Raw genomic sequence first — 115,343 nt, forward strand, 5'->3', positions numbered from 1 at the left:
CATGAATAATTTAGATGTTCAACAAGTAAAACTTCCCACAACCGATGTTTTCGAACAAGATCACCTGCTTTTTGTAAACCAGTTTCAGTAAGCTGGACGCCTTGATAAGGAGAATGTTCTACTAAGTGCTCTTTTACCAATTTAGAGATCATTTCACTGACAGAAGCAGCAGAGACATTCAAGCCTGAAACAATTTGTTTGTTATTTATTTTATCTTTGTCGCCACCTAGTTCAAGAATTAATTTTAGGTAATCTTCACGGTTTGGTGTCATATATTTTTCACCCTTTCAATGAAACCATCATCTCTAGTTTATCAGAAAAAATGTTTTTTGACTATTTAATAATAAACGTGTGATTAATTAAAATAGATTTCAACCTACTTTTTATAAAGGGTGCCAATTATATTAGTAGAGATTTACAATCTGTAGGACAAACGATTATAAAATAAATAGTTGGTATTCAGGAATTGATAATTTGATCATAATAAAAAAGCATTAGTTATTCAACAAATAAAAATGTATCGTTTGTAATATTTATTCGGTAGTTATGGAAAGATAAAAAATAAGTTAACAATAGATAATCGATTAAGATAAATTCTTATTAAAGAAATAGATAGAATAATAAGTTATTTTTCTATCTATTATTTTCTATCTATTGCTATAATAGATAAGAGGACTTTTTTCCTTTTAGAAAATCAAAAATTTTGATAAAGAAAGGTGAAACATATGATTCATTTAGGCGTAATTGGTACAAATTGGATTACTCGTCAATTTGTTGAAGCAGCATTGGCAACGAATAAGTATGATCTAACAGCAATTTACTCAAGAAAATTAGAAACCGCACAAAAATTTGGTGAAAATTATGATAATGTAGAATATGCAATTGAATTAAGTGTATTTCTAAAGATAGATCACATGGATACTGTCTATATTGCTTCACCTAACTCATTACATTCCGAACAAGCAAAACAAGCAATTTTAGCGAAAAAGAATGTTATTGTAGAAAAACCAGCTTTCTCAACACCTAGTGAAATGAAAGAAATTATTGAATTAGCAAAAGAAAATCATGTATACTTTTTTGAAGCTGCTCGTAATATTCATGAAAAAGGATTCAAAAAAATTACCGAATTATTGCCGTTAAAGGATCGTATATATGGAGCATCCTTTACACTTATGCAATACTCATCTAGATATGATAAAGTAATAGACGGAGAAGAACCAAATGTTTTCTCGCCACATTTTTCTGGTGGAGCGTTGATGGATTTAGGTGTATATTTAGTATATGCTGCATTAAGTTGGTTTGGTATGCCCAAAACATGTAAGTACACTGCTTATAAAATTAGAACAGGAGTTGATGGCATGGGAACAGCCATCTTATGTTATGACCATTTTAATGTCACCTTACAATTAGGCAAAATTGTCGATTCATTTATTGGTTCTGAGATCTATTTTGATAATGGGACTTTATCCTTAGATGGTATAGCTTCAATTGGTGTAGCGGAATACTGTGATCGTGAACGTCAAGAACGCGACCAAATTTCGATTGAGCCAGAAGTAAATCCAATGACAGAAGAAGCAGAGGATTTTGCAGCTGTCATTGGAAATGTCGATGACTCAAATTGGCAAGTATACTATGAAGAATGGTTAATGCTTGCACGTAATGTCAATCAAGTACTTACAGATTTAAGAAAAGATGCGGGTATCGTTTTTGATGCAGACAAAAATAACGAAGTTTAGCAATAGAAAGGAATAATATGTCATATATGAACCAACTTCCAGAAGTTTGGCAACAACATTGGCAGACTTCTGGTTTTAAAGAACCAACAAAAATTCAAGAAAAAAGTTTTTTACCTTTAAAAGAGAATAAAAGTGTTTTGGGTGTTTCACCAACTGGAACTGGAAAGACTCTAGCTTACCTTCTACCTTTATTATTAAATGTTAAAAAAGATAGTGGCAATCAGCTTTTAATCATTGCACCTTCACAAGAATTAGCTATGCAAATAACAAGGGTGGCTCAAGAATGGGGAAAGCTTCTTCAATTAAAAACACAAGTTTTGATCGGTGGAGCGAATATTCATCGGCAGGTTGAAAAGTTGAAACAAAAACCAGAAATTGTAGTAGGAACACCAGGAAGAATTTTTGAACTTATGAAAATGAAAAAAATTAAAAGCAACTCCTTACGAACAATTGTTATCGATGAAGTTGATCAATTATTACAGCAAGATGAATTAACGATTACCAAACAACTTTTAAATTACAGTGCTTTTAATTATCAGATCGTTTTCTTCTCGGCAACGGCTAAAAATGTATTAACAGAAGCTGAAAATTTAGTGAATTCTTTGCAGGTGGTTGAAATAAAAGAAGATATGCAACATGCCGGAACACTTAGGCATTACTATCTAGAAGTTTCGCAAAGAAAAAAATTAGAGACATTAAAAAAATTAACATTTATTCCAAACTTCTCTAGTATTGTGTTCTTTAATCAAGTTTCCAATTTAGGAACAGCAGAGGAAAAATTATTATTTGAACAAATACCAGTCATTGGACTGGCATCAGATCAAAATAAACAATTGCGACGTTTAGCCATTGATCAATTTACAAATAAACGAGTTTCATTATTATTGACAACAGAGTTGGCTGCTCGTGGACTAGATTTTCAACAAGTTCCCTATGTTGTGAATATGGAAGTTCCTCTTACCAAAGAAAGTTATTTACATCGTGCTGGTCGGGTAGGTAGAATGGGAGAAGACGGAAAAATCATCACATTCATTGATGATCGAACAAAAAGAGATTACAAGCGTTTGCTTCAATCATTAGGATATACAACCCAGGAACTATTTCTTTATAATGGAGAATTACAAACCACGCCTAAGCTAAATAAAAAAGTAGATAAACCAAAAAAACAAAAACCAAAGAAAAAAGGATAAAATGCTTCATTTATTGCTTATTTGACCATCTGATTTATTAGCCACTATTTTGTTAAATTATAAAAATAAGCAAAATATGTACTAAGGAGGACACATGCAAAAAAAGCAAAAAGAAATAATAAATTTACTCAAAGAAAGTAAGCAAGGCTTAATTGCCAAAGAAGTAGCAGAAAAATTGGCGATTGGTCGAAGTAGCTCTAGTCGTTATTTAAATGAATTATACAAAGAACAACAGATTTCTAAAAAGAATGGTCGTCCGGTTATTTATTTTCTTCCAGAAAATAGAAAAAAAATATAGAAGAATTCTCAGAAAAGAAGATTACTTTTGACAGTCTTGTCGGTGTAGATGAATCGTTAAAAGTAAGTATACAGCAAGCAAAGGCAGCTGTTTTATATCCACCAAGGGGACTACATACAATTATTTTTGGAGAAACAGGAACTGGGAAGTCATTATTTGCAGAGTGTATGTATCATTTTGCTGTAAACACAAAGATATTATCCGAACAGTCACCGTTTGTTTCTTTTAATTGTGCAGATTATGCACAAAATTCACATCTGCTATTTGCCCACATCTTTGGTGTAAAAAAAGGTGCCTATATAGGTGCTACAGCCGACAGCAAAGGATTAATTACGAAGGCAGATGGAGGAATATTATTTTTAGATGAAATTCATCGACTACCACCTGAGGGACAGGAAATGCTTTTCATGGTGATAGACAAAGGAAGCTATCGTCCATTAGGTGAGAGTGAGCGTTCTTATCAAGCAAATGTACAACTTATTTGCGCAACGACTGAGACATCTGAAGTACTACTTCAGACATTCAATCGTCGTATCCCAATGGTTATTACACTACCACCTCTTGCAACACGTTCTTTGGATGAACGGTATGAAATTATTTCTCTGTTTATTAAGCAGGAAGCTAATCGGTTAAATTTGCCAATTGATTTGGAGAGAGAAGTTGTTTTAGCTTTTATGCTTTATAATGCAGAAGGAAATATTGGACAGGTAAAGCGTGATCTAAAGTTAGTTTGTGCCAAAGCATTTCTTCATTATAAGACACATGGAGAAAAAAAATTAACCATACATAAATATGATTTGCCTCTACAAGTTCAAAAAGGATTACTTAAGGTCAAAGAATTGCCAAATCATTTAGTGCGTTTTGTTGATAGTAAAATGAATTATTTGACCTTTAAACCTGGAAATAAAGATATCGTTTGGGCTCAGGATCCAACTAAAAATATGCAAATTTATCAAGAAATTGAAGAAAAAATTGCTAACTTGTCAACAAAAGAAATGAAAAAAGTCGATTTAGAACAGTTAATTACCAAGGATGTTGAAGCTTATTTTCAGACTTATGTAAATGAACTGACACAATATTCTATACATAAGGAATTAATACCGGAATCATTTTGGAATCTAACCAATCAGTTATACGATATAGCAGAGAAAAAATTGGATAGAAAATATGAGGAAAATGCACGCTTTGCTTTTGCGCTTCATCTACAGAGTACTATGGAGCGGATCAAAAAAAATCATCGTGTTATTCATCCTGATTTAAATAGTATAAGAAAAAACATGAAAAAAGAATTTCAAGTAGCGATAGATTTAGCATCAATCATTGAGGAAAAACAAGCCATTGAAATTCCCTTTGATGAAATTGGGTTTATTTGTATGTTTTTAGCAATTAATGTAAATAAGGAAGAAGAAATACCTAAAACAAAGGTGACTGTTATTGTTTTAATGCATGGGGGGCAACAGCAACCAGCATGCTGAAAACGGCACAAGAAATTTTAGAGATTAAATATGGTATTGCGATGAATCTCCCTTTAACAATGGACGTTCAATTAATCTATGAGCAATTAAGAAATTATGTTTTATCTAATCGTAAAAATTTTACCAAAGGTATCCTGTTGCTAACAGATATGGGTTCGTTAAATTCTTTTGGTACGATGATTTATGAGGAAACAAAAATACCAACAAAAGTGGTTACGTTGACAAGTACAATGGTTGTACTTGAAGCCATTCGTATGGCAAATATTGGAAAAAGTTTATCAGATATTTATCAAAGCATTCAATTGATATTTGAAAATAATTTGTTAGAACAATTTGATCATTGTGAAAAAACAACTAAAAAAAAGAAAATAGCTATTATTGTCACTTGTTTTACTGGTGAAGGAGTAGCAGCTAAACTTCATAAAAAGATTTTATCTGTTATTGATGGAAATAAGGTTGAAATTATTCAGATGCAATTTATAGAGAAAGACGTGTTTAAAAAACGAATAAAGCACTTAACTGAATCTTATGATATTAGAGCAATTGTGGGAACCGTAGATATTGGGTATCAAAAAATACCGTTTTTCTCTGCTCTTGATATTTTTAACCATAAAAAATTAGACTATTTAAAATGCTTGGTCAATGATGAATGGTCGGTAGAAAAAATCGTTGCTTCTTTACAGCAAACAATTACTTCTGTCACTTCTTTAGAACAACTAATCCTTTTACTTCAGAAAATTGTTTGTCAAATTCAAAAAGATATGCACTGTATCATTAGATCAGATGTTGAAATGGGTATCATTATTCATTTAGCTTTTTTGGTTGATTCACTATTAACAAAGAAAAAATTAAGAGTATTTTCACACCTAACTGAATTTATAGAGAAATATCATTTAGAAGTAGATATTATCCAAGCAAATATCATGATACTAGAAAAAAATTATCAGATTATTTTTCCAATAGATGAAATTGCTTATTTAATTGAAATATTTCATGAGAATAAATTAAAAGAAACTAAATAGAACTAAAATAATAGTGTGTACATATTTTTTTAGTGTGTGTGCAAGGAAAAAGCAGCCTAAACATGATCGATCAAAGATTTAGGCTGCTTATTTTGGCATGCTTTTTGCATATAAAAGAGTATACAAAAAATTTAGGAGTGATTATTATGGTAAAGAAAACAATTATGCTAGCTTGTTCAGCAGGAATGAGCACAAGTTTATTAGTAACTAAAATGGAAAAAGCAGCAGAGGCAAAAGGAATAGACGTGGATATTTTTGCTGTTTCTGCCTCCGATGTGGATACAAATTTGGAAAATAAATCAGTCGATGTTTTATTGTTGGGACAACAGGTACGTTTTATGAAAGATCAATTTGAATCTAAATTAAGCGACAAAAATATTCCCGTAGATGTTATCAATATGTCAGATTATGGCATGATGAATGGTGAAAATGTACTAAATCAAGCACTTTTCTTAATTGGAGAAAATAAAGGATAAGAAAGGGGAAAAATAATGGAAGAGAAAACAAATAATCTAGAAGTAGCGATGCATCTAATCGTTTATGGTGGTAATGCTAAAAGTGATGCTATGGAAGCAATAACAGCTGCTAAAAAAGGAGACTTCGAATTAGCTGATCAAAAAATTAAGGATGCAGAAAACTCTTTGGTGCAAGCCCATCATTCACAAACAGCGATGTTAACACAAGAAGCTAAAGGCGAATCAGTTCCAATTAGTTTATTAACAGTACATAGTCAGGATCATTTAATGACAGCCATTGCTTTTACAGATTTAGCCAAAGAATTTATTGAGGTTTATCGTCAGCTTAATGAAGTTCATCGTTAGTCAATAATATGTGTATAATGCTATATAAAAGTTAATTTGTATAAAAAAGGAGAAATAAAAAATGAATGGGTTTGTTCAGTGGATGGAAAAATATTTTATGCCAAAAGCCTCAATGATTGCAGGACAAAGGCATTTAACTGCTATTCGTGATTCTTTTGTTGTCACCATGACTTTAATGATTTTAGGTGCTTTAGGCACCTTACTTAACAATTTATCCATTCCCGGCTATGCTGAATTTATGAATAAGGTTTTTTCAAAAGTTGTTAAGGATACACCAATTTGGAAAAGTTTTGTCATGAATATTTGGAATGGAACATTTGCAATTTTTTCTATTTTAATTGCATTTTTAGTTGCGTATAATCTAGTGAGATCTTATGGTAAGGATGGAATTGCTGCTGGTACAGTTTCTGTTGCTTCATTTTTTGCCATTGGTGGATTAAAGGGGATAGATTCCACTGGACTTTTCATGGCTTTACTTGTTGGTATTATTTCTGGTGAACTTTTTCAACGATTAATGACAAATAAGAAATTAATCATTAAAATGCCTGAAGGTGTTCCTCCTGCTATTGCAAAATCTTTTACAGCCTTGTTACCAGCAATGATTACAATCAGTATTTTTAGTTTGATTACTTCTATCTTGCTTGGCTTTGGCATAGAAAATATGGTTATTGCCTTTTATAAAGCTGTTCAAAGACCTTTTATGGGGTTAACCAATAGCTATCCATCGGCTTTATTACTTGCATTTATTGCTCCATTTTTATGGTTTTTCGGGTTGCATGGTGCAAATATGATTGATCCTTTAATGCAAACAATCAATATGCCAGCGATTGAAGAAAATATGAGAGCGTTACAATCTGGAAAAGAATTACCCTATATTGTCAATAAACCTTTTTTCGATTCATTTGTAAACTTAGGCGAAACCGGAGCAACCTTGGGGCTTTTAATTGCTGTATTTTTAGTAGGTCGTAAGAATAAACCGTATAAGGTAGTGACAGATTTAAGTGTGGCACCTGGTATTTTTAACATTAATGAGCCCGTTATGTTTGGACTTCCGATTGTTATGAATCCCGTCCTTTTTATCCCCTTTATTTTAACGCCAATGCTTCTTACAACAACTGCTTATCTAGCAACTATTACTGGTCTGGTTCCTGGTGCTACCTTTATGCCTCCATGGGTTATGCCACCAATTATTGGAGGTATCATGGCAACACAAAGTATTGCCGGTGGGATTTTAGCAGCAATTAATTTAGCTATTTCTGTTGTTGTCTATTTGCCATTTGTTAAAGTAGCTACACTTCAATTGTTAAATGATGAAATGAAATCTTCAAAAAATAAATAAAAACAATAGGGAGAAAAAATAAATGAATTATGAGTTTCCAAAAGGCTTTTGGTGGGGATCAGCTGCCAGTGCGACACAAACGGAAGGGAATTTTGCGCAAGATGGCAAGGCACAAAATATTTGGGATTTCTGGTATGCACAACATCCAGAAAAATTTTTTAATCAGGTAGGTCCTGATACGACATCTGCCTTTTATGAAAAGTATCAAGAAGATATACAGTTAATGAAAAAAACGGGTCATACTTCTTTTCGAACCTCAATACAATGGAGTCGTTTAATACCTGATAATCAGACCAGAAAAGTCAATCCTAGGGCAGTAGATTTTTATAATCATGTGATCGATGGGTTGATTGCTAATGACATTGAACCATTTTTAAATTTGTATCATTTTGATATGCCGATGGAATTACAAAAAAAAGGTGGCTGGTTAAATAGAGAAGTTGTCGATGCTTATGTGCATTATGCAAAAACTTGTTTTGAGCTATTTGGTGATCGGGTGAATAAATGGTTTACACATAATGAACCTATTGTACCTGTTGAGGGAGGGTATCTTTATGGTTGGCATTACCCAGATGAGAGGAACTTAAAACATGGCATTCAGGTAGCTTACCACGAAATTTTGTCTAGTGCTAAGGCTATAGAAGTTTATCATAATATGAAATTACCGGGAGAAATTGGGATCATATTAAATCTAACGCCTACTTATCCACGTAATCCAAAAGATCAAGAAGATGTTAAAGCAGCTAAATTGGTTGATGGCCTTTTTAATCGTTCATTCTTAGATGCTTCTGTCAAAGGCTCATTTCCTACTATTATATGCAATTGGTTAGCTGAAAATGATTTAATGCCACAAACGATGACAGAGGATATACAAGCAATCTCGAACAATACGGTTGATTTATTAGGTATAAACTATTATCAACCAAGACGAGTGAAGAAAAAAGAGTCAGTGATTGAAAAGCATCAAGAAGGAATTTTACCGGAAGATTTTTATGATGATTATGACCTGCCGGGGAAAAAGATTAACCCATATAGTGGTTGGGAAATTTATGAAAAAGGAATTTATGATATTTTATCTGACTTAAGGGAAAATTATAAAAATATTCGTTGTTATATATCTGAAAACGGTATGGGCTTCGAAGATGAAATACGATTTAAAAACGATGAAGGAATCATCGAAGACGATTACCGGATTGAATTTATTACCAATCATCTAAAATGGGTTCATCAGGCTATCCAGGAAGGAAGCAATGTACAAGGTTATCATATGTGGACATGTATGGATAATTGGTCATGGCTTAATGCATATAAAAATCGATATGGTTTTATTTCAGTTGATTTAAAAAATGCTCAAAAGCGAACAATAAAAAAAAGCGGCTATTGGTTTAAAAAGACAGCAGATAATAATGGATTTGATTAATATAGCTAATAAAAAAGTCTAGCTCTAATCTAACAATTGACCGATTTATAATTTTAATAGTAAATTTACTAAACATTCTTTCGCGTAACAAACATTTATTTAATGGTTTTAAAAAAGAAAAATATAACTAACAAATTTCAAAATAACATCATTTGCTAGCATAGAACAACAGACCAATTTTTTTTAAAATCTTAAAAGACTAAAATAAATTATATCTTTTCTTAGTCTTGGCTTATTTGACTACAAAAAGTCAGTTTATTTTCGAATAATCTTACTAAAAAATTAAGTTAAAAGATTATTATTTAAAATAATCTTTTAACTTTTATATCAGTAAATGATAACTAACAAATTGAAAAATAGATAGATTGTTGTTTGTTTAAGGCAATCCATTAGACACTATCCTTTTATATAAATTATATTTAACTAACTATTGACAGAAAGAAAGAAGACGACTAAAATTATTAAAGATATCTGTCTAGTTATAAAAAAATTTTATGAATGAAGGAATGATAATTTAAATTATTCATAAAATAAATTATTGTTAACTTGTTAAATCTTTCTGTCTTCGTAGCTCAGCTGGATAGAGCACTTGCCTCCTAAGCAAGGTGTCGCACGTTCAAATCGTGTCGGAGACGTTTTATATACTTATGTATATAGACAAACATGTTTGTCTATATATTGATTATTCATTTTTACTCAATGAAAACTATATCTTCTGATTCAATTTTTATATTAGAATTTAGATATCATAATGTGAGAGTAACTCATTTTTAACTTAACAAGAGACAAAAATTAGATACGAGCTTCCATTATATATGATAGGTTGTTCGATCTATTTTTTTGTTTCATTGATTTTATTTTTCTTAATGACTTCGATACAAATGAAATCTAATAATAGAAGTTATTTTTAATTACCATTTATGAATAAATATGAATTAAAAAATAGTAAAATTGTTTGATTTTTAATAATAGATAGCTGAGAATTTTATGATTATTTATCAGAATTGATTGTTATTTATTTAGGATATATTCTATTTTGTTCACTGTAGCTCAACTACTTGTTAGCGCTTTATATGTTTGGTTTTTATTATTCTCTCATGAAAAAAATCGATCATTTACTGTTATATAATTGAATCGAAAAAGTTGATATTATTATTAGAAAAAGAAATATATTATTTTCACAATGATTAAAAAATGTTACAATGATCTTAAGATCGCCTCTAAAAAGTGTTATATAGCAAAAAGATAAAGGAGACTTAGAATATGGCGCGTAGAAAAACGATTACTAAAGAACAGATTTTAAACGCTGCTTATGAAATAATAGCTAATGAGGGCTTTTCTAAATTTACTGCACGGAATATTGCAGCAAAAATGAAATGCTCTACTCAACCTATCTATTTAGAGTTTAAGAACATGAATGATTTAAAAGAAGAACTTTTTAAGAAGATTAATAAATATTTGATAAAAGATGTCTTTTCGGTAGTACACACAGGGGATAAAGTTGTTGATTTATCATTGAGTTATATTCATTTTGCTAAAAATGAAAGTAAATTTTATCATGCACTTTATTTAGAAGAATATGGTGAAGGAAAAAGAATGCAAGTTTTCTCTTATACGCATTTTTTTGATACTTTAAAAACAGATAGTAGATATAAAAACCTAACAGATGAACAAATTAATGCTTTGTATACAGGAATATGGATTGTTTCAACAGGATTGGCTGCATTGATGGGTACAGATGTTATCCATACAACAGAAGAACAAATTAAACATCTGATGAAAGAAAGTATTGATGCCATTTTAGGATGGGAACATCCTATTGAAATAATAACGGAATAACGTTTTAAAAATTTTGAGATAAGTATCTTTTTCGCCTAAAAGAAAAAGATACTTATCAACTCATGTTGTTTATTTTAAGGATTTTACTAATGATTTTGCAAAGACTTCTAAATTTTGAACATCTTCTTCCTCAGGTGCCAGATCAACCTTGACATTTTCAGCGCCCTTCATTGCACCTGTTTTTGCAAATACAGCATCAAAATCATTCACCGATTTACAAAATTCATCATAAAATGTATCACCTGAACCACAGACACCATAAATCTTTCCATTTAAATCTAATTCAGATAAATCTTCATAAAAATCAACGATTTCATCTGGTAGTTCACCATCTCCATAAGTATAAGTGGCAACCACACAAATATCAGCATCTAAAAAATCTTCTGCTTCAGCCTGAGTACATTCATTCATTTCTACATCAATATCTAAATTTTCAAATGTTTCGGTAACAATATCGGCTATCTCTTCAGTATTACCAGTCATACTCGCATAAACAATTTTTGCTAGAGTCATTTTTGTTCCTCCTCTACGTCATTCATTTTTATTATATCAGAATCCCTTTCGATAGAAAATATAAAGTTAAAAGAGTTGAACTGACTCTTCGGTTAACTAGTCTAAAATATCAACATTTCAATTTTATAAAATCACCATAAGACAACCATTTTACATTTTTCTAAGTATAAATACTATTTAAAATAAAAAATATAGTGTTCGATAAATATCTATATAAGTATCATTCAAATAGAAGATGATGCTTAATATCAATAATTTCAATCAACTTTTCTATATTTAAGTCATTGATTAATCTAGTAATTTTAAAATCAGTTGAAGTAGGTTAAAAAGTGAAAAAATGAATTTTTAGTTCTATTGGACTGGAAATCCTAGTTTTTAGAATAACTCTATTGTTCTTTTCTTTTAACTCATATTTTTGGTTTTTTACCAAAAATAACAAAATGAAAGATAAAGGCAAGAATTTGAAAAGTGATCCCAGCAAGCGTAACACCAACCCAACATGCTTGTTGCCACATAATTGTACCAATTAATGAACCAAATGATCCACCAATAAAATAACAAAACATAAAGACTGTATTATTACGATTGCTAGCTGCTTCTCCTAAATTTTGTACACGTGTTTGATTGGCAACCTGCCCAAATTGCATACCAATATCTAAAAAAATAATCGCTAATAATAAAGCCGATAAATGACTGCCAAAAAAGAATAAAAGTACAAAACTGAACAGCTGCATAAATAAGCCCATTAATACAATATTACGTTGTGTGTAAGCATCAGAAAGGCGACCAACAATGGGGGCAGAAGCAGCTCCTGATAAACCTAAAACTGCTAAAATACCTGCTTCACGAGGTCCCCAATGATAAGCTGGGCTACTAATATAAAAAATGAGTGTTGACCAAAAAATAGAAAATGTGCCAAACATAAAAAAGCCATTAATAGCAGCTTCTCGTAAAATAATTTGCGATTTAACCAAATATGGGGTACTTTTTAAGGAGTATAGATAAGAAAGATCACTTGATTTTTGAATTTCAGTTTTAGGCATTTTAAATTTTAATAAAATTGTCAATATAGCAATTGCAACTAAGGCAACAAGATAGATACTTTTCCAAGGGAGTATACTAGCCAATATACCAGAAATAGTTCGGGAAAATAAAACACCAATTAGCAATCCACTAAGAAGTTTTCCCATAATCTTCCCACGATTTTTTGGACCTGCCAAGATAGCACCGTAAGGAATAATAATTTGTGGAACAATGGACAATAATCCAATTAAAAATGTAGAGAAAGCAAAAAAACTATAAGTAGGTGCTAGGAAAGCGAACAATAAAGAAATAGATGAAAGAGCAGTCATACGTATAATCAATTTTCGCTGATCCATTCTATCTCCTAAGGGAACTAGAAATAATAGTCCAAAAGCATAACCAAGTTGTGTTAGCATTGTAACTAAACCAATAGAACCAGTAGTTACATGAAAACTTTTAGCAATCTGAGTTCCAATAGGTTGAATATAATACATATTTGCTACAACGACACCACAAGTTAAGGTTAATAAGGAAATTAACGTTTTTGTTAATAGGGGTTGTTTATTTTTCAAGAAATCGCCTCATATCTATTTATTATCCTTTACATTATACATAAAAATAATAAGAGTGAAAGAAAAAATTGTCCGCATTAAATAACAAATATAACAATAAATGTAGTTTTTGTTGAATGAGACCAATAATGAGATACTAAAAATAAATTTGTATAATCAGTTTTACCTGCAGAATAATAGAGGAGACTGAACTTAGTATAAAAATTAAATAAATTAAAGACTTACCCAGCTCATTTTACTATAATTATTATAAGCTTTTTTCTCTAATTGTTAAATTTGTATCTTTCTATCAAACCTTTTATAAAAAGGATTGACCATTGTTTTTATATTTTATCTTCAATTATTAAATTATAAATACAAAATAAAGACTAAAAATAATTTATAATTTTTTGTTTTTTTTAGAAAAATAGCGAGAAGGTAAAGCTGAATAAAGATAGATAAAAGCTATTTTTGTTAAGTATGGCTTTTTCTAAAAAAAATATGTTAAAATAAGCTAGATTACATAATTTACTTTTAAATATTTAGGAGACGATCAATAGATGATTACATTAAAATCCAAAAGGGAAATAGAAGAAATGAGAAAGTCTGGCGAATTACTTGCAGACGTTCATCGTCACTTACGTTCTTTCATCAAACCTGGCGTTACAAGTTGGGATATTGAAGTATTTGTTCGAAACTTCATCGAAGAACATGGCGGTATTGCAGCTCAAATCGGTTATGATGGCTATAAATATGCAACTTGTTGTAGTATTAATGATGAAATTTGCCATGGATTTCCCAGAAAAAAAGAATTAAAAAATGGTGATTTAATCAATGTAGATATGTGTATAGATTTGAAAGGTGCATTATCTGATTCTGGTTGGAGCTATGTTGTTGGTGAGTCTACATCAGAGATTGATCATTTAATGAATGTAACTAGAAAAGCTTTATATATAGGAATTGAACAAGCAAAAGTTGGCAATCGAATTGGTGATATTGGTCATGCTATTCAGACTTATGTAGAAGGAGAAGGTTTATCTGTTGTTCGTGATTTCATCGGTCACGGTATTGGTCCAACGATTCATGAAGATCCTGCAGTTCCCCATTATGGTATAGCAGGCAAAGGTTTACGTTTAAAAGAGGGAATGATCATTACAATCGAACCTATGGTCAATACAGGAACATGGAAAATGAAGATGGATCCAAATGGGTGGACAGCATATACCCGTGATGGCGGCTTAAGTTGTCAATTTGAACATACATTAGCTATCCAAAAAGAAGGACCTCAAATTTTAACTTCTCAAGGTGAAGAACTGACTTATTGAGCACATTTACTAGCAGAAACAAGATATGAGAGAGGTTGTATAATGAATCTGTTGAAAAAAATTACCGACAACAAAAACTTACTACGTTTCATTAGAACGACTCAACGACGGATGATTGATTCAGAAATTGGAAATACCTCAGTAATTGTGGCTTATTATTTATTATTATCATTATTTCCATTGTTAATAGCGATTGGAAATTTACTTCCTTATCTAAATATTAATCCAAATCATGTGTTACCCTATCTAGCTGAGATTGTTCCTGAATCAATCTATCATGATCTTGAACCTGCCTTTTTATCACTACTGACTAGACGCTCAGGTGGATTGCTGTCTGTTTCTGCATTGACAGCTTTATGGAGTGCCAGTCAAAGCATTAATGCTTTGCAAATTGCTATGAATAAAGCTTATGGTGTTAAATCAAGGAAAAATTTTATTATTGTACGGATTGTTTCCTTAACGGTGATTTTGCTATTATTACTAGCATTAGTTGGGGTAGTAATTATTTTGGGATTAGGTAAAAATATTTTAGACTTTTTGCAGCCAATCCTTAAAGTTCCAACTTCATTCATTGTAACGTTTCAAACATTAAAATGGCCAGTTACCTTATTTGTTTTATTAATAATTATGTGCCTAATTTTTTTAGTTGTTCCAAACGCAAAATTAACGATCCGTTCAGTCATTCCAGGAGCTGTTTTTTCAACAATTGGCTGGATGTTATTGTCACAAGTCTTTGGAATATACATTAAGTATTTTAATTCTAAAGTTGCTGGTTATCAAATCATTGGGAGTTTTATTGTTTTGATACTCTGGTTAAATTTTGCGGCAACAATTATTATTTTTGGTGGAATTATAAATGCAGTTGTAGAGGAATATTCATCGGAGAAAAGAATTGAGAAAAGATCTGGTATGTTAAATAGTACAATTGATCAGATAAAAGAAAAATTTAAGCATTAAGAATGAAAGGATAAAAATAATATCAAAATATATGAATTTAAATATAACCTTAAAATTTATAAATATATGACTGATCTATTATAAATAAAGAGAAGTATATGTTAGTATATTTTGAATATCAGAAAGCAGGTCTCCTTATGTCTATTTTTATTTATAAGGTGTTTATTCGCCTTTTTATTACCTTTATTTTATCTTTAATACTTACACCACTCATTAAATTGTTAGCCTTTCGAATAGGTGCCTATGATGAACCTGGTGAACGACGAGTGAATACTAAAATCATGCCAACGGCTGGAGGCCTAGCTATTTTTTTTGCTTTTACATTCTCATGTTTATTTTTATTTCATTCAATTATTCCACTTAGGTATATTACACCTATTCTCTCAGCAGGGGGAATTGTTATTGTGACTGGTTTGATTGATGATATTAAAGAATTAGAGCCACTTCCAAAAACAGTCGGTATCTTGTTAGCAGCCTTAGTTATTTATTTTCTTCTCCCTGATATTCGGATTGAATTCATTACTCTACCTATTTTTCATTATGTTGATTTGCATTTATTTAGCTTACCATTAACAGTTTTATGGATTTTTGCAATTACAAACGCCATTAACTTAATTGATGGATTAGATGGTTTAGCTTCTGGTGTTTCAATAATTGGATTAACAACAATTGGATTAATCGGGTATTTTTTTCTCAACGCTAAAACAAGTTATGTTCCAATTGTGATATTTATTTTGGTTGCAAGTATCGCTGGCTTTTTTCCTTATAACTTCTATCCAGCTAAACTTTTTTTAGGAGATACAGGAGCATTATTCCTAGGATTTATGATTGCAGTTATGTCGCTTCAAGGATTGAAAAATGCTACCTTTATTACACTAATTACCCCTTTGATTATTCTTGGTGTACCAATGACTGATACAATTTATGCTATTATTCGTAGACTGTTAAATAAACAGCCAATTGCTTCTGCAGATCGAATGCATCTGCATCATCGTTTATTGTCTTTAGGCTTCACACATAAAGGTGCTGTGATGACGATCTATGGCCTAGCATTAGTTTTTTCTTTTGTTGCTTTATTATTCAGCTATGCTAGTCATATTGCTTCAGTTTTATTAATTATTGCTTGCTTATTTGGTTTGGAGTTGTTTATCGAGTTAATTGGTTTGGTTGGAGAAAATCATCAGCCATTAATGTATATATTAAAATTATTTGGCAATCGAGACTTTAGACATCAACAATTAGAATTACATTCAGGCAAACATACAGAAAAAAAACAAAATAAGAAAAGATAATTTATTGAATAGTTAAATATATGAATTAAAAAATCAAATAGATGATTAAAATTCTAACTTTGTATAGTTTTAAATAGTAATCTACCTATATTTAAAACTATATAGGTATAATAGCTAGTTTAATTTATTAAGAAACTTAATGATTAAAAATGAATAGGTAGATAACATGAAATATTGCCGAATATATTTTCAGGTAAATCATTTTAATAGTCAAGTTTTTTATAGATTAAAATAGGTATAGGATGTGAATGAATGCAAGAGAAAATTATTATTTCAATTGTTACTTATAATAGTAGCTATATTTTTGAGGTGCTTGATCAATTAAAAGAAGAATTAGGCATGGATTCTAGTTATGCTGTTCATATTTTTGATAATCATTCAGATCCTGTCTATGTCAAACAATTAGAAAGCTATCTTCCATTTATCACATTACATAAAGAAAAAGAAAATATTGGTTTTGGCAAGGGACATAACTGGGTATTCAATCATACAGAAGCAAAAACAGGTATTATTTTTAATCCGGATGTTTTGGTAAACAAAAAAACGTTAAATCAACTTGTTACTCGCCTCAAAGCAGAAGAAGATTTAGCAGCAGTTTGTCCTAAGGTATTAAATGAAGATGGAACTACACAATATTTAGTACGTCAAAAATTAGATGTATTTGATTATATTCTACGTTTTATCCCTTTTCATTTGACAAAAAAAATTTTTGATAAACGACTAAACTTTTATGAATGTCGTGATCTATCAGATACAAAGACAACTTATATTAAAATGGGATCTGGTTGTTTTATGGTCATTGATATTGAAAAATATAAACAAATTGGTGGTTTTGATGATCGTTTTTTCATGTATTTTGAAGATAATGATCTATGTCTACGATTTGGTAAGGCTGGTTATCGTATTTTATATTCACCACTTGAAACTGTTACCCATATGTATGAAAAGGGTGCACATAAAAATAAAAAATTATTTAGAATTTTTATTCAATCAATGATCAAATTCTTTAATAAATGGGGTTGGAGGTTTTTTTAGTTGGCGCATTCTTTAGTCATTATTTTGGTTTTATATAAGAAAAAAATTTCACAAACTCCTAATTATAAATGGTTGGCACGAATGCTTGAAACTTGTTCCACCTTACATCTGTTTGTTTATGATAACAGTCCTATGCAACAAGAAGATGCTGTTTTTTTTAAAAGAAATGTTCACTATAAGCATAACGCAAAAAATCCCGGATTAGCTGAAGCCTATAATGAGGGAATTGTTTATGGAACAAAAGAAAAAGCTGAACTTTTTCTTTTGTTGGATCAGGATACAACAATGACACCTGAGTATGTTCAAAGATTGTTATTTCTTTCTTTAGATGATAAAATTGCTGTGTATGTACCAATTGTTAAAGCGAATAACAAGCAAATTTCACCTTTATATGCCACCAGTTATGTAGGAAGGTATTCTGAATTTCCTCCTACCGGACTTGCAAAGAAACAAATTACAGCAATTAATTCTGGCACGGTATTAACGAAACAGGCCGTTGCTGCTATAGGTGGTAGGTTTAACCAAGAATTTCCATTGGATTTTTTAGATCACTGGTTCTTCTGGTTTTTATCACAAAAGCAAATGACCATCATGGTTTTAAAAGAAGAATTAATTCAGCAATTATCCGTATTGGATTATCAAGCAATGACAAAAGAACGGTATCAATCTATTGTTTCTAGTGAAACACGTTTTTATCAAAACTACGATAGGACAAAATTAAATCAACATAAGAAACATCTTTTTTTAAGAGCCATTAAACAATTTTTCTTGGTCAAAAATCGCATCATTTGGCAACTAACAATTTTAGAATTATTTAAACTATTGAAAGGAAAATAAATGATTTCAGTTTGTTTAACAACATATAATGGGGAAAGATACTTAGGAGAACAATTAGATAGTATTTTAATACAACTTGAACCACAAGATGAATTGCTTATTTCTGATGATGGTTCAACAGATCAAACATTAAAAATTATTGAGGAATACCAAGCAAACTATACAAATATTAAATTTTTTAATGGTCCTCATCAGGGCATTGTTGCGAATTATGATTTTGTTATCTCAAAGGCAGTTGGAGAATTTGTTTTTCTATCTGATCAAGATGATGTTTGGCTGCCAAATAAGGTAGAAGTGATGCGTGACTTTTTTCAGGAACATCCAGATATGGATGTAGTCATTAGTGATTTAGTGATTGTTGATGGTACGCTTGAAACTGTGCATAATTCTTACTTTGGTTATCGCAAAATTAAAAATGGTTGGTGGCATAATATAATGAAAAATGGTTATATTGGTGCTGGCATGTGTTTTCGTAGAAAAATAATAAAAAAAATCTTACCTATTCCTACCAATATACCAATGCATGACATGTGGATTGGCTTAATTGGCGCTACATTTAAACGTACAGCATTTTTACCTGAAACACTTACCTTGTATCGAAGACATGGAAAAAACAGTAGTGAAATTAAAACAAAAACATCTTTCCAACAAAAATTATATTGGCGAATAATTTTGCTTAACGAACTATTTAAACGAATTATTTTAGGAAAATAGTTCGTTATTCATTTTATGAGAATAGGTATAAAATTAATCTTTTTATTGGTTGAATTATAAAAAAGATCAACGAATGAATTAGAATTGAAGGAGTTTATATATGAAAGGAATTATTTTAGCAGGTGGAAGCGGAACAAGACTTTATCCACTTACAAAAGCAACATCAAAACAGCTAATGCCAATTTATGACAAACCAATGATTTATTACCCTATGTCTACATTGATGCTAGCTGGTATTAATGAATTTTTAATTATTTCTACACCAGAAGATACACCTCGTTTTGAAAGTTTATTTGGTGATGGTAGTGATTTAGGAATTCATATTGAATATGCTGTTCAGGAACATCCAGATGGATTAGCACAGGCATTTATTATTGGTGAACATTTTATTGGTAAAGATAGTGTCTGCTTAATATTAGGAGATAATATCTATTATGGTGATGGATTATCAAAAATGTTACAACGTGCAGCTGAAAAGAAAACAGGAGCTACAGTTTTTGGTTATCATGTAAATGATCCAGAACGTTTTGGTGTAGTTGAATTTGATGATAACATGCAGGCTCTTTCAATAGAAGAAAAACCTAAAAATCCAAAATCAAACTATGCAGTGACCGGTTTGTATTTTTATGATAATGATGTGATTGAAATAGCTAAATCTATTAAACCCTCTAAGCGAGGTGAACTTGAAATTACCGATGTGAATAAAGTTTATTTGCAAAATAACAAATTATCTGTTGAAATTATGAGTCGTGGATTTGCTTGGTTAGATACAGGCACCCATCGTTCATTGCTTGAAGCTTCGACTTTTATTGAAACAATCGAAAAACGTCAAAATTTAAAGGTAGCTTGTTTAGAGGAAATTGCTTACAGAATGGATTATATTTCAAAAGAACGATTAATTGATTTAGCACAACCGTTAAAAAAGAATGGTTATGGACACTATTTATTAAGATTAGCAGATACAGAATAGTTAACTTGGTGTTTAATTAAAGTTTATACACAGCATACAATGCAAGGAGAGAACATAGATGAAAGTTAAAAATACTAAATTGCAAGATGTAAAAATCATTGAAATGGATGTATTTGGAGATTCTCGTGGCTTTTTTACAGAAAGTTACTCAAGGCAAAAATTTGAAACGTTTGGATTAAACTTTGATTTTGTACAAGACAATCATTCACTTTCTAGTGAGGCAGGTGTTTTGAGAGGATTACACTTTCAAAAAGGTAAAGCAGCACAGACAAAACTAGTAAGAGTAATCACTGGAGCACTTCTAGATGTAATTGTTGATATTCGTAAAAATAGTCCAACCTATGGAAAGTGGGAAAGTTATATTCTGTCTGAATATAATCATCGTCAACTGCTAGTCCCTAAAGGCTATGCTCATGGGTTTGTGACTTTAACGCCTAATGTGAATTTTGCATATAAATGTGATAATTACTACAATGATGAAGCGGATGGTGGTATTGCCTTTGACGATCCAGATTTAGGCATAGCGTGGCCGATGGATCTAAACAAAGCGATTACTTCTGAAAAAGATAAAAAACATCCAACTTTTAAAGAATTTGAACAAGAAAATCTATTTGTTTATGGTAAAATTTAACTAAAGGAGCTATATTTATGAAAAATATAATTGTTACTGGTGGCGCAGGTTTCATTGGTTCAAATTTTGTTCATTATATCGTAAACAATCATCCAGAAGTACACGTAACTGTATTAGATAAATTAACCTATGCAGGGAATAAGAAAAATATTGAAAATTTGCCAACAGATCGTGTGGAGTTAGTTGTTGGCGATATTGCTGATTCTGGGTTGGTCGATCGTTTAGTAAAAAAAACGGATGCTGTTGTTCATTATGCAGCAGAATCACATAATGATAATTCGTTAAATGATCCTTTTCCATTTATACAGACGAATATCATAGGTACCTATACATTAATTGAAGCTTGTCGTAAGTATGATGTCCGTTATCATCATGTATCAACAGACGAAGTTTATGGAGATTTACCTTTACGTGAAGATCTACCGGAACATGGAGAAGGAATGGGCGAAAAATTCACTGCTAGGACGCCATATAATCCTTCCAGTCCGTATTCTTCAACGAAAGCAAGTTCAGATTTATTGGTTCGAGCTTGGGTTCGTTCATTCGGATTGAAAGCAACGATTTCTAATTGTTCAAATAACTATGGTCCCTATCAGCATATTGAAAAATTTATTCCTCGACAAATTACTAATATACTAAGTGGTATTCAGCCAAAACTTTATGGAACTGGTAAAAATGTTCGTGATTGGATTCATACAAATGATCATTCTTCAGCAGTTTGGATGATTTTAACAAAAGGACAGATAGGCGAGACTTATTTGATTGGTGCTGATGGCGAAGAGGACAATAAAACAGTAATAGAGTTGATTTTAGAGTTGATGGGACAACCAAGTAATGCTTATGAACACGTAAATGACCGGGTGGGACATGATTTACGTTATGCGATTGATTCTACTAAATTGCGTGAAGAATTAGGCTGGCAACCAAAATTTACTGATTTTCGCCAAGGAATGAGTGACACGATTCAATGGTATGTTGAGAATGAAGACTGGTGGCGAGCAGATAAAAATAAAATTGAAGCTATTTATGCGAAAAAGGGTCAATAAAAATAATGATAGATTGAAAAATAGCTTTTTTGTAGCTTTTTAAAGGAGAATAAGTGATGATTCTTATTACAGGTGGTAATGGACAATTAGGGACTGAATTACGTTATTTATTGGATGAATTAGCAATTGATTATATCTCAACTGATTCAAAAGAATTAGATATTACAAATAAAGAGCAAACCTATTCATTTGTCCAAAAGATTAAACCAACAATTATTTTTCACTGTGCAGCTTATACGTCTGTAGATAAGGCGGAAGAAGAAGGCAAAGAATTAGATGAAGATATTAATGTAAATGGAACGGTAAATGTAGTGGAAGCTGCGAAATCCGTTGATGCAACACTCGTTTATATTAGTACGGACTATGTATTTGATGGCACCAAAAAAGAGGACTTTTATAAAACGACAGATCAAACAAATCCACAAAACGAGTATGGTCGCACAAAATTATTGGGTGAACAAGCTGTTCAAAAAGATTTAAGTCGTTACTATATTATTCGAACTTCCTGGGTTTTTGGTCAATATGGGCATAATTTTGTCTTTACCATGCAAAAATTGGCTGAGACACATCAACAACTGACAGTTGTAAATGATCAGTTTGGGCGACCTACCTGGACACGGACGTTGGCTGAATTCATCGTATTTATTATAAAAAAACAAGAGCCTTATGGTATCTATCATCTTTCAAATGAAAATAGTTGCAGTTGGTATGAATTCGCTCAAGAAATTTTAAAAAATAATGAAGTTAAAGTTTTACCGATAGACTCTACACAATTTCCACAAAAAGCGAAAAGACCGCAATACTCTGTAATGGATTTAAGTAAAGCTGAGAATTTAGGATTTAATATCCCAACTTGGCAGGAAGCATTAGAGAAGATGTTAAGTTCTAAAAACAAGTAAAATAGCAAGCTGTTTCTTATTTATAACATAGTTTTTTTGTTTAGAGTTATTTTGATTTTTAAAATAAATTTTTTATAGTGAAGGATAAGTTAGTTATCGAATGGATAGATAATCTAACTTATCACTCACTATTTTTAAATTTATCGTCTATTATCTATAAAAATTATTTATCCATTTTCTCCTTATTGCTAATAACGGTTGTAGTTTATCCTTATTCTGATAAAATAAAAGTAAATAAGTAAGATTATTCAATAAAAGCTCTTTATAAAAAATTTTACATATGTTTGCTAATATCCTATATTATTTTTCTATAATGAATTGTTTTACAATAAAGAAATATTTTTATTATTGAACGATTGAGTAAGATTGGTAGGATGTAGCAGCTAGAATTATTTTAGGAATAATGAATGGCAAGGAATTATTTGTTTTAATAATGAAAAGCGACTTACTTCATCTGCTAGCTTTTTAAATAAATGATTATGAATAATCTAAAGAAACAGGTAGGAAGGTGCTTCAATCAATGAAAATAATTCTTATTATTCCTGCATACAATGAAGAAGAAAATATTTTGCGAACGATTGAATCAATTGAACGATTTAAACGATTACAAAAGCTTCAATATGAATTAGATTATGTAGTAATTAACGATGGATCTACTGATAGGACAAAAGAAATTTTGGATACTCATGACATAAATGCTATTCATTTAATTATGAATTTAGGAATTGGTGGGGCGGTTCAAACAGGTTATAAATATGCTTTGGCAAATAATTACGATATTGCTGTTCAGTTTGATGGAGATGGGCAGCATGATATTAATAGTTTACCTGATTTGATTCAGCCAATTATCAATGAAAACTATGATTTCACGATCGGATCACGCTTTATGCCAGGAAATGAAGCAAAATTTCAAAGTACTCGAATGCGTCGTCGTGGTATCAGTCTGCTTTCTCTTTTTATTAAACTAGCTTCTAGAACTACGATTTATGATGTAACTTCTGGTTATCGAGCAGGGAATAAAAATGTCATCGCATTTTTTGCTAAACGTTACCCAACACATTATCCAGAGCCTGAGTCCATTGTTCATCTAATCAAAAAGAAATTTACGATTGCTGAATGTCCTGTAAATATGATGGAAAGAGTGGGTGGGATTTCTTCAATTCGTTCTCTTAGTTCAATCAAATATATGATAGAAGTCAGCTCAGCAATCATTATTGCTAGTTTTATGAAGGAGAGAGATTAATGCTTTCAACTATGTTACGAATTGTGATGTTGCTTTTTGCTACTGGTTTTTTTCTATATATTACACGGGCAATTAATAAAAATGTTTTTCTTTTAAAGAATGCTATTGTTTGGTTAATAATTGCAATTGGACTGATTATTTTTGCTATTTTTCCACAAATACCCCGGTGGGTTGCCACTTATTTAGGATTTGAAACGGCATCTAACTTTTTGTTATTTATTGCTATCATTTTTTTGTTGGTAATGGAAATAAAAAATACAATTATTATTTCTAAATATGAAAATAAATTAAAAACCTTGATTCAAGAACTTTCTATTTTAAAATCTAAAAAAAAATAAGAAAAACGATATACATAAAATGATAGTCTTAAAAGATATCTTTTAAGACTATCATTAAAATAAATGCGCTATTTTAGATTCATAATTACAATGCCAATAATAATAATAATTGCACCAATGAGCACATGTGTGGTTATAACTTCTTGTAATATAAAGTAGGAAGCAAATAAAATGGTGATATTAGTACAAGCTACCCCAAGAGGGACAATATAGGAAATCTCTGATCGACTAATAATTAACATCCACAAAACAAAGCTGACTAAATAACATAAAAGACCGGCAACTGCCAGAAGAGAAATATTCATTGAAAAGTAAGAATGCTGTAAATGAAGACTGAGATTGCCAGAACCAAGTTTAAATAAAACCAATCCAGCTGATGAAAGGAATACATAGATAATAAATAAGAACATGGTTTCACTTCTTTCTAACAAATTAGTATAATAAAATCAATCTTGGGAAACATCTTAATTATTTTAGCATATAAATCATAAAAATTAGATTTTTTTTATGATTTCCAACAAATTATTTAGCCAACTCTTTGTTCATTTGTTATATCTATCAATTTTATTGAAATTTAGGAAGAATAGTTGAATGAATAAATACTTTATGCTAAATAGTCCTTAATTTTTTTTATAAACAATGGACTTCTATTGAAAAGATAGATATTTATAGATAGAATAAAAATGTTATTTAAAATCGTTAAGAAGAATAGATGGACTAGAGAAAAAAAGAAAATATGTGATTTATTACGGAAGGAATTATTGAATGTTTAAAGGAATGTTATCAATTTTTAAAAATATTTTCAAAAATAGAAAATTATTAGTTCAATTTTCTATTAATGATTTTAAAGCAAAATATGCTGGTTCTGCCTTGGGGATTGTATGGGCTTTTCTTACTCCATTAATGACAGTATTAACTTATTGGTTTGTTTTTTCAGTCGGATTACGTTCTAAATCAGGCAATTATCCATTTATTGTTTATTTGATTACAGGGTTGGTTCCTTGGTTTTTCTTTTCAGACTCCTTGTTATCTGCAACAAATGTTTTTAGAGAATATAGTTACTTGGTAAAAAAGGTCGTCTTTAATATTCAAATCTTACCAACATCGAAGATATTATCAAATCTTTACACTCACCTATTCTTTATTTTAATTGGATTTGTCATTGCTGGTATGAATGGGTTTATGCCGAGTGTCTATAGCTTGCAACTAATCTATTATTTATTCTGTTTATTTGTATTTCTAACAGCAGTCACTTGGATTACTGCATCAATACAGCCATTTTTACCAGATGTTATGCAATTTATCAATATTATGATGCAAACGATCATGTGGACATTGCCAATTTTGTGGCAACCACATGGTATTTATGAAAAAATATTAAAAATTAATCCACTCTATTACATTGTTCAAGGATACCGTGAATCATATTTAAGTAGTGGTTGGTTTTTTGAACATGGGCAATATAGTCTTTATTTTTGGTGTTTTACATTCATATTACTAATGATAGGTTCTACTTTATTTAGGCGCTTAAAACCTCATTTTTCAGATGTATTATAAGGAGAGTATCAAATGTCAGAATATGCAATTGATTTACAAAACATTACAAAAACATATAATATGTATAAAAAACCTTCTGACCGTTTTAAAGAAGCGCTAAATCCAACAAAAAAATCTTACCATGATCTTTTTTATGCTTTAAAAAAGATCAATATACAAATCAAAAAAGGTGAAATGATTGGATTTGTTGGGGAGAATGGGTCAGGTAAATCAACCTTACTTAAAATTATCACCGGTGTTTTAACACCATCTGCTGGTACAATGGATATTGATGGGAAGATATCCGCACTATTAGAATTGGGTTCTGGCTTTAATCCTGAATATTCAGGCTATGAGAATATTTTTTTGAATGGTATGGTACTTGGCTTTTCAAGAGAGGAAATGGCTGAACGTGTAGATTCAGTCATTGAATTTGCTAATATTGGTGACCATTTGTATCAACCAGTAAAAACTTACTCAAGTGGAATGTTTGTTCGATTGGCATTTGCTGTAGCTATTAATGTTGATCCAGATATTTTAATTGTAGATGAAGCATTAGCGGTTGGCGATCTTGAATTTCAACTAAAATGTATGGAGAAATTTACGGAAATTAAAAACTCTGGTAAAACTATTCTATTTGTTTCACATGACATTAATTCTATAAGGCGTTTTTGTGATCGCGCATTTTGGTTACAAAATGGTAAGGTTGTAGAGTTTGGTGACACAATGGATGTTACAACAAACTATGAAAATTATCTAAAGAAAAAATCAATTAAAACAATTGATCGTGAAAAAAACAGCAAAGACGAAAACAAAGCTCCAGATATTATTGATGTAACAAGCGCAAAATTACTAAATGCTTCGTTAGAACCATTAGAGATGGTGACCCAAAACGAAAAAGTTATTTTGAAAATAGAATACACTGTTAAAAATGATCAAATCAAATCACCAGTATGTGGCGTAGCTATTCGAACAGTAGATAATAACTATGTTTGTGGGTTAAATACCTTACTGGACAAAGAGATGATTCCTTGGAAGAAAGGTAAAAATGTTTTTTATTTAGAATATGGTAAAATGTCTTTATTAACCGGTGAATATTATTTTGATATTGCTTTTTATGAAGAACATGCAACCGTACCATTGGTTTATAAAACAAAATATGTAAATATGTTTATTACTGGCCGTTATGCGGGTGAGGGAATTGTTATATTGGACCATAAATGGAAGGATATGGTAAATAATGAAATATGATTTTAAAATGGAAACAGATGAAAGTACTAGCGTAGGGAAAATTGTTAGTCAGATAAAAGAGGCTAGTGACATTTTAGAATTCGGCCCAGGAAATGGTCGCATGACAAGTTATTTAATGGAACAAAAAAAATGCAATGTGTCAATTGTTGAATTTGATAAAGAATTATACGACCATGTCAGACAATTTTCAACAGATGCTTTCTATGGCAATATTGATGATGGTAATTGGATGGAATATTTTTCCGGTAAAACGTTTGATTATATTATTTTTGCTGATGTTTTAGAACATCTAATGAATCCTAAAAAAACGTTAAAGGAAGTTAAACCATTTTTAAAAGAAAATGGTCAAATCTTAATTACATTTCCTAATCTTGCTCATAATTCTGTACTAATTGACTTATTTAATAATCGATTACATTGGAATGAGACAGGGTTATTAGATGAAACACACAAATCATTTTATTTACAAGATGGATTTGAAAAACTATTTTCTGAATTAGGTCTTTTTATCAGTAGAGAAGATTTTACAATCAATCAAGTCGGTCATAATGAAATTAATACAACTTATGAAAACCTACCAATTGAGATTAGAGAAGCTTTCAAAGCTAGACCTTATGGTGAAGTTTATCAGTATTTTTTTGCTTTATCTTCAAAGCCAGTTGAAAATCCCATCATTGCTATTCCTGAAAATTCTAATGATCATAAAAATATTCATTTTCTTTTTGATTGTGGTGAAGAAAATCAAAAAGAATTTGATATTGCAATCAATAATAGAAAACCAGAAACAAAAACCTTTACTATTGAGGTTCCTAAAGAAATTAAACTGGTAAAAATTTTTCCTAGTTTAATAGGGACAATTATCGATCTATCTCTAGCTGTTAATGGTAAACTTGTTCCTATTTCTGCCACGAATGCTCTAATAATAAAAGATCAACACTACTTTTTTACTGATAAACAGGTACCAGTAATTGAAATAAAGGGAAAAAAGATTGCCGGCAAAACAATGACAATTACTATTAATTATCTTTTCGAAGGTAATTATTCACCAATTGAACAAGAATTAATAGATTGTATCTTTAGTGAAAGACAAGCAAAATTAAAAAAAAAATCAAAAAAAACAATGGCTTGGTATCTAAAAAAACTAAAAATTATAAACGATTAACAATTAATAAATTAGACCGCCTAATCAACCTAGTGATTGATGATATTACAAGAGATGAAGAAGAAAAAGTTTCGATTATTCAGGGTTGGGCTTATGATAGAGAAGAAAAAATGCCGTTAAAATTCAGTATGGCATCTAATTCTGGCAATACATCTTTTCCATATTCTGTGGAAACTGAATATAGAAGAGATGTCATTGATATGTTTGAATTAGTGGGCGATCAAAATTATGGATTTAGTATAAGAATTAAAGATACAGTCGAACAACCTAACTACCTATTAAATATTGATATAGCTACCGGTCAAAAAATTCAATATGTTTTAGAAAAATCAATGATGGTTCAACAGAAAACCAAACTTCAACGGGCGATTTATTCTATTCAATCTCGTGGTTTATTGGGATCTATTAAATGGTACTTCAGACGCCAAGAACAGGTAGAAGCACCGGTTGATGCTGAAAAAGTCTTAATGGAGATTAAGACATTTAAATTTCAACCAAAGATTTCCATTGCTGTTCCTGTATATAACGTAGAAGAGAAATGGTTAGCAGCGTGTGTCTCTTCACTGAAAAATCAATATTATGAAAATTGGGAGCTTTGCTTAGCTGATGATGCTTCACCGAGTAAACATATCAAACCTTTGCTTGAAAAATATGTAGAATCTGATGATCGAATTAAAGTTATCTATAGAGAAAAGAATGGCCATATTTCTGAGGCAACGAATTCAGCGCTTGAAATTACAACAGGGGATTATATTGGATTTATGGATAATGATGACGAATTAGCTTCACAAGCATTGTATGAAGTAGTAAAGGCTTTAAATGAAGATCAAGCTATTGACTTTATTTATACAGACGAAGATAAAATTACAGAAAATAATAAGCGATTTAATGCTTTTTATAAATCTAGTTGGAATCCTGAGTTAATTTTAAATCATAATTATATTACCCATTTTGTTGTAGTAAAACGTGAATTATTAAATAAGGTTGGTGGGTTAAGAACAGAATTTAATGGCAGTCAAGATTATGATTTTGTTCTAAGAGCAACTGAAAAAAGCAAAAAAAATTCAACATATTTCTGGAATCATGTACCATTGGCGTGCGATTGAATCTTCTACAGCCTTAAATCCTGAGAGTAAAAGCTATGCTTATATCGCTGGTCAGCATGCAGTACAAGCTGCTATGGATCGAAGAGATATTAAAGCAGAAGTGAAAATTGCTGAATTTTATGGCTCCTATAAAATTAATTATATTTATGAAACTTCACCACTCGTTTCAATTATTATAACAAACCAGACAGCTAACCTAACTAGTTATTTAAATAATTTGATTGAAAAAACAATCTATTCTGCTTATGAAATTTTGTTACCTGAATCATTACAAGATAGTGTCACAATCAACAATAAGCTAATCCGTTTTATAGCTGGAACGACTAGAGATAAATGGATTCACTCAGCGAAGGGAGAGTATATTGTTTTACTAGATGCTGGCTTAGTACCTACAAAAAGTAATTGGTTAAAAGAAATGATGAACATAGGTCAACAAGAGACAGTTGGACTTGTTACAGGTAAAGTTGTTGATCATCGTTACCGAATTGAAACTGTTGGTGTTTCTATTGATAAAAAAAAGAATCGGTTGCTTTATCCAGAAAAAGGAACACCAGGAAATAGTTTAGGCTATTATTATCGAATTGCTTTACCACGCAACATCCAAGCAGCAACGGAACATTGTTTACTTTTTAAAATTACTGATTATTTAGAAGTAAGAGGAATAGATGAACAATTAGGACAAGAGTGGATGGGTGTAGATCTTTCCCTACAATTTACTTCGCAGTTGGACAAAAGAAATGTCTATTGTTCGTATGCTGTATTTAAAGCAGAAGAACAACGGAAGGTGATGGATAAAAAGGGAACGATTAAAAAATTTGCAGAGAATTGGACAGAAATGAATTTAATTGATCCATATAAAAATCCAAACCACTTATAAGGAGAAAACCATGAATGATGATATTAAGGTAATTTTTGATAGTATCTATCGAGAGAAACAAACAGGAAACCTAACAATTACAGGTTGGGCTTTAGATACAAAGACTATTGAAAGTCCCAATATCATAATAAACAATGACCAAAACCAAGTCTTCGCTTATACAATTAAACATGTTTTAAGAGAAGACGTAAATAAAATTTATCAGTTAGATAAAATGATTCAAACAGGATTTGTAATTGTATTAGAAGGTATTCAAAAGAAAAACACCTTAGAAATTATTTTTCAATCTTCCACTGCAGCGGTGAGTCAAATAATTTCTTTAAAAAAGAAATATCCAGTAATACCTGGAACAGAAGATAAAATGACAAAAATGCTGTTAAAAGTTCGTAAAGGATTCCAATACTTAGCTAAAAATGGTATCGCGCCTACTATTCAGCGAGTAAAAATTGAAAAATTACGAAATAAAACTTCCTATACGCATTGGCTTAAATTAAATGACAATACAGATCATTCACAAATAGAACAAAATATAGACACATTTACCTATAAACCAATCATATCTATTGTTATGCCTGTTTACAATGTAGAAGAAAAATGGTTGCGTCAATGCATTGATTCTGTATTAAATCAAATTTATCCCTATTGGGAATTATGTATAGCAGATGATGCTTCTACAGATATGAATACAAAAAAAGTTTTGGTTGATTATCAAAAGCTAGATAACCGAATTAAAGTGATTTTTCGTGAGAAAAATGGGCATATCAGTGAAGCTACGAATACTGCTTTAACTTTGGCACAGGGTGAGTTTGTTGCCTTGTTAGACAATGATGATGAATTACCTCCACATGCTCTCTATGAAATTGTAAAAGTTTTAAACGAGAATTCAGAATTAGATTTAATTTATAGTGACGAAGATAAAATTGATGAAAATGGAAATAGATCAGATCCAGCATTCAAACCAGATTGGGCACCTGATTTACTTTTGGGCACAAACTACATTTCACATCTTGGCGTCTACCGGAAAAGTATTTTAGATGAAATTGGAGGCTTTCGTAAAGGCTATGAAGGTTCTCAAGATTATGACTTAGTTTTACGATTTACAGAAAAAACAATTGCTAATCGAATAAAACATATTCCTAAAATTCTATATCATTGGCGAATGTTACCAACATCAACAGCCGTTGATCAGTCTTCTAAAAATTATGCCTTTGAAGCCGGATTAAAAGCTCTTCAAGAGACAATCATTCGTCGGAAAATCAATGGTCATGCTACACATGGATTAGCCAATGGGCTATATGATCTTTATTATGATATCGATAAGGAAGGACTTGTTTCAATTATTATCCCAACGAAAAATGGGTATAAAGATGTTAAACGTTGTATTTCTTCTATTATAGAAAAAACAACTTACCAAAATTACGAAATCATTTTAGCAGATAATGGTAGTAATGATCCAAGGATGAAAGAACTTTATAAGCAATTCAAAGTGCAATTACAAGAGAAGTTTATAGTAGAATTTATTGATATTCCATTTAACTTCTCACGAATTAATAATATTGCCGCCAAAAAAGCCAAAGGTAAATATTTACTTTTTTTAAATAATGATACTGAAGTAATTGCTGAAAGCTGGTTAACTTTAATGGTTTCTTTTGCACAGCAAACACGGATTGGATGTGTAGGTGCAAAATTATTATATCCAAATAATACCATTCAACATGCTGGGGTTATTTTAGGACTTGGCGGTATTGCTGGACATAGCCATTATGGTTACCCACATGGCGATCTAGGTTATTTTGGTCGACTAGCTATTAATGTAAATTATTCAGCTGTTACAGCAGCTTGCTTGCTAGTAAAAAAGGTAGATTTTGACATTGTAAATGGCTTTGAAGAAACATTTACCGTTGCATTTAATGATGTAGATTTGTGCTTAAAAATTCAATCGTTAGGTAAAAATAACGTTTGGCTTCATGAAGCAGAGCTTTATCATTTTGAATCGCAAACACGTGGCTATGATGATAAAGGAAAGAAAAAAAAGCGATTTGAACAGGAAAAAATGATGATGGAAGAAAAATGGCACATTTTGATTGAGAATGATCCATTTTATAATCCAAATTTAACAAGAGACATTCCAAATTTTTCGTTACGAATTTGATCTTTGAAAATTAATTAAGATGAAATGGAGTTTATTTGTTCATGAAAAATAAAAGTACAGCTACCCAATTAGAAAAAAAAGCAGGTACTTCTGATTATATTGTTGATAAGGTACTGCATTTTCGGTACTTTACTGCTATTATAGTATTTATCTTATTAGTTGTATTTAAAATCCATGGCAGCTCAATTAATATGTGGGATAATTATGTATCGGATTATACCAAGGAGAGTAAATCTGGATTAATTATAGGGACACCTAGAAGTGTCCGCTCAGATGAGTGGCTTGTTCAAACACCTTATAGTTTATCACAGACACAAACTGGTTTTAAAACGCATAATCCAGTCATGACAATGGATGGTCAAAATATGATTGTTGGTTACAATTCTCCAGCTTGGAATCTGGCAACCATTGGTAAGCCATTCTCATGGGGATATTTATTGTTAGGTAAAGAATATGGCTTGTCTTGGTATTGGAATTTAAAGTTAATTGGATTAATTTTACTTGCATTTGAGATGGGACTTATCTTAATAAAAAAAATAAATATCTGGCGATGTTATCAGGGATCTGGATTCCATTTTCATCTGCTTTACAATGGTGGTTTGTTTCACCGGTAGGTGATTTGGTCTTTTTTACTTTAGGTTTTTTAGTCGGTCTTTATTATTATTTTGCTGAACATGAGAATTATTTAGAACGTACCGGTTTTGCTTTGATCACTGTTATTATGTCTTCGGGTTTTATCCTAGTTCTTTATCCAGCTTTACAAATTCCACTTGGTTATCTGATTCTTCTGTTTTTAATTGCCTTTTTTTTGGAATTCAGGAAAAAAATTCGATTAGATAAGATGGATGGACTAATTATTGGAGGTGCCTTATTATTAACTGGGTTGATTGTTGGCCTTTCATTATATAATTCGTTAGATGCATTAAAGGCGGTCACAAATACAGCCTATCCAGGAAAAAGAATTAGTTTAGGTGGAGATATTCCTAAGCGAGATATCTTCTTCTTTTTAATGAATTGGAAATTACCTTTTCAAGATGTACCCTATACAAACAACTCAGAAATTAGTAGTTTTTACCACCTATTTTTTATTATTTTACCACTTAGTCCCTTTATTTTTTACAGAAAAATAAGAGAGAATATTTATGGCTTTATTTTATTTATTTATTGTATTTTTAATCTTCTTTGGATGGCTTTTGCTTATCCAGAAATTCTAGCTAAATTAACGCTTTGGTCTTATGTACCTGCTCAGCGAGCATTACTCTCTTTCGGTTTTGCTGCAACTCTTTTAAGTATATGGTTCATTGGCTATATTTGGCAGAAAAAAAGTCTTCCATTTTTAGTAATGATCAGTATAGCGACTATTAATTTGGTTGTTTATTATTTTTCATTACATACAGGTAATCTACGTTTTTATGTAACACGAGTCGAAATGATAGGAATTTTGATTGTTACCACAATTCTTATTGTTGCCTTGTTTAAAAAATGGAAACTTTTATTTACAATAACTTTATTAAGTATTGTCTTGATATCTGGTTGCTTTGTAAATCCCATTGTACAAGGTGTTTCAGCTGTTTATGAAAAGAAAATAGCATTAAAAATAAAAGAAATAGAAAGGTGTGACCCTAACCAACTTTGGGCAGGTGAACGACTAATGTATGGTTATTTACCTATGCTGGGCGTTCATACTTATAATGGTGTTGCTTTTACACCAAATTTTAATGCTTTTAAACCCTTAGATCCTAAATCGAAGAAACAGTTTATTTATAATCGCTATGCACATATTAATGTTGAGGTTGGCGATCAATTACCAACATTGAAATTACTGCAAAAAGATGCTTTTGTTGCAAGATTATCACCAAAAGCTTTAAAGACATATGGAATAAAATATGTAGTCGTGTATAAACGTTTAGAAAATTTATCTTCTAAAAATATTCAATTTAAACGGTTATATGGTCCAGACTCAAATGGTGCTTATATTTATAGAATCATTGATTGATCATTATTGTTAGGAATTAAGGAAAGAGGATAGAAATGGAAAAAATAACAAATAGAATAGGACGTCTTCTATTATTAATGAGTATTGCTAGTTCCTATGTAATGTGGGTATTTGGTATTAGCACTAAGGTTACTTCCTTTATGTATGCTCAGAGTATGCACTTATTATTGGGTGTTTTGGTTATAATACTGATCTTGAATGTTAGTCAATTGAAAGTTGAAGATTGGCTAATGATCGGCTTAGCAGTGGGAACATGGGAATTATATACCTTAACTTCAGAAATGAGGCACAGTACACCACAAATTAATGGTATGATTCCTATTATTATTTTATTAGTAATCTGTTTTAAAGTTTGTCCTTTTGATAAAATTGATAGAACTATAATGCTTCTAATTGTTTTGCTTGCTCTAGTAGCTACATTATCCCGTATGTATATTGAATTACCCAAGATTATACCAGTTAATCAAATCTTTAGGGGATCCACTAAAGTTGAAAATATCTGGATTAACACGAATACAATTGGAGCTAGCTTATTATTTTCTGCTTTAATGGGGAGTATCTTAATAAAAATGTATAACAATATTTTCATAAAAAGTCTTATTATTCCGATCTATGCAGCTGGTCTAATCGGAATATGGGCCTGTAAAGCTAAAACGGCCTTCGTTATTTTAATTGCCTTTATTATTTTAGATAATTTAGTGCCAAAGAGCTTTTTGCAAAAAACAAAATTTTGGCTTTTTAGTTTTGTTGGAATAGTTATTGGAGGTCCCTTTCTGTTTTATTATTGTTCACAAGCAAGGGAAATGGACTTATTTACTGGAAGACAGCGTATTTGGAAAGAATTTTTTGCTAAATGGCTATTAGGTAAGAAAAACATGCTTTTTGGGATGACACCTTTTCAAGCTTCATGGAAACCATTAAGTACACATAATGCATTTTTATATACCTTATCTAATTTTGGTATTATTGGATATTTCATCCTATTTGGGCTTCTACTCTATATAATTTTACGTATTGGATTTCAAACAAAGAAATTAGGGAACTTGCAAATTGGTTTGTTTATTGCTTTTTTAGTTGTTTGGTGTCATTCTTTCATGGAAGATATCCTACTCGCTTATCATTGGATGCCGATTGTTTACAGTTTCCTTGGTTTAGCATTTATCAAACAAAATAAAGAACCAATGAAAACTTCTTTTGATGTAAAAAAGAAGTGAGTAGAATGAAAAACATCATTCCTAGTTTTGTTGAGTAGTACTGTGCTGTTGCTTTATAGTATGATAAAATATAGAGTATGAAGAAAAAGCACATAGCTTGACTAGATGCTGGGCATATATGCTAAAAGCGAAGAGAGGAAGTTTTTAATGACGTCACAAAATGAATGGAATAATGCAAAACGACTCATCATTATATTGGCCGATGTTTTGTTATTTAATTTATCCATTATTGTAGGATTTATGATTAAGTTTGGTAAAGAAATACCTAAATATAATTTTGTAGCTTATGAAAAATCAGCTATCTATGTTTCTGTATTTTTTATTTTTTTAAACTTACTCCTAGGTACATATATTTTCTACAATAGAAAAATTAATGATATTGTTTTTGTTACGGTTATTGGCCAAATTTTAATGACTTTGACAATTATGATTGTCACCTTTTTAGGTAGATGGTTTACTTTTCCACGCTCTGTTTTAGGTTATTCATTTTTTACTAGTGTGATTATTTTGAGCGTCTGGAGAATTATTGTTTATTATCTGTATATAAAGGTAAGTAATGAGAAAAGACTAGTGTTATTAGGTCAAGCTGATCAAGTAATGAAGTCTGTCCAAAATTTTATGTCTCATAAAAATAATAAGCATAAAGTAACAGATGTAATTATTGATAACTATTATGACAATTTAGAAAGGGTTATTGATAATATTGATATTGTTTATTTATCTAGTGATATAGATGAAAATGAAAAAATAAAACTTTATCAATTAATCGTAAAAAAAGATAAAAAAATCTTTTTAGATACAAGTTTTAAAAATTTAATTATGTTAAAACCAAATATGATGAATTTTGAGGATGAAAGTATTATTGAAGTATCAAACTTTGAAATCAAACCAGAGGAAAACTTTATTAAACGATTATTTGATATTGTTATTTCGGTAGTTTTGTTTATATGTACTTCTCCTATTATGCTCATTACAGCAATTTTAATAAAAATTACTTCTCCTGGTCCGATTATTTATAAACAAACAAGAGTTACTTTAAGACAAAGAGAATTTAATATTTTAAAATTTAGAACTATGTCAGCTGCTGCTGAAGCAAAATCAGGGCCCGTTTTATCGACAAGCAATGATAGTCGTGTGACGACTGTTGGTAAATATTTAAGAACATTAAGAATTGATGAATTACCTCAACTAATCAATGTTATTCGTGGAGATATGTCTATTGTTGGTCCAAGACCAGAACGACCATTTTTTGTTGATCAATTTAATTCAGAAAATCCTAACTATTATTTACGGCATAATGTGCGGGCTGGTATCACTGGTTATGCACAAGTATATGGAAAATATGCCTCTGATTATAATAGTAAATTGAACTTTGATTTATTATATATTAAAAATTACTCTAGCTTATTAGATATGAAAATTTTACTCCAAACGATTAAAATTTTATTTGATAAAGTTTCTTCTAGAGGATTAGATGAATCAGAAGAGAGAGAAATCATTCAACTGAATTACTTAGAAAATAATCATATAAACGTCTATCGTTAATAACTCTTTGAAAAAGATCCAGTTAAATAGAATTAATTCAAAAATTAGATTTTCGATTCTATTTTGAATTAATTTATTTAATTGGATCTTTTTGCCTATTAATTTATCAATAATAATTGAAACTGGCTAAAATTTATGAGATAATTTTTTAGATTGACAGTATGATTTGTAGATTGCTTAAAAATACTTCATTATTTTTATAATAAAGTTATGAACACTTACTAGTTGATTCAATTTTTTCTTGTGATTAAGAAATTTATGAATAAAATAATTATTAATAATAAATATTGACATAGATACTAATAAGAATTTATTTTTTGTATTTATCTTGATAAAATTATATGAATATGATCAACTAAACATTAATTTATTATAAAAAATTAATAAGGTATATTTAATATATCATAAAATTCACATTAATTTTGAATAAAATAGTAGTATAAACTTCGAAATGAGGATAAAACGTTTTGAAAAAAGCACCTATCAGTATATTGATGTCTGTTTACCAAAAAGAAAAAACTAAATATTTTACTGAAGCAATAGAAAGTATTCTTGCTCAAACTATCCAACCAGAAGAGATATTTTTAGTCATCGATGGGCCATTAACTACAGAATTAGATACTATAATTGCTAATTACAAACGATGTTTGGGACATCAATTGACAATTTGTAAGTTAAAACAGAATCAGGGACTTGGTGTAGCGCTCGCAAAAGGCGTTAGTTTATGCAGAAATGAATTAATTGCTAGGATGGATGCTGATGATATCATGGTTAATAATCGCTTGGAAATTCAGTTGAAAGAATTTCAAGAAGAACCAAATTTAGTAATTATTGGAACAGACATAATAGAATTTAGTCATAATATAGAAAATGTTACTGGAAAAAGAATTGTACCAAAAACAAATGAAGAAATACGCGCATTTTCTAAAAAAAGAAACCCATTTAATCATATGACAGTAATGTATAAAAAGTCAGCTATTTTAGCAGTAGGTAACTATTTACCTCTAAAAGGATTTGAAGATTATTATTTATGGGTACGTTTACTTAAAAAAGGATATGAAGGTAAGAATATTGCAAATATTTTAGTTTATGCTAGAGCAGGAGATAAAATGTATATGCGGCGTGGTGGAGTAAGTTATTTATTTCCTGGATTGAGAGGACGATGGTATATTTATAAGGATGGAATTGGTAATTTCATAGATTATATGTTGTCCAGTACGGTCCATGTGGTGATTAGCTTAATGCCTAACAGATTTCGCGGCTTATTCTATAAAAAAATACTAAGAAAATAAATTTTAAAAATGGCTGAAATTAGTAGGAGTTTATAATGGTAAAACAAGTTTATTCTGATTGTTCTTTGTCAATAATTGTCCCAGTTTATAATGTTGAAAAAACTATAGAAAGAGCAGTAAAAAGTATTATTAATCAATCATATAAAAATCTAGAAATTATTTTGGTAAATGATGGTTCCACTGATAAAAGTGGTCAAATTATTGAAAAATTAGCAGAAGATTATAATATTATTTCTGCCTATCATAAAGAAAATGGTGGATTATCATCAGCAAGAAATTATGGTATTGCTCGAGCAAGTGGTGAAATAATTGGATTATTAGATAGTGATGATTATTATATGCCTGATTTTTTTGAAGATGTTATTCCTTATTTTAATCAAGAAGAATTAGATATAGTTGCTTTTGGTTTTGTAAAAGGAAATGATAAATTGAAAAAATATTATTTACCTGAACAAAAAACATTATCAAATACACAGGCAATAATAAAAGAATTGTTTATTAATCAAAGTGTAGACTTTTATGCTTGGAATAAATTTTATCGTAGAAAACTTTTTAAAAATATAAAATATCCAGAAGGAAGATTATATGAAGATGTAATTCCCACTTATGAATTGATGAAAAAAACTAGAAAAGTGCAATATCTTTCAATCGCTGGCCTTTTTTATTATCAGAATCCAGAAAGCATTATTTATCAACAGTTTAATCCTAGACAATATGATAATATTGATCAAAGAATAGTTTTATTAAAAAAAATTAGGCAAGAATTTCCTGAATTAACAAATCTAGCCTATAAAAAATTAATAGACGGATATTTGTCAACTGGATTTAAATTAACAACAAAGACGAAAGATAGTAGGGACCAAAAAAAATATTTAAAAAAATTAAGGAATGAAATTAAACAACAATATTTTAAACTAATGACAACATCTTCTCCTCTAACAAAAAAATTAGCACTCAATTTGCTATATATTAATGCTCCCTTGTATAATAAATTATATAAATTGATTCTTAAAAAATAGCAAGAATTATCGAGTATTGCTATTAGAGCGTTGATGTCTCTTTTGTTACTAATAGAAAAATAAATATATTGAATGGAGTGTGTGTAATGATTACTGCAATTATCATTGCTGGTGGTGTTGGAAAGAGAATGGGACAAGAAATCCCAAAACAATTTATTATTATTGATGGAAAGCCTATTATTATTTATACATTAATATCCTTTCAAAATCATCCACAGATTGACAAAATTTTAGTTGTTTGTAAGTCTGGTTGGGAAGGAACGATGTGGGCATATATTAAGGAATATAATATTTCTAAAGTAGAATGGGTAATTGCAGGAGGAAAAACTGGACAAGAATCTATTAATGCTGGTGTGCAATTTTTGAAACAATTTGCCAATAATGAAGATATCATTGTAATTCATGATGGAATTAGGCCATTGGTAGAGGAAATTGTCCTTTCTGATGTTATTGTAAAATGTAGAAAATTTGGTAATGCTGTTAGTTCACTTCCCTATAATGAACAGATTTTTATAAAAAAAACAGATGAGACAACACAAAAATATATAGATAGAGAAACTTTAAGAAGAGTCGCTACACCACAGGCTTATAATTATGGAAAATTAATTCAATCATACGATCGAGCTTTTAAAGAAGGAATCGGAATTTCTGAATCTTCTTATACAAATACCATGATGGTTGATTTAGGAGAAACACTACATTTTGCTCTTGGATCCGATAAAAATATTAAATTAACTACTTTAGATGACCTAGAATTATTTAAGGGTTATTTAAGAATGAAAACTGAATAATAAAAAGGTAGGTAATTTAGCATGTATATAAAAGATATTCTCTATGAACAAGATGTAGAAAGAGTACTTCAAACAGTGATGAATTGGCAACAATTAAATGGAAAAACCTTTTTAATCATTGGTGCTTCTGGTATGATAGGTACATTTGTAATTGATGTTCTTATGAGATATAATGAGCAAAATGATGCTGGGTTAAAAATTTTAGCATTAGGAAGAAATAGAAAAAGATTAGAAAAACGATTTTCCTCTTATTGTTTGTTATCTAATTTTTATGTTCTTGAAGAAGATATTACAAATGAACTGCATTTACCTATTAATTGTGATTACATATTTCATGGTGCAAGTAATACTCATCCCTTAGCCTATGCCGAAGATCCAATTGGGACGATCATGACAAATTTACTAGGAACGCAAAGAGTACTTAAATATGCTAGTTCACATGATTGTGCACGTGTTTTATTTATGTCTACTGTTGAAATTTATGGAGAAAATAGAGATAATGTTGAATCTTTTAAAGAAGATTATTGTGGATATATTGATTGCAATACGCTTCGATCAGGATATCCAGAAGGAAAAAGAGCCAGTGAGTCATTATGTCAGGCATATATTGCCAAATATGGTATCGATATTGTTATTCCAAGAATTTGTAGAACGTTTGGGCCAACAATGCAGATAAATGATTCAAAAGCTTCCTCACAGTTTATTAAGAATGCTGTAAATAATGAAGATATTATTTTAAAAAGTAAAGGGGAACAGTTTTTTTCTTATGGCTATGTTGGAGATGTTGTTTCTGCGCTTTTATTCATATTAATTCATGGGAAAAATGGTGAAGCATACAATATTGCCAGTGAAAAATTTAATGTTCATTTGAATGAACTAGCTGAAAGTCTAGCAAGTATTTCTGGAAAAAAAGTCATTTATCAATTGCCAGATGAAAAAGAACAATTAGGTTTCTCAAAAGTCAAAAATGCTATTCTTTCTTCCGAAAAACTAAATGATTTAGGATGGACACCAAAATTTTCCTTGATTGAAGCACTAGAACATACGGTAAGAATTTTAAAAGATATCAAAAAATGAAAGGATAATAGAATTTGGAGAAAAGCAAAGCTGTTTTTTCACATATTAGAAGTTGGTATATAATTTATTTTGGTATTATTTTAATTGCTAAAGAGATAGGACCTTATGATTTTTTACCGGCAATAATAAATAACCTATTTGTCTGGCCTGCTGCCTTAATAGGATTGATTTTTATTGCTTATGATCTTATTCAACCTGTTCGATATAAAAAGAAGATAGATTATAATATTTTTTTATTACTGTTTATTGGAGTGATGTGTGTAACAACTATTATTAATAGACAGTACGGTTTATTTGCCAATATAAAATTAATCATGAATGAGGCAATTTATTTTTTTGTTATTTATAGATTTGGACAGACACAAACAAATGCAATGCTAACCATTCAACGTTTTGTTAAAATACTGATTGGTTTATGGCTTATATTTGTTACAATATCTTTAGGGATGTTTTTGACACAAACAAAATATAGTTTTACTTTGAAAAATAGATTCCATCCTCTAAGATTAGGTTTCTTGGAAAATCGTTTATTTGGTGTATTTTCAGATCCAAATTTTGCGAGTACAATATCCTTAATAGTTATTATTATGTCTTTATACTATTTATTTGCTATTAAAATAAAAATAAGCATTAAGGTTTTTTTAGCAATTAATGTATTCTTTCAATTATTATTTATTCTTCTATCTGGTTCAAGAACTGGAATGATTGAGCTAACAATTGGCTTAGCATTTTTCCTATTTATTTACTGCTATACAACAAACTTGATGCATATAAAAAATTCTAAAGCTAATTTCTTTAGTTCTTTATTGCTGTCATTATTCATAAGTGTAACTGTTTATTTCTTATTGGAAATATTGAAAGATTTTATTGCAATGATGTATACTCATCTTATTCAAATAACTCATAAGCAGGGTGGTAAAGCGAAGAATGTTACATTAATTAGAAATGATGTTTCGGATGATTCAGCAAATGAGCTGTCTAATGGTCGTATAGAAATGTGGAAAAATGCGATAGAAATTTTTAGACAAAATTGGTTAATAGGTGTAGGACCTTCAAGGGAAGGTATAGTTGCCTATTCTAAAAAATTTTTCCCAACGAATGTTCTTGCTAGAACAGGTATGACAATTCATAGTTGCTTTTTTCATGCATTGGCAGGTACCGGTTTATTAGGTACACTTTCATTTTTTATATTTATAATTCAAAAAGCATTTTCTACTATCAAGTATAGCCTAGTCATTAAAAATCCGATAAATAATATATATTTTTATTTTATATTGTGTATTTTAGCAGTGAGTATAAATGCTTTCTTGGCACCTGAAATTATCTTAGTCAATAAAATTGGTGCTTTTATTTTTTGGTTATTTTTAGGAAGTCTAACTACTAAATTTAAAAAGAAGATTTAAATAGTTGGAAGATTTAAAAGGAGAAATAGGTGTTCAATTTGATAAATAAATTTTTCCAAAATTATAGAAATATTATTGATCGGATATGTGCATATAGTATATTTTATGTACTTTATCCGATATTATTCTTTATACCAATTAAACGCAATAAGGTGGTTGTTTCAAATTTTTGGGGAAGGAGCTATGGAGATAATCCTAAGTACATCTGTAATTATTTATTGTCAACAAACTGGGATATAGATATTGTTTGGTTATGTAATAAAGATATTATAAATTTAAATAAAGATGATTTCCCAAAAGGAATTCGTTTAGTCAAGAATCGTTCCTTTCAGGCTCTCTTAGAATTACATACTGCTAAAATTTGGATTGATGACTGTAGAAAAAGTTTTTATCCTAAAAAACGAAAACAACAATTTTATTTACAAACTTGGCATGCTGGTTTTGGTTTAAAACGAATTGAACATGATACAGAACAGAATCTTACTCCTCGATATATAAAAATGGCAAAAAAAGATTCAAAAATGTGTGATCTATTAATTTTTGAGCATTCAAAGTTATTTAAAAATATAGGAAAAACATTTTGGTATGATGGTGAAATCTTTAGAGATGGTATTCCTAAAAATGATATTATTGTTAAACCAACGACAGATATAATAGAAAAGGTACACAATTTTTATAATATTGCTAAAGATAAAAAGATTATTTTATATGCGCCCACCTTCAGAGTAGATTATGATTTAAAAATCAATCCTTTATTTTTAGAAAGAATTATTGAAACTGCTAATCTGTATTTTCATGAAAAATACGTTCTGATTTTAAGATTGCATCCAAATGATAAATATTTAAAAGATAAAATATTAAATTCAATTAATAATTCTGATATTTTAGATGGTTCAGTCTATAATGATATGCAAGAGCTGTTAAGTACTTGTAATATGTTAATCACAGATTACTCTTCTACAATTGGAGAGATGCTTGTAGCAAATAAAAAATGTTTTATTTATGCTTATGATTATGAAGAATATATGGAAGATCAAGGCTTAGTAATGGAATTAACAGAATTACCATTTCCAGTAACAAAAACAGAAAACGAATTATTAGAGAGCATAAAAAATTTTAATTCAATTAAATATGAAAATAGATTAAGTAATTTTAAGAAAAAATGGGATATTTATGAATCTGGTCAAGCGAGTAAAGAATTAGGTGATCGCTTATTGCAAGAAATGCAACAATACAAGGAGAATTAAGTAAACATGAATCTTTTAAATAGACTAAAAGAAGGCATCTCAAAAAAGAATCTGTTAGAGATGATCTATTTTTGTATAATTGTTCTAAAACCAGTAAATAGGAAATTTCAGTTAAAACTTGGATCAGAAAAGAGAGCAGAAAATACATTTAATTACCTGTATAAACACTATTATCCTCTAATCAAGAACAGACCAAAATATTTGGGGGAATTGCATGAAAAAACGAATATTATATGGATATGTTGGTTACAAGGAGAAGAAAATGCTCCTGAATTGATAAAAGTGTGCATTCGTTCTATTCGAAAATATAATCCAAATAAAAAATTATTATTTTAGATGAGAAAACACTTTCTAAATATGCAACTTTTCCTAATTATATTTTAGAAAAAAGAGCTAAAGGCATTATTTCTAATACGCATTTTTCAGATTTATTACGTGCTCAAATATTGGTCACATATGGCGGTACCTGGATGGATGCAACATTGCTATGTACAGATGTACCACAAGATTACCTAACAAATTCTGCTTTATTTGTATATCGAACTTTTTATGATGATCATTCACAAAATCCAATTGTTGCTTCAAGTTGGTTTCTTTCAGCTGAAAAAAATAATGATATTTTAACGGCAACCAGAGATATGTTATTTTCCTATTGGGAAAAACACAATACCTTAATGAATTATTATTTATTTCATATTTTTTTCACTATAGCAACAAAAAAATACAGTGAACAATGGGAAGCTGTACCAAAACTAAGTAATGCTAATCCACATTTTCTCCAATTTGAATTAAAAAAACAATTTAATCAGGAATTATTCGATCAAGTTAGAAAAATTAGTCCAATTCATAAACTAACATATAAAGGATTAGAACAGACAGATAAAAATTCCTTTTATAGGAGACTACTTAAAGAAAGGATCTGACGACTATGAAAAATTTAGCTAAAAACTTTCTTTCTAATGCTTTATATCAAATTTTTACTATTATTTTTCCTTTATTAACTATGCCTTATATTGCAAGAGTATTAGGGGCCGAACAATTAGGAATATATAATTATACTTATGCAATTGCTATTTACTTTGCAATGTTTGTTAAATTAGGTGCAGATCATTATGGAAATCGTTCCATTGCTAAGGTAGGAACAGATTTAAATAAGCGTAGTGAGGTATTTTGGGAAATATTTGGTGTACAATTTTTGAATGGAATTTTCTGTACATTGACTTATTTGCTATTTATATTTTTATTTATAAAAAACAATCAAAAGATTGCTTATTTACAAGTATTTTTAATTATCAGCTATTCATTAGATATTAATTGGTTTTTCTATGGAGTTGAACAGTTTAATATTGTTATACTAAGAAATACCATGGTAAAAATCTTTACAATTATTTGTGTTTTTTTATTTGTAAAAAATATTGGTGATGTTTGGGTTTATACAGTTATCATAAATGCTGGATCAATCATTGGTTTTTTGGTTACTTGGGTTCAGTTAAAGAGTTATGTAAGGTTTAATTATATATTTAAATGTATGAGCTTAAAAAAAATATTCTCACACTTACGTCCAACATTTGTATTGTTTATTCCTATTATATCTGCGAGTATTTTTACAAGTTTTACAACCATTCTTTTAGGTCAGATAACGAATATGAAAAATGTTGGTTTCTATGATGCAGGTAGTAAAGTTTTATCTATGCCTAAAAGTGTCATTGCCGCTTTGGGGACAGTAATGTTACCAAAAATGGCTGCAGCATATGAGAATGAAAAATCAAAAAAATTGGCAAATGAATATTTGGATATTTCGATTGTATTTGTTTCCTTTTTATCAATTGTATTCACTTTTGGATTACTAAGTATTTCGAATGAATTTATTTTATTATTTTATGGAAATGGCTATCTAAAAAGTATTAGTGTATTGAATTTTTTAGTGATTTATCTTCCATTTTATGCGTTAGGTAATGTAATTAGAACTCAATATCTAATTCCTCAATCTAAAGATAGACCGTTTGTTATTTCTGTTTTATTGGGTGCCATTGCAAGTGTAATTGTAAACTTAATTCTTATTAGACCACTGGGTATTGTTGGAGCGTCTTTAGGAACTGTTGCTTCTGAGGTCGTATTAGCACTCTATCAAATCTTTGCAGCAAGAAAAGAAATTGATTTGAAAAAGTTTATAGGACCTTTAATTTTATTTTTTGCTGCTGGACTAACTATGTGGGGTCTTTTGAATGTTATTCCTTTGGCAATACATTCTGCTATGATTAAAATTATTCTTAGAATAATAATCGGTGCTGTAATTTATTTAGCAATATGTGGTTTTTATTTTATGTATTCTAAGAATTCAACGATTAAATTGATCAGGCACGCACTTTTAAAGAATTCTACGAAAAAAATCAGTAACTTGGGCAAGTAATTTGTATGTTTTTACATAGAATAGATAAATTAATAACTGAATAGGTAGTTTTGTTAATGGCTAATTGTCATCTTATTGATAAAAGAGTAAACTATTTATAAATACTATATGTAAAAAAGTGATTTTATATTCATGGTAATTGATTGATCAATAAAGAGTCAGGAGGGATTTAATTGAAAACAATTCTAGTTACTGGTGGAGCTGGATTTATCGGATCAACATTAGCTAATAAACTATCTAAAAAAAATAAAGTAACCATCATAGATGATTTATCTATGGGAAAAATAGACAATATTCAATTACATGAAAATATAACCTTCATTAAGGGAACAGTAACAGATGGTCATTTAATGAAAACTATTTTTCTCGAAACTAAATTTGATTATATCTTTCATTTAGCTGCGATTGCTAGTGTAGCAGATTCTGTTGAGCATCCAATTGAAACGCATAAAGTAAATTTTGAAAGTGTCTTACAATTACTTGAATTAATTAAAAATTATCAACCAGATTTAAAACGCCTTGTTTTTACTTCCTCTGCTGCTGTTTATGGAGATGAAAAGTCATTGCCCAAACGAGAAGAATCGGTGATTCGTCCGCTAACTCCCTATGCTGTAGATAAATTTGCTGCTGAAAGATATGTTTTAAATTATTGTAATTTGTATAAAATACCAACTAGTGCAGTGCGTTTTTTTAATGTTTATGGACCAAATCAAAATCCAAATTCTCCTTATTCTGGTGTTATTTCAATTATGATGGATTGCTATAAAAAAATTCTGGCTGGTGAAACTGTTACTTTTAAGATGTATGGAGATGGTCAACAATCTAGAGATTTTGTTTTTGTTGATGACGTTGTTCAAGCTTTAGATTTAGTAGCAAATGCTACAGAATCATTGGGTGAAGTCTATAATGTTGCTACTGGTTGTAAGACAAGTTTGTTAGATCTTATTGCTATTTTTGATAATTTATTATCTGTAAAATTACCTATTAAATTTGAATCATCAAGAATAGGGGATATTAAAGATTCCTATGCTGATATTACTAAAATAAAAAATCTTAATTATCAACCCCAATTTTGTTTATATGAAGGCATAAAAAAATATGTGACCTATGAATTACAAAGGGAGGAATAAATTTGCAAAAAAACGTTAACAATAAAGTTAATAATAGAAATATCTTTTTGGTTACTATTTTATTCGCACTTTTTATTATGTTTTTATTAAACTGCTTAACACCATTACTAGCAGATGACTATGAATATTTCTTTAAAACGACTAACTTTTCTACAATACTGTTGGATGAATATCATCAATATTTATCATGGACTGGAAGGTCTATTGTTCACATTATAGCAAGAATATTTTTACTAATGCCCAAGTGGGTATTTAACATTGCAAATTCACTAGCATATGTAGGAGTTTCCTATTTAATTTACAAATTGTCCTTATCTAATGGCGAAAAATATAAGACTGTACGTTTTTTATTAATTCAATTTCTTATATGGTTGTTTGTCCCAGCTTTTGGACAAGTTTTTCTATGGGAAACAGGATCAGCAAACTATCTATGGGGAAGTTTGATAATTCTTTCCTATCTTTTTTTCTTTCATAAAGCCACTATCAATAATTGGATACCTAAGAGGCCAACTTCCTTAGTACCTTTAGTTTTTATTATGGGTGTATTGGCTGGATGGTGTAATGAGAATACTTCAGGTGGCGCTTTACTATTGGCTATATTTTATATAGGTGTTTATATGATTTCAAATAAACAAAAGGTTCCTTTGTGGATGATAGGAGGCATTATAGGGAACTTTATTGGATTAGTGATAATGATTTTAGCACCTGGAAACAAAATAAGAGCTACATATTTTGCAAGAAGTACTTGGTCTATCCATAAAAAATTAAGTATAGGTTTGGTAACTGTTTTTAATGAAATAAAGGAGCACTTATTCTTATTAATTTGTCTTTTGCTTGTTTTATATATATTAAATCTATACAATAAAAAAATGGAAACTAAATTTTATTTAAGCGTAGCCTATGCTGTTTTCGGTATAGTAACATTACTCGCTTTATCTCTATCTCCAGCTGGTCTTAATTGGGGAAGGTCCTACTATGGTGGTGTAATATTTATGATTATTGCAATCTCACTTATTTGGCCAGATAGAATAAGCAATTTGAAAAGCGATAATTCTAATATTTTTTATACTATTATATATGGTTTGCTTGCTTTATCATTTATGATGAATTTTATAATGGGATCTGCTGATATTTGTAAATCATATATAAAAATTGATAGTCAATATAATTATTTAACTGTTCAAAGAGAAAAAGGAAATTTAAATCCTGTATTTCCTACTATGTCATTTCCAGATATTACCAAATACACGGCATACTCTAAAGAACTTACTCAAGTTAATAGTAATATAAAACATAATCATCCTGTTGCAAAATATTACAAGTTAAATACTATTAGAAGTGTTTCTGAAAATGATTGGCAACAAGTTTATAAAAATGGAAATCCTACATTAATGGGTTGTTATTCATTCGATGACTATTTGAAATTATTAACTAAAGGAAATTATACTATTTTGATTTCAGGACATGGCAGTCATTCCTATTTGAATAGCGAACAAAAAAAATTATTAAACCAATTGGGTATACAGAAAATGCCAAGCTCTTCTGGAAATTGGGTAAGTATTGCACTCTTAGATAAAGGAAATAAAAAAGCATCTATAGCAAAGTCATTTACTAAAATGAATGGTAAATTATCTAAGATGAACTATGAGTTAAAATCTAGTCTAACAAATTATGATGATCAAATTTTTTCTACAATTCAAATAAATGGACGACAATATTCAAAAAATAAAGCTGGATTAAATTTTGTTACTATTGACAGATATTCTAATCGAGTTGTTGATTCTGTAAATTTTGACATCACTAACAAAAATATAATTGGAAATAGATAAATTTTAAATTAATAAATATAACTACTAGAATAGAAATCGAGCTTTGAAAATTAAGATAAAAAGTTCGATTTTTTTATTCTAATAATCTAACCATTGTTGTAGGGTATTACTTTTATGTAGTATCTATTTATAAGAAATTAATTAAATCGAGAAAATTTTTTCAGCTAGATATCATAAAACAGTCTATTGATTATCTTAATAATAGCATGATAAAAATTAAATTATTTAATACAATGAATACTATTATTGTTAAATATAAAATAATATTTAGTATTTTTCTTTAATAATTTTATTATAAATAAAAATTTAAAATAGATGGTTGTTTTATTAATTTTAAATCTAAAAATCTAGATAAATTATTTTAGGGTTTGATTTTAGGTATCAATACCTTTTAACTCTGGCTATTAAAAAGTATGTAAAATATTGTTTTCGTGATACCTATTGATTTTTTTGCGGTTGGGAATACTGTTTACTTTGAAGATATATAATTATAAAATAGAATATTCAAAAATTATTTTTATTTGTTTTCATTTTCACTGCCATATAGTAAATAAAATTTAAATAGATCTTACGCTGACATTTTTTTCTATAATAAGGGAAATAAAAATAAAGGTAGAGTTATTTAGCAAATAATTTGTGAATAAAAGAATTGGTATTATATTAACAGTTAGTTTATAAATTTAATGAACAAGAAGACTCTTATTAAATAGAATGTTCTACCTAAATAAAGATATGAAAATCTTTTCTAACTCTTTTGATGGAAAATTTTATCCAATTTAATTTATCAGTTGAAATTGATTAAAATTTTTAAGTGATCTAGATTATTCTATTTATTTGGTTTTATTGTATAATAAAGCCAAATAAATAGAATTTAAAAACCAAACAAAGGAGGGAAAAATTGAAAAAAGTATTAGTTATTGTTGGTCCAACAGCTGTTGGAAAAACAGCTTTAAGTATAGAAATTGCTAAGCAATTTAATGGTGAGATTATCAGTGGTGATTCTATGCAGGTATATAAGGAATTAGATATAGGAACAGCTAAGATAACGGTTGAAGAACAGGCAAATATTAAGCATCATTTAATTAATTGTAGAGAAATAAATGAACGGTATTCAGTTGCTGATTTTCAAAAAGAAGGAAGACAGGCAATAGATGAAATTATAATAAAAGGTAAATTACCTATTATTGTAGGTGGAACAGGTCTTTATATTCAATCTTTATTATATGACTTTCAATTAGGTAGTAGTGAAGAAATTAGTTCATCAAAATTTCGACAAAAGTATACTGCTTTTGCTAAAAAAAATGGGAATAAAGCTTTATGGCAAGAATTACAAAAAAAAGATCCACAGGCGGCTGAGCATATTCATTTTAATAATAAAAAGCGAGTGATCCGTGCACTAGAAGTTTTTGAAGAAACGGGAGAGAGTATACTTGCACCAAAGCAAACACCGAAACCTTTATATGATTATTTGCTGATTGGATTGGAAACGGAAAGAAATTTATTATATAGTCGAATTAATCAGCGTGTAGATTTGATGATGGCAGCAGGTTTAATGGTTGAAGCAAAAAGAATGTATAATTTAAAAACCGTACAAGCAGTGCAGGGAATTGGTTATAAGGAATTTTTCCCTTATTTTATGGGCGAAATTTCTCTAGAGAAAGCCGTAGAAAAAGTAAAACAGCATTCTAGACAATATGCTAAAAGACAACTTACTTGGTTTAAAAATCGTATGCAGGTACAGTGGTGGGATCTTATCAAAAAACCATACGATTTAATAAATTTAAAGATAGAAATTGAACAATGGTTGAATAGGTAACTATGAATTGCATGGTTACTAAGATAGGAGAAAAAATATGATTACAAAAGAAAGAGTAATTTTAATAGGTGTTGAGACAGCTGAGAATTATCAGATATTTGATGAATCAATGGAAGAATTAGGAAATTTAGTAGAAACAGCTGGCGGTGAAGTTATTTCTGTATTAACACAAAAATTACTTAGAATTGATCGTAAAACAATTGTAGGAAAAGGTAAAATGGAAGAGCTTCAAGAATTGGTCGATAATGAACAAGCTGATCTAGTTATTTTTAATCATGAATTAACACCAGGGCAAATTCACACAATTTCTTTATTGATTGCAGTTCCTATTATTGATCGAGTACAACTGATTATGGATATTTTTGCTTTACGTGCCCGTTCTAAAGAAGGAAAATTACAGGTAGAATTAGCACAATTAAATTATTTATTACCAAGACTTGGCGGACAAGGAAAGCAGTTATCTAGACTGGGAGGTGGAATTGGAACCCGTGGTCCTGGAGAAACCAAATTAGAAACCGACCGTCGCCATGTACGTGATAAGATTACAAAAGTAAAACAAGACATAAAAAAAATAACAGCACATAGAGAAAGAAATCGAAAAAATCGACAACAAACCGAACTCTTTCAAATTGGATTGATTGGATACACAAATGCCGGAAAATCAACAATCTTGAATTTACTCACCAATGCTAACACGTATGCAGAGAATCAGCTTTTTGCTACATTGGATCCTCTAACTAAAAAATGGCAATTACCTCAAGGAATGGTTGTTACATTAACTGACACAGTAGGTTTTATTCAAGAACTTCCTACACAATTAATTGAAGCTTTTCAATCGACATTAGAGGAAAGTAATGAGATGGATTTGCTATTACATGTAGTAAATGCTAGTAGTGAAAATCGATTAGAACAAGAAAAAACCGTCAATCACTTGTTACATGAATTACATTTAGATAAACTACCTATTTTGACTATCTATAATAAAATGGATCAGGTCAATCAACAAACATTTCAACCTATACATTTTCCAAATGTACAACTTTCAGCTATTCAAGTAAATAGTAAGGCAATACTTACTGAGGCAATTGTTGGACAAATAAAAAAAGAACTATCGCCCTATTGCTATAGGATACCAGCTGAACAAGGAAAATTATTAAACAAGTTAAAACAACAAACACTTGTAGTTTCTGAAGAATACAATGAAATCGAAAATTGTTATTATCTAAATGGTTTTGCTAAGAAAACTTTTAATTTAAATGGATAGATAACTAGGAATTTATTTTTTATACAATTTTTTACCTCTATAGATTAAAAATAAATTGGATCAGATAAAAAGAGCTACCCTAAAATAATTTAATTATTTTAGGGTAGCTCTTTTTACTCAGATGATAGCTTATTGAACTTATTACATTTAAAAGCAAATAAGTTAATTTATAAATATATACTGTTATTTGGTATAGGCTAATCATTCATTGAAAGTTATGTGATGAAATATAACATGTATGTTGACTTTAAATGGCAGACTTGCTATTCTTAATATATAGGAAGGGAGATGGTGGCTATTAGGGAGAAGGAACTTAGAAGGTCTATGTCTGTGTTTCCAATTGGTACAGTCATGAAACTGACAGACCTATCTGCTAGGCAAATACGTTACTATGAAGAACAAGACTTAATTCATCCAGAAAGAAGTGAAGGAAATCGTCGGATTTATTCATTAAACGATATTGATACCTTACTAGAGATAAAAGATTATTTGTCTGAAGGATTAAATATGGCAGGGATTAAACATATTTATGAAATGAAATTAGATGAAAGAATGAAAAAACAAGAGATCGAAAGACCTTTAACGGATGAGGATGTTAGGAAAATTTTTTATGATGAAATTATTTCCCAAAGTGGTCTTACTCAACAAAATCCATTTCAATCAAATATACCTAAATTATAATTAGTATGAGGTAGAGCATAAAATAAGAAAATGAGGTAAAGTGATGATAACAACTGAAAAGACAATAATTGACATTAAACAAAGCATAAAAGCAGAAAATGTACGTTTTTTAAGACTAATGTTTACCGATATCTTGGGTACAATTAAAAATGTTGAAGTACCTGTTAGCCAGCTTGATAAAGTTTTGAATAATAAAATGATGTTTGATGGTTCATCAATTGAAGGCTTCGTTCGTATTGAAGAAAGTGATATGTATTTATATCCTGATTTATCGACATGGCTTATTTTTCCTTGGGAAAGTCAACATGGAAAAATTGCTCGACTGATTTGTGATATCTATAATCCAGACGGGCAACCTTTCTTAGGCGATCCACGTGGAAACTTAAAGCGCGTAGTAAAAAATATGCAACAATTAGGGTTTACCTCATTTAACCTTGGACCTGAGCCAGAATTTTTTCTTCTTAAGCTAGATGAAGAAGGAGAAATTACAACGGATTTAAATGATAAAGGTGGTTATTTTGATTTTGCTCCAACAGATTTAGGTGAGAATTGCCGAAGGGATATTGTTTTAGAGTTGGAGAGTTTGGGCTTTGAAGTAGAAGCTTCTCATCATGAAGTAGCACCTGGCCAGCATGAGATTGATTTTAAATATGCTAATGTTGTTAAGGCCTGTGATAATATTCAAACTTTCAAATTGGTTGTTAAAACAATTGCACGTAAACATGGCTTACATGCAACGTTTATGCCAAAACCCTTATTTGGGATTAACGGTTCTGGTATGCATTGCAACATGTCTTTATTTAATGAAAATGGGAATGCATTTTTTGATGAAACAGGCGAAATGCGTTTAAGTAAAACTGCTTATTACTTTTTAGGTGGACTTTTAAAGCATGCACGTGCCTATACGGCAGTTTGTAATCCAACAGTTAACTCTTATAAGCGCTTGGTGCCCGGATATGAAGCTCCTGTATATGTGGCTTGGAGTGGTAAAAACCGTTCGCCATTAGTCCGTGTCCCAGAATCACGTGAGGACTCAACACGGTTAGAATTGCGATCTGTTGATCCATCTGCTAATCCTTATCTTGCAATGGCGGCATTACTTGAAGCAGGCTTGGATGGTATTAAAAATGAAATAATGCCACCTTTATCTGTTGATCGAAATATTTATGCAATGAATGAAGAGGAGCGGGCAGAAGCTCATATCTATGATCTACCTTCTACTCTACATAATGCAATTAAAGAATTACGCAAAGACCAAGTAATAAAAGAAGCATTAGGAAATCATATCTTTTCAAATTTTGTTGAGGCAAAAAAAATGGAATGGGCTGCTTTTCGTCAAACTATATCTGAATGGGAAAGAGAACAATATTTAGAACTTTATTGATTTTATTCTGATAAATATTCATTGGTCAAATCTTGATTGTATATTTTGAACAGAAATATTTCTTTACCAAAAATTATTTCAACGGTTGATGAATTGGATAAAAATTAATAAATTAAACGATCAATTCATTTGTTTGTTACTAAAAATTACTATTAATGATAATTCTATTTTTATTTATTAATAGGCAGATTAATAAATAATTGTTTATCCTGTATAGAAATTATTAAATAATGAAATAGAATAAACAAATAAGATTCAATACTTTTATAAAGGACGAATCTTATTTTTAATGTTTTACATTTCATTAATATAAATTATAATTATATTTAAAAATTATTTTGCTTCCTTTATAATGAAAAAAAAAGAGTACCTAATGAATATATATTTATAGATAAAATTAAGGGATGACTAATGCAATGCGAAAAATGAAAACAATGGATGGTAATACGGCTGCAGCATATATTTCATATGCGTTTACTGAACTAGCAGCAATATATCCCATAACACCCAGTTCAACTATGGCTGAATTGGTAGATCAGTGGTCGGCAGAAGGTAAAAAAAATATTTTTAATCAACCAGTCAAAATTATTGAGATGCAATCAGAAGCAGGTGCTGCAGGGTTTGTTCATGGTTCTTTAAAAACAGGTGCTTTAACAACAACCTACACTGCTTCACAAGGTTTGTTATTAATGTTGCCGAATATGTATAAGATTGCTGGAGAACTTTTACCGACAGTTTTCCATGTGGCTAGTCGTGCAGTCACTACAAATGCTCTAAGTATCTTTGGTGATCACAGTGATGTTATGTCGGCTCGTCAAACAGGTTTTGCTATGTTAGTAGAGAGCAGTGTACAAGAAGTCATGGATTTGGCAGCAGTCGCCCATTTAGCTTCAATTGAAGCTAGTGTACCATTTATTAATTTTTTTGATGGATTTAGAACAAGCCATGAAATTCAAAAAATTGAAATATTGGAATATGATGAATTGGCGAATTTAATGAATCAAAAAAAGTTAGATGAATTTAAAAATAAAGGGATGAATCCAAATCATCCTACTGTTAGTGGCACAAATCAAAATCCAGATATTCACTTTCAACAAAGAGAAACAATTAATCAATATTATGATAAATTGCCAGTTATTGTGAAAAAATATATGGATAAAATAAACCAACTTCGAGGAACGACCTATGATTTGGTAGATTATTATGGAGCAACTGATGCTGAGGAGATTATTGTTGCAATGGGATCTGTGGCACAAACTATGCGACAAACGGTTGATTATTTGAATAACAAAGGCCAGAAGGTTGGCTGTTTAACGATTCATTTATATCGTCCGTTTCCAGTCGAGAATTTTCTTGAGAAGCTACCTTCAACTGTTAAAGCAGTCGCAGTTTTAGATCGAACAAAAGAACCCGGCTCTGGTGGTGAACCTCTTTTATTAGATGTACAAAGTGCGATTTACGATTCTGACTTACATCCTATTATTATTGGTGGACGGTATGGTTTGGGTTCAAAAGAAACATTGCCAAATCATCTGATTGCTATCTACAATGAATTACGTAAAGAAAAAGTCAAAAGAAAAGCACGTTTTACAATTGGTATTAATGACGATGTTACAAACCTATCTCTTGAAAGTGGACAAACGCTTGATTTGACAGAAAGTAATACATATCAAGCAAAATTTTGGGGATTTGGTTCAGATGGAACAGTTAGTGCAAATAAATCAGCCATTAAAATAATTGGAAACCATACTGATAAGTATGCACAGGGTTTTTTTTATTATGATTCTAAAAAATCAGGTGGATTGACAGTCTCGCATCTACGCTTTGGTGATACACCTATTCAATCTGCTTATTTGATTGAATCCGCTGATTTTATTGCTTGCCATACGGCTGCCTATTTACGTACATATGACTTATTAAAGGGATTAAAAAAAGACGGTATTTTTTTATTAAATACTACTTGGAAAGACAGTCAATTAGAAAAACATCTGCCTATAGAATTGAAAAATTATTTAGTTGAAAATAATATTCAATTTTATACTATTGATGCGTTGAGTTTAGCAAATAAGGTAGGATTAGGAAATAGAATTAACACAATAATGGAGACAGCCTTTTTTAAACTAACGACCATTATGCCCTTTGATGAATTAATACCACTTCTAAGAGAAGAAGTAAAAAAAAGTTATGCAAAAAAATCAATGGAAATTGTTAGAAAGAACATTTTGGCCATTGAACAAACAATTGAATTACTCCATAAGGTAGAAATAACAAATGAATGGAAATCTATTAAGCATGAATCTAAACACATAAAATCAGTAAATAAAGGCTATATTCATGAAATTGTTGAACCGGTGAATCGATTAGAAGGAAATCAACTTCCTGTTGGTACATTAATTAAGAATCAAATGACAGATGGCCATATGCCCCTTGGAACATCGGCAATTGAAAAAAGACATGTTGCTACCGAAGTACCCATATGGAATAGTGAATTCTGTACAATGTGCAATGCCTGTTCGTTTGTTTGTCCTCATGCAGCAATTCGTCCTATCCTAGCTGATCAGGAAGAAATGGAAAATGCACCTGATGGATTTATTGTTAAAAATATGCGTGGACAAGATGGTTTAATGTACCGTATACAAGTTTCAATTGAAGATTGCACAGGTTGTGGCTTATGTGTTGAAGCTTGTCCGGTAAAAGACAAAGCCTTAAAAATGGAACCAATTGAGGAACAAAAAGAACAAATGATTCATTGGGCTTTTGCTATGACACTAAAACAAAAAGAATTGCCAGAAAAGGTACCTAGTGTATTAAGTACGCAATTCAAACAACCACTTTTAGAATTTTCAGGTGCCTGCTCTGGTTGTGGTGAGACACCTTATGTCAAATTATTGACACAGATGTTTGGTGATCGTATGATGATTGCCAATGCAACTGGTTGTTCTTCTATTTGGGGAGGTTCGGCACCTGTTTCTCCTTATACGACCAATAAAGAAGGAAAAGGGCCAGCTTGGTCAAATTCATTGTTGGAAGATAATGCAGAATTTGGTTATGGTATGTTTCTAGCAAATCAAACCCAAAGAGAACATCTAGTGACAAAAATGCAAGCAATCATGGAAGATGTATCCATTGAACTTAAAATGTTGATGGCAGATTGGATTGAGCATAAGGATGAAAGAGAAGGAACCAAACAGCGAGCAGCGAAACTAACAGCTCAGATCGAAAGAGAAATGCAAGAGAATCCAAAACTAATAGCTATTTATAAAGAAAAAGATTTATTTGTTAAAATTAGTCAATGGATGATTGGTGGTGACGGCTGGGCTTATGATATTGGCTATGGTGGTATTGATCATGTTTTGGCTAGTGGCTCAGATATCAATATTCTTGTATTGGACAATGAAGTATACTCCAATACAGGAGGACAAACTTCAAAAGCTACTCCGGCTTCAGCAATTGCTAAATTTTCATCTAATGGAAAATATGCGACTAAAAAAGATTTGGGTAGGATGGCAATGACATACGAAAATGTCTATGTTGCACAAATTGCTTCTGGAGCCAATCAAATGCAAACTATAAAAGCCTTTGATGAAGCTGAAAAATTCCCAGGCCCCTCCTTAATTATTGCATACACACCATGTATTACTCATGGTTTAGCCGGAGGCATGCGGCAATCTATCAATGAAGCCAAAGAAGCAGTAGCATCTGGCTATTGGTCATTATATCGTTACAATCCACAATTGATAGAAAAAATAAAGAGCCAATAATATTAGACTTCAAAAAACCAAATTTTGATTTAATGAAAGAATTTTTACAGACACAAATTCGTTTCTCTTCTTTGAAAAGCATTCAACCAGAAGATGCAGAGTCTTTATATGAAAAAACCATTTCAGATGCAAAACGACGTTTTTATAATTATGCAAAATTGACTGGCCAAGAAGAAAAAATTCGTGAAAAAATAAATAAAATAAAAGATAACTAACGTTATTGTTTAGAATCACTTCTCTTAAATCAAAAAATACATTCTTTGATTTAAAAAAGTGATCGATATTAAATTAATTATACAATGAATATATAGAGCAATTAATTTATAAATTTTCATCATGCTTATAAAAATTTAATGAAAAGACAAAGGATACCTTTAATTTATTCCTGATTCTTTTTCAATATGGTTTTATGCTAAAAAAAAAATTATGGTATACTGTTTAAGAAATCTTGAAAGCAAAGTGAGGGGTATAATGTCTTTTCAATTTAATCAAATTTTGGATCTAAATTATTGGCGACAGATTATTTTAGCAGACTTTCTATCAAGAGATTTTGTTATCAATGTTATAGATATTTTAGTCGTTTGGTATCTTGTTTATAAATTAATGATGCTAATCAGAGGCACAAAAGCTGTGCAATTACTAAGAGGGGTAGCAATTTTTATTGTTATTCGTATAGTAAGTGAATTAGTGGGACTTCATACCCTATCTTGGCTGATGAACCAGGTAATTATTTATGGCGTAATTGCTGCTGTTGTTATTTTTCAACCAGAGGTCCGTAGAGGACTGGAACATCTAGGTCGTAGCTCTATTTTTAGAGGTTCTAAAACAGAAGAGCAGGAAGATGAAATGATGATTCAAGCGTTTGATAAGGCAATTCAATATATGTCTAGACGGAAAATCGGTGCATTGATTACTATTGAAAGATATACGGGTTTGGATGAGTATATAGAAACAGGAATTAAATTAGATGCCGATATTACTGGAGAATTATTAATTAATATTTTTATTCCGAATACGCCGCTTCATGATGGAGCCGTTATTGTAAAAAAAGGCAAAATTGCTGCTTCTTGTGCCTATCTTCCACTTTCTGAAAGTAACTTAATCCCAAAAGAATTTGGGACGAGGCATCGAGCAGCAATTGGCATCAGTGAAGTAAGCGACGCTTTGACTATTGTTGTTTCTGAGGAAACAGGAGATATTAGTTTAACGTTAAATAATGAATTCATTCCTCGATTAACACGGGAAGAATATTTAAAAATTTTAAAAGAGGAATTGGTTGTTAGTAGTCATGAGAAAAAAGGACCTATGAAACAATTTATTGATGGACTTGTGAGGGGGGCGAGAAAAAGATGAGAAAGTCGACCCAAAGTAATCTATTCTATGGGTTTATTTCATTAATGTTCGCTTTACTTTTGTTTTTTAATGCCAATTCTCAGGGAAGTATTGAGAGAACAGTTTCTACTCAAGATAAAATTTATGATGAGACACTGAATAATATTCCTGTACAGATTGTTTATAATCAAGACAAATACTTTGTTTCTGGTTATGAGAAATTAGTCAGTGTACGGTTAAAGAGTGCTAATCGTATTCAGTTAAATTCTGAAGCAAATGAAGATACTAGAAGTTTTAAAATTATTGCAGATTTAACAAATACACGTCTAGGAACTTCAGAAGTTCAATTGCAAGCACAAGGATTAAGCTCAGCAGTGACTGCAGAAATTCAACCAAAAATGTTAACAGTAACGCTTGAAAAAAAGATAACTAGAGAGTATAAAGTTGAAACAAAACTTCCTGATCTTGTTAAAAAGGAAGGATATACCATCGATGATATTTCTTTGAATCCTGAAAGTGTTAAAATTACGACTGGAACAGAAACAGCTAAAACAATTAATCGAGTCATTGCACCAATTGCTAGTACAAATCAATCGACCGATCGAATAAAACAAGTAGTAAATGTTCAAGCTTTAGATTCAAAAGGACAGGTGCTTCCAATTGAGGCGCCACCTCCAAAGGTTGAAGCAACAATCAAACTATTGCCAAAAACCAAAGAAGTTCCATTAATTGCAACAGCAAATGGAACAGCAGCAAAGAATGTTTCATATTATAATTTTAATTTGTCTAAATTGAATGTAGCCATTTCAGGTCCAGGCTCTGTTATTGATTCAATTAATCAACTTGAATTACCAATTAATATTTCTGACATAAAAAAAAACGACAAAGAAATCAATAGAAATACCAGTAGATAACAATTATACAGTCGATCCAAAAAGAGTTGAGGTAACAATTCTTCCGGTGTTTAAAAAGAATGATTAATCATCCTTCAAGATAGTAACGATAGAAATAATAACAATATTATAATTATCATTAGTTGTAATAATAAGAATGATGGAGTAAAACTTCATCCAAACTAAACTTTTTACTGATGAAAATTATAAGGTTCATATCTAAAAAGAAGATGAATAGTCTGATTCATTTTCAGAAGAGAAAATAGTCATACTTTTAGCTATTTAAGTGAAATAGGAGAAAATAGGAACTAATGATCGGCAATCAAATGTAATTAAGGAGAATACAAATGGGTAAATATTTTGGAACTGATGGTGTTAGAGGAATTGCAAATAAAGAATTAACACCTGAATTAGCATTTAAATTAGGTCGTTGTGGTGGCTATGTATTAAGTCAGCATGAAGAAGCTTCAAAAAAACTGAGGGTTCTCGTTGGTCGGGATACACGTATTTCAGGTGAATTGCTTGAACAAGCGCTGGTTGCGGGGTTATTATCTGTAGGTATTGAAGTATTCAAACTAGGTGTCATCTCAACACCAGGTGTCGCTTATTTGACAAGATTGCAAAAAGCATCGGCGGGTGTTATGATTTCCGCTTCACATAACCCAGCAGAAGATAATGGAATTAAATTTTTTGGCGGAGATGGATTTAAATTAGCAGATGATCAAGAAAAAGAAATTGAAGTATTGTTGGATCTTCCAACAGATGACTTGCCACGTCCATCTTCTGAAGGATTAGGTACATTAGATGAATTTCCAGAAGGATTACTAAAATACTCACAATTTTTAGTTCAAACGATCCCGCAAGATCTTTCTGGTTTAGTTGTATGTATAGATGCAGCAAATGGCGCCACTTCAACTTCAGTTAATCGTCTATTTGCAGATTTAGAAACAGATTTTTATACCATGGGAACAAGCCCTAATGGCTTAAATATCAATGATGGTGTAGGTTCAACACATCCAGAAAAATTAGCAGAATTTGTCATAGAAAAAAATGCTGATGTGGGGTTGGCATTTGATGGCGATGGCGATCGGGTAATTGCTATTGATGAGCTAGGAAATATTATTGATGGTGATAAAATTATGTACATCTGTGCAAAATATTTGGCAGAGAAGAAACGCTTGAAAAAAGATACAATCGTAACGACTGTAATGAGTAATCTAGGATTTCATAAAGCTATTGAAAATGCTGGATTAAAAGACGTTATTACACAGGTTGGTGATCGTTATGTGGTTGAAGAAATGCGAAATAATGGCTATAACTTTGGTGGTGAACAATCTGGTCATATTATCTTTTTAGATTATAATACGACTGGAGATGGCATGCTATCAGGTATTCAGTTGTTAAACATTATGCAACAAACAAACAAAAAACTCTCAGAATTAGCGGCAGAAGTAGAAATTTATCCACAAAAATTGGTAAATGTACGGGTGAAAGATAAGAAAAGCATCATGGAAAATACAACAATAAAAGCAGTAATTGAAGGAGCAGAAGTCGAAATGCAAGGAAATGGTCGTATCCTCGTTCGTTCATCGGGAACAGAACCTTTGGTAAGGGTTATGGCAGAAGCACCTACCCAAGAAGAGGTTGATTATTATGTTGATAAGATTGTCAAAGTGATCAAAGAAATGGAAGGAATAAAATGTAATTCATAGATTGATCAAAAAGCGTATCCTTATTAAATTATAATTTTTATATTTAATAAGGGTACTAAGTTCAACCAATAGAGAAAAAATTAAATGAACCAGCGATTTTAAAATAGAGAGTTGGGCTGTATGAAAAAAAGTTTATCTGTAAAAACAATTGTAGCTATTGGTATTGGGTCTGCAGTATTTGTTATTTTAGGACGGTTTGTTGTTATTCCTACTGGTTTTCCAAATACGAATTTAGAAACTTGCTATCCGTTTTTAGCACTTATGAGTATTGTATTTGGCCCCATTGCTGGTGGATTAATTGGTTTAATTGGTCATACATTAAAAGATTTGACCACCTATGGAAGTGCTTGGTGGAGTTGGATTTTCTGTTCAGGTATGATAGGAATGATTTATGGTTTTATAGGGAAAAAATTATCTATTCAACATGGATTATTTCCAAAGAAAGAACTTATCTATTTTAGTATTTGCCAAATTATTGGTAATCTAATTATTTGGGATGGCCTAGCACCAACTTTAGATGTGTTGATTTATAGTGAACCAGCAAATAAGGTATTCACCCAAGGCATAATTGCTGTCATTTTAAATGTTCTTTCGATGGCAATTTTTGGTACATTGTTATTATCAACCTATGCAGCTACACGTGTAAAGAAGGTTAGTTTAAAAAAGGAATGGTAAGGAATAATGGATGAATGATTAAAAATGACAGAAAAAATCTAATGGAATAAAAACAAAATGCAATTTTTTAATTCTGTTTGACTTAAAAAGGGGAAGTACAATGAAAAAGGCATTAATTACTTTTGATAATTTTTCTTTCCAATATTATAGCCAAGCTGAACCCACACTCACTGCTATTAATTTAACCATTTATGAAGGCGAGAAGGTAGTAATTGTTGGACCAAGTGGAAGTGGTAAATCAACACTAGCTCAATGTATTAATGGTTTAATCCCTCATAATTATGAAGGTGACATAACAGGTACAGTCACCATTAATAATAAAGATTTAAAAAAGACAAGTCTATTTGATTTATCATTTGATGTTGGAACTGTCCTACAAGATACAGACAGCCAATTTATTGGATTAACGGTTGCTGAGGATATTGCTTTTGCTTTAGAAAATGATATGATTCCTCAGGAAAAAATGAAAGAGGATGTTGAAAAATGGGCAAAAGTTGTTAACCTAGATCACTATTTATTCCAGAAACCACAAAACCTATCCGGTGGTCAAAAACAAAGAGTTTCAATGGCTGGTGTCCTGATTAATCATTCTCCTATTTTGCTTTTTGATGAACCATTGGCTAATCTTGATCCAAAAGCTGGACAAGAGACTATGCAATTAATTGAAAAAATTCATCAAAAAGGTTCAGCAACTATTTTGATTATTGAACATCGATTAGAAGATGTTTTATGTCAACCAGTTGATCGCATTATTGTCATGAATGCGGGGAAAATTGTAGCAGACCAAACACCAGACGAATTGCTTAAAACAGATTGTTTATTAAAACAAGGTATTCGTGAACCGTTATACGTAACTGCCTTACGCTATAGTGGAATAAATATGTCTAAAATAGAAAATATTTCAACAATTAAAAAATTAACAGCACCAGATTTACATCAAAAATTAACTGGATATTTGGCTGAACCAATACAACCAACGAATACAATCAAAAATCAGCCCTTACTTGTTGCTAAACAATTAAATTATCAATACAATAAAAAAAGTAAATTGGCATTAGATAATCTTTCATTGACGATTAATCAAGGTGAAATGATTAGTATTATTGGAAAAAATGGGGCTGGAAAAACAACGTTTTGTAAAACAATTTGTGGATTTATCAAACCTCAACAAGGTAAAATTTATTGGAAAAATCAATCAATAAATCATCTTTCTATTAAGGAACGTGCAGATAAAATTGGTTATGTGATGCAAAATCCAAATCAAATGCTCTCTAAAAAATCAGTTAAGGAAGAAATTGGTCTAGGGTTAGTGTTGCGTAATATAGAGAAAGAAGAGCGAGAAAAACGTATTGAACAGGTATTAAGAATTTGTGATTTATATCCTTATCGTAATTGGCCGGTCTCTTCTTTAAGTTTTGGACAAAAAAAACGTGTCACTATTGCTTCAATTTTGGTTTTAGAACCAGAGATGATTATTTTAGATGAACCAACTGCCGGACAAGATTTTAATCATTATACAGAAATTATGCATTGTTTAGAACGACTACATAGAATGGGAATTACAATTTTAATGATCACGCATGATATGCACCTAATGCTTGAATATACCCAACGAGCAATTATTATTGATGAAGGAAAGGTATTAGCTGATACTATGCCAGTTAAAATTTTAACTAATCAGGAATTAATTGAAGCCGCTTCGTTAAAGGAAACGAGTCTTTTCACGTTAGCCAATCAGCTAAAAGTAACGAATCCTCTGCGATTTATTGAAAATTTTGTAAGATATGATCGAAAGGTAAGATGTTAGTGGATAATCAGATGCTAGGATATATTCCAGCAAATACAGTAATTCATCAATTGAATAGTACAGCAAAATTGCTTTTTCTGCTGCTTGTATCTATTGCATGTATGACAACTTATGACACACGCTTGTTAGCTTTTATGGCAGTTTTTTCGTTCGTTTTATTTAAACTAGCAGATATAAAATGGCAGCAAGTATCTTTTGTGATAAAATTTATTGCCGTTTTTTCCTTGTTAAATATTTTTGCCATCTATTTGTTTGCCCCAGAATATGGAGTAACCCTTTATGGCTCACGAACATTAATATGGAAAGGTATTAATCGTTTTACATTGACTTATGAAGAATTGTTTTATGAATTTAACTTAATATTAAAATATTTTTGCACCATTCCTTTAGCATTGATTTTTTTGTTAACAACCAATCCTAGTGAATTTGCATCTAGTTTAAATCGTTTAGGTGTTCATTATAAAATAAGTTATGCAGTGGCCTTAGCTATTCGTTATATCCCAGATATTCAGGAAGATTTTTTCAACATTTCGTTGGCTCAACAAGCACGTGGATTAGAATTATCTAAAAAAGGACAACTTATTAGAAAACTAAAAGGAAGCCTCCAAATTGTTTTTCCGTTAATTCTTTCAAGTTTGGATCGCATTGAAACTATTAGCACTGCCATGGAATTAAGAAGATTTGGTGAAAATAAGCGGCGTACATGGTATATTAGACAACCAATTCGCCTGATGGATGGGTTAGTTATTTTATCAGCCATTATTTTTTTGTTAGTTAATTTCTATCTTTTTCATAGTAATAATGGACGTTTTTACAATCCGTTTCGATAGTATTAATTTTTTTTAGAATGACCTTTTAAAATTATTACCAATATATAAATAGGAGAGAGTAATTGTATAAGATAACTATCTTCATGGTTTGAAAGAAGTTTAATGACTATCATTATGCAATTTTAATGAAAAAATTTTCTCAATATTATTTTATAAATTGAAAACATGAGAACATTATTAGTTCTCATGTTTTTTTAATGCAAACAATTTAGCGAAATAAATAAGAAAAATTTATTAAGGTGAAATAATATAGACCAATTTTTTGTATATGTAAAAAAATTGACAATTAAATTGATTATAGGTTATAATTGCTAACGATTTATATATTTTGATTTTCAAAATAAATATATACCAATTTTAAAAATGATCCTAAATTTAAGTGCTGTAATTAAGTTTAATCATCAATTAAAAATATTTAAACATCGTATTAGTAGAAAATAGGTCATAAATTCATTCAAATGAATAATCTGTAAAAAATTAGTCTATCTAAAAATGAAATGAGGTTTTTATATGTGTGGAATAGTAGGTAGTATAGGGAAAAATAATACAACGGCGATTTTACTTAGGGGATTAGAAAAATTAGAATATCGGGGTTATGATTCTGCAGGGATTTATGTGAATGGAAAAAATCATGGGAATTACTTAGTGAAAACCCAAGGAAGAATTGCTAATTTACAAGAAAAATTAACGTCAAATATACAAGGCACGATTGGTATCGGACATACCAGATGGGCAACACATGGAAAACCAAATCAGGAAAATGCTCACCCACATCGATCAAACAATGAACAGTTCATTTTAGTTCATAATGGAGTGATTGAAAATTTTGAAGAATTAAAGCAAAATTTTTTGCAGGGAAAAGACCTTGTTGGGGATACAGATACAGAAATTATTGTAAATTTGATTGAATATTTTACCGAAATTGGAAAAACGACTAAGGAAGCATTTAAACAGACCATAGCATTAATAAAGGGATCATACGCCTTTGCATTGGTTGATAAGGATGATGTTGAAACCATTTATGTTGCGAAAAATAAAAGTCCACTACTTATTGGAATTGGAGATCATTTTAACGTTATTTGTAGTGATGCAATGGCAATGTTAGAAGAAACAGATTGTTTTATGGAAATAGCTGATCATGAAATGGTGACAGTGACTGCAGAAAAAGTAGTCATTGAGGATGCAAATGGACATCTGGTTCATAGAGAGACTTATAAAATTCCATTCGATTTAAATGATCTTGGAAAAGGAACTTATCCATATTATATGTTGAAAGAAATTGATGAACAGCCTGGTGTTATCCGTAAAATTATTCAAAATTACACAAATGAAAATAAAGAATTAACGATTAATGATTCCTTGGTGAATAAAATTAAGCAAAGTGATCGCATTTATATCATTGCCTGTGGCACTAGTTATAATGCTGGATTGACAACACGTTCTTTATTAGAAAAAATGATGAATATTCCGGTAGAAGTTCATTTAGCCAGTGAATTTGGTTACCATATGCCTTTATTATCGACACAACCATTTTTCATTTTTTTAAGTCAGAGTGGAGAGACTGCAGATAGTCGACAAGTTTTAGTACAAATTAGGAATTTAGGATATCCATCACTAACACTGACGAATGTTAATGGATCTACTTTATCAAGAGAATCGGATAGTACGCTATTGCTTTATGCAGGTCCTGAAATTGCGGTAGCCTCTACCAAAGCATACACAGCGCAAGTAGCATTATTGGCTATTTTGGCAAAAGCTGTAGGTGAAGCAAAAAACAATTCAATGGCTAAAAACTTTGATATTGTTTATGAATTAGGCAAAGTAGCATCAGTTATGGAAACATTGATTAATGATCATTCAGTCAAGGAGTTGGTGAATGAATATTTAGCCGATACGACTAATGCTTTTTATATTGGTCGTGGTGTTGATTACTATACTGCTTTAGAAGCTGCATTGAAATTAAAAGAAGTATCATATATTCAAGCTGAAGGGTTTGCTGCTGGTGAGCTGAAACATGGTACCATTGCATTAATTGAAGAAAGTACACCTGTCATTGGCATTATTACAGAAGAAGAAACGCAAGCACAGACACGAAGCAACCTAAAAGAAGTAGAGAGTAGAGGAGCGAATAATCTAATTATTTCTTTATCTTCATTTGCAAACTCAAAAGATCAAATTATTATCCCTGATGTCCATAAATATCTGACTACTTTAGTAAGCATTGTTCCGACACAACTTATTGCTTATTATGCGGCTTTACAAAAAGGATACGATGTAGATAAACCAAGAAATCTAGCCAAAAGTGTTACAGTCGAATAAAAGATTTTTCCCAGATAATTATTTGCTTTAAGAAATAAATTTAGTTTTATTTATGGATTAAATCGCTAACTTTAATAGACTCATTAAATTTTAAAACTAGCTATATAAAGTTAAATAGTTGGATAGGTTAAACTTATTCTGCTAGTTTTCCAATTATTTATTTTTATGCTTGAAATTGAATCAGAATACATTGAAAAAGCAATAAATTTAATGCTAAATTTATTGCTTTTTTAATGCTTTCATCATTTTGCTTAAACATATGAATGAGAGACAATACCTTTATTAATAGTTTCATTTATCAAATAAACCATCAAAGATTTAAGACAATAATTGTTTCCTTGAATTATAGTATTTTTTGTAGGCATAGTAACTTGCAATAAAAGAACCGAGGCTCGTAGCAGATAATAACATAAAAGTAACCATAATTTGATATTTGATTGCATAAACTGGATCAATGCCAGCAAAAATAAGACCAGACATCATGCCAGGCAGACTGACAATTCCAACAGTTTTTGCAGAATCGATTGTTGGCGACATCCCTGTTTTAATACTAGCTTTAATGATTGAATTAGACGCCTCTTTGATAGTTGCACCAAGTGCCAATTTTTCTAATACTTGTTCTCTTTGATCATGAAATTGACTGTGCATATTTCTATAACATAAGCCAATCGCGACCATTGAATTGCTAGCGACCATGCCTGTAATTGGAATAATCTGCGAGGGAACAAATTTAATGGTTTGAGTCATAACTAAGACACCAACGGTAATAAATGTACTAATAAAAATTGAGAAAAAAGAAATCCAAAAACCATCTTCTAATCCGTTGCTTCGCTTATTCGCATTATAGGCTGCATTAATAAGAATAATGAATATCATGATCATAGTTAAAAATATATTATTAACACGAAAAATATATTTTAATAGATAGCCAACAATAATTAATTGAATAACCGCACGACAGATACTAACTATAATCTCTTTTTCCAAACCTAGTTTTTCTTTATAACTAATGCCAATAGCAATAAAAACTAAAATGGTTATAAAAAGAAGTGAAATATTATTGACAGATAAATTCATTTTTATTCCTCCAATTTACCAGCAACGATTTTTTTTAAATTTTTAGCACTGTTTATTTCCTGTGAATCATGAGTAACATAAATAATCGCAAACTTTTCTTCTTTGTTTAATTCATCAATGAGTTGATGGATAACTTGTTTGCTTTCATCATCTAATTCGGCAGTCACCTCATCTAACAAAAGAATTTCTGGAAGAAATAGGAGATTTCTAATCAAAGCAATTCGTTGACGTTCACCACCAGAAAGTTCTGTTATTTTTTTAGATAAATAATTTTCTGGTAATGAAATTCTCCTCAATGACACCTTTGCTTTCTCCATGTCAAAAGATTTCTTTCGAATTTGATAAGGAAAAGAAAAATTATCTAAAACTGTATTTCCAAAAAGTGTAGGTTGTTGTGCACAATAAGAAACTTTTTTGCGATAAGAAATAGGGTCCATTGTTGCGATATTGCTCTTGTGAAATGCTATCTTTCCTGAAGTAGGAGTTAAAAGATTAGCAATCAACTGAAGAAGCGTACTTTTTCCACTACCAGATGGACCAGTTAATGTTAAATAATCATTATTATTCAATGTGAAAGAAATATTTTGCAGAATCTCTTGTTGATTGACCTGGTAAGAAATATTAGTTAACTTAAGTAATTCACTCAATAAAATGACCTACCTTCCGATATACTAATTTCCTTCATTGTAGTAAATAGGCAAGTTTTATTCAACTAATACTCACTAAACTAAATTGAAGAACATCGTTTATTGTCTTGTTAAAATAATCCATGACGCTTTTTCTATAATCATTTTGATTGAATAAATAATTGTAAAAAACAGCTAAAATAAATTTTTTACTTGTAGACTTTTTTAAAGAATGTTAGAATACTTCTTTATACTGATTATTTACTAATAATTTTTCTTAATGTATGAATGAATTAAGTAGTACAGAAAAATTATAATTGGTTTAATGAATAGGTTGATTTGAATATTTTGTTTAAATAATTAAAAAATTTCGAATTTTTAGTAAATTACTGGTATAGTTAGAATGGACAGAATCATTTGCTACTCTTAATAGTTAATTATTCGATTTTTTAGCTCTACTTATTATTTTATAAAATAGCTTAAGAATCAAAAATGGTCTAGTTATAAATAATGAATAATTAAGGTTTAGGCTAATCATAAATAAAAAAATTTATAGTTAGCCTGAACAATCAACCAAAGGATAATTCTTTCAAAGAAGAAAAATATGTAATAATTATGATTTTGTTAATGAATAGCATGAAGGATTGATTCAATGAGAAGATATTCAAGGAAGGAAAATTTATGATAAATCATATTAATACAATGACATTTTCCCAATTAAAAGATATTGTTCAATTGCTAGAAAATGACAGCACTATTTCCAATGAAACAAAACTTTTTATCGATACTGGGTGGGATAGTATTCAAGAAGTTACCACAGAAGCAATACAAGTAGAAAAAGTTACGTCTTTTGAGGTAGAAGGTGAATTAACAAAAGAAATTTATGAGGGCTATTGTTTGGTTGACAAAGCGAAGAAGTTGAATACAAAAGGTAAGCAAGAGACAGCGATTATTATCAAAAATCTTTATTAAAAGTACCTATCTGTTTATCTTGTTGTATTAAGTGCGATTTTAGTTAGTTTAAAATAAAAAGCAGTATTAGAAGGGACGTGTATATTTGGATAACAAAATCTCCTTTCCAAAAAATTATGAAAGATATATTGAATTAGGACAAGCAGCCATGGATGCAAAGAATACAGAAGCGGCCCTGGATTACTTCTTGAAAGCTTATGCCATCCATCAAGATTTTTCTTTGAATTTTTTAATTGTTAGTATGTATTTAGGTTCAGAACAACCAAAAACAGCATTAACCATTGCTTCTGAATTAAAGAAAGACTATCTTTCCTCTGTAGATTCATTGGAATTTTACATTCAGTTATTAATTCAAAATCATCAATTTATTGAAGCACATATTTTGATTAATGATCAGCTTTTATTAAAAAAAACAAAAAATATAAAGCCATTTATTGCATTAAAAAAGCAAGTTTGTCAGACAGAATTGCTTTATCAACAATTTGAAACAAGTAAAATCACCGAGTTAGAACAAAACCTAAAAATTTTACAGACATATAGTTATTTTGAACAGTTAACAATCATAAAACAGGCGGTTCAGCTGCCTAAAGAAAGATTTATCAAGATAGGGAAAGAGATTTTGTTAAATTCAGATGTTCATTATTTAGTTCGTTCATGGCTATTAAATGAATTTGAAAAACTCAACTTAACAGAAAAAATATGTTTTCTTTGGATTGATCAGAAAACGTATCAAGTGATTCCTGCTAATATTGGTGATCCAATGGATAGTGAAATTTGTCAAAGAGTATTACTTTATTTAGAAAAAGAGCTTATCAATGATCATCCTATTCTGTTATTGGAATTAAAAGAAGAAATTCAATTGCATTTTGTTTTACTTTACCCTTTGATCGATCAAATTATAACAGATCCTAAATTATGGACGATTAGCTATATTTCCTTTTATGACCATTCATTAGTTAATTTTGATGATAACAATCAAGAAGATATGTCTAATATTAAACGGTTTCAGGAAATACAAAATAATATTCGCTTTAATTTAGATGCTGTACAATTATAAATGGCTAATAATGAAATAAATTTAAAACTCACATTCCCTAAATTCTTATTTTTATAAGAATTTAGGGAATGTGAGTTTTAACAAGTTTTTGTTTTATAACTAATTTAGTTAACAGAATAGATAATTATGAATTAGATTGATTAAATAATAGTAGATCAAACAATTTTTGTCCCATGAAATTCACTAACAGATAATTGCTTGCTGATTATAGGTAGATTGTGTTTGGTAATGCCACCACCAGGTAAAATGATCAATTTATTATTTGCATAGTTGATAAGTTCTTTTAACCAAGGAATATTCTCTTCAATAAGTGTGTCTGCCTGGCCACCATGTGTTAGAATACGAGAGACACCGTGATCTGCTAACCAGTCAATTGCCTTAAGTTGGTCTGCTTGATTTAATAAGTCAAAAGCCATATGAAAAGTTATTTGAAGGCCCTCAGCAGCTTCGATTAATTGTTCCATTGCTTCCTCATCTAGCCAATTTTTTTCAGTTAAACAACCAAGCACAACACCATAAGCACCCAAATTTTTTGTTTCAAAAAGATCTGTCTCCATTATCTTTAACTCAGTATCATTGTAGATAAAATTTCCACCACGTGGACGGATAATGGTCATTACAGGAACCCTACTATCTTCTGTATACTGAAGAGTTTCTTTAATAACACCAATACTAGGAGTCGTACCACCTACAGCTAGATTATCACATAGTTCAATTCTAGTAGCACCAGCTGTAATGGCATTTGGGATATTTGTAAAATTTTCCGCACAAAATTCTTTAATCATCTTCATATATTCTCTCCTTGCTTTTCTTTCATGGGCATTGTATCATAATTCTACCTAGCACAAAAGAATAAACCTTGATTTTGTCAGAAAGAGGTCATTGCTATTGAAAAAAATCGAACAAGCACAACAATTTTTACAAAAAAATGAATCGTTATTTCGTTGTCCAATTTGTTATCATTCTTTTTATTTAAATTCCTATAGCCTGATTTGTAAGAATAATCATCAGTTCGATTTGTCTAAAAAAGGTACACTTTATTTTTTGAATCATCAAGTTAAAACTGAATATTCAAAAAAAAATGTTAATTCCAAGAGGAAATTTGATTAAAAATGGGATGTATCAACAAGTATTAGATGCCATACAACAAAAGATTACAGCAATGAATGGCATCACTCTTGACATTGGTTGTGGGGAAGGTAGTTTCTTAACCCAATTAACAGAACGTGGTTTAAATGGATTTAAGATAGGTTTTGATATTTCAAAAGATGGTATTTATCTGGCAAGTTCTCAACCAGTAGGAACAGGATTTTGGGGTGTGGCTGACTTAACAAATTTGCCTATTTCATCTGATTCTATAGATACTATTATAAATATTTTTTCACCTGCTTATTATCAGGAATTTACCCGAGTATTAAAAAAAGATGGAAAAATCATTAAAATCATTCCAGAGATAGATTATCTTAAAGAATTAAGGCAAATCTTTTATCCAGGAAATGAACAAAAGCAATTTTACTCTAATCAAAAAGTTATTGAACGGTTTGAACAAGCAATGATTATTGAAGAAAAAGAACGAATTACCTATACATTTTCTATTCCAAAACATTGTCAACTAGATTTACTTGAAATGTCGCCTTTAGAATGGCAGGTTTCAAGTGAAATCAAGCAACGTGCACAACAATATCCTTTAGCTGAAATTACTATTGATATTTGTTTGTTAAAAGGAAGAAAAAAATAAGTTTTTTCACAAAAAATTAAGAAAAAAACTTGCAAACTTTCCACATTGATGTTATATTACACACAAGTTGTTTTTTCGTTGATTTTTATCAGGTTCCTGTTCTGATAAAAGTTAGTGAAAAGAAACTCACTAACGTAATGACTCGCAGTGCTTAACACCGAGTTGATACGTTTTTTTTTATGTTTTTTAATAGATTTATTATAAAAGAATTGAATTTTTATTTGTTTTAAGAAAGGAAGAACTATGAAAAATCATATTGTTTTGTTTGAACCTCAAATTCCAGCAAATACTGGTAATATTGCACGGACTTGTGCCGCAACAAACACTGCACTTCATTTAATTGAACCATTGGGTTTTTCAACAGATGATAAGCATTTAAAAAGAGCAGGATTAGATTATTGGTCCAAAGTAGAAATTACCTACTATGAAAATCTGCCATCTTTTTTAAATGAATTGGGTGATAAACCGCTTCATCTCATTACAAAATTTGCAAATCAAATCTATAGCGAAATAAATTATGATGATGATCAGGAACATTACTTTATATTTGGTAAGGAAACTACTGGATTACCAGAAACATTTATGCGCCAGAATAAAGAAAAATGTTTACGCATACCAATGAATGATCAACATGTTCGTTCACTAAATCTATCAAATACAGCAGCATTAGTTATTTATGAAGCTTTGCGACAACAAAGGTTTCCAAAATTGGAAAAAAGTCATCATTATGAACAAGATAAACTAGATTAAAAAAGAGAACAAAGTAGGTATAAAAAGTTTGAAATAATTAATGAAAGATGAATTAAATTTAATCAATAAATTTTCTCTTTAAAGAGAAAATAACAGTTAGGATAGTAAGGGGATTTTGAAACACAACTATACAGGTTAAATTTAAGAAAATTCCCACCTTGATATCAAGGTGGGAAAGGAGTAAAAATGAAAAAGTATTTTATTTGGGGGTATTGTTAGTACATATATATATATTAATATAAAACCATGAATTTTTTATGTTTTTATTTTTGATAAATTATAAATTTTTATATAAAAAATAAAAGATGGTAGGCCATATTGTTGATCTATAAAATTTCTTAATGAATAAAACTGTTAAAAAATAGTGTTTATTGAATCGAAGAATGGTAAAATTTATACATCAAATGAAATGACACATAAAGGGTGGGAAAGATGAAAAAAATTGAAAATTTTGAAGAGAAAACAATTGAAAGAACAGATATTTTTGATGGATCGGTTATTCATGTTTTTAAAGATATAGTCGCACTCCCTGAAGGAGGAACAGCTTCAAGAGAATTAGTTTTTCATCAAGGCTCTGTGGCAATCATTCCTATTACAATAGAAAATAAGATTGTAATGGTCAAACAGTTTCGTAAACCATTAGAAAAAACTATTTTAGAAATACCTGCTGGTAAAATTGATCTAGGAGAACAAGTAGATCCAAAAAAAACTGCAAATAGAGAATTAGAAGAAGAAACGGCCTATAGAACAGATAAACTGATCCATATTTCCTCGATGTATATGTCACCAGGGTTTTCGGATGAACTTCTTCATATTTATTATACGGATTCTTTGGAAAAAGTGGACCATCCACTATTGCCCGATGAGGATGAGCTGATTGAACTCCATGAATTGACCTTAACAGAGGCAAAAGAAGAAATCAAAAAAGGGACAATTTGTGATGCAAAAACCATTTTTGCAATTCAATATTGGGAACACCAACACAATTAAAAACAATTTTTGAGAAAGAGGTTTGGGGGAACAAAAATGAGTGACGATCCACTGATTACTCGAGCTGAATTGCGTAAAAGAAGAGAAGAGGAAGAACAAAACTTAGAGCAATCGGTGAAGAAATCTGAAAAAGAATATGAACAAGAAGAACAAAAAATTTCAAATTTTTATCGAAAAGAGCAAAAAAAACAACAAGCGCAAACCATTACAAAATCACGTTCACAAGAACGATCAAAGATTCGTGAACGTAGTAGTAGTTTAAACAAAGCAATTATTGTTGTTGCCATTTTATTAATTGTTGTTGTGTATGTTGTATTACACTTCTAGAAAAGAGGGAAAAAAATGAAAATAGGCATCATTGGAGCGATGGATCAAGAAATTAAAACATTAAGGGCAACAATGAAGGATAGACGTTCTTGGGAACGCGCTGGAATGTTATTTGTTTCTGGTTCACTAGGACGTCATGAAATTATTTTAGTTCGTTCTGGAATAGGAAAGGTTGCAGCAACAATTACAACTACATTATTGATTCATCAGTATCAAGTAAATCTAGTGATTAATACGGGATCAGCAGGTGGTATTGGTAAAAATTTAGCAATTGGGGATTTAGTGATTGCAAACGCTTTGGCTTATTTTGATGTTGATGTTACTGGATTTGGCTATAAACCTGGACAATTACCAGGTGGGATGCCACTTTATTTTGAAACAAGTCAGTATGCAAAATTAGAAATGACAAAAGCAGCTCAAGAAACAGGTTATAAAATCCATCATGGATTAATTGTAAGCGGAGATACCTTTGTCAATAATCAAACAGAGATAGCAACCATCTTAACGAATTTTCCAGAAGCTTTAGCATGTGAAATGGAGGGAGCTGCAGTTGCACAAACAGCTACACAATTTAATATACCATTTTTAATTGTCCGGGCAATTAGTGATACTGCTGATGAGGTAGCTACAGATACTTTCGATGAATTTATCGAAAAGGCTGGTGAACGCTCTGCTCAAATGGTGATTTATTTCATTAATCATTTGATTTGATTAGAAAGAAGGATGAAAAATGAGAGCTTTACTCTCTATTGATTATACGAACGATTTTGTTGCATCTCATGGTGCGTTAACGACTGGTAAAGCTGGACAAGAAATTGAAGCAGCACTGGTAACTATTACAAAAGAATTTACTGAAAATGGGGACTTTGTTGTCTATGCAATTGATCGTCATGATCTTAATGATTCTTATCATCCGGAAACAAGACTTTTTCCACCACATAACCTGGTAAATACGGATGGGCGAAAACTTTATGGAAAATTACAGCATATTTATGATAAAAGTAAACAAGAAGAGAATGTCTATTGGATTGATAAACGTCATTATTCGGCTTTTTGTGGAACAGACTTAGATGTTCGACTTCGAGAAAGAGGAATTACTGAGTTACATTTAACTGGTGTTTGCACAGATATTTGTATTCTCCATACGGCAGTAGATGCTTATAATTTGGGATATAACATTGTTGTTCATGAGAATGCTGTAGCTAGTTTTGATCCAGTAGGACATGAATGGGCGTTGAGCCATTTTAAAAATGCATTAGGAGCATGTATTCATTAAATGGAATATTAAATGATATTGTAAAAAAAACAATATCAATTAAATTGATTTAGCAAATCTATGAATAAAAGAAGACATATCTAGGTATTAAGATAAGTCTTTTTTATTCATAGATTTGCTAAAAAATTATTGAGTATTAATTTTTTTTAAATCTAGGAAAATTGCGACAATCATTGATTTTTTAAATCCTTTTTTGTTCATTATTGATGGGAGGAGACAATGAAGGTATTGTTTCTAAATAGATTTCTTTTTGTCTTCTGGTTAATCTTTTAAACGCATATTCAGCTTTTGTTGCTTCACTTCGACTATTGAACTGTTCAAGATGGATCATTTGAGTGGGCAACCGACTAGGTAATCGAGTATATTTTGCACCAATCCCCTGATTATGTTCATTGAGCCTTCTACCAGGATCAATGGTATAACCACCATAAAAACTACCATCTTTACAGAGTAGCACATAAAAATAATGCTTATCCATAAAGTATCTTTCTAATTGGCTTTTCATAATCATTTTGTTCATTATGTAAAATTAAGGGCGGCAAAATTCGAAATCCTGCTTTTTTTCCTTGTTTTATCCCTTCAATAAGCAGTGTATTTGCCTCTGAATCCTGCTTTGGATAAATAAATTGTACACGTTTTGGAATAATATTTTCTTTTTCAAAAATATTCAGAAGATCTAAAAAGCGATTTGGTCGATGAACCATAGCTAATCTGCCATTTGTTTTTAACAATTGAGATGAAACATGGATGACTTCTTCTAAGGTGGTATAAATTTCATGACGAGCAATTGCTAAATGAATATTTGGATTTTTTTGACTCATTGTTTGTTCTTTGAAATAGGGTGGATTACAAACGACTAGATCAACAGAATCTTTTTTAATGACAGAAGTTGCATTTTTTAAATCCAGTGTATGCATGGTTAATTGTTGTTCTAAATGGTTTAATTGAATACTTCTTTTTCCCATATCTGCTAATCGTGATTGTAATTCAATCTGAATAATGGGTGCTTTTGTCTTTTTACTGATGAATAAGCCGACTGCGCCATTTCCGGCACATAAATCAACAATACGACCTTTTTTAGGAAGACGTGGAAAGTTCGCTAATAATACTGCATCTAATGAAAATGAAAATACTTCCTTGCTTTGGATAATTTTAACGTCTTCAGCATATAACTGATCGATACGTTCGCCAGAAAGCAGCATACACATTCCTCCAATTGGTTTCTTCTAAGGGTGATTATACTACGTTTATAAAAGAGAAGAAACCAAAAAATTTCTTGTCAAATGTTTTTAATTCAGGCATACTAGTAAGGAAGCAGGAAAGGAAGAAGAACATGTTTTTTGTAATTATGCGTAAGTTTTTGCAAATGATTCTCTTTTTAATTAATGGCAATGCACATTATGAAAAGAAAGATCGATTGCCAAAAAAAGAGAACTATATTTTGGTTGCTCAGCATCGAACGTGGTTGGAACCATTCTATTTAGCAGTTGCTGGTTCGCCAAAAACGTTTAGTTTTATGGCAAAAAAAGAGCTATTTAAAAATCCAATTTTAGGTTTTTTTTAACTCATTTAAATGCATTTCCTGTTAATAGAGAAAAACCAGGTCCCAGTGCAATTAAAATACCAGTAAAATCTTTAAAAAATTCTCAATCAAGTTTGATTATGTTTCCAAGTGGTACTCGTTATTCTTCTAGGTTAAAAGGTGGCGTTGGATTAATTGCTAAAATGGCAAATGTAAAAATTGTACCAGCGATTTATCAGGGACCATTGACTTTAGGCGGATTGTTTAAACGTAAACGTGTTGTTGTACGATTTGGTGAACCGATAGATGTTAGCGATGTTAAAAAAATGGACAAAGCAGGAATAGAAGAAGTGGAGCATCGTCTACAAAATGCCTTTGATAAATTAGATGAAGAAATAGATTCCACCAATAAATCAATCTCAAATAAAAAAGACAACTAATGAAAATAAAATCTAAATAAACCTACCAACCTTTTTTATTAAAGAGCGTTTGTAGGTTTTTTGCTGTTTTTGAATAAAATTATTCAATTAAAAGTGAATGATTTAATGAATCACTTTTTCAAATCGTTGAAAGTTTTGTTATAATAGAGTAGAAAAAATTTAGGTGGTGAAAATGTGCGTTTTTTACATACAGCAGATTGGCATATTGGGAAAAAACTGCACGGATATAATTTGTTAGAAGAACAAGCAACTATTTTTCAGCAAATTATCTCAATCGCTAAAGAAGAAAAAGTGGAAGCAATCATTATCGCCGGTGATTTGTATGACCGTGCAGTTCCTTCAACAGAAGCTATTCAATTATTCAATAATATGATGGTTCAATTAAATCTGGAACAAAAATTTTCGGTTTTAGCCATTTCTGGTAATCATGATAATAGTGTCCGCCTAGAAACAGGCAGTCCATGGTTTACTAAAACGAATTATTATTTATATACACAAATGGAACAAGTATTCACACCAATTAATTTAGGAAACACACAATTTTTTTTATTGCCTTATTTTGAACCTATTGCTGCTAGAATTTATTTTGAAGATGATCAGATAAAAACAATGGCACAAGCAATCGAAAGAATAATCAAAAAAATTGTTCAGCAATTTGATAGCACAAAAAACCACGTATTGGTTAGCCACTTTTTTGTGGCAGGTAGTGAAAAAACAGAATCAGAAACAAAGCTAACTGTTGGTGGATTGGATGCTGTTCCGGTTGATTTATTAGCTCCCTTTGATTATACAGCTTTAGGTCATCTACATGGGAAAGATGCGTTGAAGCACCCAACTGTCTATTACAGTGGATCACCATTAAAATTTTCTTTATCTGAAATGAATCAACAAAAAGGAGTATGGATTGTTGATTCAGAAAACAAGCCATTCATGCCTTATTTTAGAGAATTAACGATGATTCGAGAGATTAAAAAAATACAAGGTGACTTTCAAACGCTTGTTGATCCAAAATTTTATCAAACAATTCATAAAGATGATTATATATATCTACAACTAACAGAACAAGCCATCATTCCTAGTATGATGGCACAATTAAGAAAGATTTATACCCATATGATTAAAATTGAGTGTTTAACAAGAAAAAAAGAGGTAAAAGCCAATGAAGAAATGTTGGCTTCTATAAAGCAAAATGATCCACAGAAATTAATTACTTGTTTTTTTAATGATGTTATAGAAACATCATTAACTGGTTTACAACAAGATTGGGTAAAAAAAAGTTTGACTGTGATTCAACAAAAGGAGCGAGAAATTTAACGTGAAACCATTGTTACTAACATTAAAAAATTTTGGTCCTTATCTATATGAAACAATTGACTTTACAAAGTTTATGGATTCTTCGCTTTTTTTGATTAGTGGAAAAACAGGTTATGGAAAAACAACTATTTTTGATGGTATGAGTTATGCTTTGTTTGGCGAAAGTTCAGGGAATATTCGTTCCAGTAAAGAAGTTCGATCGATTTTCGCCTCGGATTCTGCTGTTACTCAGGTTTGTTTTACTTTTTCACATGGTGGGTATTTTTATGAAATTTCACGAAGACCTGAACAGTGTCTTCTTAAAAAAAGAGGCAAGGGAGAAACCATCCACCCAGCAAAAGTATCATTAATTGTCAAAGATTCTGCTGGAAAGGAGAAACAAGAATTAACCAAAAAAAAGACGTTGAACAATTTATTTATGAGCTATTACACTTGAATGCAAAACAATTTTCTCAAATCGTTCTTCTTCCACAAGGTGAACTACGAACATTTCTATTAACAAATAGTGAAGAAAGAGAAAAAATATTAAGAAAACTTTTCGGAACGGAAATTTATCAACAAGTTGCCGAAGAATTAAAATCATATAGGAAACAAGCCAGTCAAAATCATTTTGAAATGGAACAACAACTTAAAAATAATAGTAAACAGTTATTTTGGTTAACACAACCACCTATAGAGACAGAAGTTTCCTTACAAGAAACATACCAAAAAATAGACATTGAAAATCAAAAAATAGAGGCAAAACAAGCAGAAGTCAAACAAAAACTTGATGGGTATAAGCAAACTAAACGATTAACAGAACAAAAGATAGATAGATTAAAAGAAAATATGGATAAAAAGAAGCAATTACTCGATGAACAACAGCAATTGGTAAAAAGAACAGATAAAATAGAGGAACAAAGGCATCAACTAAAGCAACTACAATGGGCAAAACAACATTTAATCTTAATTGATCGGTTAGACGAACAGCTTCAACAAAAACAGCAATTAAAAGCAACTAAAAAAGAAGAATTAGAAAAGCAGAAAATTATTCAATATTCACTGCAAGAAAAACAACAGGAACTAAAGAACTATCAATGCCAACAAGAGCAAATGAAACAATTAGAATATGCTATCATTCACCTCGATTATCAATTGCCACTTTATCAAAAAAATGAACAATTGATTAAATTATATAATGAACAAAAATTACTAGTCATTCAAAGAGGAAAAGAATTAGAAGACATAGAAGCAGAGTGGGAAGAATATCAAAAAACAATTCAGAAATTGGCAATAGTTATTCATGAAAAAGATGATTTTGAAAATGAGTGGCAACAACTTAAACAGCAAATTGAAAATTGGCAAGAAATACAACAACAATTGAAAACACTAAAAATAAAACAACATAAACTTAAACAACAACAAGAAGAACTTTTGCAATTGAATGATTTATCAAATGAATTATCTGAGCAACAAGAGAAACTCCAAAAGATTCATCAACAGAAGAAAAGTGAATGGGCAGAAATACAGATTGAACAACTTAGTCACTATTTAGTTGAAGGACAACCTTGTCCAATTTGTGGTTCAATAGAACATCCCAAAAATCAGTTAAAAAATCACTCACCAAAAGAAATTGAACAAATAGAAAAAGAATTAGTAAGTAGTGAAAAAAATTTTAATAACAATACCCATCAACTTATTCAATTAACAGCTAAAATAAAACAGAAAAAAGAGTTAATTAAATTAGAACAGCAGATATTTCAAGAAGAAGAGCAAGTGATCCAACAAAAAATTAAATTATTAATGGCTAAATCAGGAGTACAATATCAAATAGTCACTAATAAAGAAATTGATTGTTTAATAGGTAATTATTTAGATAAGCAAACAGCAATTAAACAAAAATTGTTCATTATTGAACAAAAACAATTAGAAACAGAAAAATTAACACCAAAATTTTCACTAATGGAAAAAAATAAAAATATTGCCACTGATCAATTTTTAAATGCCAAAGAACAATTGCAATCAATCGAAATTGAACAAGAAATAATAAAAAGGCAACTAGATGATCCGAAGATAACAACAGATGAAATTTGTAAAAATAAGCAATTAAAAGAAAATCAATGGCAAAAATGGTCTGAAACCTATAAACAGCTTCAGGTGGAAGTAAATAAACAAGAAGAACAATTAAGCTTGATTGAACATACGCTTCTTCATTTAACAAAAGAAGAAACAAGAATAGCAGACTATATCGATAATCTAAACCAGCAATTAAGGAAAGTATTACAAAATCAACCAAAAGAGATTAGTGAAAAACAATTGCGTGGATGGTTGAAGCAACTCGATCAAATTGAAAACTTAATACTGAATATCCAGCAGTTTGATAACCAAATGGAATGGCTTAATTCTCAGTTAGATGAATTTTCTAAAATTAATCAGAAACAAACTGAAAACGAGATAAAACAACTACAAGAAAAGGCTGTTAATTTCAATCAATTCATTGAAAAAGAAGAATCTATGTATTACCAATTGCAAGAAAAATTACAAAATAATCGAGCATTAAAAAAACAAATGCATCATCAGCTCATGCTTTTAAAAAAACAAACAGCAGAAGTGATTGCTCTTCAACAACTAAGTGATGGAATCAATGGAAGTAATATAAAAAAAACCAGTCTTGAACGTTATGTATTACAAAACTACTTAAAAAAGGTCTTAGAAGTAGCCAATCAGCATTTAAATCTATTAACCAGTGATCGTTATCAGTTTGAACTAAATACACAGGTAAAAAGCTATAAAAACCAAACGGGACTAGAAATTGATGTGTATGATACGATGGCTGGAACAACAAGGAGTGTTTATACCTTATCTGGTGGAGAGAGTTTTATTGCTGCCTTGGCTCTAGCTATTTCTTTAGCAGAAGTCATTCAGGCACAAGCTGGAGGAATTATCATTGATGCTTTATTTATTGATGAAGGATTTGGATCATTGGATGAGGAGTCTTTGGAAATGGCAATTACAGCTTTAGAAACGATTGAAAATGAAGGTCGGATGATTGGCATTATTAGTCATGTTTCAGAATTAAAAACACGAATACCACAACAGCTGAAGATTAAAACAAATGGTAGTGGACAAAGTAAAGTTAGTTATCAGTTAGCCTAAAATAAAGGTAGTGAGAATATGAGATGGAGTATTCCAGAGAAAATTATTGATCGTGGTAGAGAGTATGTAAAAGAAAAGCGAGTCATTGATATTGAACAAGATATAGAAAAACAAGTTTGGAATGCTGAAGTTTTAGGAGATGAAATTTATCATGTTGTACTAGATGGAACAGCTAGAGAAAAAGATTTTTGTAGCTGTCTTTATTGGGATGAATATGGATTTTGCGAACATACTGTAGCTGCCGAGTTAGCATTAAAAGAACAAGGAAAATCACGAATTATTACTAAAACCACTTCTTCTTTACCGATAAAAAAAGCAACATCATCAATCACTGATATGTTTACCAAAGGCTTATTACATGAGCAGCAATCGAAACAAACTCAGGAAACTATTCCTTTATCTATAGATTTTTTAATAGAAACTATTGAAACAAATAATTATTATTCTGAACAATCGATTTTAGGGATTGCTTTGAAAATTGGCTATACTGATGTAAAAAATGCAAAAATGTATATTATAAAAAATATAGGTGAATTCTTGCAGATTTATAAAAAAAGAGCAGTTTACTCTGTAAATAAACAACATGCTTTCCTTTTAGCAAAAGGTGCTTTTGCCGATGATGTTGAAAATCTTTTAAAAGAACTAGCAGAAATTTATCAAACCAATCAACTACTAGGTATAAAAGGCTTTCCTGTTAAGGGGAAAATTGAAAAAAGGTATTTAGCTCTACCAATCTTTCATGGAAAAGAATTAATAAAAAGCATAGATCAAACAGGAAGACTGCACTTTAAAATCTCTGGAACGACCTTCCAGCACCTTTTATTTAGCGATGAAAAGTTACCACTTAGCTTTGTTATTACTCAGCCTAAATCAGCTATCTTTCAACTAACAATTGAAGATCCGACAACCATTTTTTTATCCTATTATCATTGGGTAATTATTGATCAGACGATTTATTCGCTAACCGATCAAGTAGAGAAAATTTATACAACACTTAGGCAGTTGTTAAAAAGGTTAGAAGAGCCGAGTATTTTTTATGATTCTACACAGGTTTCAGAATTGTTTAGCCGCATTCTACCTATTTTAAAACAAATTGGTCATGTTCAATTAGATAAAACAGTGAAAAATCAATTGGCCTTCTTCCCTTTACATGCTGTCTTTTATTTTCGTAAACATGCAGGTATGATCAAAGTGCGCGTGGATTTCTATTATGGTGAAACCTTATTCTCAACGAATAAACGCTATACGACTAAAAAGGTAGAAGATCAAGAAATTATTCGAGATATTCAAAAAGAAAATGCTATTATGGATGTATTCCAACAATTTGGCTATGCAATGAAACAAACTGAATTTGAAAAAAAATTACCTGCCGGTGAAGCACTTTATCATTTCTTTGCCAGAGAATTACCAAGTTTCCGTAAATTAGGCACAGTAAAAGTAGGCGAACAGCTAAGTAAATTATTTTTAAAGGCCGAAAACCATCAACCACTCATCTCAGTATCAGAAACAACAAATTGGCTAAATGTAAAATTTGATATCTCAGGCATTGATGAAAAAGAAGTAGATGCTGTATTGACTAATTTAATGAAAAAAAGAACGTTTTACACACTTGAATCTGGTGAAATATTATCATTAAAATCTGAAGAATTTAATCATACTAGTCAAGTATTAACTGCTTTACGAAAAAAAACAGCAAGTAATAAACAAACAATTCAAGTGCCAAAAAATCAAGGATTGATTATTGAAGAGATTTTAGGAAAAGATAAACAGGCAGCGTTTTCTACTTCGTTTAAACAAATGGTGTTTTACTTAACACATCCAGAAAAATTTGCTGTTCAGTTACCTAAAGGAATTAAAGCAAGTTTGCGTCACTATCAGGTTGAAGGCTTTTATTGGTTAAAAATGTTAAGTCATTATCAATTAGGAGGTATCTTAGCGGATGAAATGGGATTAGGAAAGACCCTGCAAACTATTACTTATCTGCTCTCTGAAAAAGAAGAAGGCAAACAAAAATCGCCAGCATTGATTGTTGCTCCTGCCAGTCTAATTTATAATTGGATCGCAGAAATAAAAAAATTTTCACCAACAACCAATGTTCAAATTATTTTTGGTAATAAGGATGAGCGAATAAAACTTTTAGCTAATGCTGAAAAGCAAGATATTTTGATCACTTCCTATGCAAGTTTACGTCAAGATGTTGAACAATATAAAGAAATAAAAATAGACTATTTAATTCTAGATGAAGCACAGATGGTTAAAAATAGTGGAACAAAAACAGCTAAAGCATTAAGAAGTTTAGAGATTTCCAAAAAGTTTGCGCTAAGTGGAACGCCAATTGAAAATAATTTAGAGGAATTATGGTCAATTTTTCAACTAATTTTACCAGGATTACTACCTTCAAAAATGATTTTTCGTAAGATGAGAGCAAATGATATTGCTAAAGTTATTCAACCTTTTATTTTACGAAGAGATAAACAAACGGTGCTTTCCGATTTGCCAGAAAAAATCGAGAGCAATCTGTATAGTGTTTTAACAGAAGAACAAAAAACAATCTATCTAGCTTATTTGAAACAAATGCAAGCAGATATTCAAAAAATGGATCAAGCGACATTTAAGAAAAATCGCTTAAATATTCTGGCTGGATTAACACGACTTAGACAAATTTGTTGTGATCCAAGATTGTTTATTGAAGATTATACTGGTGGTTCTAGTAAGGTTGAACAAGTAAAAGAGATATTAATAACAGCTAAGAAAAACAATAAAAGAGTTTTACTTTTTTCACAATTTAAAGGTATGCTATCTATATTGGAAAAAGAGTTTCAGCGATTGGACTTAGAAACTTTCTATCTAAGTGGAAGTACCAAACCAAAAGAAAGAATCAATATGGTAAATGCATTTAACGATGGACAAAAGGATGTTTTCTTAATTTCATTAAAAGCAGGTGGAACTGGACTTAACCTAACAGGAGCAGATACTGTTGTTTTATACGATCTCTGGTGGAATCCAGCCGTAGAAGAACAAGCGGCAAGTCGTGCTCATAGGATTGGACAGAAAAAGGTTGTTGAGGTATGGAGAATGATTACAGAAGGCACTATTGAAGAAAAAATTGATTCATTGCAACACGAAAAACGAGCATTATTTCAGCAAGTCATTCAAGGAAATGAAGAACAACTGGCAAGACTAACAGAAGATGACATTCGCAATATTCTAAATATAGGAATGTAGGTAGAAAATTAGATGAAGATATAAATGAACTAAAAAGCTAAGTCGTAGTTGGGAACGATAAATTCCTAAATGACTTAGCTTCTTTTATTTTATAAAAAATATAAATAGGTAATTGATTTACTAAAATCAAATAATAATTATCATTAAACTATAAATTGATTTGCTCATTTTTTGATTGAAATATTGCTGTTTGCATAGATTAATATAACAACACAGAGTTTTATTTATTGTTTTTATCATTAACAATCTATACTCTAAAATAAATAATAAATCTAACAAAAATAGAAGTATTGATTACTAACAAGTTATATATTTTGATAAAATTATAGGTTTTTGTATGAATAATTATAAGATAATCATATGGAAAATAAGATGATGGTTATTTATGGATTTTTTAATGAATATTCAAACAATTGAAGTGAGGAATATAGATGACAAGATAATAAAAAAATGAAAGCCACTTGACGGGCTTGAACCGTCGACCTCAGCCTTACCATGGCTGCGCTCTACCAACTGAGCTAAAGCGGCATAGGCAGTTAACACATAATATAGAATAACTGACAGAGATAAATTTGTCAATCATTTTTCTAGCTTTTTAATTTTGTAGTCTAATCATTATTTTGATAAAATCTAATCTATTTACTATTTTTATCTATGAAAGAATTCTTTCATAGATAAAAATAGTAAACTACTAATCAATAGGCGATGGATAGAGCATTTGAAAGAAATTTTTACTTAGATCTTTATAAGTATTGCCACTTCTATATCTATTACTGAACAGAATAACGGCATTTTTTCCATCTTTACTCATATAAATTTCTGATTCATAGTTATTTTCTACGCCACGTGAATGAAAATAATTTTTATAGTTATAAATTCCACCAGTATATTTATTTTTCTCTAGTGGATTGAATAATTCTTGTTTTGCATTTTGATCAATCAGATTTCCATGGATCAATTGATAAAAGTACCAATAGAGATCGCCTGTTGTCATTCCAATATTTCCTGTACCTAGTTCTCTATTAAAGCCAATTGGATCCATAGCCGATGGATAAGAATAATTCACTGGTTTTTTATATAAATAGGATTTTGTTTGGTGTGGAGTCATTAAAAAATCTTTATACAAATAAGTATTTTTTAAATTTAATGCTTGAATTAATTCTTCATTTACCAATTGATTATAGCTTTTTTGAGTGACCTTTTCTAGAATACCTGCTAATAAGGTATAGTTAATTGCCTCATAATGCCATTTACCATGTTTTGAACATTTGATGTTGGAAACAGCAAAAGCTATCAGCTGATCATCATTTAATAGCTTTTTAGGTAACCCGGTATTTCTCAAACCAGAGGTCATTGTAAGCATTTGATGAAGCGTAATATGATCGCTATTAGGTACCTTTGGATAGAAACGACTTAATGGGTCATCTAATGACAGTAAACCATTATGGACAGCTTTCATGATTAAAGAAGTTGTTAATGATTTTTGAATAGAAGCAATTTGAAAAACTGAGTATGGATTATTTTTCTTTTTCTCTGCATAATTTGCGTAACCATAACCTTTTTGTAAAATAATATGATTGTCACAAATCACCAACGCAACGCCTGAAAAGTCCTCTTGTTTTAGTTGAAGTTCCATAGTTTTGGCTGTATTGTTCGCTGGTTGAACAGTTTGATTAAAATGGGAATAATCATCAGCTGTTGTAGGAAGTTTTTTTTGTAGTTTGTTAGCTTCCTTTTCTGTATTTGATAAATGGAGAACAGCTGAATGGGTTATGGAATTATTCACTGTTTTGTTGAATAACACATCATATAATGTTTTACTAATCCCACCTATAACAAGTAATGATAAAAAAATCAAAAATCTTTTTTGCCAAGATTGCTTTCTTTTTCGATGCCTATATTGATAACGTGCCATTCTATTTCTCCTAATTTCAGTTTTTACTTCTATCATTTTACTCATAAAAACAAAAATTGCAATTGCTGTTCATTATAAATGATAGAATAAACAAGATAAAGAGAATTAAATTGAATAAAAGAGATCGCTGCTTTTTTTATTAAAAAATGGTAAAATAAACAGGAGTATAGGTTTTAATTTTTACTGAATAAAATGATGGAGGAAACCATGACTGATACTTATCAAGAGCAGCCATTACGTATATTTGGCTTAAATGCGAATCGTCCATTGGCAAAAAAGATTTCTGATCATATTGGTGTTAAACTTAGCCAAGGAGAAGTTCACCGATTTAGCGATGGAGAAATTCAATTAAATATTGAGGAAAGCGTTCGAGGAGATCATGCTTTTATTGTTCAATCGACAAATATACCTGTTAATGATCATTTAATGGAACTTTTGATTATGATTGATGCATTGAAACGTGCAAGTGCAAAAACAATTAACGTTATTTTACCCTATTATGGCTATGCTAGACAAGATAGAACAGCACAACCTAGAGAACCTATTACAGCTAAATTGGTAGCAAATTTATTAGAAGTAGCCGGTGCTACTAGATTATTAACTTTAGACTTACATGCGGTTCAGGTACAAGGCTTTTTTGATATACCGGTAGATAATTTATTTACTGTACCTTTATTTGTTCGTTATTATCGACAACTTCATTTAATTGGCAATGATATTGTAGTTATTTCACCGAAAAATAGTGGTATTAAACGTGCCAGAAGCTTGTCAGAATACCTTGCTGCTTCATTAGCAATTGTTGATTATGAACATACTAATTATCAATCAGGCTATGTTATTGGTGATGTCAGCGGAAAAACTTGTATTTTGGTAGATGATATCTTAAATACAGGAGAAACCATGGTAAATGCTGCAAGAGTTTTAAGGGAAAACGGAGCAACGAATATCTATGCTTGTGCTTCCCACGGATTATTTGTAGATGGTGAAAAAAATCTAATTGAAACTTCATCGATTGATCATTTATGTGTCACCGATTCTGTTTATATTGCAAATGAACAACAACCAAATAATTTAACGATTATCTCTTGCGCTGAATTACTAAGTGAAGGAATAAAACGTATTTATGAGAATACACCAATGAGTCCTTTATTTCAATTAGAGAAAAAAGAATTATGATGCCCATTCATTGAATAAGCTAAGCGCGTTGTTCTTTTTTAGATAGATCAATAGAATCTTAATCGAATCAGAAGATAGGACATAGAGGAAATAATTGAATAAATTTCTTTAAATAAAAATTGAAATTTCTTGAAAGAAGTGAATAAGCTTGAATGATATCTACCTGGATCATGCAGCAACAACCCCGCTTCATCCAGCAGTGATTGATAAAATGACACAGGAAATGAATGAAACATTTGGAAATCCTTCTAGTATACATTCATTTGGAAGAAAGGCGCATAAAAAATTAGAGCAGGCACGTCAATTGATTGCTCAAAGTCTACAAGTAAATCCAGAAGAAATTATTTTCAATAGTGGAGGAACTGAGGGAGCAAATACGGCAATTATCGAAACGGCTTTGTCACATAAGGCAATTGGGAAACATATCATTACAACTATGATTGAACATCCAGCGGTTTTAAAGACAATGAATTATCTAGAAAAGTTAGGCTATGAAATTACCTATCTACCAGTTGATTCTGCTGGGAACTTAACTGTTTCTGACTTTAAAGCTGCACTTAGAAAGGATACTATTCTGGTCTCTATTATGTATGGAAATAATGAAGTTGGAACCTTAATGCCGATACAAAAAATTGGGGATATACTGACTGATTCATCAACGATCTTTCATACAGATGCTGTTCAAGCATACGGTCATGAAACAATTTTACCAAAAAAATTAGGGATTGATTTATTAAGTGTATCTGCCCATAAAATTAATGGTCCTAAAGGTGTAGGATTTTTGTATAAAGATAAACAGGTAGCATTGCCTCCTCTTTTACATGGTGGTTCCCAAGAAGATAAGCGGCGTGCTGGTACAGAGAATATACCTGGTATCATTGGGATAGGACAAGCCATTTCCTTATTAACACAAGAAGAACAACAAAAACGAAAAAATAGTTATCAAGCATTTCAACAACAGATTTTAGAGCAATTAGATCAAGCTGCTATTGCATATCAAATAAATGGCGATCCTCAAAATAAATTAGCTCATATTTTAAATTTATGGTTTCCTGGTATTCCTAGTCATCTATTAGTCACATATTTAGATTTAAATGGCATTGCTGTTTCGGCTGGTTCTGCTTGTTCTTCTGGAAATACCCAACCTTCTCATGTATTTGAAGCGATGTACGGCAAAGAACATCCAGCTAATACCGAATCAATTCGTATTAGTTTTGGCTTAAATAACCAACTGTCTGATATAAAGTTAATGACAGAAATTTTAATTGCTAGCATTAAAAAAATTAAACCAAAAAAATAATCTATTTTTACTAGTAGAATGATATATCCTCTATTATAATAAAATAAAGATATATAAATTAAAGAGGTGAATTATTCATGACATTTGCAAAAACAGCAACAATTGAGGGCGGGACGACTACTTATACGCTACATCCACAAATAAAGCGTTATACGTTAAAAGATAATGGATTTGTTGAGACGCCCTCAAGAAATTTTCAATTTATTCGTTCATTAGAAGCTACGCCACAGAATAGAGATGGTTTTAAATTAAAAATTGTGATTTCAAAGGATCTAAAAACATTAAAAATGTCAGTTACAACTGCAAATGGATTAAAGGCTGTCAATATTTTTAAAAATGACCAACATAAAGCAAGTCAGGAAAAACTTAATTTTTTAATAGAAACTTTGATGAATAACCATATTTTAGTAAAAGTAGAAGCTTAATTACAAAAAGTAAGTAATCCGTTAAGTTAACGAATTGAAAGTCATTTTAATTATAATTTTAAATAATAAGACGAACTTTACTATTAGAAAAAAGATAGTATAATGGTAAGAACTGAAAAATTACGACCTTCAATCCGTAGATGATTCAGAATCTAATTGAAATGGTGGTGATAAGAATATGAAAAATAGCCAGATACGTGTAGTAGTTGGAATGAGTGGAGGTGTAGATTCATCTGTCACGGCTTTATTGTTAAAAGAACAAGGATACGACGTTGTAGGAATTTTTATGAAAAACTGGGAAGATATAGATGAAAATGGCGTCTGTACCGCCACAGAAGATTATAAAGATGTGGCAAAGGTGGCAGATCAAATTGGTATTCCTTATTATTCGGTAAATTTTGAAAAAGAATATTGGGACCACGTCTTTGAATATTTTCTAAGTGAATATCGGAACGGGCGAACACCAAATCCAGACGTAATGTGTAACAAAGAAATTAAATTCAAAGCATTTTTAAATTATGCAATGCAACTTGGCGCTGATTATATTGCTACTGGTCATTATGCACAAATCGAACGTACAGAAGATGGTAATGTTCGTTTGTTAAGAGGAATAGATACTAATAAAGATCAAACCTATTTTTTAAGTCAATTATCACAAGAACAACTTTCAAAAGCAATGTTTCCTCTTGGAGGTATGGAAAAAACACAGGTACGTGAAATTGCAGCAAAAGCAAATTTAGCTACTGCTAATAAGAAAGATTCAACAGGAGTTTGTTTTATTGGTGAGAAAAATTTTAAAAAATTTTTAAGTGAATATCTACCTGCCAAAAAAGGAAAAATGGTAACTGAAACTGGTGAAATAAAAGGTATCCATGATGGATTGATGTATTATACTATTGGACAAAGACAGGGATTAGGGATTGGGGGAGGTGGCGCTTCACAAGAACCTTGGTTTGTAATTGGTAAAGATTTAACGACAAACACCCTTTATGTTGGGCAAGGTTTTCATCATCCTTTATTATATGCCTCACAGTTGGATGCCAGTAATATTCAGTTCACTAAAAATAGTTCAATGCCAAAAGAATTTCAATGTACGGCGAAATTCCGTTATCGTCAGCAGGATACTGCTGTAACTGTTCGACTAGGTGAAGATGCTACTTGTGCTAAAGTTATTTTCTCTGAACCTGTTCGGGCGATTACACCAGGTCAGGCAGTTGTTTTTTATGATGGAATGGAATGTTTAGGTGGAGGTACTATTGACCGAGCTTACCAGGATGGAAAAGAATTAGCTTATATTTAAATGAATAATAAATAGCGAACCAAATCAATAATACAAAGAATATTAAAAAATTTATGTTAGGTGTCTATCTTAATTGAACGTTGAGCAAAAAACTATTTTTCGGTTTTAAAAAAAATGGTTACTAAATAGAAAATTGATTTCAATATAAATGGCTGATTTTATCAAAATAGGTAGAAAAGAACGTGAAAATTCATGATATTTCACGTTCTTTTTGTACAAATTAACCACTTCACAAGCACTTAATTTGAAACATTTTAGCTGAATTACTAAAATTAAAGTAAGAATAGAGAGGAGTGAAGTGATGTATCAAGTAATTATTATGTTTGGAGATAATGAACCTTGGTGGTTTTTTGCGGATTGGCAACAGGATATTATTGAGGAAAAACAATTTGACTGTTTAGAAAAAGCTGAAAATTATTATAGAAAAAAATGGCAGGAATTTTCTTTATCTTATACTTACATCAATACAAAACCTAATTATCTAGCTGCTTTCTGGAGAGATGAAGAAAAACGTTGGTGTGAAGAATGCAATGAGAATTTGCAACAATATAGAGGATTGGCTTTATTAGGAAATAATTACAAACCCGTTACCTTTAATAATAAATATGAAAAATTAAATATTAGTAATCACATTGAAAAAGTAAAGTGTTGCAAACGAATAATGGTATAGCTAAAAATAAAGACAAATTTTTGAAAAGATTATTTACTTGATTTTTAATAAACAAAATTGCTCATAACCTAAGATAATTTCAATAAATAATAAAATTATTTTATATCAGTTCTCTTGATCAGGCGAATTGTCAATTAAACTATTATCAGATAGGAAAATAATTTTTGTGACTTTTTCTTAATACTTGATATTCTAGATTTAAGAAATAATCTTTTGGTCAAAAAATTTGTTATAATAGAATTCACCTAGTTTATTTATATTTGTAATTTATTTAAAGGAGAAAAATTTTTGATAAAAAAACAATTAATTATAGCAGAAAAACCTAGTGTAGCAAAAGATTTAAGCAAAGTATTAGGTGCAAATCAAAAAAATAAGGGTTATTTTGAAGGTGACACAGCAATTGTTACCTGGGCATTAGGTCATTTACTTGGATTAAAAATGCCAGAAGAGATTAATAAAGAATGGCAGAGTTGGCAAATGACAACTTTACCGATGTTGCCCAAGCATTTAGGTATCAAACCATTGCCAAAAACAGAACAACAGTTGAAAACAATTAAGCAATTAGTAAACCGAAAAGATATAAAGGAAATCGTCATTGCAACAGATGCTGGTAGAGAAGGAGAATTGGTTGCTCGTTGGATTTTAGAATACACACACGTTACAAAACCAATTAAACGTCTATGGATTTCTTCACAAACAGATAAAGCGATAAAAGAAGGATTTAAACATTTAAGACCTGCTAAAGAATATGATCATTTATATTATTCGGCTTTAGCACGAGCAAAGGCAGATTGGTTAGTTGGCTTAAACGTTACACGTGCCTTAACGGTGAAGTACCAAGATAGCCTTTCTGCTGGACGTGTTCAAACACCGACATTGGCATTGGTTAGGCAACAAGAAAAGGACATTTCCGCCTTTCAAGCGCAAACTTATTTTACAATAAGCTTACAGGTAGCAGATGAAAAGGCAAAAATGGTTCAAAAAAATCCCTATTCATTAAAAACACGTAATGAAGCTGAATTATTGGTGAATAAATGGAACCAACAAATTGGAAAGGTTACTGATATTAAAGAAAAATTGAAAGTTGAATCAGCACCGCTTCCTTACGATTTGACAGAGATACAAAAAGAAGCCAATCAACGCTACCAATTTTCAGCTAAAAAAACACTTTCTTTGGTTCAAAGTTTATATGAAGTACATAAAATTGTTACCTATCCACGAACTGATAGTAAGTATTTGACAACAGATATGAAAGAAACAATGAACGAACGCTTATTAGCCATTCGTGAATTTGATCCAATCGTTAAAGAATATATAAAAACAGGTAGTCAGGTAAAACAAACAAAAGTATTTCAAAATGCAAAGGTAACCGACCACCATGGATTAATCCCAACTGAACAACGACCAAATTATACAAAATTAAGTAATGATGAACAAAAAATTTATACTATGATTGTTTATCGTTTTTTAAGCTTATTTGCTGGTCCTTATAAGGTAGCTCAGACAAAAATAACAGTAACATTTGGTGAGCAGCCTTTTATTTTCAACCAAAATAAAGTGGAATCTTTAGGATGGAGACGTGAAACTTTAGAAGAAAAGAAGAAGGTGAGTTGGAAAATAGGAATGACGGTTTCACCTAAATTTTCAATTCAAAAAGAGTTGACTTCACCACCTAAACCTTTAACAGAAGGTACCTTATTAGCAAAAATGGGAAAATATAGTTTGGGAACACCAGCGACAAGGGCTGAAATCATAGAAAAACTCATTCGTTCTGAATTAATGGAACGTACATCACAGGGTATAGCAGTTTCACCTAAGGGCAGACAATTACTTGAGTTGGTAAATCCTTCATTGGTTACACCTGAATTAACAGAAAAATGGGAAAAAGAATTAGAAGCAATTGCACTTGGCAAGCAAAATAGTCAGAATTTTTTAAAAGAAATCGAAACAGACACTAAAAAATTAGTAAGTGAGATTAAAAATAGTCAAAAAAGCTATCAAGATTTTTCAATAACTCAGAAAAAATGTCCAGAGTGTCAAACCAACCTTAAAGAAAAAAATACAAAAGAAGGTAAGATTTATAGTTGTCCCAATTCCGAATGTTCTTATCGAAGAAGAAAAGATCCAAAACTATCAAATCATCGGTGTCCACAGTGTCATAAAAAAATGCTGATCATGGATAATCAAAAAAATGCTTATTTTAAGTGTAAGTATTGTTCAATTACTGAAAAAATGCTAGATAAAAAAAATAAAAAGCAAAAATTGACAAAACAAGAAGAACGTCGTTTAATGAAAAAATATACGAAGAGTGAAACACCTCAGGAAAGTGCCTTAGCTCAAGCTTTAAAAGCTGCTATGTCAGAAAAAAATCCAAATAACTAGTCTGGTAATGATGAATCGTTAACATTCAGATAAATAACAACCAAAGAATAAATTGGTTGTTATTTATCTTTATTCTTTCAATGATTAGCTGTACTTAAATAAAAAAATTTTATTCACCTATTGATAATGATAAGCTATCATCGTTCTAGTCAATGTTGGTTACTATGCCATTTATTTGTCATTTATAGAATAGTATAAAATTTAAAAAATAGAATAACCGTTTGGACACTTTTGTTCATTTCAATTTTTATGTATAATAAATAGGAATGAAGAGAGGAAAGAATGTTAATGGTACAAAAAAAGAAAAAATCTACAAATAAAAAACGAAGTCAAAAAGCAAAACAAAAAGAACAATTAAAATTCATATTAATTGGATTAGCTTTTATGTTATTTAGTTTACTTGGTGCCTTCAAATTAGGATTTTTAGGTATTTTAATTGCAAATAGTTTGCGAATAATTGCTGGAAACACATTTGTTATAGCTGCATTCTTATTGTTCCTTTATGGTGCCTTATTAATAATTTATAGACAAAAATTTTTTATTAAAAAACCACGTCTTTTAATTGGGGCAATTTTATTATATTTAGGAATATTGCTTTTTTTACATGTATTAATGTTTAAACAGGTTACAAAAACACCAAATATTTTAGAAACGACTTGGGAATTTTTAAAAATGGATTTTATTCATAGTAAAATTACTAAAAATGTTGGTGGCGGTATGCTTGGTGCTATTTTATATCAGGGAACTTTCTTTCTTGTTTCTAAGATGGGCAGTTATTTTGTTTCTATTATTTTGATTTTAATTGGTTGTTATCTCATTAGTATGAAAGATGTTCAACAATTGCTGAATGGATTAGAAATCATTCAGGAAAAAATGGGATCATTATTCGAGCAGAATCAAAAAAGGCAAGCAGCAAAAGAAATAAAACGGGCTGAGAAAAAAGCCAAGAAAGCAAAAAAACAAGCAGAAATGGAAGAAAAAGCAAAAGAAAAGTTAAAGAATAAAGATAGAGAAAAACAAGAAGAAATAAAGAAAGAAACATTAGATAATGGGATAAACTCTTCAGCTATTTCCACGAATGAAGGGAATCAAGAGGATTCAATAGCAATACCCATTACAGATTTTCAGAATGTAACAACACCTCAGATAACTCCTTTAGAAGAACCTTCAAGAATAACTGAAGATGAAGAGAGTGAATCCATACCACTTAACTTTGAAATTACCGAGGAAATGGAAAATAGAGACTATCAGCTACCTTCTTCTACATTGCTTGATTCGATTTCATCTACTGACCAAAGTGGTGAATATAAAAAAATCGAGAAAAATATTGGTGTTTTAGAACAGACATTTCAAAGTTTTGGTGTAGATGCCAAGGTAGTCAAGGCAAGTTTAGGACCAGCGGTAACAAAATTTGAAATTCAACCAGCAGTTGGTGTGAAGGTAAGTAAAATAGTTGGATTAACCGATGATATTGCTTTAGCATTGGCAGCAAAGGATGTACGGATGGAAGCACCAATTCCTGGAAAATCTTTAATTGGCATTGAAGTGCCTAATAGTACAATCAGCATGGTATCTTTTCGTGAAGTCATTGAATCACAGCCAAATCATCCGGAACAATTACTTGAGGTTCCTCTTGGAAGAGATATCTCTGGAGCAGTACGGACGGCTGATCTGACTAAAATGCCACATTTATTGATTGCCGGATCAACAGGTAGTGGTAAATCTGTCGCTATTAATGGTATTATTGCAAGTATTTTAATGCGAGCTAAGCCACATGAAGTAAAATTAATGATGATTGATCCTAAAATGGTTGAACTAAACGTGTATAATGGAATACCTCATTTATTAACACCGGTTGTAACCAATCCTAAAAAAGCTGCACAAGCATTACAGAAAGTTGTCCAAGAAATGGAACTACGCTATGAAAAATTTGCTGCTGCTGGTACACGTAATATTACTAGTTATAATGAATTGGTGAAACAAAAGAATTTAGAAGATGGAGAAAATCGTTCCGTATTGCCTTTTATTGTTGTCATTGTTGATGAATTAGCTGATTTAATGATGGTGGCTAGTAATGAAGTAGAAGATGCAATTATTCGACTAGCCCAAATGGCACGAGCTGCTGGAATTCACATGATTTTAGCAACGCAGCGTCCAAGTGTTGATGTTATTACAGGTATTATTAAAGCCAATGTTCCTTCACGGATGGCTTTTGCTGTCTCTAGCGGAACAGATTCTAGAACAATTATTGATACTAATGGTGCAGAAAAGTTATTGGGACGCGGCGATATGTTATTTTTACCAATGGGTGAAAATAAACCGATTCGAATTCAGGGAGCGTTTATCTCTGATCATGAAGTTGAAAAACTTGTTTCCTTTGTAACCCAACAACAAGAAGCTGAATATCAGGAAAATATGATGCCAGAAGAGGAAACGACTAATGAAGCATCTAATCATTCACAACCAAAAGATGATTTATATGAAGAAGCTAAAAACCTAGTTGTTGAAATGCAGACAGCGAGCATTTCTTTATTGCAACGCCGATTTCGAATTGGCTATAATCGAGCTGCTCGGTTGGTTGATGAACTTGAGGCGAGTGGCATTATTGGACCTTCTGAGGGAAGTAAACCAAGGAAGGTATTGATAGAGGCAACCGTGGAAGAAATGTCAACAAACAATACAGAAACGCCCATTTGAAGGTGCCATTCTATAGTTAACAAACTAGCAATCTAATTAAATAAAAACCATTTATTTTAAGCTAAATTAATACTGAACAATATAATTAAAGCGATCTATCAAGTTAAATAGATCGCTTTACATTTTTGTTTGTTAATTATTTTAATAAAATTTTTCTTATTAACAGAATTAGGGTTACTTTTTCTTCCTAAGTATTTATAATTGCATGTAGCTAAAATTATAGACTAGGCAGATAAAAATATTATTCTACGTATATTTTTAGGATTTTAAATGTAATAAAAATATTAGTCATTCATTTAAATGATTGTTAGGAATGTCTTTATAAAAAATTTATTTCAAATTTTTTAATTAGCAAGAATAAAGATAACTAGCAAAAAATAAGTCAATAAAATCAATTTTTTGTTCAAAATATTGATGTATGGCATATATTATAGTAAAGCAAGCTAGCTTGTTATGGCAACAGATGGAATAAAGAAATGGAGAAAGATATCATGCAAAAACAAACAATTTATGGATTAACAAAAGAAGCATTGGTAAATTGGTTTCTAGAAAATGGGGAAAAGAAATTTCGTGCAAATCAAGTTTGGGAATGGCTTTATATTAAACGTGTTGAATCGTTTGAAGATATGACAAATTTATCAAAAACACTCATTTCGTTATTGGATCAGCACTTTGTTATTCAAGTATTACGTCAGACGATTATTCAAGAAGCTAAAGATGGAACAGTTAAGTATTTGTTCGAATTGCCTGATAAAAATATGATTGAAACAGTTTTAATGCGTCAAGAATATGGGCTATCTGTCTGTGTTACAACACAAGTTGGCTGCAATATGGGCTGTACTTTTTGTGCTAGTGGTTTATTGAAAAAAAATAGAAACTTGACTGCAGGTGAAATTGTTGCTCAAATCATGATGGTTCAACGTTATTTTGATCAGAGAAAATTAGGAGAAAGAGTAAGCCATGTAGTAGTTATGGGAATTGGAGAACCTTTTGATAATTACGAACAATTAATGCAGTTTATTCAAATCATTAATGATGAGAAAGGACTGGCAATTGGAGCGAGACATCTGACTGTTTCTACTTGTGGGTTGGTTCCACAAATTAAAAAATTTGCACAAACTGGTTTGCAAGTAAATTTGGCTATTTCACTGCATGCATCGAATAATCAAATTCGATCTTCCATTATGCGCATCAATCATACTTTTCCTATCGAAAAATTAATGCAAACTATTGACGAATATATTGAACAAACCAATCGCCGAGTCACTTTCGAATATATTATGCTTCAAAAAGTAAACGATTATCCAGAACATGCACAAGAATTAGCAGACCTATTAAAAGATAAGAAAAAATTAGCTTATGTTAATTTAATTCCTTATAATCCTGTAAATGAACATGATCAGTATTGTCGTAGTGAGAAGGCAAGTGTGTTAAAATTTTATGATATTCTAAAGAAAAACGGTATTAATTGTGTAATAAGAAAAGAACATGGGACAGATATTGACGCTGCGTGTGGTCAATTAAGAAGCAAACAACTAACAAAAAAGTAAAAATTTAATTACTAAAATAGTTAAGTAGTTAAAAATTTATTTCTCATAGTAATTGTTTATTTAATCTAAGCATAGAAAATGTATCTAATAAAAGTCATGTATTGAGGTAATGCAAATTTACTGGTATGAAGTTATGAATACTTAAATAGTTTGTTCTTGTTAAAAAGATGAAAGAATTTTTTCATTGTTTGGCTGGAATGAACTATTTTTGTTTTTAGTTGAAATAAAGGGCTAGTTGTTTTTATTCGTCTGTTTTAAAAAATGATAGGGTTATAAGAAAAGATAAGCTTTTTCATAGGAGGGATAAAATGAATAAAGAAAATTGGCAAGATGTTTTGAAATTGCCTATTTTAGAAATGCGAGCTCTTTCCGGTGGTGATACAAATAAAGTTTATTACGTTGAAACAAAGGAACAAGACTATGTTTTAAAATTACAAAGAAAGGCACCTCAAAATTTTTTTGAATGTGAAAAACAAGGTCTTCAGTTATTAGAAAAAACGGTTAAGGTACCAAAGGTTTATCAAATTGGTAAAAATGCAGAAATTAACTACCTATTAATTGAATATATAAGTGCTTATAGTTTTTCACAAAAAGAAGCAGGGGAAGAACTTGCTCATTTACATGAACAACATGCTGACCGTTTCGGATTTGAAAATGACAATTTTTTGGGAAAACTACCACAATTAAATACTTGGTCTGATAATTGGTTAGATTTTTTTATTAATCAACGTTTACAACCACAAATAAAACGAGCAAAAGAATTAGGACATTGGTCAAAAGAACGGGAACATGCTTGTAATCAGTTTATAGAAAACTTTGTAAATAAATGGCAAGGATTAGAAATAAAACCTAGTTTACTTCATGGCGATTTTTGGAATGGCAATTTATTTGGTGATAAAAATGAACAACCAATTTTTATTGATCCATCTGTTTATTATGGAAACCGTGAAATTGATTTGGCAATAAGTTTATTATTTGGCGGGTTTACAGAACCATTTTATCAGGCATACAATTATTATTATCCACTTGAAAAAGATTGGCAGCTTCGTGTGCCTTTCTATCAACTTTATCATTTACTTATGCACTTAAATTCATTTGGTGAGGCATATGGACGTCCAATTGATCAAATTATTGGTATTGTATAAGCTAACAGAAGAAAATAAAGAAGCCAAAATTTTTATTCTATTTACCTGAAAGTAATTTTTAGACAATTGACAAGAAAAATAAAGTATGCTACAATTTTCTAGGTTGGAAAATTGAATAGATTTGTTAGGCGAGACTCCTATACAAACATAGGCTACTGCCCAAAAACGTCGAGAGACACCAATGGGTAGAACAGAAATTGTCGATTTAAGGCTTTTTTTAAGGTAGCTAAAAGTTTAAACTTTTTACGTTGTATAGTGTCAAAACTCAACGATAGAATCGAAAATTGGTTTTTTCTATTTTTATTTATTATATTGTTTTGACTTGTTTAGTCTTTCGCTATTTTGTGAAAGACTTTTTTGTTTTATCAATAACTGATAATTTTTTTGAAAAGATTAATGATTTTTTCAATCTTATTCTTATTAATGAATCAGAAAATTGAACCATGATAAATGGTAAAAAGCCTTTTACGGAATAGAAAACTAATAAATTTGATTAAAATCAAATAGCTTATAAAGGAGATGGAAATAGATGGATGACAGTAGTCTGAAGAAGGGCTTGTTAATAAGAAATATAGTTATCAATAGGTTTGTGTTATTTGTTTATTTTCCAAGCAAATTCTCTAAGTTATTTGATTGATCACTGTTTCTTTTCTCGCAAGCCCGTTATTCATAACATAGGTAAGGGGATTAAATAAATTCTTAGAAGAGAAGAGGGCAAGCATTTGGATAAAAATTTAGAATACAAACATATACCAAAAAGAGATTATCATTTTTTTGCGAAAAATCCACTAAATAAAATTTTAGAAACTTTCCAAATAACGACAGATGGATTGAGCGACCAACAAATTGCAACTTCACGAGAAAAATATGGTGAGAATATTATTGAACATGGTGAAAAAACACCAATAATTATTCAAGCAATTAAAGCTTATATAACACCCTTTACGGTTATTTTAATGATTTTAGCAGTGATTTCTTTTGTCACTGGGTATGTTTTAGCTGCACCTGAGGATAAAGATCTAGTGGGTGTTATTATTATTTTAGTAATGATTGCTGTTAGTGGTACGATGACTTTTATTCAGTCCGTCCGCTCTACACAAGCAGCTGAAAAATTGAATAATATGGTAAAAGTAACTGCTGCTGTTCGTAGAGAAGGAAAATTTCAAGAGATTCCAATTGAAAAAATCGTATGTGGTGATATGGTTCATTTATCAGCGGGAGATATGATTCCAGCAGATATTCGCTTAGTCCAAACCAAAGATTTATTTGTTTCACAAGCCGCTATGACAGGTGAAAGCTATCCAGTCGAAAAACGAACAGACTATGAATTAAAAGAAGATGGTGTAGAAACCGATTATGAGAATATTGTTTTTATGGGTAGTAATGTTATCAGTGGAAGTGCCCAAGGTATCGTTATTTCGGTAGGAAATGATACTTTATTCGGCAAAATTTCTCAAGACGTCGGTGACAAATCTCCTCAAACTAGTTTTGAGATTGGTATTAGTAAAACAGTTTGGCTACTTATTCGTTTTATGGCTGTTATGGTTACTATTGTTTTTATCATTAATGGCTTAACAAAGGGAGATTGGTTGCAAGCATTCTTGTTTAGTGTTTCGGTTGCAGTTGGATTAACACCAGAAATGTTGCCAATGATTGTTACAACAAGCTTAGTTAAAGGCGCTTCTGCTATGGCTAAAAAGGGCACCATTATCAAGAATTTGAATGCCATTCAAAATTTTGGTGCAATTGATATTTTGTGTACAGATAAAACAGGAACTTTAACCCAGGATAAAGTTATTTTAGAATATCATCTGGATTGTAATGGAACGGAAGATGATCGTGTTTTACGACACGCCTTTTTCAATAGTTATTATCAAACAGGATTAAAAAATCTTTTAGACATTGCTATTATTGATGCAGCCAAAGACCATTTAACCATACAATCAGAAGATTATAAAAAGGTAGATGAAATTCCTTTTGATTTTCAACGTCGTCGTATGAGTGTTGTTATTGAAGACAAAAATGGTAAAACACAAATGATCACTAAGGGTGCAGTTGAAGAAATGTTAGAAGTCTCTTCATTTGTTGATTATAAAGGTAGTGTGGCACCATTAACAGAGGAATTAAAGAAAGAAATTTTAAGAACGGTAGAAACACTGAATGGTGATGGATTACGGGTACTTGCTGTCTCACAAAAAACTAATCCAGGTGTTGTAGGTGAATTCTCAATTTCAGATGAAAATGAAATGGTCTTAATTGGCTATCTTGCTTTTCTTGATCCGCCAAAAGAAACGACACAGGCAGCATTAAAAGCTTTGAAAAAGCATGGTGTTGGTGTTAAGGTATTAACTGGTGACAATGGACTCGTTACAAAAGCCGTTTGTAAACAGGTCGGCTTAGGAAATGAAACAGTGATTAGTGGTAATGTATTAGCTAAGATGAACGAAACAGAATTAAGGGAAACAGTCGAAAAAAATAATATTTTTGTAAAATTGACTCCACAGCAAAAAACACAATTGGTTGAGATTTTAAGAGAAGCTGGTCATACCGTTGGCTTTATGGGAGATGGCATTAATGATGCACCCGCAATGAAGGCGGCTGACGTTGGAATCTCTGTGGATACAGCTGTTGATATTGCTAAGGAATCAGCAGATGTTATTCTTTTAGACAAAGACCTAATGATTTTAGAACGTGGAATTTTATCTGGAAGAAAAACATTTGGAAATATTATGAAATATATTAAAATGACTGCTAGTTCCAATTTTGGAAATATGTTTTCTGTTGTCGTATCTAGCACTTTTTTGCCATTTATACCGATGTTGCCACTTCAAGTGCTATTTTTAAATTTAATTTATGATATTTCTTGTACATCTATCCCTTGGGATAATGTTGATTCAGAATATCTTGAACAACCTAAAAAATGGGAAGCTAATACGATTGGTTCCTTTATTCGTTGGCTTGGTCCAACAAGCTCAATTTTTGATATTACTACCTATATCGCTATGTACTTTGTGATTTGTCCTCAAATAGCTGGAGGTAATTATCATGATTTAACTCCTAAGCAACAATTATTATTTATTGCTGTTTTTCATGCCGGCTGGTTTATTGAATCTCTATGGTCACAAACGCTAGTCATTCACGCACTAAGAACGCCTAAGATTCCATTTTTACAAAGCCATGCTTCATTAATGGTTACTAGTATTACTACAATAGGAATTGCGATTGGAACGATTTTACCGTTTACAATGTTTGGACAACGATTAGGATTAGCTGCCTTACCAATGAGTTATTTTGCTTTACTTATTGCAACGGTCATAGCTTACTTATTGTTAGTCATGTTTATCAAAAAAATTTATATCCATCACTTTGGTGATCTGCTATAATCTAGGTAAAAAGAAAATGATAAAAAATAGAAGTATAAATCAATCTGATTTATACTTCTATTTTTTATTCTGAACAGATGAAAAGATAAAAGTAATTTTTAAAGTTAGGTTAAAAGGATATAAAAATTTAAGTAGTTGATTTTATAAATATTCATCTTTTTATTTTTATTTATTCTTATAATAAATAATTCCAAAATAATTTGACCTTTTTTGACTAATTAGCTATTATAGAAATAGTTTTAGAAGAATTAAAAATAAAACCATCTAGGTAGGAGTTTTTAACCTTTTTATTGAAAAAGTGGGAGGGAACTAAATGAATATTGAAAAAATGACAACAGCATTACAAGAATCATTTTCTGAAGCGCAACAAATTGCAAATGTCCGTCATCACCAAGAAATCGACATTGCACATTTGTGGAAAGTTTTTTTACAACCCAATCATTTTGGGCGAAATTTCTATGTGGATAGTGGCATAGATATGGATGCCTTTGAACAAGAAGTTGACAAAGTTCTAAATACCTATTCGAGTGTTGAAGGTAAAAATATTCAATATGGTCAAGTAATAAGTCAAAATTTATTTCGTTTACTAAATGAAGCAAATCAGTTAGCGATTGCTTTTCAAGACGATTATCTATCAACTGAAATCATGCTGCTTGCATTAATGCATTTAAAAGAGTATTCATTAACGAAATATTTATTACATAGTGGTATTAATGAAAAAACAATCAAACAAACAATTGAATCAATGAGAGGAGGAGAACGTGTGACTTCCCAAAATCAAGAAGAACAATATAAAGCTTTGGAAAAGTATGGAGTTGATTTAATCCAACAAATCAAAACTGGAAAACAAGATCCAATTATTGGTAGAGACGAAGAAATACGGGATACTATTCGGATTTTATCTCGTAAAACAAAAAACAATCCCGTTTTAATTGGCGAACCGGGTGTTGGAAAAACAGCTATTGTTGAGGGATTGGCTCAACGAATTGTCCGAAAAGATGTTCCTGATAATTTAAAAGATAAAACGATTTTTTCTTTAGATATGGGAGCATTGCTTGCTGGTGCTAAGTATCGAGGTGAATTTGAAGAACGTTTGAAGTCTGTTCTTAAAGAAGTTAAAAAAAGTGAAGGTCAAATTATTTTATTTATCGATGAAATTCATACGATTGTTGGTGCTGGAAAAACAGAGGGTAGTATGGATGCTGGAAATTTATTAAAACCGATGTTAGCACGGGGAGAGCTTCATTTAATTGGTGCAACAACCCTAGATGAGTATCGTCAATATATGGAAAAAGACAAAGCGTTAGAACGACGTTTCCAACGTGTATTGATCAAAGAACCTACAGTTGAGGATACAATTAGCATTTTACGTGGATTAAAAGAGCGGTTTGAAATTCATCATGGTGTAAATATTCATGATAATGCTTTGGTGGCTGCAGTTAGTTTATCAAATCGTTATATTACGGATCGTTTCTTGCCTGATAAAGCCATTGATTTAGTCGATGAAGCTTGTGCAACGATTCGAGTAGAGATGAATTCAATGCCTACAGAATTGGATCAGATAACCAGACGTTTAATTCAATTAGAAATTGAAGAAGCAGCATTAAAGAAAGAGTCCGATTCTGCTAGTCAAAAACGTTTGGCTGTTTTACGGGCTGAATTAGCAGAACTACGTGAAGAGGCAAATACATTAAAAATGCAGTGGGAAACAGAGAAAGAAGAAATAAACAGTGTTAGTAGTAAACGAGCTGAAATTGAAAAAGCAAAGCACGCATTGGAAGAAGCAGAAAATAACTATGATTTAGAACAGGCAGCTGTTTTGCGCCATGGAACAATCCCTCAACTAGATAAAGAATTAAAAATACTTGAAGAAAAAAATCAAACGAATACTGCAAAATTGGTTCAGGAATCTGTCACAGAAAACGAAATTGCTCAGGTAATTGGCCGATTAACTGGCATTCCAATCACCAAACTTGTTGAAGGAGAACGAGAAAAATTAATCAAATTAAATGAAACACTTCATCAAAGCGTTATGGGACAAAATGAAGCAGTCGATGCTTTAAGTGATGCCGTCATTCGTGCACGTGCTGGGTTACAAGATCCAAATCGTCCGCTAGGATCTTTCTTGTTCTTAGGACCGACTGGTGTTGGAAAAACAGAATTAGCAAAAGCTTTAGCAGAAAACTTATTTGATTCTGAAGAACATATGGTACGAATTGACATGAGTGAATATATGGAAAAACATCATGTGTCTCGTTTGGTAGGTGCTCCTCCTGGTTATGTAGGTTATGAAGAAGGAGGTCAATTGACAGAGGCAGTCAGACGTAATCCCTATACAATTATCCTATTTGATGAAATAGAAAAAGCTCATTCAGATGTCTTTAATTTACTCCTACAGGTTCTTGATGATGGTCGCTTAACAGATTCAATGGGACGAATCGTTGATTTCAAGAATACTGTTTTGATCATGACAAGCAATATTGGCTCTCAATTCTTGCTTGAGGGAGTTACCTCTGATGGAAAGATTTCTGATCATGCAAAAGAACAAGTGTTAGCTCTATTGAAAGGTCAATTTAAGCCTGAATTTTTAAATAGAATTGATGATACCATTTTATTTACGCCTTTAAGTTTAGCAGATGTTAAACAAATTATTGATAAAATGATTGAACAACTAGCAAAAAGACTTGAACAACAAGAAATTTTCCTAGATATTTCTCTTGATGCTAAAACTTGGATTGCGGAGAAAGGCTATGATCCTATTTATGGTGCCCGACCATTACGACGATTCATTACAAAAGAGATAGAAACACCTTTAGCAAAAGAAATCATTTCAGGGAGTGTATTACCAAAAACGAAAGTAACAATTGCTTTGTTAAACAATCAGTTGGTATTTCAAAATGTACCAATAAAAGAAGAATAATAATTGATGGAGAAAAATTGACTAATTGTAAATTTAGAAAAAAGAATATAAAATGCATGTAAAACGATTATGATCATTGTATTTTGACTATTTATTATTTTTTATAGATAGTTTAGAAAAAAGACACAAAAGAAAGTAAAATTAAATTTACCTTTCTTTTGTGTCTTTTTTCATGCTTGATTGTAATTCATTTTTTAATAGTTAGTTTATGCCAAGCAATTAAAGATATTTTAGAAAAATTAAAAAATTATTTTATGTTTAAGTGCATCTTGTTTATTGATGGATAATCAGTTGAATCAAGAATACTATGAGCAAAATGTACTTTTCAATTGATTTGGTTAAGAATAGAAATAATTTATGATTTTTGACTAAACTGTTTGTTATCTTAAACAAAAATTTTGAGGATAAATTATGGGAGTTATTTTCTTTTATAAAATGCATAAGATTTAAAATAATTTGGTTTATGCCTTTGTGTAAAACTGTAGGTAGTTAATATGAGCGAACCAGCAGTGTTTGTTAGCAAGTCTTCCATGGTATCCATTAAGGCTGCACGACCCACATAGGGAATGCCTGATTCTGTCATATATCTTTGCAAATTTAAATCTATCAATCCATCCCAAATAAATTCCCAAAATTCCCAAAAAACACCACAAATACCTGCAAAGGAAAAACCAATAAATAGAAATAACCAAGGATTAATTTTTTTCAAAGAAACATCCTTTAAAAAAAAGTTTGTCAATGAATAGCCAAGTGCAACTAGCAAAATCGGACTAAATAGATGTAAAATTTTATCCCAAAATGAAATATAAACAATTAAACGTAATCCAATACCTAAAAAGACAGAAATCAGAATAAAAAACCAATAATAAAGCCGAATAGTCTTTGGAAAAACCAATTGTGTTAGCATAGTAAACAAGAAAGGAACAAAAAGAGTGCCAATTCCTAGAAACATTTCTAAAGTTAAGAGCATATATTGATTAAAATCGTGTGAAGTAAAAGACCGAATAAAATTAACACCAAAAACAAATACACCGAAAATGATCAATGTGTAGAAAATTATTTTCTCATACTTATCATCAAATGTTAATTTCATTCAGATTCCTCATTTCATGAAAATTAGTTTATTCGTTTAATTGATCTATCAAGTTCTATGATTTGAATATGGGTTAAAAGGAAAATACTCAATCAATTAAAATAGATAAATTGAAATTGTAATTTAATTTTAATTAATTAACTGGTAATCAATAATAATTAATTAAACATTTAATAAAAAATGAATTTGTTCAATCACTTATTGTTATATCATTTTTTAAAAAAATAGGCAACTTTGACCATTTAAAAACGAACACCATTCAAATTGATTTGCGTATTGATAAAAATAACGATGCAGTTTAAAAATAAGAGGAAAATAATTGAAATATTTTTTTCGGACTTTTTTCTTTTAGAAAAATCAGTATAATAGAAGAAAAAGATATAAAATAAGTGAGGGATTCCATGAAAAAGTTGCTTGATGATGTTCCAATTCATGAATATACAACTAAGTTTTCTGTTTCAATTGTCTATGCAATTTTGGCATCAGTTGCCTTAAATTTCTTTTATCAACCTGGAAATATTTATTCTAGTGGAATTACAGGGTTAGCTCAAATTTTAACAACGTTATCTAAACGAATGATTGGCTTTGATATTCCAGTATCGGTAACATTATACGCTTTAAATTTTCCACTTTTTTTTCTAGCTTGGAAAAAAATAGGGAAAAAATTTACAATTTTTACTTCTATTACTGTGACATTTACTTCCCTTTTTATCCATATTATTCCAGAAACCATCTTATCCAGTGATCCTATTATATGTGCAATTTTTGGTGGAGCTATTATGGGAGCAGGTATTGGCTTTGCTTTAAAAAATGGATTATCATCCGTTGGACTAGATATTTTCAGTATTGTAATTCAAAAGAAAACCGGTCGTTCTGTTGGTTCTATTTCTATTTACTTTAATGTTTTGATTATTTTTGTTGCTGGTTATTTATTTGGTTGGCAGTATATGTTTTATAGTGCCTTATCAATTTTTGTAAGTGGAAAAACAACAGATGTAGTGTTTACAAAACAAAAAAAGTTACAAGTAATGATTGTTACAACATGTCCAAGTAAAGTAATTGAAGAAATTCAACAGACGATGCGTCGTGGCATTACAATTATCCATGAAGCAGGAGGTGCTTATGAGCATGACAAACAAACTGTTTTACTAACAGTGATTACTCGATTTAAATTATCGGCTTTAGAATCAGCTATGAAGGAAGCTGATCCTTCTGCATTTGTAAGCATTGTGGATACAGTAAAAGTTTTAGGACGTTTTTATGAAGAAAATTTATAATTCTTTTTGATTGAAATCAGACGGTTAAGTCAAAAAATAAACCTCAATTGTTTCGCAAAAAGTTCTAAGTTCTGCTTGAAAAAACAAACCAAAACTGCTACACTATTTATGTAAGATTGATTGAGATTTTTTAAGAATAAAAAGAAAAAATGATATCAATTTTATTTTTTTTAAAGTTCGTAGGTCGTTTTTAGTCTTACTTGGACTTATTTTGTCCATAAAAGGAGCGTACATAAAATGTTAGAAGAATTTAAATTGATCGCCTCAATTGCTCCAGATATGCTTGACGTAGTACAAGAAAGATTTGATATTTTACGGAATATTTATTGGATGCAGCCGATTGGACGTAAAAGTCTATCAGACAGTATCGGAATGACCGAGCGCGTACTTAGAACAGAAACAGATTTTTTAAAAAGACTTCAGTTAATTGAAGCATCAAAAAGTGGCATGACGCTTACAGACAAAGGATTAGACGTTTATCATAATCTTGAGCTGGCTATGGATCAATTATTAGGGATGCGTCAAACGGAAAAAAAGATTGCCCAATATTTCGGAATTAAACGTTGTATTGTCATTGCTGGAAATAGTGACTTACAAGATAAAGTTTTCTATCGATTTGGAGATATTTTAACCGATTCATTGAATGTTCTTTTGCCTAATGGTAATAATACAATTGCAGTTATGGGTGGAACAACTATGTCTATTGTAGCTAGGCACATGGGTGTGTTGAAAAAAAATGATCAACATAACTTATTCGTACCTGCAAGAGGTGGAATCGGTGAAGCAGTTACCGTTCAAGCAAATTCAATTAGTTCAGAAATGGCCGAAAAAACAGGTGGAGAGCATCGTGCTTTGTATGTCCCGGAGCAATTAAGTAAAGAGACATATGATTCTCTATTGCAAGAACCATCTATTCAAGAAGTATTAACTCTAATTAAACAAGCGAATTGCGTTGTTCATAGTATCGGACGAGCTTTGCATATGGCTGCTAGAAGAAAGATGTCTGATGAAGAATTAGTCATGTTAAAGCAAAAAAATGCTGTAGCAGAATCCTTTGGTTATTTTTTTGATGAACAGGGCGAAGTTGTTTATAAGATTCCACGAATTGGATTACAACTAAAGAATCTTCAAGATATTCCTTATATTCTTGCTCTTGCTGGAGGATCTTCAAAAGCGAAAGCTATTGCAGCCTATATGAAAAATGCACCAAAACAAACATGGCTGATTACAGATGAAGCTGCAGCAAATGCGATTTTAAAAGGGGCGACCCTTTAAAATAAATTTATTTAGTTTTTTATCTATAAGGAGGAATTTTCAATGACAGTAAAGGTAGGTATTAACGGATTTGGACGTATTGGACGTTTAGCTTTTCGTCGTATCCAAGATGTAAAAGGATTAGAAGTAGTCGCAATTAATGATTTAACAGATGCTAATATGTTAGCACATTTATTAAAATATGATACAACACAAGGTCGTTTTAACGGAACTGTTGAAGTACATGACGGTTCATTTAATGTAAATGGAAAAGATGTAAAAATTCTTGCTAACCGTAATCCAGAAGAATTGCCTTGGGGTGAATTAGGTGTTGACATCGTTTTAGAATGTACAGGTTTCTTCACTTCTAAAACAGCTGCAGAAAAACATTTAACTGCTGGTGCAAAACGTGTCGTTATCTCTGCACCTGGTGGTAATGATGTACCAACAATCGTTTACAATGTAAACCATAAAACATTAACTGGAAAAGAAACAGTTATCTCTGGTGCTTCTTGCACAACAAACTGCCTAGCTCCAATGGCAAAAGCATTAAATGATAATTTCGGTATTGTTGAAGGATTAATGACAACAATTCATGCTTATACAGGAGATCAAATGACATTAGATGGACCTCATCCAAAAGGAGACTTCCGTCGTGCTCGTGCAGCAGCTGAAAATATTGTACCTAATACAACAGGTGCAGCAAAAGCTATTGGTTTAGTTATTCCTGAATTAAATGGTAAATTAGACGGTGCTGCACAACGTGTTCCAGTTGCAACTGGTTCAATAACAGAACTTGTTACTGTACTTGAAAAAGATGTTACAGTAGATGAAATCAATGAAGCAATGAAAAAAGCTGCAAATGAATCTTATGGTTATAATATTGATCCAATTGTATCTTCTGATATTGTTGGTATGACATTTGGATCATTGTTTGATGCTACTCAAACAAAAGTAATGACTGTTGCTGGTAAACAATTAGTTAAGACAGTTTCTTGGTATGACAATGAAATGTCTTATACTTCACAACTTATTCGTACATTAGAATACTTTGCTAATTTGTAAGATAAATTTTTATGTTAGGCAAATAACTATGTAAAATAAAAAAATTGTGAAATAATAAGCGGGGAAGCAACGCGCTTCTCTGCTTTATTTTTTGCAATCACTCTAATAAATAAGCATTTTTAAATACCTAGGAGGATCGTTATGGCTAAAAAAACAGTAAAAGACGTAGATCTAAAAGACAAAAAAGTACTTGTACGTGTTGATTTTAATGTGCCAATAAAAAACGGTGTTATTACCAATGATAATCGTATTGTTGCTGCATTGCCAACTATCAAATACGTTAGCGAGAACGGCGGAAAAGCGATTTTATTTTCACATTTGGGACGCGTAAAAACTGAAGAAGACAAAGCAGGCAAATCATTAAAACCTGTTGCTGAACGTTTAGGTGAATTATTAAATAAACCAGTGACCTTTATTCCTGAAACTCGTGGCAAAAAATTAGAAGATGCTATAAACAACATGGAAGATGGTGATGTATTAGTATTTGAAAATACACGTTTTGAAGACATAGATGGAAAAAAAGAAAGTGGCAATGATCCAGAATTAGGCAAGTATTGGGCTTCTTTAGGTGATGTATTTGTTAATGATGCATTTGGAACAGCGCATCGTGCCCATGCATCTAATGTCGGAATTGCATCAACCGGGATTCCAACAGTTGCTGGTTTCTTGATGGATAAAGAGATCAAGTTTATTGGTGAAGCAATCGAAACACCTAAACGTCCTTTTGTAGCTATTTTGGGTGGTGCTAAGGTCTCAGATAAAATTGGTGTCATTGAAAATTTAATTGCTAAAGCAGATAAAATTTTGATTGGCGGCGGCATGACTTATACCTTCTATAAAGCAAAAGGAATGCAAATCGGTAAATCATTAGTTGAAGAAGATAAAGTAGAATTAGCAAAGAAATTAATTGAACAAGCAGGCGACAAACTTGTATTGCCAATCGATTCAGTGACGGCAACTGAGTTTTCTAATGAAGTTCCAACAGAAGAACACACAGGCGATGTTCCTGAAAATCAGTTGGGATTGGATATTGGGCCAGAAACTATTGCTTTGTTTTCTCAAGAATTAGAAGGAGCAAAAACTGTTGTTTGGAATGGACCAATGGGTGTCTTTGAAATGAGTAATTTTGCTCGTGGCACAATTGGTATTTGTGAGGCAATTGCAAACTTAAAAGATGCGACAACCATTATTGGTGGTGGTGATTCTGCTGCTGCAGCTATTCAATTAGGTTTTGCAGATAAGTTCACACATATTTCAACTGGTGGTGGTGCAAGCTTAGAATTATTAGAAGGCAAAACATTACCAGGCTTAGCGGCTATCAATGATAAATAATAAATTTGGATTTATTTTGAATAATAAAAATTAGAGAAAAAGGAGAGGATTTATTGTGCGTAAACCAATTATCGCTGGAAATTGGAAAATGAATAAAACGGCTGCTTCTGCAAAAGAATTTGTAGAAGACGTAAAAACAAAAATTCCTGCCAATAGCAAGGTAGATTCTGTTGTTGGTGCTCCTACCTTATTTTTACAAGAACTTGTAGAAGTAGCAAAAGGAACAGATTTGAAAATCTCTGCTCAAAATTGTTTCTGGGAAAATTCTGGAGCATATACTGGTGAAACATCACCAGCTGCACTTAGTGATTTAGGTATCAATTATGTTATCATTGGTCACTCAGAACGTCGTGATTATTTCCATGAAACTGATGAAGAAATCAACAAAAAAGCAAAGATGATTTTCTCTAATGGTATGATCCCAATTCTATGTTGTGGGGAATCCTTAGAAACCTATGAAGACGGTAGAACTGTAGAGTGGATTGAAAAACAAATCAAAGCTGATTTAAAGAGTTTAACAGCTGGTCAGGTCTCTTCATTAGTCATTGCTTACGAACCAATTTGGGCAATTGGAACTGGCAAATCGGCTAATCCGGAAATTGCAGATAAGATTTGTGGTGTCATCCGTTCAACCGTTGAAAAATTATATGACAAAGAAACAGCAGAAAGTGTCCGTATCCAATATGGTGGTTCCGTGAAACCAGAAAATATTGCAGATTACATGGAAAAAGAAAATATTGATGGTGCATTGGTTGGTGGAGCTAGTCTAGAAACTGACTCATTTTTGGCTCTACTCAATGCAATCAAATAATCGAAATCAATTATAGGCCTATGTAAAAATTAATTATTCAGCCATGCGAAATAATTAACAATAAATTATAAAAAATGTTTGCAAGTTGTTCAATAATTCTCTAAAATCTTATTATGGGAGTTATCCTAAGTAAAGTATATTAACTATCAAAGGGGAGATAAGCAATGTCAATTATTACAGATATTTATGCTCGTGAGGTATTAGACTCACGTGGCAATCCAACAGTAGAAGTAGAAGTATATACTGAAAGTGGGGCTTTTGGAAGAGGGATTGTTCCTTCTGGTGCTTCAACTGGTGAATATGAAGCCGTAGAACTACGTGATGGTGACAAATCTCGTTATGGTGGTAAGGGAGTAACAAAAGCCGTTGATAATGTAAATAACATCCTTGCAGATGCAATTATTGGCTACGATGTACGCGACCAAATGGCAATTGATAAAGCAATGATTAAATTAGATGGTACTCCTAATAAAGCTAAATTGGGAGCAAATGCAATTTTAGGTGTCTCAATTGCTGTTGCACGTGCTGCTGCAGATTATCTTGAAGTGCCTTTATATCATTACTTAGGTGGTTTTAATACTAAAGTATTGCCAACACCAATGATGAATATTATTAATGGTGGTTCACATGCAGATAATAGTATTGATTTCCAAGAATTTATGATCATGCCTGTTGGTGCACCAACATTTAAAGAAGCCTTACGTTGTGGTGCAGAAATATTCCATGCATTAGCTTCTATCCTAAAAGGCCGTGGACTAGCAACATCAGTTGGTGATGAAGGTGGTTTTGCACCAAACCTAGCTTCAAATGAAGAAGGATTTGAAGTAATCATTGAAGCGATTGAAAAAGCAGGCTATGTTCCTGGTAAAGATGTTCTTCTTGCAATGGATGCTGCTTCTTCAGAATTTTATGATAAAGAAAAAGGCGTTTATGTTTTAGCTGATTCTGGTGAAGGTGAAAAAACAACAGATGAAATGATTAAATTTTATGAAGAATTGGTTTCTAAATATCCAATTATCTCTATCGAAGATGGCTTAGATGAAAATGATTGGGATGGATTCAAAAAACTTACGGATGCTTTAGGAGATAAAGTTCAGTTAATTGGAGACGATTTATTTGTAACAAATACTGAAAAATTATCAAAAGGAATCGAAAGAGGAATTGCAAATTCTAT

Annotated in this window: 86 protein-coding genes, 2 tRNA genes, 7 pseudogenes and 1 riboswitch (2 of these 96 running past the window's edge); of the genes and pseudogenes, 83 read left to right on the forward strand and 12 right to left on the reverse strand. The window is 30.8% G+C overall.

The window, feature by feature from the left end; all coding sequences use genetic code 11:
• On the reverse strand, positions 1-272 hold the 5' end (the start) of the coding sequence (gene efaR / locus MPTP_RS03470; RefSeq protein WP_013773686.1) for a transcriptional regulator EfaR. Its footprint begins 376 nt before the window's first position; the window shows 272 of its 648 coding nt (coding positions 1-272); its start codon is at positions 270-272; the stop codon falls past the left edge of the window.
• A gap of 453 nt (positions 273-725) precedes the next feature.
• On the opposite strand from efaR, the gene MPTP_RS03475 reads away from it, so the two are divergent.
• The 9 genes and pseudogenes from MPTP_RS03475 to MPTP_RS03520 all read left to right on the forward strand — a co-directional run bounded on the left by MPTP_RS03475 (position 726) and on the right by MPTP_RS03520 (position 11,140).
• Entirely contained in the window at positions 726-1,736 is a 1,011-nt protein-coding gene (locus tag MPTP_RS03475; RefSeq protein WP_013773687.1) for a Gfo/Idh/MocA family protein, read from the forward strand.
• A gap of 17 nt (positions 1,737-1,753) precedes the next feature.
• Positions 1,754-2,926, forward strand: a complete 1,173-nt coding sequence (locus tag MPTP_RS03480; protein WP_013773688.1) for a DEAD/DEAH box helicase — start codon at positions 1,754-1,756, stop codon at positions 2,924-2,926.
• A 94-nt stretch (positions 2,927-3,020) separates the two neighbouring features.
• Positions 3,021-5,721: pseudogene (locus MPTP_RS03490) on the forward strand (sigma 54-interacting transcriptional regulator).
• Positions 5,722-5,867: 146 nt separating this feature from the next.
• Complete coding sequence (locus MPTP_RS03495) at positions 5,868-6,197, forward strand: PTS sugar transporter subunit IIB (protein WP_013773692.1); 330 nt, start codon at positions 5,868-5,870, stop codon at positions 6,195-6,197.
• Between the two features lie 15 nt (positions 6,198-6,212).
• Positions 6,213-6,542, forward strand: coding sequence for a PTS lactose/cellobiose transporter subunit IIA (locus MPTP_RS03500; RefSeq protein WP_013773693.1), 330 nt, complete (start codon positions 6,213-6,215; stop codon positions 6,540-6,542).
• A 61-nt stretch (positions 6,543-6,603) separates the two neighbouring features.
• On the forward strand, positions 6,604-7,881 hold the full coding sequence (locus MPTP_RS03505; RefSeq protein ID WP_013773694.1) for a PTS sugar transporter subunit IIC: 1,278 nt from the start codon (positions 6,604-6,606) through the stop codon (positions 7,879-7,881).
• 22 nt (positions 7,882-7,903) lie between these two features.
• Positions 7,904-9,301, forward strand: a complete 1,398-nt coding sequence (locus MPTP_RS03510; RefSeq protein ID WP_013773695.1) for a glycoside hydrolase family 1 protein — start codon at positions 7,904-7,906, stop codon at positions 9,299-9,301.
• Between the two features lie 561 nt (positions 9,302-9,862).
• Positions 9,863-9,936, forward strand: a tRNA-Arg gene (locus tag MPTP_RS03515).
• Positions 9,937-10,564: 628 nt separating this feature from the next.
• Positions 10,565-11,140: a TetR/AcrR family transcriptional regulator gene (locus tag MPTP_RS03520; RefSeq protein ID WP_013773696.1), complete on the forward strand. Its 576-nt coding sequence runs from the start codon at positions 10,565-10,567 to the stop codon at positions 11,138-11,140.
• A gap of 69 nt (positions 11,141-11,209) precedes the next feature.
• On the opposite strand, the gene MPTP_RS03525 is transcribed toward MPTP_RS03520, so the two are convergent.
• Positions 11,210-11,653, reverse strand: coding sequence for a flavodoxin (locus tag MPTP_RS03525; RefSeq protein WP_013773697.1), 444 nt, complete (start codon positions 11,651-11,653; stop codon positions 11,210-11,212).
• 407 nt (positions 11,654-12,060) lie between these two features.
• Positions 12,061-13,248, reverse strand: coding sequence for an MFS transporter (locus MPTP_RS03530; RefSeq protein ID WP_013773698.1), 1,188 nt, complete (start codon positions 13,246-13,248; stop codon positions 12,061-12,063).
• A gap of 539 nt (positions 13,249-13,787) precedes the next feature.
• Here MPTP_RS03530 and map point away from each other — a divergent pair.
• The 12 genes from map (at position 13,788) to MPTP_RS03590 (ending at position 24,514) form a co-directional block, all read left to right on the forward strand.
• Positions 13,788-14,552, forward strand: a complete 765-nt coding sequence (gene map, locus MPTP_RS03535; protein ID WP_013773699.1) for a type I methionyl aminopeptidase — start codon at positions 13,788-13,790, stop codon at positions 14,550-14,552.
• A 42-nt stretch (positions 14,553-14,594) separates the two neighbouring features.
• Positions 14,595-15,509, forward strand: a complete 915-nt coding sequence (locus MPTP_RS03540; protein WP_013773700.1) for a YihY/virulence factor BrkB family protein — start codon at positions 14,595-14,597, stop codon at positions 15,507-15,509.
• A gap of 137 nt (positions 15,510-15,646) precedes the next feature.
• Entirely contained in the window at positions 15,647-16,801 is a 1,155-nt protein-coding gene (locus MPTP_RS03545; protein WP_013773701.1) for a glycosyltransferase family 4 protein, read from the forward strand.
• A gap of 252 nt (positions 16,802-17,053) precedes the next feature.
• Positions 17,054-17,836 carry a glycosyltransferase family 2 protein gene (locus tag MPTP_RS03550; protein WP_013773702.1) on the forward strand — a complete coding sequence of 261 codons (783 nt, stop codon included), beginning with the start codon at positions 17,054-17,056 and terminating at the stop codon, positions 17,834-17,836.
• Positions 17,837-18,673 carry a glycosyltransferase gene (locus tag MPTP_RS03555; protein WP_013773703.1) on the forward strand — a complete coding sequence of 279 codons (837 nt, stop codon included), beginning with the start codon at positions 17,837-17,839 and terminating at the stop codon, positions 18,671-18,673.
• Positions 18,674-19,387, forward strand: coding sequence for a glycosyltransferase family 2 protein (locus tag MPTP_RS03560; RefSeq protein ID WP_013773704.1), 714 nt, complete (start codon positions 18,674-18,676; stop codon positions 19,385-19,387).
• Between the two features lie 100 nt (positions 19,388-19,487).
• The gene (gene rfbA, locus MPTP_RS03565; RefSeq protein ID WP_013773705.1) at positions 19,488-20,357 is read left to right on the forward strand and encodes a glucose-1-phosphate thymidylyltransferase RfbA; all 870 of its coding nucleotides are present in this window, start codon (positions 19,488-19,490) and stop codon (positions 20,355-20,357) included.
• Positions 20,358-20,415: 58 nt separating this feature from the next.
• Positions 20,416-20,988 (forward strand): dTDP-4-dehydrorhamnose 3,5-epimerase, encoded by a 573-nt coding sequence (gene rfbC, locus MPTP_RS03570; RefSeq protein ID WP_013773706.1) that lies wholly within the window; start codon positions 20,416-20,418, stop codon positions 20,986-20,988.
• A gap of 17 nt (positions 20,989-21,005) precedes the next feature.
• On the forward strand, positions 21,006-22,034 hold the full coding sequence (rfbB, locus tag MPTP_RS03575; RefSeq protein WP_013773707.1) for a dTDP-glucose 4,6-dehydratase: 1,029 nt from the start codon (positions 21,006-21,008) through the stop codon (positions 22,032-22,034).
• Between the two features lie 56 nt (positions 22,035-22,090).
• Positions 22,091-22,933, forward strand: a complete 843-nt coding sequence (rfbD, locus tag MPTP_RS03580) for a dTDP-4-dehydrorhamnose reductase (protein WP_013773708.1) — start codon at positions 22,091-22,093, stop codon at positions 22,931-22,933.
• A gap of 520 nt (positions 22,934-23,453) precedes the next feature.
• Entirely contained in the window at positions 23,454-24,176 is a 723-nt protein-coding gene (locus MPTP_RS03585; protein WP_013773709.1) for a glycosyltransferase family 2 protein, read from the forward strand.
• A complete protein-coding gene (locus MPTP_RS03590; RefSeq protein ID WP_013773710.1) occupies positions 24,176-24,514 on the forward strand; it encodes a DUF2304 domain-containing protein in 339 nt (112 codons plus the stop codon). The genes MPTP_RS03585 and MPTP_RS03590 overlap by 1 nt, the downstream gene beginning before the upstream one ends.
• Positions 24,515-24,582: 68 nt before the next feature.
• Here the strand turns inward: MPTP_RS03590 and MPTP_RS03595 are convergent, their stop codons facing one another.
• Positions 24,583-24,924, reverse strand: a complete 342-nt coding sequence (locus MPTP_RS03595; protein WP_013773711.1) for a hypothetical protein — start codon at positions 24,922-24,924, stop codon at positions 24,583-24,585.
• A gap of 355 nt (positions 24,925-25,279) precedes the next feature.
• Here MPTP_RS03595 and MPTP_RS03600 point away from each other — a divergent pair, with 355 nt between their 5' ends.
• The 32 genes and pseudogenes from MPTP_RS03600 to glmS all read left to right on the forward strand — a co-directional run bounded on the left by MPTP_RS03600 (position 25,280) and on the right by glmS (position 68,025).
• Positions 25,280-26,071 (forward strand): ABC transporter permease, encoded by a 792-nt coding sequence (locus MPTP_RS03600; RefSeq protein ID WP_013773712.1) that lies wholly within the window; start codon positions 25,280-25,282, stop codon positions 26,069-26,071.
• 12 nt (positions 26,072-26,083) lie between these two features.
• The gene (locus MPTP_RS03605; RefSeq protein WP_013773713.1) at positions 26,084-27,301 is read left to right on the forward strand and encodes an ABC transporter ATP-binding protein; all 1,218 of its coding nucleotides are present in this window, start codon (positions 26,084-26,086) and stop codon (positions 27,299-27,301) included.
• A pseudogene (locus MPTP_RS10340) lies at positions 27,291-28,356 on the forward strand (class I SAM-dependent methyltransferase); the annotation flags it as partial. The gene MPTP_RS03605 and the pseudogene MPTP_RS10340, both read left to right, overlap by 11 nt.
• 85 nt (positions 28,357-28,441) lie before the next feature.
• A pseudogene (locus MPTP_RS10345) lies at positions 28,442-30,446 on the forward strand (glycosyltransferase family 2 protein); the annotation flags it as partial.
• A 10-nt stretch (positions 30,447-30,456) separates the two neighbouring features.
• Positions 30,457-32,598, forward strand: coding sequence for a glycosyltransferase family 2 protein (locus MPTP_RS03615; RefSeq protein ID WP_013773715.1), 2,142 nt, complete (start codon positions 30,457-30,459; stop codon positions 32,596-32,598).
• Between the two features lie 41 nt (positions 32,599-32,639).
• A pseudogene (locus tag MPTP_RS10420) lies at positions 32,640-33,844 on the forward strand (DUF7657 domain-containing protein); the annotation flags it as partial.
• Positions 33,845-34,027: 183 nt separating this feature from the next.
• A complete protein-coding gene (locus MPTP_RS10425) occupies positions 34,028-34,594 on the forward strand; it encodes a DUF7654 domain-containing protein (RefSeq protein WP_462498397.1) in 567 nt (188 codons plus the stop codon).
• Between the two features lie 35 nt (positions 34,595-34,629).
• Positions 34,630-35,808, forward strand: a complete 1,179-nt coding sequence (locus MPTP_RS03630; RefSeq protein WP_013773718.1) for an EpaQ family protein — start codon at positions 34,630-34,632, stop codon at positions 35,806-35,808.
• Between the two features lie 147 nt (positions 35,809-35,955).
• On the forward strand, positions 35,956-37,353 hold the full coding sequence (locus MPTP_RS03635) for a sugar transferase (protein ID WP_013773719.1): 1,398 nt from the start codon (positions 35,956-35,958) through the stop codon (positions 37,351-37,353).
• 467 nt (positions 37,354-37,820) lie between these two features.
• Positions 37,821-38,645, forward strand: a complete 825-nt coding sequence (locus tag MPTP_RS03640) for a glycosyltransferase (RefSeq protein ID WP_013773720.1) — start codon at positions 37,821-37,823, stop codon at positions 38,643-38,645.
• A gap of 35 nt (positions 38,646-38,680) precedes the next feature.
• Positions 38,681-39,664 carry a glycosyltransferase family 2 protein gene (locus MPTP_RS03645; protein WP_013773721.1) on the forward strand — a complete coding sequence of 328 codons (984 nt, stop codon included), beginning with the start codon at positions 38,681-38,683 and terminating at the stop codon, positions 39,662-39,664.
• An 86-nt stretch (positions 39,665-39,750) separates the two neighbouring features.
• The gene (locus MPTP_RS03650; RefSeq protein WP_013773722.1) at positions 39,751-40,455 is read left to right on the forward strand and encodes an IspD/TarI family cytidylyltransferase; all 705 of its coding nucleotides are present in this window, start codon (positions 39,751-39,753) and stop codon (positions 40,453-40,455) included.
• Positions 40,456-40,476: 21 nt separating this feature from the next.
• Positions 40,477-41,532 (forward strand): NAD-dependent epimerase/dehydratase family protein, encoded by a 1,056-nt coding sequence (locus MPTP_RS03655; protein WP_013773723.1) that lies wholly within the window; start codon positions 40,477-40,479, stop codon positions 41,530-41,532.
• A gap of 14 nt (positions 41,533-41,546) precedes the next feature.
• A complete protein-coding gene (locus MPTP_RS03660) occupies positions 41,547-42,935 on the forward strand; it encodes an O-antigen ligase family protein (protein WP_013773724.1) in 1,389 nt (462 codons plus the stop codon).
• Positions 42,936-42,964: 29 nt separating this feature from the next.
• Positions 42,965-44,182 (forward strand): CDP-glycerol glycerophosphotransferase family protein, encoded by a 1,218-nt coding sequence (locus tag MPTP_RS03665; protein ID WP_013773725.1) that lies wholly within the window; start codon positions 42,965-42,967, stop codon positions 44,180-44,182.
• Positions 44,183-44,242: 60 nt separating this feature from the next.
• A pseudogene (locus MPTP_RS03675) lies at positions 44,243-45,105 on the forward strand (capsular polysaccharide synthesis protein).
• A gap of 5 nt (positions 45,106-45,110) precedes the next feature.
• Positions 45,111-46,592 (forward strand): flippase, encoded by a 1,482-nt coding sequence (locus MPTP_RS03680; RefSeq protein WP_013773728.1) that lies wholly within the window; start codon positions 45,111-45,113, stop codon positions 46,590-46,592.
• Positions 46,593-46,765: 173 nt separating this feature from the next.
• The gene (locus MPTP_RS03685; protein ID WP_013773729.1) at positions 46,766-47,722 is read left to right on the forward strand and encodes an NAD-dependent epimerase/dehydratase family protein; all 957 of its coding nucleotides are present in this window, start codon (positions 46,766-46,768) and stop codon (positions 47,720-47,722) included.
• A gap of 2 nt (positions 47,723-47,724) precedes the next feature.
• Complete coding sequence (locus MPTP_RS03690; RefSeq protein ID WP_013773730.1) at positions 47,725-49,551, forward strand: DUF3329 domain-containing protein; 1,827 nt, start codon at positions 47,725-47,727, stop codon at positions 49,549-49,551.
• A gap of 898 nt (positions 49,552-50,449) precedes the next feature.
• A complete protein-coding gene (miaA, locus tag MPTP_RS03695; RefSeq protein ID WP_013773731.1) occupies positions 50,450-51,367 on the forward strand; it encodes a tRNA (adenosine(37)-N6)-dimethylallyltransferase MiaA in 918 nt (305 codons plus the stop codon).
• A 37-nt stretch (positions 51,368-51,404) separates the two neighbouring features.
• Positions 51,405-52,631 (forward strand): GTPase HflX, encoded by a 1,227-nt coding sequence (hflX, locus tag MPTP_RS03700; protein ID WP_013773732.1) that lies wholly within the window; start codon positions 51,405-51,407, stop codon positions 52,629-52,631.
• Positions 52,632-52,928: 297 nt separating this feature from the next.
• Positions 52,929-53,312, forward strand: a complete 384-nt coding sequence (locus MPTP_RS03705; RefSeq protein ID WP_099046196.1) for a MerR family transcriptional regulator — start codon at positions 52,929-52,931, stop codon at positions 53,310-53,312.
• 43 nt (positions 53,313-53,355) lie between these two features.
• On the forward strand, positions 53,356-54,696 hold the full coding sequence (glnA, locus tag MPTP_RS03710; RefSeq protein ID WP_013773734.1) for a type I glutamate--ammonia ligase: 1,341 nt from the start codon (positions 53,356-53,358) through the stop codon (positions 54,694-54,696).
• A 416-nt stretch (positions 54,697-55,112) separates the two neighbouring features.
• Complete coding sequence (nifJ, locus tag MPTP_RS03715; protein ID WP_013773735.1) at positions 55,113-58,457, forward strand: pyruvate:ferredoxin (flavodoxin) oxidoreductase; 3,345 nt, start codon at positions 55,113-55,115, stop codon at positions 58,455-58,457.
• Positions 58,458-58,489: 32 nt separating this feature from the next.
• Positions 58,490-58,672 (forward strand): pyruvate:ferredoxin (flavodoxin) oxidoreductase, encoded by a 183-nt coding sequence (locus MPTP_RS10350; RefSeq protein WP_013773736.1) that lies wholly within the window; start codon positions 58,490-58,492, stop codon positions 58,670-58,672.
• A gap of 256 nt (positions 58,673-58,928) precedes the next feature.
• Entirely contained in the window at positions 58,929-59,810 is an 882-nt protein-coding gene (gene cdaA / locus MPTP_RS03720) for a diadenylate cyclase CdaA (protein ID WP_013773737.1), read from the forward strand.
• A complete protein-coding gene (locus tag MPTP_RS03725) occupies positions 59,807-60,703 on the forward strand; it encodes a CdaR family protein (RefSeq protein WP_013773738.1) in 897 nt (298 codons plus the stop codon). Before cdaA ends, MPTP_RS03725 begins: the two co-directional genes overlap by 4 nt.
• A 326-nt stretch (positions 60,704-61,029) precedes the next feature.
• Positions 61,030-62,394 carry a phosphoglucosamine mutase gene (gene glmM / locus MPTP_RS03730; RefSeq protein ID WP_013773739.1) on the forward strand — a complete coding sequence of 455 codons (1,365 nt, stop codon included), beginning with the start codon at positions 61,030-61,032 and terminating at the stop codon, positions 62,392-62,394.
• A 120-nt stretch (positions 62,395-62,514) separates the two neighbouring features.
• Positions 62,515-63,069, forward strand: coding sequence for an ECF-type riboflavin transporter substrate-binding protein (locus MPTP_RS03735; protein WP_013773740.1), 555 nt, complete (start codon positions 62,515-62,517; stop codon positions 63,067-63,069).
• Between the two features lie 100 nt (positions 63,070-63,169).
• A complete protein-coding gene (locus MPTP_RS03740) occupies positions 63,170-64,876 on the forward strand; it encodes an ABC transporter ATP-binding protein (protein WP_013773741.1) in 1,707 nt (568 codons plus the stop codon).
• Positions 64,870-65,706: an energy-coupling factor transporter transmembrane component T family protein gene (locus MPTP_RS03745; protein WP_013773742.1), complete on the forward strand. Its 837-nt coding sequence runs from the start codon at positions 64,870-64,872 to the stop codon at positions 65,704-65,706. The genes MPTP_RS03740 and MPTP_RS03745 overlap by 7 nt, the downstream gene beginning before the upstream one ends.
• Before the next feature lie 510 nt (positions 65,707-66,216).
• Positions 66,217-68,025 (forward strand): glutamine--fructose-6-phosphate transaminase (isomerizing), encoded by a 1,809-nt coding sequence (glmS, locus tag MPTP_RS03750; protein WP_013773743.1) that lies wholly within the window; start codon positions 66,217-66,219, stop codon positions 68,023-68,025.
• Between the two features lie 318 nt (positions 68,026-68,343).
• Here the strand turns inward: glmS and MPTP_RS03755 are convergent, their stop codons facing one another.
• Together MPTP_RS03755 and MPTP_RS03760 are read right to left on the reverse strand one after the other, a co-directional pair.
• Positions 68,344-69,102 carry an ABC transporter permease gene (locus MPTP_RS03755; RefSeq protein ID WP_013773745.1) on the reverse strand — a complete coding sequence of 253 codons (759 nt, stop codon included), beginning with the start codon at positions 69,100-69,102 and terminating at the stop codon, positions 68,344-68,346.
• Positions 69,103-69,104: 2 nt separating this feature from the next.
• The gene (locus tag MPTP_RS03760; RefSeq protein ID WP_013773746.1) at positions 69,105-69,749 is read right to left on the reverse strand and encodes an ABC transporter ATP-binding protein; all 645 of its coding nucleotides are present in this window, start codon (positions 69,747-69,749) and stop codon (positions 69,105-69,107) included.
• Positions 69,750-70,409: 660 nt separating this feature from the next.
• On the opposite strand from MPTP_RS03760, the gene MPTP_RS03765 reads away from it, so the two are divergent.
• Together MPTP_RS03765 and MPTP_RS03770 are read left to right on the forward strand one after the other, a co-directional pair.
• Positions 70,410-70,700: a hypothetical protein gene (locus MPTP_RS03765; RefSeq protein ID WP_013773747.1), complete on the forward strand. Its 291-nt coding sequence runs from the start codon at positions 70,410-70,412 to the stop codon at positions 70,698-70,700.
• A gap of 85 nt (positions 70,701-70,785) precedes the next feature.
• Complete coding sequence (locus MPTP_RS03770; protein ID WP_013773748.1) at positions 70,786-71,757, forward strand: tetratricopeptide repeat protein; 972 nt, start codon at positions 70,786-70,788, stop codon at positions 71,755-71,757.
• Positions 71,758-71,912: 155 nt separating this feature from the next.
• On the opposite strand, the gene MPTP_RS03775 is transcribed toward MPTP_RS03770, so the two are convergent.
• Entirely contained in the window at positions 71,913-72,542 is a 630-nt protein-coding gene (locus MPTP_RS03775; RefSeq protein ID WP_041363342.1) for a copper homeostasis protein CutC, read from the reverse strand.
• A gap of 97 nt (positions 72,543-72,639) precedes the next feature.
• Here MPTP_RS03775 and MPTP_RS03780 point away from each other — a divergent pair.
• The 6 genes and pseudogenes from MPTP_RS03780 (at position 72,640) to MPTP_RS03805 (ending at position 76,838) form a co-directional block, all read left to right on the forward strand.
• Positions 72,640-73,495, forward strand: a pseudogene (locus MPTP_RS03780) (methyltransferase domain-containing protein).
• A 243-nt stretch (positions 73,496-73,738) separates the two neighbouring features.
• Positions 73,739-74,245 (forward strand): tRNA (uridine(34)/cytosine(34)/5-carboxymethylaminomethyluridine(34)-2'-O)-methyltransferase TrmL, encoded by a 507-nt coding sequence (gene trmL / locus MPTP_RS03785; protein ID WP_013773752.1) that lies wholly within the window; start codon positions 73,739-73,741, stop codon positions 74,243-74,245.
• Positions 74,246-74,677: 432 nt separating this feature from the next.
• Positions 74,678-75,235 carry an NUDIX hydrolase gene (locus MPTP_RS03790; protein ID WP_013773753.1) on the forward strand — a complete coding sequence of 186 codons (558 nt, stop codon included), beginning with the start codon at positions 74,678-74,680 and terminating at the stop codon, positions 75,233-75,235.
• A gap of 36 nt (positions 75,236-75,271) precedes the next feature.
• A complete protein-coding gene (macP, locus tag MPTP_RS03795) occupies positions 75,272-75,562 on the forward strand; it encodes a cell wall synthase accessory phosphoprotein MacP (protein ID WP_013773754.1) in 291 nt (96 codons plus the stop codon).
• Between the two features lie 15 nt (positions 75,563-75,577).
• Entirely contained in the window at positions 75,578-76,273 is a 696-nt protein-coding gene (locus MPTP_RS03800; protein WP_013773755.1) for a 5'-methylthioadenosine/adenosylhomocysteine nucleosidase, read from the forward strand.
• A gap of 19 nt (positions 76,274-76,292) precedes the next feature.
• Positions 76,293-76,838, forward strand: a complete 546-nt coding sequence (locus tag MPTP_RS03805; protein WP_013773756.1) for a cysteine hydrolase family protein — start codon at positions 76,293-76,295, stop codon at positions 76,836-76,838.
• A gap of 181 nt (positions 76,839-77,019) precedes the next feature.
• On the opposite strand, the gene MPTP_RS03810 is transcribed toward MPTP_RS03805, so the two are convergent.
• Both MPTP_RS03810 and MPTP_RS03815 read right to left on the reverse strand, forming a co-directional pair.
• Positions 77,020-77,316 carry a GIY-YIG nuclease family protein gene (locus MPTP_RS03810; protein WP_013773757.1) on the reverse strand — a complete coding sequence of 99 codons (297 nt, stop codon included), beginning with the start codon at positions 77,314-77,316 and terminating at the stop codon, positions 77,020-77,022.
• Positions 77,309-78,040 (reverse strand): tRNA1(Val) (adenine(37)-N6)-methyltransferase, encoded by a 732-nt coding sequence (locus MPTP_RS03815; RefSeq protein WP_013773758.1) that lies wholly within the window; start codon positions 78,038-78,040, stop codon positions 77,309-77,311. Before MPTP_RS03815 ends, MPTP_RS03810 begins: the two co-directional genes overlap by 8 nt.
• Positions 78,041-78,171: 131 nt before the next feature.
• Between MPTP_RS03815 and MPTP_RS03820 the strand changes: the two are divergent.
• From MPTP_RS03820 to MPTP_RS03840, 5 genes and pseudogenes are all read left to right on the forward strand, one after another.
• Positions 78,172-78,800, forward strand: a pseudogene (locus MPTP_RS03820) (lysophospholipid acyltransferase family protein).
• A 174-nt stretch (positions 78,801-78,974) separates the two neighbouring features.
• Positions 78,975-80,114 (forward strand): exonuclease SbcCD subunit D, encoded by a 1,140-nt coding sequence (locus MPTP_RS03825; RefSeq protein ID WP_013773759.1) that lies wholly within the window; start codon positions 78,975-78,977, stop codon positions 80,112-80,114.
• A 1-nt stretch (position 80,115) separates the two neighbouring features.
• Positions 80,116-80,550, forward strand: a complete 435-nt coding sequence (locus MPTP_RS03830) for an AAA family ATPase (RefSeq protein WP_013773760.1) — start codon at positions 80,116-80,118, stop codon at positions 80,548-80,550.
• Positions 80,547-83,249, forward strand: a complete 2,703-nt coding sequence (locus MPTP_RS03835; RefSeq protein WP_013773761.1) for an SbcC/MukB-like Walker B domain-containing protein — start codon at positions 80,547-80,549, stop codon at positions 83,247-83,249. The genes MPTP_RS03830 and MPTP_RS03835 overlap by 4 nt, the downstream gene beginning before the upstream one ends.
• A gap of 18 nt (positions 83,250-83,267) precedes the next feature.
• Positions 83,268-86,474 (forward strand): DEAD/DEAH box helicase, encoded by a 3,207-nt coding sequence (locus MPTP_RS03840; RefSeq protein ID WP_013773762.1) that lies wholly within the window; start codon positions 83,268-83,270, stop codon positions 86,472-86,474.
• A gap of 455 nt (positions 86,475-86,929) precedes the next feature.
• On the opposite strand, the gene MPTP_RS03845 is transcribed toward MPTP_RS03840, so the two are convergent.
• Together MPTP_RS03845 and MPTP_RS03850 are read right to left on the reverse strand one after the other, a co-directional pair.
• Positions 86,930-87,002: transfer RNA gene (locus MPTP_RS03845), tRNA-Thr, on the reverse strand.
• Positions 87,003-87,165: 163 nt separating this feature from the next.
• Positions 87,166-88,389, reverse strand: a complete 1,224-nt coding sequence (locus tag MPTP_RS03850; protein ID WP_013773763.1) for a serine hydrolase domain-containing protein — start codon at positions 88,387-88,389, stop codon at positions 87,166-87,168.
• 207 nt (positions 88,390-88,596) lie between these two features.
• Here MPTP_RS03850 and MPTP_RS03855 point away from each other — a divergent pair, with 207 nt between their 5' ends.
• The 11 genes from MPTP_RS03855 to clpB all read left to right on the forward strand — a co-directional run bounded on the left by MPTP_RS03855 (position 88,597) and on the right by clpB (position 107,337).
• The gene (locus MPTP_RS03855) at positions 88,597-89,565 is read left to right on the forward strand and encodes a ribose-phosphate diphosphokinase (protein ID WP_013773764.1); all 969 of its coding nucleotides are present in this window, start codon (positions 88,597-88,599) and stop codon (positions 89,563-89,565) included.
• A 148-nt stretch (positions 89,566-89,713) separates the two neighbouring features.
• On the forward strand, positions 89,714-90,865 hold the full coding sequence (locus MPTP_RS03860; RefSeq protein WP_013773765.1) for a cysteine desulfurase family protein: 1,152 nt from the start codon (positions 89,714-89,716) through the stop codon (positions 90,863-90,865).
• 77 nt (positions 90,866-90,942) lie between these two features.
• Positions 90,943-91,290, forward strand: a complete 348-nt coding sequence (locus MPTP_RS03865) for a DUF1831 domain-containing protein (RefSeq protein WP_013773766.1) — start codon at positions 90,943-90,945, stop codon at positions 91,288-91,290.
• A gap of 178 nt (positions 91,291-91,468) precedes the next feature.
• Positions 91,469-92,590, forward strand: a complete 1,122-nt coding sequence (gene mnmA, locus MPTP_RS03870) for a tRNA 2-thiouridine(34) synthase MnmA (protein WP_013773767.1) — start codon at positions 91,469-91,471, stop codon at positions 92,588-92,590.
• A gap of 301 nt (positions 92,591-92,891) precedes the next feature.
• Positions 92,892-93,260: a DUF1033 family protein gene (locus MPTP_RS03875; protein ID WP_013773768.1), complete on the forward strand. Its 369-nt coding sequence runs from the start codon at positions 92,892-92,894 to the stop codon at positions 93,258-93,260.
• A 288-nt stretch (positions 93,261-93,548) separates the two neighbouring features.
• Complete coding sequence (locus MPTP_RS03880) at positions 93,549-95,642, forward strand: DNA topoisomerase 3 (RefSeq protein ID WP_013773769.1); 2,094 nt, start codon at positions 93,549-93,551, stop codon at positions 95,640-95,642.
• 288 nt (positions 95,643-95,930) lie between these two features.
• The gene (locus MPTP_RS03885) at positions 95,931-98,339 is read left to right on the forward strand and encodes a DNA translocase FtsK (RefSeq protein WP_041363532.1); all 2,409 of its coding nucleotides are present in this window, start codon (positions 95,931-95,933) and stop codon (positions 98,337-98,339) included.
• 491 nt (positions 98,340-98,830) lie between these two features.
• Positions 98,831-99,889: a dual-specificity RNA methyltransferase RlmN gene (rlmN, locus tag MPTP_RS03890; RefSeq protein WP_041363475.1), complete on the forward strand. Its 1,059-nt coding sequence runs from the start codon at positions 98,831-98,833 to the stop codon at positions 99,887-99,889.
• 308 nt (positions 99,890-100,197) lie between these two features.
• Positions 100,198-101,034, forward strand: a complete 837-nt coding sequence (locus MPTP_RS03895) for a fructosamine kinase family protein (RefSeq protein ID WP_013773772.1) — start codon at positions 100,198-100,200, stop codon at positions 101,032-101,034.
• Between the two features lie 113 nt (positions 101,035-101,147).
• Positions 101,148-101,318, forward strand: a riboswitch (M-box (ykoK) riboswitch).
• Positions 101,319-101,756: 438 nt separating this feature from the next.
• Positions 101,757-104,417 carry a magnesium-translocating P-type ATPase gene (mgtA, locus tag MPTP_RS03900; protein ID WP_013773773.1) on the forward strand — a complete coding sequence of 887 codons (2,661 nt, stop codon included), beginning with the start codon at positions 101,757-101,759 and terminating at the stop codon, positions 104,415-104,417.
• A gap of 313 nt (positions 104,418-104,730) precedes the next feature.
• Positions 104,731-107,337 carry an ATP-dependent chaperone ClpB gene (gene clpB, locus MPTP_RS03905; RefSeq protein WP_013773774.1) on the forward strand — a complete coding sequence of 869 codons (2,607 nt, stop codon included), beginning with the start codon at positions 104,731-104,733 and terminating at the stop codon, positions 107,335-107,337.
• Between the two features lie 418 nt (positions 107,338-107,755).
• Here clpB and MPTP_RS03910 read toward each other — a convergent pair whose 3' ends face one another.
• Positions 107,756-108,430, reverse strand: a complete 675-nt coding sequence (locus MPTP_RS03910) for an LTA synthase family protein (RefSeq protein WP_013773775.1) — start codon at positions 108,428-108,430, stop codon at positions 107,756-107,758.
• A gap of 401 nt (positions 108,431-108,831) precedes the next feature.
• Between MPTP_RS03910 and MPTP_RS03915 the strand changes: the two genes are divergently transcribed.
• From MPTP_RS03915 to eno, 6 genes are all read left to right on the forward strand, one after another.
• Positions 108,832-109,707, forward strand: a complete 876-nt coding sequence (locus tag MPTP_RS03915) for a YitT family protein (RefSeq protein WP_013773776.1) — start codon at positions 108,832-108,834, stop codon at positions 109,705-109,707.
• Positions 109,708-109,944: 237 nt separating this feature from the next.
• Complete coding sequence (locus MPTP_RS03920; RefSeq protein ID WP_013773777.1) at positions 109,945-110,982, forward strand: sugar-binding transcriptional regulator; 1,038 nt, start codon at positions 109,945-109,947, stop codon at positions 110,980-110,982.
• Between the two features lie 42 nt (positions 110,983-111,024).
• A complete protein-coding gene (gene gap / locus MPTP_RS03925) occupies positions 111,025-112,026 on the forward strand; it encodes a type I glyceraldehyde-3-phosphate dehydrogenase (RefSeq protein ID WP_013773778.1) in 1,002 nt (333 codons plus the stop codon).
• 141 nt (positions 112,027-112,167) lie between these two features.
• The gene (locus MPTP_RS03930; RefSeq protein ID WP_013773779.1) at positions 112,168-113,358 is read left to right on the forward strand and encodes a phosphoglycerate kinase; all 1,191 of its coding nucleotides are present in this window, start codon (positions 112,168-112,170) and stop codon (positions 113,356-113,358) included.
• 55 nt (positions 113,359-113,413) lie between these two features.
• A complete protein-coding gene (gene tpiA, locus MPTP_RS03935; RefSeq protein WP_013773780.1) occupies positions 113,414-114,169 on the forward strand; it encodes a triose-phosphate isomerase in 756 nt (251 codons plus the stop codon).
• Between the two features lie 164 nt (positions 114,170-114,333).
• A protein-coding gene (gene eno / locus MPTP_RS03940; RefSeq protein ID WP_013773781.1) for a phosphopyruvate hydratase crosses the window boundary here: on the forward strand, positions 114,334-115,343 show its 5' portion. It continues 289 nt past the right edge of the window; the window shows 1,010 of its 1,299 coding nt (coding positions 1-1,010); it begins with the start codon at positions 114,334-114,336; its stop codon lies beyond the right edge, outside the window.

This window comes from Melissococcus plutonius ATCC 35311, from assembly GCF_000270185.1.
Lineage (GTDB): Bacteria > Bacillota > Bacilli > Lactobacillales > Enterococcaceae > Melissococcus > Melissococcus plutonius.

What these genes read in the sequence shown, in the direction of transcription:
- MPTP_RS03475 (WP_013773687.1), top strand. Translation starts at nt 726, where the DNA reads ATGATTCATTTAGGCGTAATTGGTACAAATTGGATTACTCGTCAATTT.
- MPTP_RS03480 (WP_013773688.1), top strand. Translation starts at nt 1,754, where the DNA reads ATGTCATATATGAACCAACTTCCAGAAGTTTGGCAACAACATTGGCAG.
- MPTP_RS03495 (WP_013773692.1), top strand. Translation starts at nt 5,868, where the DNA reads ATGGTAAAGAAAACAATTATGCTAGCTTGTTCAGCAGGAATGAGCACA.
- MPTP_RS03500 (WP_013773693.1), top strand. Translation starts at nt 6,213, where the DNA reads ATGGAAGAGAAAACAAATAATCTAGAAGTAGCGATGCATCTAATCGTT.
- MPTP_RS03505 (WP_013773694.1), top strand. Translation starts at nt 6,604, where the DNA reads ATGAATGGGTTTGTTCAGTGGATGGAAAAATATTTTATGCCAAAAGCC.
- MPTP_RS03510 (WP_013773695.1), top strand. Translation starts at nt 7,904, where the DNA reads ATGAATTATGAGTTTCCAAAAGGCTTTTGGTGGGGATCAGCTGCCAGT.
- MPTP_RS03520 (WP_013773696.1), top strand. Translation starts at nt 10,565, where the DNA reads ATGGCGCGTAGAAAAACGATTACTAAAGAACAGATTTTAAACGCTGCT.
- MPTP_RS03525 (WP_013773697.1), bottom strand. Translation starts at nt 11,653, where the DNA reads ATGACTCTAGCAAAAATTGTTTATGCGAGTATGACTGGTAATACTGAA.
- map (WP_013773699.1), top strand. Translation starts at nt 13,788, where the DNA reads ATGATTACATTAAAATCCAAAAGGGAAATAGAAGAAATGAGAAAGTCT.
- MPTP_RS03540 (WP_013773700.1), top strand. Translation starts at nt 14,595, where the DNA reads ATGAATCTGTTGAAAAAAATTACCGACAACAAAAACTTACTACGTTTC.
- MPTP_RS03545 (WP_013773701.1), top strand. Translation starts at nt 15,647, where the DNA reads ATGTCTATTTTTATTTATAAGGTGTTTATTCGCCTTTTTATTACCTTT.
- MPTP_RS03550 (WP_013773702.1), top strand. Translation starts at nt 17,054, where the DNA reads ATGCAAGAGAAAATTATTATTTCAATTGTTACTTATAATAGTAGCTAT.
- MPTP_RS03560 (WP_013773704.1), top strand. Translation starts at nt 18,674, where the DNA reads ATGATTTCAGTTTGTTTAACAACATATAATGGGGAAAGATACTTAGGA.
- rfbA (WP_013773705.1), top strand. Translation starts at nt 19,488, where the DNA reads ATGAAAGGAATTATTTTAGCAGGTGGAAGCGGAACAAGACTTTATCCA.
- rfbC (WP_013773706.1), top strand. Translation starts at nt 20,416, where the DNA reads ATGAAAGTTAAAAATACTAAATTGCAAGATGTAAAAATCATTGAAATG.
- rfbB (WP_013773707.1), top strand. Translation starts at nt 21,006, where the DNA reads ATGAAAAATATAATTGTTACTGGTGGCGCAGGTTTCATTGGTTCAAAT.
- rfbD (WP_013773708.1), top strand. Translation starts at nt 22,091, where the DNA reads ATGATTCTTATTACAGGTGGTAATGGACAATTAGGGACTGAATTACGT.
- MPTP_RS03585 (WP_013773709.1), top strand. Translation starts at nt 23,454, where the DNA reads ATGAAAATAATTCTTATTATTCCTGCATACAATGAAGAAGAAAATATT.
- MPTP_RS03590 (WP_013773710.1), top strand. Translation starts at nt 24,176, where the DNA reads ATGCTTTCAACTATGTTACGAATTGTGATGTTGCTTTTTGCTACTGGT.
- MPTP_RS03595 (WP_013773711.1), bottom strand. Translation starts at nt 24,924, where the DNA reads ATGTTCTTATTTATTATCTATGTATTCCTTTCATCAGCTGGATTGGTT.
- MPTP_RS03600 (WP_013773712.1), top strand. Translation starts at nt 25,280, where the DNA reads ATGTTTAAAGGAATGTTATCAATTTTTAAAAATATTTTCAAAAATAGA.
- MPTP_RS03605 (WP_013773713.1), top strand. Translation starts at nt 26,084, where the DNA reads ATGTCAGAATATGCAATTGATTTACAAAACATTACAAAAACATATAAT.
- MPTP_RS03615 (WP_013773715.1), top strand. Translation starts at nt 30,457, where the DNA reads ATGAATGATGATATTAAGGTAATTTTTGATAGTATCTATCGAGAGAAA.
- MPTP_RS10425 (WP_462498397.1), top strand. Translation starts at nt 34,028, where the DNA reads ATGATAGGAATTTTGATTGTTACCACAATTCTTATTGTTGCCTTGTTT.
- MPTP_RS03630 (WP_013773718.1), top strand. Translation starts at nt 34,630, where the DNA reads ATGGAAAAAATAACAAATAGAATAGGACGTCTTCTATTATTAATGAGT.
- MPTP_RS03635 (WP_013773719.1), top strand. Translation starts at nt 35,956, where the DNA reads ATGACGTCACAAAATGAATGGAATAATGCAAAACGACTCATCATTATA.
- MPTP_RS03645 (WP_013773721.1), top strand. Translation starts at nt 38,681, where the DNA reads ATGGTAAAACAAGTTTATTCTGATTGTTCTTTGTCAATAATTGTCCCA.
- MPTP_RS03650 (WP_013773722.1), top strand. Translation starts at nt 39,751, where the DNA reads ATGATTACTGCAATTATCATTGCTGGTGGTGTTGGAAAGAGAATGGGA.
- MPTP_RS03655 (WP_013773723.1), top strand. Translation starts at nt 40,477, where the DNA reads ATGTATATAAAAGATATTCTCTATGAACAAGATGTAGAAAGAGTACTT.
- MPTP_RS03680 (WP_013773728.1), top strand. Translation starts at nt 45,111, where the DNA reads ATGAAAAATTTAGCTAAAAACTTTCTTTCTAATGCTTTATATCAAATT.
- hflX (WP_013773732.1), top strand. Translation starts at nt 51,405, where the DNA reads ATGATTACAAAAGAAAGAGTAATTTTAATAGGTGTTGAGACAGCTGAG.
- glnA (WP_013773734.1), top strand. Translation starts at nt 53,356, where the DNA reads ATGATAACAACTGAAAAGACAATAATTGACATTAAACAAAGCATAAAA.
- nifJ (WP_013773735.1), top strand. Translation starts at nt 55,113, where the DNA reads ATGCGAAAAATGAAAACAATGGATGGTAATACGGCTGCAGCATATATT.
- MPTP_RS10350 (WP_013773736.1), top strand. Translation starts at nt 58,490, where the DNA reads ATGAAAGAATTTTTACAGACACAAATTCGTTTCTCTTCTTTGAAAAGC.
- cdaA (WP_013773737.1), top strand. Translation starts at nt 58,929, where the DNA reads ATGTCTTTTCAATTTAATCAAATTTTGGATCTAAATTATTGGCGACAG.
- MPTP_RS03725 (WP_013773738.1), top strand. Translation starts at nt 59,807, where the DNA reads ATGAGAAAGTCGACCCAAAGTAATCTATTCTATGGGTTTATTTCATTA.
- glmM (WP_013773739.1), top strand. Translation starts at nt 61,030, where the DNA reads ATGGGTAAATATTTTGGAACTGATGGTGTTAGAGGAATTGCAAATAAA.
- MPTP_RS03735 (WP_013773740.1), top strand. Translation starts at nt 62,515, where the DNA reads ATGAAAAAAAGTTTATCTGTAAAAACAATTGTAGCTATTGGTATTGGG.
- MPTP_RS03740 (WP_013773741.1), top strand. Translation starts at nt 63,170, where the DNA reads ATGAAAAAGGCATTAATTACTTTTGATAATTTTTCTTTCCAATATTAT.
- MPTP_RS03745 (WP_013773742.1), top strand. Translation starts at nt 64,870, where the DNA reads ATGTTAGTGGATAATCAGATGCTAGGATATATTCCAGCAAATACAGTA.
- glmS (WP_013773743.1), top strand. Translation starts at nt 66,217, where the DNA reads ATGTGTGGAATAGTAGGTAGTATAGGGAAAAATAATACAACGGCGATT.
- MPTP_RS03755 (WP_013773745.1), bottom strand. Translation starts at nt 69,102, where the DNA reads ATGAATTTATCTGTCAATAATATTTCACTTCTTTTTATAACCATTTTA.
- MPTP_RS03765 (WP_013773747.1), top strand. Translation starts at nt 70,410, where the DNA reads ATGATAAATCATATTAATACAATGACATTTTCCCAATTAAAAGATATT.
- MPTP_RS03775 (WP_041363342.1), bottom strand. Translation starts at nt 72,542, where the DNA reads ATGATTAAAGAATTTTGTGCGGAAAATTTTACAAATATCCCAAATGCC.
- trmL (WP_013773752.1), top strand. Translation starts at nt 73,739, where the DNA reads ATGAAAAATCATATTGTTTTGTTTGAACCTCAAATTCCAGCAAATACT.
- MPTP_RS03790 (WP_013773753.1), top strand. Translation starts at nt 74,678, where the DNA reads ATGAAAAAAATTGAAAATTTTGAAGAGAAAACAATTGAAAGAACAGAT.
- macP (WP_013773754.1), top strand. Translation starts at nt 75,272, where the DNA reads ATGAGTGACGATCCACTGATTACTCGAGCTGAATTGCGTAAAAGAAGA.
- MPTP_RS03800 (WP_013773755.1), top strand. Translation starts at nt 75,578, where the DNA reads ATGAAAATAGGCATCATTGGAGCGATGGATCAAGAAATTAAAACATTA.
- MPTP_RS03805 (WP_013773756.1), top strand. Translation starts at nt 76,293, where the DNA reads ATGAGAGCTTTACTCTCTATTGATTATACGAACGATTTTGTTGCATCT.
- MPTP_RS03810 (WP_013773757.1), bottom strand. Translation starts at nt 77,316, where the DNA reads ATGGATAAGCATTATTTTTATGTGCTACTCTGTAAAGATGGTAGTTTT.
- MPTP_RS03815 (WP_013773758.1), bottom strand. Translation starts at nt 78,040, where the DNA reads ATGCTGCTTTCTGGCGAACGTATCGATCAGTTATATGCTGAAGACGTT.
- MPTP_RS03840 (WP_013773762.1), top strand. Translation starts at nt 83,268, where the DNA reads ATGAGATGGAGTATTCCAGAGAAAATTATTGATCGTGGTAGAGAGTAT.
- MPTP_RS03850 (WP_013773763.1), bottom strand. Translation starts at nt 88,389, where the DNA reads ATGGCACGTTATCAATATAGGCATCGAAAAAGAAAGCAATCTTGGCAA.
- MPTP_RS03855 (WP_013773764.1), top strand. Translation starts at nt 88,597, where the DNA reads ATGACTGATACTTATCAAGAGCAGCCATTACGTATATTTGGCTTAAAT.
- MPTP_RS03865 (WP_013773766.1), top strand. Translation starts at nt 90,943, where the DNA reads ATGACATTTGCAAAAACAGCAACAATTGAGGGCGGGACGACTACTTAT.
- mnmA (WP_013773767.1), top strand. Translation starts at nt 91,469, where the DNA reads ATGAAAAATAGCCAGATACGTGTAGTAGTTGGAATGAGTGGAGGTGTA.
- MPTP_RS03875 (WP_013773768.1), top strand. Translation starts at nt 92,892, where the DNA reads ATGTATCAAGTAATTATTATGTTTGGAGATAATGAACCTTGGTGGTTT.
- MPTP_RS03885 (WP_041363532.1), top strand. Translation starts at nt 95,931, where the DNA reads ATGGTACAAAAAAAGAAAAAATCTACAAATAAAAAACGAAGTCAAAAA.
- rlmN (WP_041363475.1), top strand. Translation starts at nt 98,831, where the DNA reads ATGCAAAAACAAACAATTTATGGATTAACAAAAGAAGCATTGGTAAAT.
- MPTP_RS03895 (WP_013773772.1), top strand. Translation starts at nt 100,198, where the DNA reads ATGAATAAAGAAAATTGGCAAGATGTTTTGAAATTGCCTATTTTAGAA.
- clpB (WP_013773774.1), top strand. Translation starts at nt 104,731, where the DNA reads ATGAATATTGAAAAAATGACAACAGCATTACAAGAATCATTTTCTGAA.
- MPTP_RS03910 (WP_013773775.1), bottom strand. Translation starts at nt 108,430, where the DNA reads ATGAAATTAACATTTGATGATAAGTATGAGAAAATAATTTTCTACACA.
- MPTP_RS03915 (WP_013773776.1), top strand. Translation starts at nt 108,832, where the DNA reads ATGAAAAAGTTGCTTGATGATGTTCCAATTCATGAATATACAACTAAG.
- MPTP_RS03920 (WP_013773777.1), top strand. Translation starts at nt 109,945, where the DNA reads ATGTTAGAAGAATTTAAATTGATCGCCTCAATTGCTCCAGATATGCTT.
- gap (WP_013773778.1), top strand. Translation starts at nt 111,025, where the DNA reads ATGACAGTAAAGGTAGGTATTAACGGATTTGGACGTATTGGACGTTTA.
- MPTP_RS03930 (WP_013773779.1), top strand. Translation starts at nt 112,168, where the DNA reads ATGGCTAAAAAAACAGTAAAAGACGTAGATCTAAAAGACAAAAAAGTA.